118 protein-coding genes and 1 tRNA gene (1 of these 119 running past the window's edge) are annotated in these 115,343 nt (G+C 37.9%); 57 read left to right on the top strand and 62 right to left on the bottom strand.

Going from position 1 to position 115,343, the window contains the following annotated elements:
- Both NYG85_RS00595 and NYG85_RS00590 read right to left on the bottom strand, forming a co-directional pair.
- On the bottom strand, positions 1-452 hold the start of the coding sequence (locus tag NYG85_RS00595; protein WP_284936622.1) for an FAD-linked oxidase C-terminal domain-containing protein. 928 nt of this gene lie to the left of the window's left edge; only the first 452 of its 1,380 coding nucleotides appear in the window; it begins with the start codon at positions 450-452; its stop codon lies beyond the left edge, outside the window.
- A 1-nt stretch (position 453) separates the two neighbouring features.
- On the bottom strand, positions 454-1,173 hold the full coding sequence (locus tag NYG85_RS00590) for a plasminogen-binding N-terminal domain-containing protein (protein ID WP_284936620.1): 720 nt from the start codon (positions 1,171-1,173) through the stop codon (positions 454-456).
- Between the two features lie 115 nt (positions 1,174-1,288).
- Between NYG85_RS00590 and NYG85_RS00585 the strand changes: the two genes are divergently transcribed.
- From NYG85_RS00585 to NYG85_RS00570, 4 genes are read left to right on the top strand one after another with little or no spacing between them, the layout of a single operon-like run.
- Entirely contained in the window at positions 1,289-2,455 is a 1,167-nt protein-coding gene (locus NYG85_RS00585; protein WP_284936618.1) for a peptidoglycan DD-metalloendopeptidase family protein, read from the top strand.
- An 8-nt stretch (positions 2,456-2,463) separates the two neighbouring features.
- Entirely contained in the window at positions 2,464-3,828 is a 1,365-nt protein-coding gene (mgtE, locus tag NYG85_RS00580) for a magnesium transporter (RefSeq protein WP_284936617.1), read from the top strand.
- Complete coding sequence (locus tag NYG85_RS00575) at positions 3,813-4,403, top strand: NUDIX hydrolase (RefSeq protein WP_284936616.1); 591 nt, start codon at positions 3,813-3,815, stop codon at positions 4,401-4,403. Before mgtE ends, NYG85_RS00575 begins: the two co-directional genes overlap by 16 nt.
- Positions 4,400-4,882: a tetratricopeptide repeat protein gene (locus tag NYG85_RS00570; protein WP_284936614.1), complete on the top strand. Its 483-nt coding sequence runs from the start codon at positions 4,400-4,402 to the stop codon at positions 4,880-4,882. Before NYG85_RS00575 ends, NYG85_RS00570 begins: the two co-directional genes overlap by 4 nt.
- Here the strand turns inward: NYG85_RS00570 and NYG85_RS00565 are convergent.
- The 11 genes from NYG85_RS00565 to NYG85_RS00515 form a co-directional block, all read right to left on the bottom strand.
- Complete coding sequence (locus tag NYG85_RS00565) at positions 4,874-5,140, bottom strand: hypothetical protein (RefSeq protein ID WP_284936613.1); 267 nt, start codon at positions 5,138-5,140, stop codon at positions 4,874-4,876. The genes NYG85_RS00570 and NYG85_RS00565 overlap by 9 nt on opposite strands.
- 99 nt (positions 5,141-5,239) lie before the next feature.
- Positions 5,240-6,211, bottom strand: a complete 972-nt coding sequence (locus NYG85_RS00560; protein ID WP_284936611.1) for a PP2C family serine/threonine-protein phosphatase — start codon at positions 6,209-6,211, stop codon at positions 5,240-5,242.
- Positions 6,211-6,657, bottom strand: coding sequence for a vWA domain-containing protein (locus tag NYG85_RS00555; protein ID WP_284936610.1), 447 nt, complete (start codon positions 6,655-6,657; stop codon positions 6,211-6,213). Before NYG85_RS00555 ends, NYG85_RS00560 begins: the two co-directional genes overlap by 1 nt.
- A gap of 199 nt (positions 6,658-6,856) precedes the next feature.
- Positions 6,857-8,272 carry a protein kinase domain-containing protein gene (locus NYG85_RS00550; protein WP_284936609.1) on the bottom strand — a complete coding sequence of 472 codons (1,416 nt, stop codon included), beginning with the start codon at positions 8,270-8,272 and terminating at the stop codon, positions 6,857-6,859.
- Entirely contained in the window at positions 8,245-8,847 is a 603-nt protein-coding gene (locus NYG85_RS00545; RefSeq protein ID WP_284936607.1) for a PIN domain-containing protein, read from the bottom strand. The genes NYG85_RS00550 and NYG85_RS00545 overlap by 28 nt, the downstream gene beginning before the upstream one ends.
- Positions 8,848-8,867: 20 nt before the next feature.
- Complete coding sequence (locus NYG85_RS00540; RefSeq protein ID WP_284936606.1) at positions 8,868-11,942, bottom strand: cytochrome c biogenesis protein CcsA; 3,075 nt, start codon at positions 11,940-11,942, stop codon at positions 8,868-8,870.
- Between the two features lie 116 nt (positions 11,943-12,058).
- Entirely contained in the window at positions 12,059-12,754 is a 696-nt protein-coding gene (locus NYG85_RS00535) for an ABC transporter ATP-binding protein (RefSeq protein ID WP_284936605.1), read from the bottom strand.
- On the bottom strand, positions 12,747-13,514 hold the full coding sequence (locus NYG85_RS00530; protein ID WP_284936604.1) for an ABC transporter ATP-binding protein: 768 nt from the start codon (positions 13,512-13,514) through the stop codon (positions 12,747-12,749). Before NYG85_RS00530 ends, NYG85_RS00535 begins: the two co-directional genes overlap by 8 nt.
- On the bottom strand, positions 13,511-14,527 hold the full coding sequence (locus NYG85_RS00525) for a branched-chain amino acid ABC transporter permease (protein WP_284936603.1): 1,017 nt from the start codon (positions 14,525-14,527) through the stop codon (positions 13,511-13,513). The genes NYG85_RS00530 and NYG85_RS00525 overlap by 4 nt, the downstream gene beginning before the upstream one ends.
- A 1-nt stretch (position 14,528) precedes the next feature.
- Positions 14,529-15,425: a branched-chain amino acid ABC transporter permease gene (locus NYG85_RS00520; RefSeq protein ID WP_284936602.1), complete on the bottom strand. Its 897-nt coding sequence runs from the start codon at positions 15,423-15,425 to the stop codon at positions 14,529-14,531.
- 82 nt (positions 15,426-15,507) lie between these two features.
- The gene (locus NYG85_RS00515) at positions 15,508-16,626 is read right to left on the bottom strand and encodes an ABC transporter substrate-binding protein (protein WP_284936601.1); all 1,119 of its coding nucleotides are present in this window, start codon (positions 16,624-16,626) and stop codon (positions 15,508-15,510) included.
- Between the two features lie 154 nt (positions 16,627-16,780).
- Here NYG85_RS00515 and fic point away from each other — a divergent pair, with 154 nt between their 5' ends.
- Positions 16,781-17,320 (top strand): protein adenylyltransferase Fic, encoded by a 540-nt coding sequence (fic, locus tag NYG85_RS00510; protein WP_284936600.1) that lies wholly within the window; start codon positions 16,781-16,783, stop codon positions 17,318-17,320.
- Between the two features lie 2 nt (positions 17,321-17,322).
- Here the strand turns inward: fic and NYG85_RS00505 are convergent, their stop codons facing one another.
- The 14 genes from NYG85_RS00505 to NYG85_RS00440 all read right to left on the bottom strand — a co-directional run bounded on the left by NYG85_RS00505 (position 17,323) and on the right by NYG85_RS00440 (position 35,154).
- A complete protein-coding gene (locus tag NYG85_RS00505) occupies positions 17,323-19,248 on the bottom strand; it encodes a MacB family efflux pump subunit (RefSeq protein ID WP_284936598.1) in 1,926 nt (641 codons plus the stop codon).
- The gene (locus NYG85_RS00500) at positions 19,248-20,402 is read right to left on the bottom strand and encodes an efflux RND transporter periplasmic adaptor subunit (protein WP_284936597.1); all 1,155 of its coding nucleotides are present in this window, start codon (positions 20,400-20,402) and stop codon (positions 19,248-19,250) included. The genes NYG85_RS00505 and NYG85_RS00500 overlap by 1 nt, the downstream gene beginning before the upstream one ends.
- Before the next feature lie 110 nt (positions 20,403-20,512).
- Positions 20,513-21,151, bottom strand: a complete 639-nt coding sequence (locus NYG85_RS00495) for a LutC/YkgG family protein (protein WP_284936595.1) — start codon at positions 21,149-21,151, stop codon at positions 20,513-20,515.
- Complete coding sequence (locus NYG85_RS00490) at positions 21,144-22,571, bottom strand: LutB/LldF family L-lactate oxidation iron-sulfur protein (RefSeq protein ID WP_284936594.1); 1,428 nt, start codon at positions 22,569-22,571, stop codon at positions 21,144-21,146. The genes NYG85_RS00495 and NYG85_RS00490 overlap by 8 nt, the downstream gene beginning before the upstream one ends.
- Complete coding sequence (locus tag NYG85_RS00485) at positions 22,568-23,308, bottom strand: (Fe-S)-binding protein (RefSeq protein ID WP_284936593.1); 741 nt, start codon at positions 23,306-23,308, stop codon at positions 22,568-22,570. Before NYG85_RS00485 ends, NYG85_RS00490 begins: the two co-directional genes overlap by 4 nt.
- A gap of 14 nt (positions 23,309-23,322) precedes the next feature.
- A complete protein-coding gene (locus NYG85_RS00480; RefSeq protein ID WP_284936592.1) occupies positions 23,323-24,981 on the bottom strand; it encodes an L-lactate permease in 1,659 nt (552 codons plus the stop codon).
- Positions 24,982-25,185: 204 nt separating this feature from the next.
- A complete protein-coding gene (locus NYG85_RS00475) occupies positions 25,186-26,811 on the bottom strand; it encodes a lactate permease LctP family transporter (RefSeq protein WP_284936591.1) in 1,626 nt (541 codons plus the stop codon).
- A gap of 221 nt (positions 26,812-27,032) precedes the next feature.
- The gene (locus NYG85_RS00470; protein WP_284936590.1) at positions 27,033-27,893 is read right to left on the bottom strand and encodes an EamA family transporter; all 861 of its coding nucleotides are present in this window, start codon (positions 27,891-27,893) and stop codon (positions 27,033-27,035) included.
- Positions 27,893-30,895: an efflux RND transporter permease subunit gene (locus NYG85_RS00465; protein ID WP_284936589.1), complete on the bottom strand. Its 3,003-nt coding sequence runs from the start codon at positions 30,893-30,895 to the stop codon at positions 27,893-27,895. The genes NYG85_RS00470 and NYG85_RS00465 overlap by 1 nt, the downstream gene beginning before the upstream one ends.
- A complete protein-coding gene (locus NYG85_RS00460; RefSeq protein WP_284936588.1) occupies positions 30,883-31,617 on the bottom strand; it encodes an efflux RND transporter periplasmic adaptor subunit in 735 nt (244 codons plus the stop codon). The genes NYG85_RS00465 and NYG85_RS00460 overlap by 13 nt, the downstream gene beginning before the upstream one ends.
- Positions 31,614-32,876, bottom strand: coding sequence for a TolC family protein (locus NYG85_RS00455; protein WP_284936586.1), 1,263 nt, complete (start codon positions 32,874-32,876; stop codon positions 31,614-31,616). The genes NYG85_RS00460 and NYG85_RS00455 overlap by 4 nt, the downstream gene beginning before the upstream one ends.
- Positions 32,876-33,610 (bottom strand): flagellar type III secretion system pore protein FliP, encoded by a 735-nt coding sequence (gene fliP / locus NYG85_RS00450; RefSeq protein WP_284936584.1) that lies wholly within the window; start codon positions 33,608-33,610, stop codon positions 32,876-32,878. Before fliP ends, NYG85_RS00455 begins: the two co-directional genes overlap by 1 nt.
- Positions 33,607-34,386, bottom strand: coding sequence for a flagellar motor protein MotB (locus NYG85_RS00445; protein WP_284936583.1), 780 nt, complete (start codon positions 34,384-34,386; stop codon positions 33,607-33,609). Before NYG85_RS00445 ends, fliP begins: the two co-directional genes overlap by 4 nt.
- Entirely contained in the window at positions 34,387-35,154 is a 768-nt protein-coding gene (locus NYG85_RS00440; protein WP_284936581.1) for a motility protein A, read from the bottom strand.
- 99 nt (positions 35,155-35,253) lie between these two features.
- On the opposite strand from NYG85_RS00440, the gene glmU reads away from it, so the two are divergent.
- The 9 genes from glmU (at position 35,254) to NYG85_RS00395 (ending at position 42,858) form a co-directional block, all read left to right on the top strand.
- A complete protein-coding gene (glmU, locus tag NYG85_RS00435) occupies positions 35,254-36,555 on the top strand; it encodes a bifunctional UDP-N-acetylglucosamine diphosphorylase/glucosamine-1-phosphate N-acetyltransferase GlmU (protein ID WP_284936579.1) in 1,302 nt (433 codons plus the stop codon).
- The gene (coaBC, locus tag NYG85_RS00430) at positions 36,548-37,720 is read left to right on the top strand and encodes a bifunctional phosphopantothenoylcysteine decarboxylase/phosphopantothenate--cysteine ligase CoaBC (RefSeq protein ID WP_284936578.1); all 1,173 of its coding nucleotides are present in this window, start codon (positions 36,548-36,550) and stop codon (positions 37,718-37,720) included. The genes glmU and coaBC overlap by 8 nt, the downstream gene beginning before the upstream one ends.
- Positions 37,717-38,397 (top strand): hypothetical protein, encoded by a 681-nt coding sequence (locus tag NYG85_RS00425; protein WP_284936577.1) that lies wholly within the window; start codon positions 37,717-37,719, stop codon positions 38,395-38,397. Before coaBC ends, NYG85_RS00425 begins: the two co-directional genes overlap by 4 nt.
- Before the next feature lie 2 nt (positions 38,398-38,399).
- Entirely contained in the window at positions 38,400-39,065 is a 666-nt protein-coding gene (gene uppS, locus NYG85_RS00420) for a polyprenyl diphosphate synthase (protein ID WP_284936576.1), read from the top strand.
- A gap of 289 nt (positions 39,066-39,354) precedes the next feature.
- A complete protein-coding gene (locus NYG85_RS00415) occupies positions 39,355-39,762 on the top strand; it encodes a class I SAM-dependent methyltransferase (protein ID WP_349252793.1) in 408 nt (135 codons plus the stop codon).
- Between the two features lie 41 nt (positions 39,763-39,803).
- Positions 39,804-40,019: a hypothetical protein gene (locus tag NYG85_RS00410; RefSeq protein ID WP_284936575.1), complete on the top strand. Its 216-nt coding sequence runs from the start codon at positions 39,804-39,806 to the stop codon at positions 40,017-40,019.
- An 11-nt stretch (positions 40,020-40,030) separates the two neighbouring features.
- Positions 40,031-40,702 (top strand): class I SAM-dependent methyltransferase, encoded by a 672-nt coding sequence (locus NYG85_RS00405; RefSeq protein ID WP_284936574.1) that lies wholly within the window; start codon positions 40,031-40,033, stop codon positions 40,700-40,702.
- The gene (locus NYG85_RS00400; protein WP_284936573.1) at positions 40,699-41,445 is read left to right on the top strand and encodes a WbqC family protein; all 747 of its coding nucleotides are present in this window, start codon (positions 40,699-40,701) and stop codon (positions 41,443-41,445) included. The genes NYG85_RS00405 and NYG85_RS00400 overlap by 4 nt, the downstream gene beginning before the upstream one ends.
- Before the next feature lie 213 nt (positions 41,446-41,658).
- A complete protein-coding gene (locus tag NYG85_RS00395; protein WP_284936572.1) occupies positions 41,659-42,858 on the top strand; it encodes an MFS transporter in 1,200 nt (399 codons plus the stop codon).
- On the opposite strand, the gene NYG85_RS00390 is transcribed toward NYG85_RS00395, so the two are convergent.
- Both NYG85_RS00390 and NYG85_RS00385 read right to left on the bottom strand, forming a co-directional pair.
- Positions 42,855-43,502, bottom strand: a complete 648-nt coding sequence (locus NYG85_RS00390; protein ID WP_284936570.1) for a M48 family metallopeptidase — start codon at positions 43,500-43,502, stop codon at positions 42,855-42,857. The genes NYG85_RS00395 and NYG85_RS00390 overlap by 4 nt on opposite strands.
- A complete protein-coding gene (locus tag NYG85_RS00385; RefSeq protein WP_284936569.1) occupies positions 43,478-44,797 on the bottom strand; it encodes an MATE family efflux transporter in 1,320 nt (439 codons plus the stop codon). The genes NYG85_RS00390 and NYG85_RS00385 overlap by 25 nt, the downstream gene beginning before the upstream one ends.
- 123 nt (positions 44,798-44,920) lie before the next feature.
- On the opposite strand from NYG85_RS00385, the gene NYG85_RS00380 reads away from it, so the two are divergent.
- From NYG85_RS00380 to NYG85_RS00370, 3 genes are read left to right on the top strand one after another with little or no spacing between them, the layout of a single operon-like run.
- Entirely contained in the window at positions 44,921-46,228 is a 1,308-nt protein-coding gene (locus NYG85_RS00380) for a sodium-dependent transporter (protein ID WP_284936568.1), read from the top strand.
- A gap of 55 nt (positions 46,229-46,283) precedes the next feature.
- Positions 46,284-46,976: a hypothetical protein gene (locus tag NYG85_RS00375; protein WP_284936567.1), complete on the top strand. Its 693-nt coding sequence runs from the start codon at positions 46,284-46,286 to the stop codon at positions 46,974-46,976.
- A complete protein-coding gene (locus NYG85_RS00370) occupies positions 46,970-47,791 on the top strand; it encodes a DNA-methyltransferase (RefSeq protein ID WP_284936566.1) in 822 nt (273 codons plus the stop codon). Before NYG85_RS00375 ends, NYG85_RS00370 begins: the two co-directional genes overlap by 7 nt.
- Before the next feature lie 22 nt (positions 47,792-47,813).
- On the opposite strand, the gene metK is transcribed toward NYG85_RS00370, so the two are convergent.
- The 4 genes from metK to dut all read right to left on the bottom strand — a co-directional run bounded on the left by metK (position 47,814) and on the right by dut (position 51,485).
- Positions 47,814-49,016, bottom strand: coding sequence for a methionine adenosyltransferase (gene metK / locus NYG85_RS00365; RefSeq protein ID WP_284936564.1), 1,203 nt, complete (start codon positions 49,014-49,016; stop codon positions 47,814-47,816).
- Positions 49,017-49,111: 95 nt separating this feature from the next.
- The gene (locus tag NYG85_RS00360; protein ID WP_284936563.1) at positions 49,112-50,038 is read right to left on the bottom strand and encodes a ribose-phosphate pyrophosphokinase; all 927 of its coding nucleotides are present in this window, start codon (positions 50,036-50,038) and stop codon (positions 49,112-49,114) included.
- A 47-nt stretch (positions 50,039-50,085) separates the two neighbouring features.
- Positions 50,086-50,796, bottom strand: coding sequence for an EI24 domain-containing protein (locus tag NYG85_RS00355; protein ID WP_284936562.1), 711 nt, complete (start codon positions 50,794-50,796; stop codon positions 50,086-50,088).
- The gene (gene dut, locus NYG85_RS00350; RefSeq protein WP_284936560.1) at positions 50,793-51,485 is read right to left on the bottom strand and encodes a dUTPase; all 693 of its coding nucleotides are present in this window, start codon (positions 51,483-51,485) and stop codon (positions 50,793-50,795) included. The genes NYG85_RS00355 and dut overlap by 4 nt, the downstream gene beginning before the upstream one ends.
- 116 nt (positions 51,486-51,601) lie before the next feature.
- On the opposite strand from dut, the gene NYG85_RS00345 reads away from it, so the two are divergent.
- Positions 51,602-51,793: a hypothetical protein gene (locus tag NYG85_RS00345; protein WP_284936559.1), complete on the top strand. Its 192-nt coding sequence runs from the start codon at positions 51,602-51,604 to the stop codon at positions 51,791-51,793.
- A gap of 12 nt (positions 51,794-51,805) precedes the next feature.
- On the opposite strand, the gene NYG85_RS00340 is transcribed toward NYG85_RS00345, so the two are convergent.
- Positions 51,806-52,321, bottom strand: coding sequence for an ATP/GTP-binding protein (locus tag NYG85_RS00340; RefSeq protein WP_284936558.1), 516 nt, complete (start codon positions 52,319-52,321; stop codon positions 51,806-51,808).
- A gap of 81 nt (positions 52,322-52,402) precedes the next feature.
- On the opposite strand from NYG85_RS00340, the gene NYG85_RS00335 reads away from it, so the two are divergent.
- The 3 genes from NYG85_RS00335 to NYG85_RS00325 are packed head-to-tail and all read left to right on the top strand — an operon-like array spanning position 52,403 to position 53,733.
- Positions 52,403-52,777 carry an L-arabinose ABC transporter gene (locus NYG85_RS00335; RefSeq protein WP_284936557.1) on the top strand — a complete coding sequence of 125 codons (375 nt, stop codon included), beginning with the start codon at positions 52,403-52,405 and terminating at the stop codon, positions 52,775-52,777.
- Positions 52,770-53,177, top strand: a complete 408-nt coding sequence (locus NYG85_RS00330) for a pyridoxamine 5'-phosphate oxidase family protein (RefSeq protein WP_284936556.1) — start codon at positions 52,770-52,772, stop codon at positions 53,175-53,177. Before NYG85_RS00335 ends, NYG85_RS00330 begins: the two co-directional genes overlap by 8 nt.
- Position 53,178: 1 nt before the next feature.
- A complete protein-coding gene (locus tag NYG85_RS00325) occupies positions 53,179-53,733 on the top strand; it encodes a sugar O-acetyltransferase (RefSeq protein ID WP_284936555.1) in 555 nt (184 codons plus the stop codon).
- Here the strand turns inward: NYG85_RS00325 and NYG85_RS00320 are convergent.
- From NYG85_RS00320 to NYG85_RS00300, 5 genes are read right to left on the bottom strand one after another with little or no spacing between them, the layout of a single operon-like run.
- Positions 53,725-54,969 carry a DUF2920 family protein gene (locus tag NYG85_RS00320; RefSeq protein ID WP_284936554.1) on the bottom strand — a complete coding sequence of 415 codons (1,245 nt, stop codon included), beginning with the start codon at positions 54,967-54,969 and terminating at the stop codon, positions 53,725-53,727. The two genes, NYG85_RS00325 and NYG85_RS00320, sit on opposite strands and share 9 nt — an antisense overlap.
- Positions 54,970-55,014: 45 nt before the next feature.
- Entirely contained in the window at positions 55,015-55,866 is an 852-nt protein-coding gene (locus NYG85_RS00315; protein ID WP_284936553.1) for an ABC transporter ATP-binding protein, read from the bottom strand.
- Positions 55,863-56,249, bottom strand: coding sequence for a TOBE domain-containing protein (locus tag NYG85_RS00310; RefSeq protein ID WP_284936552.1), 387 nt, complete (start codon positions 56,247-56,249; stop codon positions 55,863-55,865). Before NYG85_RS00310 ends, NYG85_RS00315 begins: the two co-directional genes overlap by 4 nt.
- Positions 56,246-56,989 (bottom strand): molybdate ABC transporter substrate-binding protein, encoded by a 744-nt coding sequence (gene modA / locus NYG85_RS00305; RefSeq protein WP_284936551.1) that lies wholly within the window; start codon positions 56,987-56,989, stop codon positions 56,246-56,248. Before modA ends, NYG85_RS00310 begins: the two co-directional genes overlap by 4 nt.
- Entirely contained in the window at positions 56,990-57,775 is a 786-nt protein-coding gene (locus NYG85_RS00300; RefSeq protein WP_284936550.1) for a TOBE domain-containing protein, read from the bottom strand. It abuts the gene before it with no gap.
- A gap of 137 nt (positions 57,776-57,912) precedes the next feature.
- Here NYG85_RS00300 and NYG85_RS00295 point away from each other — a divergent pair, with 137 nt between their 5' ends.
- From NYG85_RS00295 to NYG85_RS00275, 5 genes are all read left to right on the top strand, one after another.
- On the top strand, positions 57,913-58,617 hold the full coding sequence (locus NYG85_RS00295; protein ID WP_284936548.1) for an MlaA family lipoprotein: 705 nt from the start codon (positions 57,913-57,915) through the stop codon (positions 58,615-58,617).
- Positions 58,618-58,619: 2 nt separating this feature from the next.
- Positions 58,620-59,186, top strand: a complete 567-nt coding sequence (locus NYG85_RS00290) for an MlaC/ttg2D family ABC transporter substrate-binding protein (protein ID WP_284936547.1) — start codon at positions 58,620-58,622, stop codon at positions 59,184-59,186.
- Position 59,187: 1 nt separating this feature from the next.
- Positions 59,188-61,626 carry an efflux RND transporter permease subunit gene (locus NYG85_RS00285; RefSeq protein ID WP_284936546.1) on the top strand — a complete coding sequence of 813 codons (2,439 nt, stop codon included), beginning with the start codon at positions 59,188-59,190 and terminating at the stop codon, positions 61,624-61,626.
- Positions 61,623-62,414, top strand: a complete 792-nt coding sequence (locus tag NYG85_RS00280; RefSeq protein ID WP_284936545.1) for a MetQ/NlpA family ABC transporter substrate-binding protein — start codon at positions 61,623-61,625, stop codon at positions 62,412-62,414. The genes NYG85_RS00285 and NYG85_RS00280 overlap by 4 nt, the downstream gene beginning before the upstream one ends.
- A gap of 139 nt (positions 62,415-62,553) precedes the next feature.
- Positions 62,554-63,744 (top strand): DUF8374 domain-containing protein, encoded by a 1,191-nt coding sequence (locus tag NYG85_RS00275; protein WP_284936544.1) that lies wholly within the window; start codon positions 62,554-62,556, stop codon positions 63,742-63,744.
- Positions 63,745-63,841: 97 nt separating this feature from the next.
- On the opposite strand, the gene NYG85_RS00270 is transcribed toward NYG85_RS00275, so the two are convergent.
- Positions 63,842-64,408, bottom strand: a complete 567-nt coding sequence (locus NYG85_RS00270) for a BON domain-containing protein (RefSeq protein WP_284936543.1) — start codon at positions 64,406-64,408, stop codon at positions 63,842-63,844.
- A gap of 85 nt (positions 64,409-64,493) precedes the next feature.
- Here NYG85_RS00270 and NYG85_RS00265 point away from each other — a divergent pair.
- The 3 genes from NYG85_RS00265 to NYG85_RS00255 all read left to right on the top strand — a co-directional run bounded on the left by NYG85_RS00265 (position 64,494) and on the right by NYG85_RS00255 (position 65,765).
- Positions 64,494-64,591 (top strand) — tRNA-Sec (locus tag NYG85_RS00265).
- An 83-nt stretch (positions 64,592-64,674) separates the two neighbouring features.
- Positions 64,675-65,331 (top strand): molybdate ABC transporter permease subunit, encoded by a 657-nt coding sequence (gene modB, locus NYG85_RS00260; RefSeq protein ID WP_284936541.1) that lies wholly within the window; start codon positions 64,675-64,677, stop codon positions 65,329-65,331.
- A complete protein-coding gene (locus tag NYG85_RS00255) occupies positions 65,328-65,765 on the top strand; it encodes a redoxin family protein (protein WP_284936540.1) in 438 nt (145 codons plus the stop codon). Before modB ends, NYG85_RS00255 begins: the two co-directional genes overlap by 4 nt.
- Here the strand turns inward: NYG85_RS00255 and waaF are convergent.
- A complete protein-coding gene (gene waaF / locus NYG85_RS00250; protein WP_284936539.1) occupies positions 65,762-66,685 on the bottom strand; it encodes a lipopolysaccharide heptosyltransferase II in 924 nt (307 codons plus the stop codon). The genes NYG85_RS00255 and waaF overlap by 4 nt on opposite strands.
- The gene (locus NYG85_RS00245; RefSeq protein WP_284936538.1) at positions 66,682-67,698 is read right to left on the bottom strand and encodes a glycosyltransferase family 4 protein; all 1,017 of its coding nucleotides are present in this window, start codon (positions 67,696-67,698) and stop codon (positions 66,682-66,684) included. Before NYG85_RS00245 ends, waaF begins: the two co-directional genes overlap by 4 nt.
- A gap of 113 nt (positions 67,699-67,811) precedes the next feature.
- Here NYG85_RS00245 and NYG85_RS00240 point away from each other — a divergent pair, with 113 nt between their 5' ends.
- The 6 genes from NYG85_RS00240 to NYG85_RS00215 all read left to right on the top strand — a co-directional run bounded on the left by NYG85_RS00240 (position 67,812) and on the right by NYG85_RS00215 (position 73,628).
- Complete coding sequence (locus NYG85_RS00240) at positions 67,812-68,294, top strand: PepSY domain-containing protein (protein ID WP_284936537.1); 483 nt, start codon at positions 67,812-67,814, stop codon at positions 68,292-68,294.
- A gap of 53 nt (positions 68,295-68,347) precedes the next feature.
- On the top strand, positions 68,348-69,007 hold the full coding sequence (locus NYG85_RS00235; protein ID WP_284936535.1) for a response regulator transcription factor: 660 nt from the start codon (positions 68,348-68,350) through the stop codon (positions 69,005-69,007).
- On the top strand, positions 68,991-70,328 hold the full coding sequence (locus tag NYG85_RS00230; RefSeq protein WP_284936534.1) for a sensor histidine kinase: 1,338 nt from the start codon (positions 68,991-68,993) through the stop codon (positions 70,326-70,328). Before NYG85_RS00235 ends, NYG85_RS00230 begins: the two co-directional genes overlap by 17 nt.
- Positions 70,329-70,364: 36 nt before the next feature.
- Complete coding sequence (locus tag NYG85_RS00225) at positions 70,365-71,291, top strand: glycosyltransferase family 9 protein (RefSeq protein ID WP_284936533.1); 927 nt, start codon at positions 70,365-70,367, stop codon at positions 71,289-71,291.
- Between the two features lie 91 nt (positions 71,292-71,382).
- On the top strand, positions 71,383-72,546 hold the full coding sequence (locus NYG85_RS00220) for an O-antigen ligase family protein (RefSeq protein WP_284936532.1): 1,164 nt from the start codon (positions 71,383-71,385) through the stop codon (positions 72,544-72,546).
- The gene (locus tag NYG85_RS00215) at positions 72,543-73,628 is read left to right on the top strand and encodes a glycosyltransferase family 9 protein (protein WP_284936531.1); all 1,086 of its coding nucleotides are present in this window, start codon (positions 72,543-72,545) and stop codon (positions 73,626-73,628) included. Before NYG85_RS00220 ends, NYG85_RS00215 begins: the two co-directional genes overlap by 4 nt.
- On the opposite strand, the gene NYG85_RS00210 is transcribed toward NYG85_RS00215, so the two are convergent.
- Complete coding sequence (locus NYG85_RS00210) at positions 73,625-74,734, bottom strand: glycosyltransferase (RefSeq protein WP_284936530.1); 1,110 nt, start codon at positions 74,732-74,734, stop codon at positions 73,625-73,627. The two genes, NYG85_RS00215 and NYG85_RS00210, sit on opposite strands and share 4 nt — an antisense overlap.
- 66 nt (positions 74,735-74,800) lie before the next feature.
- On the opposite strand from NYG85_RS00210, the gene NYG85_RS00205 reads away from it, so the two are divergent.
- Positions 74,801-75,571, top strand: a complete 771-nt coding sequence (locus NYG85_RS00205; protein WP_284936528.1) for a polysaccharide deacetylase family protein — start codon at positions 74,801-74,803, stop codon at positions 75,569-75,571.
- Here NYG85_RS00205 and rfaQ read toward each other — a convergent pair.
- From rfaQ to NYG85_RS00180, 5 genes are read right to left on the bottom strand one after another with little or no spacing between them, the layout of a single operon-like run.
- Positions 75,560-76,621: a putative lipopolysaccharide heptosyltransferase III gene (rfaQ, locus tag NYG85_RS00200; protein WP_284936527.1), complete on the bottom strand. Its 1,062-nt coding sequence runs from the start codon at positions 76,619-76,621 to the stop codon at positions 75,560-75,562. The genes NYG85_RS00205 and rfaQ overlap by 12 nt on opposite strands.
- Positions 76,618-77,688, bottom strand: coding sequence for a chorismate synthase (aroC, locus tag NYG85_RS00195; RefSeq protein WP_284936525.1), 1,071 nt, complete (start codon positions 77,686-77,688; stop codon positions 76,618-76,620). The genes rfaQ and aroC overlap by 4 nt, the downstream gene beginning before the upstream one ends.
- 3 nt (positions 77,689-77,691) lie before the next feature.
- Positions 77,692-78,363 carry a ribonuclease III gene (gene rnc, locus NYG85_RS00190; protein ID WP_284936524.1) on the bottom strand — a complete coding sequence of 224 codons (672 nt, stop codon included), beginning with the start codon at positions 78,361-78,363 and terminating at the stop codon, positions 77,692-77,694.
- Complete coding sequence (gene rnhA / locus NYG85_RS00185) at positions 78,356-78,781, bottom strand: ribonuclease HI (protein ID WP_284936523.1); 426 nt, start codon at positions 78,779-78,781, stop codon at positions 78,356-78,358. Before rnhA ends, rnc begins: the two co-directional genes overlap by 8 nt.
- Positions 78,759-79,784 (bottom strand): tetratricopeptide repeat protein, encoded by a 1,026-nt coding sequence (locus NYG85_RS00180; protein ID WP_284936521.1) that lies wholly within the window; start codon positions 79,782-79,784, stop codon positions 78,759-78,761. The genes rnhA and NYG85_RS00180 overlap by 23 nt, the downstream gene beginning before the upstream one ends.
- Before the next feature lie 60 nt (positions 79,785-79,844).
- On the opposite strand from NYG85_RS00180, the gene dnaG reads away from it, so the two are divergent.
- The 20 genes from dnaG to leuC all read left to right on the top strand — a co-directional run bounded on the left by dnaG (position 79,845) and on the right by leuC (position 102,362).
- Entirely contained in the window at positions 79,845-81,491 is a 1,647-nt protein-coding gene (dnaG, locus tag NYG85_RS00175; protein ID WP_284936520.1) for a DNA primase, read from the top strand.
- The gene (locus tag NYG85_RS00170) at positions 81,488-82,474 is read left to right on the top strand and encodes an argininosuccinate synthase domain-containing protein (RefSeq protein WP_284936519.1); all 987 of its coding nucleotides are present in this window, start codon (positions 81,488-81,490) and stop codon (positions 82,472-82,474) included. Before dnaG ends, NYG85_RS00170 begins: the two co-directional genes overlap by 4 nt.
- A gap of 47 nt (positions 82,475-82,521) precedes the next feature.
- Positions 82,522-83,613 carry a UDP-N-acetylbacillosamine transaminase gene (pglE, locus tag NYG85_RS00165; RefSeq protein WP_284936518.1) on the top strand — a complete coding sequence of 364 codons (1,092 nt, stop codon included), beginning with the start codon at positions 82,522-82,524 and terminating at the stop codon, positions 83,611-83,613.
- Positions 83,614-85,395 carry a UDP-N-acetylglucosamine 4,6-dehydratase family protein gene (locus NYG85_RS00160; RefSeq protein ID WP_284936517.1) on the top strand — a complete coding sequence of 594 codons (1,782 nt, stop codon included), beginning with the start codon at positions 83,614-83,616 and terminating at the stop codon, positions 85,393-85,395.
- 2 nt (positions 85,396-85,397) lie between these two features.
- Positions 85,398-86,291 (top strand): PDC sensor domain-containing protein, encoded by an 894-nt coding sequence (locus NYG85_RS00155; RefSeq protein WP_284936516.1) that lies wholly within the window; start codon positions 85,398-85,400, stop codon positions 86,289-86,291.
- Positions 86,288-86,902: an imidazole glycerol phosphate synthase subunit HisH gene (gene hisH, locus NYG85_RS00150; RefSeq protein ID WP_284936515.1), complete on the top strand. Its 615-nt coding sequence runs from the start codon at positions 86,288-86,290 to the stop codon at positions 86,900-86,902. The genes NYG85_RS00155 and hisH overlap by 4 nt, the downstream gene beginning before the upstream one ends.
- On the top strand, positions 86,902-87,612 hold the full coding sequence (hisA, locus tag NYG85_RS00145; protein WP_284936514.1) for a 1-(5-phosphoribosyl)-5-[(5-phosphoribosylamino)methylideneamino]imidazole-4-carboxamide isomerase: 711 nt from the start codon (positions 86,902-86,904) through the stop codon (positions 87,610-87,612). Before hisH ends, hisA begins: the two co-directional genes overlap by 1 nt.
- A 231-nt stretch (positions 87,613-87,843) precedes the next feature.
- Complete coding sequence (locus NYG85_RS00140) at positions 87,844-88,044, top strand: twin-arginine translocation signal domain-containing protein (RefSeq protein ID WP_284936513.1); 201 nt, start codon at positions 87,844-87,846, stop codon at positions 88,042-88,044.
- A 72-nt stretch (positions 88,045-88,116) separates the two neighbouring features.
- Positions 88,117-90,993 carry a formate dehydrogenase subunit alpha gene (locus tag NYG85_RS00135; RefSeq protein ID WP_349252792.1) on the top strand — a complete coding sequence of 959 codons (2,877 nt, stop codon included), beginning with the start codon at positions 88,117-88,119 and terminating at the stop codon, positions 90,991-90,993.
- Positions 90,994-91,003: 10 nt separating this feature from the next.
- Positions 91,004-91,570 carry a formate dehydrogenase FDH3 subunit beta gene (fdh3B, locus tag NYG85_RS00130; RefSeq protein ID WP_284936510.1) on the top strand — a complete coding sequence of 189 codons (567 nt, stop codon included), beginning with the start codon at positions 91,004-91,006 and terminating at the stop codon, positions 91,568-91,570.
- A gap of 135 nt (positions 91,571-91,705) precedes the next feature.
- Positions 91,706-93,646: an FTR1 family iron permease gene (locus NYG85_RS00125; protein WP_284936509.1), complete on the top strand. Its 1,941-nt coding sequence runs from the start codon at positions 91,706-91,708 to the stop codon at positions 93,644-93,646.
- A 13-nt stretch (positions 93,647-93,659) separates the two neighbouring features.
- Positions 93,660-94,181: an iron transporter gene (locus NYG85_RS00120; protein WP_284936508.1), complete on the top strand. Its 522-nt coding sequence runs from the start codon at positions 93,660-93,662 to the stop codon at positions 94,179-94,181.
- Positions 94,182-94,229: 48 nt separating this feature from the next.
- Entirely contained in the window at positions 94,230-95,597 is a 1,368-nt protein-coding gene (locus tag NYG85_RS00115) for a Fe-S-containing protein (RefSeq protein ID WP_284936506.1), read from the top strand.
- A complete protein-coding gene (locus tag NYG85_RS00110) occupies positions 95,594-96,883 on the top strand; it encodes an ABC transporter permease (protein WP_284936505.1) in 1,290 nt (429 codons plus the stop codon). The genes NYG85_RS00115 and NYG85_RS00110 overlap by 4 nt, the downstream gene beginning before the upstream one ends.
- Positions 96,870-98,009 (top strand): ABC transporter permease, encoded by a 1,140-nt coding sequence (locus NYG85_RS00105; RefSeq protein WP_284936504.1) that lies wholly within the window; start codon positions 96,870-96,872, stop codon positions 98,007-98,009. The genes NYG85_RS00110 and NYG85_RS00105 overlap by 14 nt, the downstream gene beginning before the upstream one ends.
- Positions 98,009-98,674: an ABC transporter ATP-binding protein gene (locus NYG85_RS00100; RefSeq protein WP_284936503.1), complete on the top strand. Its 666-nt coding sequence runs from the start codon at positions 98,009-98,011 to the stop codon at positions 98,672-98,674. Before NYG85_RS00105 ends, NYG85_RS00100 begins: the two co-directional genes overlap by 1 nt.
- Positions 98,671-99,159, top strand: a complete 489-nt coding sequence (locus NYG85_RS00095; RefSeq protein WP_284936502.1) for a TlpA family protein disulfide reductase — start codon at positions 98,671-98,673, stop codon at positions 99,157-99,159. The genes NYG85_RS00100 and NYG85_RS00095 overlap by 4 nt, the downstream gene beginning before the upstream one ends.
- Positions 99,156-100,340: a MalY/PatB family protein gene (locus NYG85_RS00090; RefSeq protein ID WP_284936501.1), complete on the top strand. Its 1,185-nt coding sequence runs from the start codon at positions 99,156-99,158 to the stop codon at positions 100,338-100,340. Before NYG85_RS00095 ends, NYG85_RS00090 begins: the two co-directional genes overlap by 4 nt.
- Positions 100,341-100,381: 41 nt before the next feature.
- The gene (locus tag NYG85_RS00085; RefSeq protein WP_284936500.1) at positions 100,382-101,116 is read left to right on the top strand and encodes a TerC family protein; all 735 of its coding nucleotides are present in this window, start codon (positions 100,382-100,384) and stop codon (positions 101,114-101,116) included.
- On the top strand, positions 101,097-102,362 hold the full coding sequence (gene leuC, locus NYG85_RS00080; RefSeq protein ID WP_284936499.1) for a 3-isopropylmalate dehydratase large subunit: 1,266 nt from the start codon (positions 101,097-101,099) through the stop codon (positions 102,360-102,362). Before NYG85_RS00085 ends, leuC begins: the two co-directional genes overlap by 20 nt.
- 298 nt (positions 102,363-102,660) lie before the next feature.
- On the opposite strand, the gene NYG85_RS00075 is transcribed toward leuC, so the two are convergent.
- Genes NYG85_RS00075 through NYG85_RS00060 form a run of 4 tightly spaced genes read right to left on the bottom strand, consistent with a single transcriptional unit; the run spans position 102,661 to position 105,581 of the window.
- Positions 102,661-103,077 (bottom strand): hypothetical protein, encoded by a 417-nt coding sequence (locus tag NYG85_RS00075; RefSeq protein ID WP_284936498.1) that lies wholly within the window; start codon positions 103,075-103,077, stop codon positions 102,661-102,663.
- Between the two features lie 9 nt (positions 103,078-103,086).
- Positions 103,087-103,659: a recombination mediator RecR gene (gene recR, locus NYG85_RS00070; RefSeq protein ID WP_284936496.1), complete on the bottom strand. Its 573-nt coding sequence runs from the start codon at positions 103,657-103,659 to the stop codon at positions 103,087-103,089.
- Between the two features lie 9 nt (positions 103,660-103,668).
- Positions 103,669-104,913, bottom strand: a complete 1,245-nt coding sequence (locus tag NYG85_RS00065; RefSeq protein ID WP_284936495.1) for an ArsS family sensor histidine kinase — start codon at positions 104,911-104,913, stop codon at positions 103,669-103,671.
- Positions 104,910-105,581 carry a response regulator transcription factor gene (locus NYG85_RS00060; protein WP_284936494.1) on the bottom strand — a complete coding sequence of 224 codons (672 nt, stop codon included), beginning with the start codon at positions 105,579-105,581 and terminating at the stop codon, positions 104,910-104,912. The genes NYG85_RS00065 and NYG85_RS00060 overlap by 4 nt, the downstream gene beginning before the upstream one ends.
- A 110-nt stretch (positions 105,582-105,691) precedes the next feature.
- On the opposite strand from NYG85_RS00060, the gene NYG85_RS00055 reads away from it, so the two are divergent.
- Positions 105,692-107,281: an ABC-F family ATP-binding cassette domain-containing protein gene (locus NYG85_RS00055; RefSeq protein WP_284936493.1), complete on the top strand. Its 1,590-nt coding sequence runs from the start codon at positions 105,692-105,694 to the stop codon at positions 107,279-107,281.
- A 20-nt stretch (positions 107,282-107,301) separates the two neighbouring features.
- On the opposite strand, the gene NYG85_RS00050 is transcribed toward NYG85_RS00055, so the two are convergent.
- The 10 genes from NYG85_RS00050 to NYG85_RS00005 form a co-directional block, all read right to left on the bottom strand.
- Positions 107,302-107,808 carry a YqhA family protein gene (locus tag NYG85_RS00050; protein ID WP_284936492.1) on the bottom strand — a complete coding sequence of 169 codons (507 nt, stop codon included), beginning with the start codon at positions 107,806-107,808 and terminating at the stop codon, positions 107,302-107,304.
- A gap of 48 nt (positions 107,809-107,856) precedes the next feature.
- A complete protein-coding gene (locus NYG85_RS00045) occupies positions 107,857-108,546 on the bottom strand; it encodes a class I SAM-dependent methyltransferase (RefSeq protein WP_284936491.1) in 690 nt (229 codons plus the stop codon).
- Between the two features lie 2 nt (positions 108,547-108,548).
- Positions 108,549-108,962 carry a hypothetical protein gene (locus NYG85_RS00040; protein WP_284936490.1) on the bottom strand — a complete coding sequence of 138 codons (414 nt, stop codon included), beginning with the start codon at positions 108,960-108,962 and terminating at the stop codon, positions 108,549-108,551.
- 1 nt (position 108,963) lies between these two features.
- The gene (locus NYG85_RS00035; protein WP_284936489.1) at positions 108,964-109,734 is read right to left on the bottom strand and encodes an AAC(3) family N-acetyltransferase; all 771 of its coding nucleotides are present in this window, start codon (positions 109,732-109,734) and stop codon (positions 108,964-108,966) included.
- Entirely contained in the window at positions 109,727-109,954 is a 228-nt protein-coding gene (locus tag NYG85_RS00030; RefSeq protein ID WP_284936488.1) for a hypothetical protein, read from the bottom strand. Before NYG85_RS00030 ends, NYG85_RS00035 begins: the two co-directional genes overlap by 8 nt.
- Positions 109,951-111,438, bottom strand: coding sequence for an amino acid adenylation domain-containing protein (locus NYG85_RS00025; protein WP_432264835.1), 1,488 nt, complete (start codon positions 111,436-111,438; stop codon positions 109,951-109,953). Before NYG85_RS00025 ends, NYG85_RS00030 begins: the two co-directional genes overlap by 4 nt.
- Complete coding sequence (locus NYG85_RS00020) at positions 111,438-112,232, bottom strand: AAC(3) family N-acetyltransferase (protein WP_284936486.1); 795 nt, start codon at positions 112,230-112,232, stop codon at positions 111,438-111,440. Before NYG85_RS00020 ends, NYG85_RS00025 begins: the two co-directional genes overlap by 1 nt.
- Positions 112,229-113,353: a DUF4910 domain-containing protein gene (locus NYG85_RS00015; protein WP_284936485.1), complete on the bottom strand. Its 1,125-nt coding sequence runs from the start codon at positions 113,351-113,353 to the stop codon at positions 112,229-112,231. The genes NYG85_RS00020 and NYG85_RS00015 overlap by 4 nt, the downstream gene beginning before the upstream one ends.
- A gap of 112 nt (positions 113,354-113,465) precedes the next feature.
- Complete coding sequence (locus tag NYG85_RS00010; RefSeq protein ID WP_284936484.1) at positions 113,466-113,594, bottom strand: hypothetical protein; 129 nt, start codon at positions 113,592-113,594, stop codon at positions 113,466-113,468.
- A gap of 9 nt (positions 113,595-113,603) precedes the next feature.
- Complete coding sequence (locus NYG85_RS00005) at positions 113,604-115,256, bottom strand: formate--tetrahydrofolate ligase (protein ID WP_284936482.1); 1,653 nt, start codon at positions 115,254-115,256, stop codon at positions 113,604-113,606.
- Positions 115,257-115,343 lie beyond the last annotated feature (87 nt).

Raw genomic sequence — 115,343 nt, 5'->3', positions numbered from 1 at the left:
CTCATACCGCCAGCGTTTTCGCTTACGTTGCCGCCGATTGTAGAGTAGTCTTGACTAGCAGGGTCTGGCGGATAAAATAGCCCCACAGCCTGCACCGCACGCTGTAAATCCATATTTATAACGCCCGGCTCAACAACTGCGACCATATTTTGCATATCTATCTCTAAAATTTTATTCATATGCTTTTCAAGTGCTAAAACCAAACCGCCATTTACGCTTAAAGCACCGCCAGTAAAGCCACTACCAGCACCACGAGCTACGATTGGGATTTTATTTTCGTTGCAGTATTTTAAAATTTCACTCACATCATTTTCATCTCGTGGGTATAAAACTCCATCAGGCAAGTGGCGTTTTTTAGTAGCGTCATAGCAGTAAGCTAGGCGATGAGCGTCGTCAAAATGGGCATTTTCATCGCCTAAGAGTGATTTAAAAAATTTTATGTGCTTTTGCATTTTACTGCCCTAAAAGTCTATCGTAATGTGCGTCGTAATTGTTTATGTGTTCGCTATTTAGCTTGTAAAAAATGGTGTCAATATCACGCACACGAGTGTAAAATGGTAGCTGATAGCTATCAACCTCGCCAGTTTCAAACTCTTTTATGACCTTAAAACTCTGACAATCAGCAAAGACGCTTTTTTTATCCATACCGATAAAAATCAGCCCAGCCGCACTTTGTGAGCACATTTTACGAAAATCATCACGGCTTGGGTTTGGCTTGTATTCATAGCTTAAATACGCCCCAACAATATCTGGATGAATAAACATAACATCTTTAAACGCCGACACGACCTCATCGTAAATTTCTCTATTTGGCACGACAATTAACGCCCTATCATACAAGAAATTTAAAATCGCCAAATCGCCACTTTTTGGCTCAACGCCGGGCAGTGGCAGGGCTTTTTGCTCTAAGCTATCAAAGACCTCAAACTGCAATTTAGCAAAGCCACCGCCCTTTGATATGACGCTCACACGAGCGATGATTGAGCTATCGCCAACACCAAACTGACGCATAACAACCCCACTTGAACCAACCACAATCTCTGGGCTATCAACAATAGTCGCCGACCCATCATCATCAATGCTAATTAGCGGAGTTTTGTATTCTTTCATACTAAAACTAGCACCAAAAGCAAAGCTAAACATAAGCATAAAAACAAGCAAAAACTTTCTCAACGCACAATCCTTTAATTTGAAATTTTTGGCGATTATAGCCTAAAATGCTTTATTTTTTGCAAAATTTAAAGAAAATTTTAGTAACATTAGGGCTATTTTTTTACAAAGGATTTTAATGCCAAAGGTGCTACTTCTCATACTTTTAACACTAAATTTATATGCGTTAAAACCAAGTGTTGAGGAGCTTAGCTGGCCTAGTGGCACACCTTTTTTAAATTTCTTAGAGAGCAACCGCCTGCCACTTTCGCTATTTTACAACCTTTCTGGCGAAGATAAAGAGCTAGCAGAAGAGATTTCAGCTGGGATAAAATATCAGGTTTTAAGAGATGATAAAAACAGCATAAAGCAAATTTTAATCCCAGTAAATGATGAGCTTCAAATGCATATTTTTTTAGATGAAAAGGATAATTACAAGCTAGAATTTATACCTATTTCATATCAGGTTGAAGATAGAGTTTTAAACATCAAAATTGAACGCTCAATCACAGAAGATATCTATGACTACACCGGCTCAATGCAACTTGCCGTGAGTTTTAGGGACGCATTTAAAAACGAAGGCATTGACTTTAAACGCATAAAAAAAGGCGATAGAGTAGTCATAATCTACACGCAAAAAAGGCGTTTAGGCAGAATTTTTGGCACACCAGATATTAGTGCGGCTATGTTTATTACAAGGGATAAAAAGTATTCAGTTTATAAATTTAACGATAAATTTTACGACAGAAGCGGTAAAGATAGAGAAAAGGTGGTCTTTATTCGCCCACTTGCAAATGCAAGAATAACATCGCCATTTACCCTAAAAAGGTGGCACCCAGTCTTGCAAAGATACAGGGCTCATCTTGGCGTTGATTACGGCGCACCTCGTGGCACACCAGTAAAATCATCTGGCGATGGCGTGATAAAATTTGTAGGCACAAAGGGGGGTTATGGCAAAACCATAATCGTATCTCACAGCGGTGGTTACGAAACGCTTTATGCGCATTTAAACGGCTTTGCAAAAGGGATAAAAACTGGGCTAAAAGTCCAGCAAGGCAAACAAATCGCATATGTAGGCAATACCGGTATGAGCACCGGCCCGCACCTGCATTTTGGTCTTTATCGCGGGCAAAAGCCACTAAATCCAGAGAGTATGATGAGAGTTATAAAAAGCGTTCTTGAAGGCAAAGAAGGGGTGAAATTTAAATCTATCGTGCAAAAATTTGATGGTGAGCTAGGTAAAATTTTAAACAGCAATGAAACTAGTCAAAAAGAGGAGAAATTCCCAGATGTCGTTAGCTTTTAGGAGCAAAAATGAGCGTTGATTTAGAAACGGCAAAAGAGCAACTTGACCTGCACCTTGATGAGAATTTAGAGAGCGACCTTACAGCTTACGATATCGCTCATCACTTAAAGACACTAAAACACCACGATGACGAGCTTTTTAACGACTACGTAAAGCAACTTGACCCTGAAACGCTAGGCGACGTGGCTATGGAGCTACCTGAGTCGCTTTTAAAAGACGTGATTGAAAATGTGCCATCAGAGCAAATCGTAAATGCCCTTGCCGAGCTTGAAAGCGATGACGCAACCGACCTTTTACAGCAGATTGAAGAGATTGATGAAGATAAGGCAAGGGAGATTTTTGATAGGCTTGACAAGGACGATCAGGCTGATATTTTACGCCTTAGAAGCTACGATGAGAACGAAGCTGGCGCATATATGCAAACCGAGCTATTTAGTGCAAATTTAGCCGAAAGGCTAGGCGATGCTGTGGCTAGACTTCGTGAGCTAAAAGCCGCTGGGGAGCTTGAAAACATCTCACAGCTTTTTATCGTGGATAATCATCACATTTTAAAATACGCAATCCCGCTTGAAGAGCTGATTTTATTTGATTTTTCAAAGAGCCTAAGGGCGATTATTGATGAAAAAGAGCCAGATTTTTACAAGCCCCACACCGCACTTGATAGCGATAACATAAAAGATGTCGTTGGTATCGTGCAAGATTATGATTTAAACGTAATTGCTGTTGTTGATTCTAGGGGCGTTTTGCTTGGGCGTATCACGGCTGATGATATTCACGATATTATTGAAGAGAGTGCGACCGAGCAGATTTATAACCTAGCTGGTGTTGATGATGACGCCGAGGATGAAGAGACGCTAGTAAAGGCTGGCAAGGCGCGTGCTATTTGGCTACTTATAAATTTATTTACCGCTATTGTCAGCTCTGCAATAATCGGACTTTTTGATGAAACAATAGCAAGTTACGTAGCACTTGCTGTGCTAATGCCAATAGTTGCTTCAATGGGCGGTAACACCGGCACACAAGCCCTAACGGTAACGGTTCGTAGGCTTACTCTTGGCGAGATTGAGTTTAAGGACGCAAAGCACGTTTTAAAGCGAGAGGTCGGAATTTCAATGATAAATGGCACGATTTTTGGCTTTGTTATGGGCGTGATTGCGTGGTTTTGGTTTGATAAGGCACTCCTTGGCGTTGTGATTGCTGGGAGTATGGTTATAAATTTAAGCCTAGCTGGGTTTTTTGGCACGATTATACCGCTTACATTAAAGCGTTTTGGCATTGACCCAGCAGTCGGCTCGGCTGTGGTTTTAACGACCTTTACCGATTGTATCGGATTTTTTAGCTTTTTAGGACTTGCAAAATGGATACTATTATAACTGACCTTGAAATTTTACCCTTTGTCGGCTCAAAATACTTAGAGCCATTTACGATGAGCTTTAAACAAAACGGCAAAAGACGCACTTGGGACTGCGTAAAGGTCTTTAACTGCGTTTCAATTTTTATGTATCACAAGCAAAAGGACGCATTTTTATTTGTCAAGCAGTTTCGCCCAGCTGTGTGGTATTCGCAAAAAAAGAGCGGATTTTTTAGCGATGAGCCTGGCTATACTTACGAGCTTTGTGCTGGGATTTTAGATAAAAATTTAAGCGATGAGCAAACCGCACTTGAAGAGGTCATTGAAGAAACTGGCTATAAACTGCCAAATTTAGAGCGAATTAGCCGAAACTACGGCTCACTTGGCTTTGGTGGCAACACGCAAACTATGTTTTACGGCGAGATTGATGAGAGTATGAAAGTCAGCGAAGGCGGTGGGATAGATGATGAGAGCATTGAGCTTGTCTTTATCAAACAAAAAGATATGCAAAATTTCATCTACGATGAGAGCAAGGTTAAGGGCTTTGGGCTTATGTTTGCTTATTTGTGGTGGAGAGAATTTAAGGGGGCAAAGTGAGAAATTTTCTACTTTTTTTAGCTATTTTTAGCGTGGCTTTTGGCGGTGGGAGTGAGCAATTTACTGGTGGCGTAAAGCCAAGTGGCGAGGTCATACTTGAAAACGAATACGCAAAATCGGCTAAAATTTTCAAAGAGAGTTGCGAAAAAGGACACGCCTACAACTGCTATAACTTGGCTGAGTTTTATGCAAAGGGGTTAGGCGTGATAAAAAGCGATGAAAACGCCTTAAAATACTACCAAATTTCGTGCGATTTAAAGCTGCCTTATGGCTGTTTTAAGGTCGCAAATATCGCCTTAGAAAAGGGCGAAAATCAAAAGGCGTTGCGTGATTTTACGGCTTCTTGCGAACTTGGCGATGATATGGGCTGTCTTTGGCTGTCTAAATTTTATGAAAATAGCGACAAGCAAAAGTCATCAAACTACACCCAAAAAGCCTGTCAAATGGGCAACGATAGTGCGTGTGCGAGTTTAAAGTAGATTTTTTAGTATAAAATCTATCTTTTTAGCCCTAAATTTTCGCTCGTTTTTTAGGGCTAGGATTTTATCATTTAGGGCTAAAATTTTGCCGTTTAGCTCCAACTCTTTGGCTTTTAAAATTTTAAAAAATGAGCGTCTGAAGTGATTTACTAGCGCCGTTTTAAAAATTCTTGCCGTATCTTTTTTGCTCTTAAAAATAGTGTTGTTTTTGATAAAAACTTCAACTAAAAATATCTCATCAACGCTTTTAATCCCCAAACGCCCCAAAGAAATCTCTAAAATTTTAAGCCTTCTAAACTCGCAAAATGCCTTAGATTGTTTAAAAGCTCATCTTGCATTTGTTTATTAAAAATATATTTAAAAAAATACAAATCCGTTTTTAAGGCGTATAACTTTAAGTTTGCAAAGTCGTAAAATATGCTTTTTGACTATTTTTTGTTTTAACTTAATGTGTTTTGAGATTTGCTTTAATGTGCGTGGGCGTGACAAAAATGCCAAAATTTTATCACATTTAGTCATAAATTTATGTGATGCTGTTTGCAAAAACTCCATCTTTTTTTCTCTACTTAGTGTGATATAAGTGCCTACTTTTGACATTATAGCGATAGAACAATCATCACTTGTAGCCATTGAAACAACATTTTCAAAGCTCTGTTTTAAGCCAATTTCTATCTCTTTTGTATCCACATATTTTAAAGCATTAACAATACCCAAAAGTGCCGTAGCTAGGCGTTTTTCTCTTTTGTGATAAAGCGAATGCTCTGCTCCATCAGATAGCAACAAAAATCCATCAATGCCGTTTAATAGCTCTCTTTTTACTCTCATCTCATCAATGGCATTTTTAGAGCTTAAAAATGTAGTTTCATTGATAAATTCTCCATTTTGTGGTGTGCTTAAAACGTATATGTCGCCATTTTTTGTGTATCCTATCACGCCATCGCCAATATGAAGCATAATAAACCTGTCATCTTTAACCCCAATCGCTAAAAGTGTGCTAGTCAAGTCCTTTAAATCGCATTTTAGCTCATCTACCTTTTGATGTAATGTCTCTAAAAGCACAGATAAAATTTGCCTTTTTACATCACTTTCATTGTCATTAAAAAGTTCATCAAAAGATGAAGCTAAAATTTCACATATTTTATCAGTAACAATATCAGCTCCAAAATGCGATAATCTAGCCGAACCAGCACCATCAGCTAAGCTAACCACGCTTACGCCGTTTTTAAAAAGTGAGCTAGTTTTATCCTGAGATGGTAAATTTTTAGCAACGTGTGCTCTCCCAGCAACTACACACGTAGCCATAGCCCAGCTATTTTTAAACTCAATCATTAAATTTCGCCCCACGAATTAATCCCGTCAGTATCAAGCCTAACCTTCTCGCCCGGCGTTGAGGCTGATACTCTTGATACGCTCTTACTAAGCCACGAGAAAAACTCACGAAAATGTAGCCCTTTTAATTTTAGCGGTTGGCGTTCTGGCGATAATTTTGCTAAAACATTCATATCAGCTGCCTCGCCAATACCGATAGGAAATATCGTAAGTTTTCTTTGCTTAATTAGGCTATTTGTGCGTTCTATGGCTCTTTCAAGCTCCATTTTATCCCCATTTGGTGCACCATCAGTCATCACGACAAGCCAAGGCTGGTAGTAATCCACCCCGCTATCACTATACTCGCTTTTTCTACGCTCTAACATATCAAGTGCTAAATTTACAGCCTCACCAAGTGGCGTGTAGCCGTCAGCCACTAGCGTTGGGGCATTTGGCTCTAAGGTCAAGCTTGAAAAATCCTGAATACACTTAGCCCCACCTGCTCCAAAGCTAACAATACTAATCTCAGCCGAATAAAACGCTATTTCATCGGCTTTTATAGCCTCATAAAAAAGCCTAACTCCTTCATTTAGAAAGTAAATTTGAACTCATTTTTTCTCCTTTTTTAAAAAATATTTATCAATACAAAAATAAAGAACAATAACGCTATACTCCAAATATAAAATCTATAATCTTATCTATAATACTAGGTTTATTTGTATTATCTCTACACGTTTCGCAACGCTTTGGCATATCATAGTTTTTACGCCTATAAAATTCATATTTGCCCTTAGTTAGCGTTAATTTTTTGCCACAACCAGCACAAACTCCTTGCCAAACTATATTATTTTTTGAGCTGTTACATTCAAGGCAGATATTAAATTTTGGTTGTTTTAAAATAAACCTTTGATAATTTGTATAAAGCATATCCTTATTACATATTTTGCATTTATATGGCTCACCTTTATCATACAAACAGGTGTTACAAATCCCCATTTTAGCGCTATCTTCTTGGACTTCATTACCACAAAGAGAGCATTTTATGTAGTTAAAGTCTTTATGTTTTTTATGCCTTGTCGGATAAATTTCATTACTCATCTCATCTGTATCAATAAGTTTATCAAACATTTTTTGATAATCTTTAAAAATTTCTATCCACTTATCAACATTTAAACGAGTATTTTCATAACTATATTCTTCACCACTTGCAAACGTTTTATAAAACGCCTCTTTTAAGCGATAAGGTAAGTGAGACCATATAAAACGCCAAGGTCCATCAGGCGTTTTTTTATTAGAGTTATCGCCAAATGGATATGAAAAGTCCATATTTGTTATATTTTTTGCTGGGTCACCACCGCCTTGCTGTGAATATGGCGGTTTGCCCGGCACCATTATCATAAAAAGCAGTGTTGCAAGAGCGAAATTTTCATTGCCTTTTGTTCGTAAAAAATCAGGGTAGTGTTTGCCTTGAATTTCAGGAGCTGTATAATTAATTGTCCCGACAGGACAAGGGAAATTTTCAATCTGATAGCTGTCCGTATCTACAAAATATACCTCATTTGGCGAAACGAGCAGGATATTTTCAGGATTTATATCGCCTAAAATAATATTTTTATTGTGTAAATAACGTATTTTTGTGAGTATATTAAGACAGAGATTTACCATATCTTGCTTTTTAAAATTTGGAAAATTTTTAAGAAAAAGAGGCTTGGCTGCAAATATGCTTCTACCGAGTGTCTTACCGCTTGCCTTTGGCATTAAATAGCCTACAAATTCGCCATTTTGATTATACAAAAGCCTTGTTGGATAGCAAATTCCATTAAAAGATATATTTTTGCTAGTCATTAATTTTAGCTTTTCAAATCGGCGTTTTGTGTTTGAGTGAGCATTGTAAATTTTTGCTACCTCATCTTTAAAATCTATCTCATAAACAGCCCCTTCGCCACCTTCTGCTAATTTTTTAACAAGTCTTATTTGTTTGTTATCGCTAGTTATTACAATCTCATTTTGGCTAGGTATTTGGCTTATGTTTAAAGGCGTATCAACTACATTTGTTACATCAGAGCAGATTTTAAACGGCAACTCTTGCTTATTGTGAGGGGGGGGGTGCAGTCTGTTTTTAAAATCGTAGTAGGCTCAACTTTTTTACATTCTTGTGCTTCAAAGTTAAACTTAGCTAAAAAACCATTTTTTGGATCTATTCGCCTTACAAAAATTTTATGCCCTTTGACCGATTCGTTTTCATTTTTACTTAAAATCTCTTTGGCAAGTTTATTATCCTGAGTGATTAAAAGCAGTTTATGTTGTATCCTAAATTTTTCAAAAACGTAATGAAAAACAGCATCAGCAAAGGGGTCATTTTTCTCTCCGTGAATTTTAATAAGACCTTCATCTTGTAAATTTGGCAAAATTTCATCAAGCATTTTTATAGCGTTTTTAGCTAGTTCTTCTTTGTTTGGTTCGCTATTTTTAGAGTGTTTTTCAAGCTCCTCAATCACCTTTAATGAAATTATGATTTGATTATTGTTGGCTTTAAGACAAGGCTTTATATTTTTTAAAAATATGTAAGCCTTATCATCTAAAAGCGAACAGGTGTCAATGAAAATTTTAAACTCTTTGCAAAAAAATTCTAAAACATTATAGCCTCTATTCTGCATAAAACCAACTTAAATAAGAATTAAAGCTTTGCAAAAAACTGCCTTTTAAAGTAGGCAAAAATGCTAACGCCAAACATAACGGCGAAAATCACGTAAATGTAGTTTGGTATCGGTAGCGGGTCGCCAGCAGCGTATGAATGCATACCAGAAAGGTAAAAATTCACGCCAAAATAGGTCATAATAATCGCCCAGTAAGCAAACATTGAGCTAACGGCAAAGGCGTATTGCGAGTTTAGCTTTGGGATAAATCTAATGTGAAGCACGGCTGCATAAACTAGGATTGAAACCAACGCCCAAGTCTCCTTGCTATCCCAGCCCCAGTAGCGTCCCCAGCTCTCGTTTGCCCACACACCACCTAAGAAGTTGCCAAGCGTAAGCAGTGAAAGCCCTAAAATCATTGCCATTTCGTTTATTCTAGTCGCCTCTGTTACGTTTCTTGAAATTTCAGCACTTGGCGATTTTTTCTTTTGCAAAATCATAAGCACAAGAACAAAAAATCCGAGCAATGCACAAAGCCCTAAAAATCCGTAACTTGCCGTGATAACAGAAACGTGGATTGTAAGCCAGTAGCTTTTTAGCACCGGCGCAAGCGTGGTAATTTGTGGGTCAAGCCAACTAAGATGAGCCACAAATAGCGTAACACCAGCTAGGATTGAGGTTAGTGCCATTGCAATTGGGCTTTGCTTTGAAAACACTATGCCAGAAAGGCTTAACGCCCAAGCGATATAGACCATAGACTCATAGGCATTGCTCCAAGGGGCGTGCTGGGCGATATACCACCTAAGCCCAAGTCCAGCGGTATGGACTAAAAATGCTAGGATATTTAGGTAATAAATCGCCTTAAACACGGCGTTTATATTTGATTTTGGCGATAGCATTTTAACAAAAACAAATATTAAAAGCACAAATCCAGCGATTAGATAAAGTGGCGTTAGGCAGTCAAAAATTTCAAGCTTGTTAAATAAAATTTCTGTATCAATGCGTGATTTTGGCGGTATTATCGCCGCTCCAAATTCTCTTTGATAGCTCTCAATCACGCCAAGTGCCTTATCCGCCTTGCTCCAATCGCCACTAACTATCGCATCATCAACGGCGACAAAATAATCTCTCATCATCACAGCAATGGCGTTTGCTTCATCGCCTTGCATACTCATAAGTGCCGAGCCCGGCGAATACCACGTGTTATTTGGGTCGTCCTTTTTTGGGAAAATTTTAAAAATTTCGCCCATAAAAACCATATAAAACACATTTAAACGCTCATCAACCTTAATCACCTCTTTATCAAAAGTCCCACGAGAGCCGGGGTGTTTGCGGTTTGCAATCTCTGTAAAACGTGTCAGTTTATACTCGCCACCCTTATCATTTGTGGTAAAAAAGTCGTTAAAATTTGCAAATTTAGCACGCTCATCAATGCCAAGCTCACGCTTTAACTCCTTGCTCTGACCAACGGCGATGATATTCTCTTTACGCCAAAATGGCGGGTCTAGCATAATTGAAAGCACGGCTTGATTTGAGTTAAGCTCGCCAATCGTATCTTTTCTGTGAATTTTATTTAGCACCTCTTTGCTTATCGTATCAAACGGCTCTATCCTGCCATCAGGGCTTTGCACAAGCAAACGCCCAAGCCTATCGGCGTGCGTCTTATCAATCTTAGGCAAAAAGTCATCAGCGTGTAAATTTGTAACACCAAACGTAACAAAACTAGCCACAACCAGCAAAATCACGCTCTTAATGCTATCTTGATTTATCTTTTTAGCAAGTTGTCTAAACCTTGAATTTGGATTTATTAGGTTTAAAATCAGCCCAAGCCCGAGCAAAAAGTAGCTAATGTAGGTAGGAATTTTGCCCGGGTCTTTATTTACAGATAAAATCGTGCCACGCTCATCTTGATCATACGAGCTTTGAAAAAAGCGGTATCCGGCGTGATCTAGGACGTGATTCATATAAATTCTATACTCAAATTCAGGCATATTTTTATCCTTTACAATAACATCACTAGCATAGCTCATCGGCGAGTTTGAGCCGGGATAGCGAAGTAGCTCAAAGTCCTTTAAATAAAGGCTAAATGGCATTTTAAGCTGCATAAAACCCCACGAGGCACTAAACACCTGAGCACCGATTATCGCCTTTGCTGGTTCAATTAGATTATGAAAAAGCACCATCTCTTTTTTCTCGCCCTTGTAGCTTAACTCGGCTACAATAGCATCAAACTGGCTCTCTTTAACTGGCACTAGCTTTCTAACGGCACTTGTTGATAGAAATTTAGCCGAAAAATTTACCCCATTTATCGTGAAAAGATGAAGTGGGTCAAACTGGGCTGTGGCGTTTGCTTCAATGGTTGATTTTACATTATCAGCCATTGCAAACTGCGAAATTTGCGTGTTTGAAGTGAGTGTGAATTTATTGTCATTTAGACTAAAAAGCACATATTTTGTGCCGGGGCGTGGGGTGGCGTTAAACAAAAAGCTGACGTTACCAGCGATGACCTCCTCGCCGTCAAGCAAATTAACCTCTTCTCGCTCGGTAGCATTTGAAAGCACAAGCTCAATGACTGGCTTACCGCCCTCGCTATTTACGAATTTATAATCTGCGTTTGGGACGTATTCAAGGTATTTAAGCCTTGCTTCGCCCTCTGGTAGTTTTAGAGCTAAATCAAAGCCGTTTTTACCAAGCACTTCAAGCTCACGAGGGATTGAAATTTCATACTCTTTGCCATCAAATTTGGTCGCAAAATTTATAAATGAGCCACGAGTTGTGATGATATTTGTTTCGCTATTTTCTCTGATATGCACATTACCCTCAAAGCCAAAATAGCGAGTTAAAATTGAGCCGATTAAAATCCCAATAAAACTAAGATGAAAGAGAAAAACGGGCAGTTTTTTTAAATTTATAAGCCTGTATGCGTAGATATTGTAGGCTAAATTTATACCCAAAAGTAGCTGAATAAGCCCAAACCAGCTCGTGCCATAGACATAAGCCCAAGCCGTATCAGTGGAGGTTTTGCTCTCAATTATCGTAGCCACTCCGCTAGCAACGGCAAAAATTAAAAATAAAATAATTGCCGATGTCATACTAAGAAATTTCTTTAAAACCATAGATAACCTTTGAATTTTTTGCGTTGATTATATAATAAATTTATTAAAAAGTAACCCAAGAATGGGCGTGAAGCTTAAAATTTCTAAATTTACTTTAAGCTTACTATCTGTTTATTTTAAGCACCAAGATATTTTTTCTTAATATCTGGGTTGTTTATCATCTCTTGTGCATCGCCTTGCATTACGATCTGACCGCTTTCAAGCACATAAGCGTAATCACTGATTTTTAACGCCCCATAGGCATTTTGCTCAACCAAAAGTATCGTAATGCCCTCGTGTTTTAAACGAACGATAATATCAAAAACTTCGCCGACGATTTTTGGTGCAAGCCCAAGACTAGGCTCATCAAGCATCAAAAGCTTTGGTTCGCTCATTAACGCCCTTGAAATGGCAAGCATCTGTGCCTCGCCACCGCTTAACGTGCCAGCTAGCTGATTTTTCTTGCTCTTTAAGCGTGGAAATAGCTCATACATCGTATCTCTTAAATGCTCATAATTCTCATCGTTGTTAAAAGCACCAATTCGTAAATTCTCCTCAACGCTTAAATTTATAAACACTCGCCTACCCTCAGGCACGAGCGAAATACCCATTTTAACGAGAGTGTGAGTTAGGTGCCTTCTTGTATCATAGCCTAAAAAATTTATCTCACCAGTGCGTTTTACAGCGTTAATTAGAGCATTTAAGGTTGAGGTTTTACCAGCACCATTTGAGCCTAGCATTGATACAATTTGCCCAGTTTTTACCTCAAAACTAATATCTTTAACCGCCCGAATAAGCCCATAATAAACACTTAAATTTTTAACACTAATCATTTAAAAAATCCCCTAAATAAGCCGTTATAACCTCGCTATTATTTATCGCTTCGCTTGGTGTGCCGCTAAAAATCACACGTCCATAATCAAGCACTAAAACCCTATCGCAAAGATGATTTACAAATTTCATATCGTGCTCAATCAATAAAATACTCATATTTCGCTTATCTCGCAATGAAAATATAAGCCTAGCTAGCTCATCGCTCTCGGTGTGATTCATCCCAGCAGCTGGCTCATCAAGCAAAAGAAGCTTTGGATTTGTAGCAAGTGCTCTTGCTATCTCAACCTTTCTTTGCTGTCCGTAGCTTAAATCAACTGCCATTTCGTTTGCAAACTGGCTAATACCAAGCTCATCAAGCAAAGCCATAGCGTCATCGTGAGCCTTTTTTTCAAATTTTTTATATCTGCCAAGGTGCAAAAACGCCTCAATTGCCGTGTATTTTATGGCGTTATCAAAGCCGATAAGGACATTTTGTAGCACACTAAGTGAGCTAAACAGGCGGATATTTTGAAACGTCCTAGCAATGCCAAGATGAACGATTTTATTTGGTTTAAGATTTGTTATATCTTTGCTATCAAAAATCACCTTGCCACTGCTTGGGCTATAATTGCCAGTGATTATGTTAAACATTGTCGTTTTGCCAGCACCATTTGGTCCAATAAGACCAAAAATTTCGCCCCTTTTTATCCCAAAAGATGTTTGGCTAATCGCATTTACGCCACCAAAATTTTTACTAATATTTTCTAAACTAAGTATCATTTTTTAGTCCGTTTTTTAAATTTTAGCTCCGTTAGCTCACGTTTGCCCATTATACCCTCTCTTGCAAATAGCATTACAAGGATTAAAATCAGCGAGAAAACGACCATTCTAAGCCCCGGCAAGGCTGGTGTAGTGTAGCCAAAAAGGCTCATCGGCTCATCTAAAAATCTAAGCCACTCGCTACCACCCATAACCAAAATCGTCCCGATAACAGCACCAGTTGTAGAGCCAAGTCCGCCAAGCACGATGATAATAAGAAGCTGAAATGTAAAGAAAAATGTAAATTGATCTGGCGAAACAGAGCCTAAAAGACAGACTAGCAAACCACCGCCAACGCCCTCAAAAAAGGCACTCGTGCAAAAAGCAAGGGTTTTAATCTTAAACGTGTCAATCCCCATAGCAAGAGCAGCATCCTCATCATCTCTAACCGCCTTCATAGCACGACCAAATTTTGAATAAATAATGTTTAAAATAGCCACAACAGCGATAATTGCCACGCCTCCGGTGTAGTAGATATTTGAGTGCTTTGGGACTTCGTTTAAGCCAAGCGAGCCGTTTGTAAAGGCTGGGAAATTTATGGCAATTATTTGAATGATAAAACCAAATCCAAGCGTAACAATGGCAAGATAATCGCCCCTAACTCTAAACACTGGATACGATAAAATAAGGGCTAAAATCGTTGAGGCAATACCAGCACAAATCAAGGCTAAGATGAAATTTGGCAGATAAAAAGCCAAAATAACCCCAGCCGGATCTTCAATATCAAACTGCGAAATTTTAGCATCTGGACTAAGAAGCATAAGGGCTGTTACATAAGCACCAAGTGCGACAAAGCCGTTTGGCTCTAAGCTAAACTGCCCAGTAACGCCATTTATGAGATTGTAGCTAACGGCTAAGATGATAAAAATTGCAATATTATTAACAATACTTAAATGATACTCATCAAAGATAAAATTTGAAGCATAAACAAAACCAACAGCCAAGGCAAAAAATATCACGTGTAAAATTTTCATCTTAAAACCTACTTCTTTCGTAATTTATGCCTAAAATTCCAGTTGGCTTAAATAGTAAAACAAAGATTAAAAATACAAAGGCAAAGGCGTCCTTAAACCCTGCCATATCGGGGAAAAATGCGACCACGACAATCTCTGTAAAGCCGATGATAAATCCGCCAATCACAGCCCCACCGACTGAGCCAATGCCACCAAGCACCGCTGCTGCAAAGGCTTTTAAGCCGATTAAAACACCCATTAAAGGCTCAACCGATGGATAGCTAACAGCCCAAAAAATACCAGCAATGGCAGCTAGTGATGAGCCAAGTGCAAAGACAATTGCGATGATTAAATTTGCATCAATCCCCATTAAATGAACAGCCCCAATATCAAAAGCAAGCGCGCGAATTGCCATACCATATTTTGTTTTATAAAGGATAAAAAGCACAAAAAGCAGTAAAACAAGTGTTAAAATCGGCACGATAATGGTCGTTAGCGTAATGCTAATCTCGCCAAAATTTATCACTTTTTCTAAAAATTCTGGCACCAAAAATGGTCGTGGAGTGCCGCCAAAGATGACATTAAATAAATTTTCAAGCAAAAAACTAACGCCAATTGCGGTGATTAAAAGCGAAATTCTAGGTGCTTTTCGCAGTGGTTTATACGCCACTCTATCAATGCTAATGCCTAAAATAATGGCTATTGTAACGCTAAAAACTATGGCAAAAACAAAGGGCAGATGAAGGCTAGTCATCGCAAAAAGTCCGACATAAGCACCCACCATCATAATATCGCCGTGAGCAAAATTTATAAGTCTTAAAACCCCATAAACCATAGTATAACCAATAGCAATGAGTGCATACATAGACCCAAGGCTAAATCCATTTACCATTTGTTGTAAAAATATTGAACTATCCAAGAAAACTCCGATGAAAATTTTAAATTTAAAAGCACAAAATGCGTTTAAATTTAAAATTTGCCCCAAAATTTTGGGGCAAAAATTATGGATTTACGATGTCTTTGTAGGCTGGTTTTAAATCTTTTATCTCTTTAATAACAACCGAACGTGTCGCATTACCGCTAGCGTCAATGCTAATAACACCGCTTACACCCTCAAAATTTGAAGTGGCGTGAATTTTCTCATTTACACAAACGCTATCACTTGGGTCGGCACACTCATTCATCGCATTTACCATTATAAAATAGGCATCAGCACCAAGTGCGGTAAAGCTAGCGATTTCTCTGTTACCCTTTTCTTTTTCATAAGCTGCTAAAAACTCCTCTGAACGTTTTGTCGGCGGTCTTGTGTAATCAAAAGTGTCGGTAAACATATAATCATTTACCGCCTCGCCACCAAGGTCAATGAAGGTTTGATTAGCCACGCCGTCGCCTGAGCCAAATTTTGAAGTAACACCGACCTGCTTAGCTTGGCGGACTATCATTGATGCTTCTGGGTGGTAAATTGGCATATAAACCACATCGGCATTTAAGCTTTTAAGCTGTGCTGCAACCGCCTTAAAATCCTTATCGCCAGATGTTATATTTAGCTTTTTAACGACCTTACCGCCCTTTTGTTTAAATTCTTTCTCAAACGCCTTTGCAAGTCCAAGTGAATAAACTTGAGCTTGATCTACCACCAAAACTGCCGTTTTTGCGTTTAGCTTATCGTAAGAAAATGCCGCAAACGCCGAGCCTTGAAACGAATCCATAAAGCAGACCCTAGCTCCAAATTTCTTGCCGTCAAATAGCTTATCAGCCGTGGCTGCTGGGGCGATGACTGGGATTTTTTTCTCCTCTGCTATGCCTAGGACTTGCTGGGTGTTGCCAGTGGTTAGTGCGCCGATTATGCCTACTACTTTATCGCTTGAAATGAGCCTATTTGTCGCAGTTGCTGTCTCTATTTTATCGCCCTTTGTATCAACCAAAACAAGCTTAATCGTATCGCCATTTTTTAGCTTTGGCTCTAAGATATTTGCCATTTTTACGCCCTCATAGGCTGTTTGTCCGTAGGCTGCTATCGCACCAGTAATTGGCATTGGTAGTCCAATAGCTATCTCTTTTGCGTAGCCAAAAGTGCTAATTAACGCCAAAGATGAAGCTAAAACGCTAAATTTTTTCATTTTTACCCCTTTTTTTATTTAGTAAGTTTTGGATTATACAAAAAATTTTTAAAATTTTAATAGATTTTTAATCATAAATTTACAAAATGTTACTTGAAGTAATGAAAATTTAAAAATCTTATGCAATAATTTAGAAAAATTTTTAAGGTAAATAATGAAACAAAACGAGATAGATAGCCTTAGCCTTTTAAAGGCATACGAGCTTTTTGAAAGTGGCAAGATAGACGAAATTGAAGTTGGCACGTTTAAAGGTTTAAGCCAAATTCACGGCTATATTTTTAAGGACTTATATGATTTTGCAGGTAAAATTAGAGAGGTAAATATCTCAAAGGGCGGTTTTAGGTTTGCAAATTCACTCTATTTAAAAGAAATTTTACCAAAAATAGAGGCTTTAAGTGAGCAAAATTTTGACCAAATAGTTGAAAAATACGTTGAGATGAACATAGCGCACCCATTTTTAGAGGGCAACGGCAGAGCGATGAGAATTTGGCTTGACTTAATGCTAAAAAACAGGATAAAAATGCTCATAAACTGGCAAAATGTAGATAAATTTAGGTATTTACAGGCAATGGAAAGAAGCCCAGTAAATGATCTAGAATTAAAAACGCTTCTAAGGGCAAATTTAACCGATAAAATAAATGATAGAGAGATTATCTTTAAGGGCATAGAGCAGTCGTATTTTTACGAGCAGTAGCTCTACTCCCTTGAAAGTGCGTCTATCGGGTTAAGGCGTGAGGCGTTTCTTGCTGGGACAAAGCCAAAGATAATGCCTATCGCCATTGAAGTAACGAGTGCCACCACGATTGAGGCGTTTGAGAAAATCATCTTAAAATCGCCAAAGTTATTAAACACATAGCCAATAGCATACGCCAAAGCAACGCCGATAGCACCGCCGATGATACAAAGCAAAACCGCTTCAATCAAAAACTGCTGTAAGATATTACTCGCCCTAGCACCGATCGCCATTTTTATACCGATCTCCTTTGTGCGTTCAGTTACCGAAACTAGCATTATATTCATCACGCCAATACCGCCAACAACTAGCGAAATAACAGCAATTGATGAGATTAGAAGCCTCATAGTGCCAATAGTTTCTTCAATCGTCTTTTTAATGCTGTCAGAATTTCTAGTAAAAAAGTCCTTTTTGCCGTGCTTTGCGGTAAGTAGCTCAGTTAGACTCTTCTCAGCCACCTGTGCATTTACGCTATCTTTTACCCTAACGGTTATGTAGCGGATAATCTTATCGCCAGTGATTTTATTTATCACGCTTGAATATGGCGCATAAAGCCTAAGCACACTTGGGTCGTCAAAGCCATTATCGGTTGGCGCGACAACGCCGATGATTTTTAGCGGTTTTTTATCAAAAAGCACCACTTTGCCGATAGGATTTTCGTTTTTAAATAGCGTTTTTTTGGTATTTGCGTCTATTAAAACGACACTTGCTGAGCCTTTAATCTCATCATCATCAAACACCCTGCCCTGCTCAACCTTTAAGCCATTTACATCAAGTGTGCTAGAACTACCGCCACGAAGCGAGGCAGAAAATGATAAATTTTTATAAGTAAGTATGCCAGAGCTTGAAGTGTTTGGGGTTACGGAGTCTAAAAATGGCTGTTTTTCAAGGAATTTCGCGTCGCTTACGCTTAGGGTTCTAACGCGGTTTGATCTCATATCGCCAAAGCCTTTGCCAGGCAAAATATCAATGGTATTTGTGCCAATTTTGCTAATACTTGAAAGAATTTGCTCTTGTGAGCCTTTACCAAGTGCGACCACGCTAATGACCGCTGCTATGCCAATTATTATACCAAGCATCGTTAGCATTGATCTAAGCTTATGCGAAAATATCGCAGATACCGACATTTTAAAGCTCTCAATGAGCTGGTCTTTGTAGTAGTTTAATAGGCTTTTTTCTGGCTGTTTTGCTTCGTTTAGATTAAAAATTTCATCTTTTTTTTGCGTGTCGCTTATGATATCGCCGTCTTTTATCTCAATGACTCTGTTTGCGTGAGCAGCGATGTTTGCGTCGTGGGTTACGATGATTATAGTGTGCCCCTTTGCGTGAAGCTCTTTTAAAATTTTCATCACCATTTGCCCGCTCTTGCTATCAAGCGCGCCAGTTGGCTCGTCAGCTAAAATTATCTCGCCGCCGTTTATTAGGGCGCGCGCGATACTTACACGCTGTTGCTGTCCGCCACTAAGCTTGTTTGGATAGCTTGAAATTTTATCCCCAAGCCCAAGTCCGCTTAAAATTTCACTGGCTAGTTTCTCTCTATCTTTTTTAGCCACACCAGCATAAATGCTTGGCAGTGATACGTTTTGCAGGGCGTTCATACTTGAAAGCAGGTTGTATCTTTGAAAGATAAAGCCAAATTTCTCACGCCTAAGCTGTGCTAACTCGTCGCTTTTAAAGTGCGTGATATCCTTGCCGTTTAAAAGATACTCGCCACTGCTTGCGTTATCAAGACAGCCAAGGATATTCATAAGCGTTGATTTGCCAGAGCCTGATTGTCCGATGATCGCGATAAACTCGCCCTTTTTTATGCTTAAATTTATGCCGTTTAAAACCTGTATATCATTATCGCCGACACGAAATTTTTTAACAATATCTTTTAAAACTATCACTAAAATTTCGCCTTTTCTACCATTTTAGCGATCTCTTCGCTGCTACCTTGCGCCGTGATTATCTCGTCATTTTCGCTAACACCGCTTAAAATTTGCGTATTTATGCCATCACTTATGCCGACTTCTACCTCAACCTTTTTTGGCGAGTTTTCAGATAAAATTTGCACAAAATGCTTTTTGCCGTCTTTTTTTACGGCGATACTTGGCACGATGATTGCGTCTTTTGCCTCGTCAATTAGGAGAGAATTTTGCGTTGTCATACCGATTCTTAAAATTCCGTCTTTATTATCAACTATGCTTTGGGCGTAGTAATAAACCGCCGAGGTTGAACTGGTGCTTGAAGTGCTGGTGCTTGTGTATTTGCCGTCGCTTAGCGTGGTAAGACCCGGGTCAATTGAGCTTACGACCGCATAGAATTTCTTATCATCTGAGAGAATTTCATACTCAACCTTTGTGCCGACCTTAATTTTTGTGATATCGCCCTCGGCAATTTGCATTTTAAGCTTGACACTGCTTAAATCAGCGATATAAACGATAGTTGGCGTGGTTTGATTTGCGTTTATGGTTTGCCCCTCTTCAACTGGCACAGAGACCACAACGCCGTTTCTTGGGGCTAAAATTTTGGTGTAGCCAAGATCAATTAACGCCGTATCAAGTGCGATTTTAGCCTGATTTATCTGTGCATTTAACTCGCCAATTTTTGCCTTGGCACTAGCCATAGTGTTTTTTGAATTTTCGTAGTTTTGCTTTGAGGTTGCGTTTGCTTTAAAGAGCGAATTTTCACGCTCAAACTGCGATTTTGCAACCTCATAAGCCACTTTTGCGCTTTCTAGCTGAGCTTCATAGATTAAAAGCTGAGCGCGTCTATTTTCAACGTTATTTTTTTGCGTTTCATCATCTATTTCAGCTATCATATCGCCCTGTTTTACGCTATCGCCTAGCTTTACGTAAAGCTTTTTAATCTGACCGCTAACCTGAGCTCCCACATCAACAAGCTCGGTCGCAAAAATTTCGCCATTTGCTTCAACCTTTTTTGCCAAATCGCCCCTGATTGCCTTTTGCGTGATATACTCGGTCTTTGGCTTTGGTTTTAAAAACTCATAAGCAAAAAATCCAGCCACCAAAACAGCCACAACAAAAATAATTTTTTTCATAATCTATCCAAAATTTTAAGTCTTAAAAGTGTAATTTTAGTAAAAAAATATAAATTAAAAGTTATAAATGATAAGGATTTTTAAATTTGGCAGGATTTACCTGCCAAATTTTAATAGACTACAACGTAAGCAATCTGTGAGCCGTGAACTCCAAGCACTGGCACAAGCTCAATGTCAGCCGTCCTTGAAGGGCCAGCGATAAAGACAACGTTTGTTGGTAATTTACCGCCCTCTTCTTGCTTTATATTATTTAGGGCTGATGAGATTGACTTTGTGATTTTCTCTTTATTAACAAGCATTATGCAAACCTTTGGCGTTAGGCTTAAAAGGCGAGGCTGCTCTTTTGAGCTAGCAATACAGCAAATGCCGTGTGAGCTAACGGCGTGTCTAGCGTTAATAACCGAAACATCGTAGTCAAATACATTCTCTTTAAAGCCATCAATTGGTGTGTCAAACTTAAATTTACCAGCAATTTTTAACGCCTCAATATCAACTGGCAAACCCTCTGGGTAGATTAAATTCTTAACACCCTCTTTTTCAAAAATAGCATTGATATCGTTTGCTAAATTTTCAAGACTGCTCTCTATCACATTTGACTTATGCTCGGCTGAGCGAGTGATGAATTCTTTATACAAATTCTCATCATCTTTAATGTGTCCGACCGGGTCAATCGTAGGGGTGCCGTCTGCACTCTTTATCTTTTGACCCCTTGTTCTAATTGCGTTTAAAATGTATTCTTTACTACTCATATCTCACCCCCGGCATATTTTTAACGTTTTCATAGGTATTAAAGTCAAGATTTTCTAAATCTTTAAACTCAAACCAGTTTTTAAGCACTGGAATTCTCTTACCTTGCGACTGGATTAAGCCGTTGAAGTGTCTTGCGTTGCTCATACCAAGCTTCCACAATCCGCCGTGAGTTGCAACGTAGGTAAAGCCAAAGAAAATGAGCTTTTCAATGGTGTTGCTCTCTAATTTTTCAGTGCCGTGTGGTGGGTTTTTACCCTGTCCGATTTTATCGCGTCTTAGCTGTCTAATCATCTCAGCGAGTGGAATTTTAACCGGACAAACCTCAGAACAGCGACCGCAAAGCGAACAAAGCGTAACAACATCGCCGTGCTTATCCATACCAAAAATTTGTGGGCTAATTACCTCGCCAATTGGTCCTGGATATACAGCCTGATAGCTATGACCGCCGATTTTATCATAAACTGGGCAGAAATTCATACAAGCACCACAGCGGATACAGCGTAAAGCACCATAATAATCCTCGTGTGCTAAAATATCGGTTCTATGATTATCAAGCAAGATAATGTGGCACTCTTTTGGTCCGTCAAGCTCGCCTTCACGGCGTGGACCTGAGATTATGTTGTTGTAGTTTGTGATAAACTGACCAGTGGCTGATGGCACTAAAAGCGTATCAGCAGTAGCAGCGTCTTCAAAGCACTCAACGACCTTTTCAATGCCACAAATGCTAACTAAAACATCTGAAATGGTGGTGCACATTCTACCGTTGCCTTCATTTTCAGCAAGCCAAATCGCACCCTCTCGTGAAAGGGCAAAATTCGCACCACAAAGCCCCATTTTAGCGGTCTTAAACTCGCCTCTCATATGCTCTCTTGCGATTGCATTTAACTTCTCTGGCTCGTGCTCTTTTGGAGCGTTTGGAATTTTCTCGTGAAAGAGTTCGCCGATTTCATAGCGGTTTTTGTGAATTGCTGGGACAACAATATGCACTGGCGGCTCGTGAGCTAGCTGGATAATCACCTCGCCTAAATCCGTTTCAAGTGCGGTTAAACCCTTATCTTCAAGATAGTGATTTAGGTGAATTTCTTCACTTGCCATTGATTTTTGTTTTAAAATTTTATCAATGTTTTTCTCTTTCATAAGATTATAAATAATATCACAGGCCTCTGCTCCATCCTTTGCCCAATGGACTTTAAAGCCGTTTTTAGTGGCGTTTTTCTCAAACTCTTCAAGGCGGTCAGCAAGTGTGTTTAGGGCGTTATCTTTTGCCTTTTTTGCCTTGCTTCTAAGCCCCTCCCAGTCGTTAAATTTGTTGTTAAGCAAATTTTTTCTGTTTGTTTGAAGCGTGTGCATCGCCGAGAATAGGTTGTTTCTTAGCTGTTGGTCTTGAAGTTTTTCACGGACGATTTTTTCGTGTTTCATAGCCTCTCTCCCTCAATTCTTCTTAAAATAAAGTCATAAAGGTGCATACTTTGTGTCTTTGCGTTTTGTCTTTTTAGCGTGCCACTGATATTTAATAAACATCCGCCGTCGCCAGAAACGACATATTTTGCACCAGCATTTTCAATATCTTTTACTTTTTCAACCGCCATAGCATTTGAAATTTCAGGCTCTTTTACCGCAAAAGTGCCACCAAAACCACAGCACTCCTCTTCATATTTTAAATCCACAAGCTCAACATTTGCTAGTTGTTTTAGTAAATTTTTAGAGCTTTCAATGGTTTTTGAAACCCTAAGTGCGTGGCAATTTGTATGCCAAGTGATTTTTAGTGGGTCACCCTTATCTTCGTATTTTACGCCTAAATGCTTGTCTAAGAAAACGCTAAGTTCAATGATGCGTGAGCTAAATTCCTTCATAAACGCCTCATCTTTATCGCCGTGAAATAGCTCGCCATAATCTTGCACCATCATACCAGCACAAGAGCCACTTGGCACGATGATTGGGTAGTTTTCGCTAAATTGTTTAGCGTTATAAAGAGCTATTTTCTTAGTCTCTTCAAAGTAGCCAGTGTTATAGCTAGGCTGACCACAACAGGTCTGTTTCTCTTTATAAATCACCTCAATGCCTTCACGTTGAAGTAGCTTAATGGCACTTACAACGGTTCTGCCCATAACAGCAGAACCAAGACAAGTGGCAAAAAAATAGACTTTTTTACTCATCTTTTCTCCTTACTTTAAAGTAATATAATACCGATACAAACTGCTAATATAACATAAAGCAAACAAGGCAATATATTATATGTAAGCAACCTACTCTCGCCCTTACCAAGAAGTCCGACCGTAGCACACACAGCGACGATATTGTTTATACAAACCATATTGCCTATCGCTCCGCCGACATTTTGAAGCGCAACGATAACCTGTGTAGGCAGTCCAACTAAAAATGCCGTTTCGTATTGAAGTCCGGCAAATAAGAAATTTGAAACGGTGTTTGAGCCTGAAAAGAACGAGCCTAAAACACCAACCAAAGGTGCGACCACTACGTAAGCCTGACCTGAAACATCAGCAAAGAATTTTGCCATTAGTTTTAGCATTGAGTAGTCTTCACTATCTACCTTAACGCCAACATTTAGCATAATCTGCACGAGTGCTAAACCAGCAGCAAGCGGTATAGCAGCCTTTGAAACCTGTGTAAATGTCAGCGACCAGCTAGTTTTTACCTCTTCAAATTTCATCTTGTGAAGCACGATTGTAATTATAGCAACTAAGATAAATGGGATAATGCCCGGCAAATAGCCATAAGCAAAGCTGTAAGCCGTGCCAGAAACCCCAAAAATCGGCTCAAAGCTTAGTTTTAAACCAAGCAAGATTTTCTTTAATCCAAGTGCTGGAATTCTTGTAAGAACCAAAATCACAGAGATTAAAATATATGGTAACCACGCCATAAATAGCGACATTTTGGCGCTTTGAGCGGTGGCTGTGTTTTGCTGTGTTTCATTTTGTGTTGAGCCTATCCAGTAGTCAGCCCAGCTATCACGTGGTGCAAAATCCCAGTTGTCTTTTGGTGTTAGAAAATTTTTCTTTGCAGCTAAAACCAAAACTCCAAGCGAAACAAGTCCGCCAATTAGGGCTGGTAGCTCAATGCCAGTAAATTTTGCCGCTAAAAAGTAAGGCACGACAAAGGCGACTGATGATAATAACGCAAAAGGCAGAACGCCAAAAGCATCTTTAAAGCTTCTATTTTTACCAAAGAGCTTTGTCATCATCAAAACCACTAAAAATGGGATAATCATCGCTCCGATTGAGTGGATTGTGGCTGTGTAAATGCTAACGGTGTTTATATATTCGCCTAAATTTAGTCCATCCGCTTCAACTAGCTTTTGCACGGTTGTTTGGATACCAAAAGTCGGTGTGCCAACAGCACCGTAGCTAACTGGCGAGCTGTTTAAAATAAGCGTAGCAAGTGCAGCTGATAGTGCTGGAAAGCCAAGTCCTACAAGTAGCGGTGCTGCTAGTGCTGCTGGCGTGCCAAATCCAGCTGCTCCTTCAATAAACGCACCAAAAGCCCAGCCGATGATGATTACTTGCACACGGCGGTCGGTTGAGATTTGGTTAAAGCCGTTGTTTATAACCTGCATAGCGCCTGAAAATTTCAAGGTATTTAGAATCAAAATAGCACCAAAAATGATGACTAAGATGTCAAACGCCTTTAAAAAGCCGTAAAGAACATAAGCGCTAATGCTTGTTGGGTCAGCATTTACATTAAATGCACCAAATGAAATGACTACTGATAAAATCATAGCCACGCTAAGCGAGAGCTTTGAGCTCTGCTTAAAACCTATCATCATCACCAAAATAACGATGATAGGCAAGAAAGCTAAAAATGAGTGCATAGCCTTTCTCCTTTGTTAAGTTTTTTTCTTTTCAGTTAGATTGTAATTTAAAAACCTAAAAAGCTACAAAGTAAATTTAAATTATATATTATTTAAACAGCTAAGTGTGTAAAATCGTAACATTTAGGGGTTTTTGCAATTTAGATTTAAGAAAATAAAAAATGCCAAAACAGCCCAAATTTAGGCTATTTTGGCTTAAAATTTTTAAATCGCTGGGATTAGCGATGGGAATAAATTCACAAATGACCAAGTGCAAATACCCATTAAAATTATGAAAATTAACGAGTATTTTAATGTAAATTTAAACAACTCACTCTCGCGACCCACAAGTCCGACAGCCGCACAAGCGATTGCGATACTTTGAGGGCTTATCATCTTACCAACCACGCCACCAACGGTGTTTGCGGCTAAAAATATGACTTCATTAATGCCAAGCTGATTTGCCGTAACTTGCTGTAAAGCACCAAAAAGCAGGTTTGAGCTAGTGTCAGAGCCAGTTAAGAACACCCCAAGCCAGCCAATAACCGGCGAGAAAAACGCAAACGCACCGCCAGTGTTTGCCATTGCTAAGCCCATAGTTGCGGCTTGTCCGCTGTTTTTTGCAATTGAAGCGTAAGCCACAACAAGTCCAACGGTGATAATAGGTATCATCATCTCATTAAAGGTCTCTTTTGCAGCACCGATTACCACTTGCGTTTTTAATTTTAAAGCAAAAATCGTTAAAACAGCAGCTAAAAGTATCGCTGTGCCAGTGGCTTTTAAGATATCCCAAGTATAAATCGCCGCAATTGCCGTATCTTTTGCCTTTATCGGCGCTACTTCAATGACAGCTTTGTGAAGCATAGGTAGCTCAAAGGCGATGTTAAACGAAGTAAGTGCAGTTTTTACAGCCGGTATCGCCCAAACCACGATACAAGCGATTAAGAAAACAAACGGCAGCCACGCATTTACCAGCTCTTTTGTTGGAATTTTTTCGGTGTTTGAAAAATCGGTCGCCCCGTCAAACCTAAATACATTTTTAACCTTATAAAATTTTAAAAATATCGTTGTTAGCGAGATTGAAACCAGTGCCGAAGTGATATCTGGTAGCTCTGGTCCAAGATAGACAGCTGTTAAAAACTGCGTAATTGCAAAGCTAGAAGCAGCGACTAAAATCGGTAAAAACGTCTCTTTTACGCCCTTTACGCCGTCAATTAAAAATACGATAAAAAACGGCACAAAAATGGCAATCGGTGGCAACATATAGCCTGAAAGCTTTGAGATTAGGTTTGGATCAACGCCAACAGCCTTGCCAAGTGCGATGATAGGAATTCCAACCGCTCCAAACGCCACTGGTGCGGTGTTTGCTATCATACAAAGTCCGGCTGCATAAAGCGGACGAAGTCCAAGCCCCATTAAAAGTGCTGCTGAAATGGCAACTGGTGCACCAAAACCTATCGCACCTTCTAAGAACGCACCAAAACAAAAGCCGACTAAGATAACCTGAATTCTGTGATCTGGCGTAATGCTCATAATGCTCTTTTTTAGAATTTCAAAATAGCCCGATTTAACGCTAAGTTTATAAAGAAAAATCGCCGCTAAAATAATCCAAGCGATAGGCCAAAGCCCTGTTAAAAAGCCCTGCGTGAAGCTCATTAGCGTAAGCGACACTGGCATTTTATAAAATAGTATCGCAATGAGTGAGCTTAGTGTTACGGTTAGTAACGCCGCTAGCCAACCTTTAAGCTTAAAAACAACAAGCGAAACCAAAAATAAAAATATCGGCAACGCTGCAACTAACGCACTCAAAAAGATATTTGAGAGCGGATCATACACCTGTGTGTAGCCCATAAATTCTCCTTAATGTGGTTTTACGAGTTAAAATCTATTAAAAAAAGCTTTGTGAAATTTAAAAATAAAAAAATTAAAAATTTTTTTTAAATAGTTTTTAAACTAAAAATAGATGAGAATTTATAAAAACTGCCCTATTTTTGGGCATTTATGAATTTTAAGTAAATTTTTGGCAATAAAAAATAAATTTTTAGAGTTTTACAAAAAGTAACATTTAAGAGCTATTTACTCTCATAAATTTTCATAATTCTCTTATGAATTAGCAAAGAGGCATAAAGCAAAACCGCTCCTAAAATCAGCCTAAACACATCGGTTGGCTTATACCAAAAGAATAAATTTACGATGATTGCTGCTGGGATTAGGGCGTTATTCATAATAGCTAAAACACCGCTATCAACGAGCGTTGCACCGCTATTCCACAAAAAATATCCCAGCCCACTAGCGACAACGCCAAGCCAAAAAAGAACGATGATTTGAGTTAAATTTGGGCTAATCTTATCAAAATTGCCAAAGGCTAAAAATGCAAAAAGCACCACAAAAAACGCACCAAAATGAAAGTAGCCAAAAATTTGCTTTTGATTAATTAACGGCTCTTTTTCAAGCAGAAATTTATAAGCACTCTGCCCTGCCCCAAAGCATAAATTTGCCCCTTGAACTAGCAAAAATCCCTTTAAAAAATCGCCATTTAGCCCTGAAAATTTTATCACCAAAGCACCAAGAACAGCCACGCCAACGCTAATTAGATAAAGCGGTCTAAATTTCAGGCTAAACAAATCATAAACAATCGTAACATAAAACGGCGTAAATATCGTAAATAACGCAACCTCTGCCACGCTAAGATACAAAAATGAGTTATAGTAAAATAGATACATTAGCCCGATTTGCACCGCACCAATAAGCATAATTCTAAGTGCAAATTTCACGCTAATGCCTTTAAATTTCGTAAATGGCAAAAATATCAAAGAGGCAAATAAAACTCGCACAAATACCGAAAAATAGCTATCAATCTTACCAGCTAAATACTCGCCAATAAGACTAAAACTAAATGCCCAAATAAGTGTAACAAGAGCTAAATTTTTCACTAAATCGCCTCTCTTTCATAAAATTTTCTAAACCAGCTATCAAGCCAGTAAGCCGTGCTAAATAGTGCAGGTATGACAAGGAGTGTAAGGATAGTAGAGCTAATTAGCCCAAAAATAATCGCCGTCGCCATTGGCGAGTTTGCCTCGTATCCAGACCCACGAGAAAGTGCAAGTGGGAGCATCGCAAAAATCATAGCAAATGTTGTCATTAAAATGGCGTGAAGTCTTTTTACACCAGCCTTTTTAACCGCCAAATCCGGACTAAGCCCCTCTTTTGCGAATTTATTTGCAAAATCAAGCAGTAAAATGGCGTTTTTACCGACCATACCAAAGAGCAAAATCGCCCCAACCATAACAAAAAGGCTAAATGAATTTGAGCTTAAAAACAGCCCCAGCCCAACCCCAGCAAAGGCAAGTGGCAGCGAAAGCATAATCACAAACGGCAAAATAAAACTCTCATAAAGTGCAGCTAAAATCATATAAATTAGCACAGCACTAAGCAAAATCGTAAATACAAACGCCCTGTTTGTGTCGTGCATAAGCTCAACCTGCCCTGAAAACTGATAGCTATAACCACTAGGCAACTCTAAATTTTGCGATATAAACGAAGCCACATCGCCAAGCGGTCTATTATCAAGATTGGCTAGGATTTTTAGCTGATTTTGGCGGTTATGGCGTGGGATTAGTAAAATTTCACGCTTTTTTGTAAAGGTCGCAAAGTCGCTAAGCATAAAACTCTCGCCCTTGTTGTTTTTTACCTTTAAATTTTTAAGCCTGTCAATGCTGTCTTTTTTATCAAGGCTAACGGCGATATCATATTGATTTACCCCATCATCAAAAATGCTAACTAAAACCTGCGAAAACGACGAATTTATCGTATCTGCCAACGCTTTTTCATCTATGCCAAGAAGCTTTGTTTTTTGCCTATTTAGGCTAAGTGAAATCTCATAAATTCTATCCTCGTTTGGACTTTTAATATCCACAACACCGCCAAATTTCATTAAATCTTGCCTGATTTTGGCATAAATTTCATCAAGTTTAGCAAAATCATCGCCCTTGATAATTAACGAAAATGGCTCGTTATCGCCAACATCAACGACTGGCAAAGAAGCCACGCTCACGTTTAAATCGCTAAATTTCAGGGCATTTCTATACTCGCTCATAATTATCTTTTGCCTATCATTTCGCTCATTAAGGCTTTTTAAATGAACGTAAATTTTGGCTTTATAGGCTGATTTTGCATCATCATAGCCGATTAATAAAAACGCCTTATCCACCCTTTTATCGGCGTTAATCTTAGCTAAAATCGGCTCTAAACGCTCACTCATTTTGCTTACGCTAATGTTTGGGTCGGCTTTAAAAAATATGTTAAATTCGCTGTTATCTTCACTTGGCATAAAGTCGCCTCCGACCTTTAAAGTAAGCGATAAACAAAAGGCAAAAATCAAAAAAGAGATGAGCAAAAAGCTCTTTTTAAACCTTAAAACAAGCTCTAAAATTCGCTCATAAAAGCTATCAAGCTTAGCAAAAAATGGCTCAGAAAGCACGAAAAATTTACCCTTTTTTGTCGTTAAAAAACGTGCTAAAAGCGTTGGCGTTAGCATTATACAGACAAAAAACGACACCACCACGCCACCAGCCACGCTTAAAGCAAATGAGTAAAAATACCGCCCAACAATGCCCTGCATAAAGGCAATCGGCACGAAAACACAGAGCAAAACAGCAGAGATAGCAAGGACGCTAAACGCTATCTCTTTAACGCCTAAAAAACTAGCCATAAGTGCGTTGTTTTGCGTGTCTAGCTTTTTTGTAACATTTTCAATTACAACAATAGCGTCATCAATAAAAACGCCAATGCCAAGCGTTAGTGCAACAAGTGTCAAGCGATTTATGTCAAAACCGAGCAAATTTATTATAAAAAACGTCCCAATAATGCTAATTGGCACGGCAATTGTTGCAATGATTGTAGCGCTTAAATTTCGTAAGAATAAAAATACGATGAGTGCCGTTAAAAAAATGCCTAAAATCATATCAAAACTAGCCTGTTTTACGTGCTTTAAAACAAGCTCGCTCTTATCATAAACCACGCTTATTTGATAATTTTTATCCAAAATTTTAACTAAATTTTCAAGTGAAATTTTAAGCCGTTTTATCACTTCAAGCGTATTTGCAAAGCTCTGCTTTTTAACTTCAAGCAAAACTCCGCTTTTACCCCCAAAAATCGCTAATGTATCGCTATCAAGCCCTGCAAAATCAACACTGGCTACATCTTTTAAAAACACGCCATTTTTTAGCCTAATCTGCCTTAACTCATCTAAATTTTTAGCGTCAAAGTCCGAAATTATGGGCGTTTGGCTCTCATCTGATTTGATTTTGCCAAGCGGGGTTTTTAGGTTTTGCGTGGCGATTATGTTTGAAATCTCAGCGGTGTTTAGATCAAACTTATTTAGCAAAAAGTTATCAAATTTCACATCAACCACTGGCTTTAAAAATCCGACCTCATCAACGCCTAAAACCCCATTTACACGCTCTAAATGGTTTCTTATCACGTTATCAATATCCTGCATTAAAGCCGTTTTATTCTCATCAATCCTGCTTATAAAAACGCTAAAAATCGGCTCATTTGCAGCACTGATTTTTTCTGTTACACTCTTAAAAGCTAGGTTTGCCTTTGAAATTTTATCCCTGACATCATTTAGGGCAACCTCAATGTTTTTATCTAAATTAAACTCAATCAAAATCACGCTAAGTCCGTTGTAGCTGTAAGAATTTAGATTTTTTATCCCGCTAATACCACTGATTTCATCTTCAAGCTTTTTTGTAATTTTTGAGTTTATAAACTCCTTGTCGCCGTTTGCGTGAGTGGTGATTTTAACGAGCGGAATTTCAATCTCGGGGAAGAGATTTACGCTCATTGATTTAATCGCAAAAAGCCCAAAAATCACGAGTGCCATAAAGAGCATAAGCGTGGCAATTGGGCGATTTATCGCTATTTTATACACTCAATTAACCCCTCGCCGTATCGTCCGACCTCTAAATTTTCGCTCATCGCTTCGGCTCTAAATTTTTTCGTTTTTTCATTAATTGTCGGATAAATTAACGAAATTTTTGCCGTTTTATCTATGTCATCAAGTCTAAATTTAAACAAATCGCCCTTTTTAACGCAACCCAAAAAGCTCTCATCAATGTTTAAAACCAGCCTAACTTTTGGGTAGGCAATGATTTCTAAAACCTTTTGATTAAGTGCTACAACCCCACTTGCAATCTCAACATTTTTTTGCGTAATAATGCCGTCATATGGGGCTTTAAGCCGTTTTTTCTCTATTTTATTTTCTAGCTCCAAAATAGAAATTTCAGCGCGATTTTTTGCCAAAAGTGCCTCTTTGTATTCGTAATTTACGCGCTCAAATTCCAACTTTGAAATTTCATCTTTTACAAGCACAAATTTATCCAGCGTGCTTTTTGCAAAATTTAGTGCATTTTTTGCATTTTCAAGTGCGTTTTTTGCCATTTTTAGGGCGATTTGCTCATCTTTATCATCAAGTGCGATTAAAATTTCGCCCCTTTTTACAACACTTGAAACATCAACATTTATAGCATTCACAACACCAGAAATTTCAAAAACAAGCTCTGATTTTTTATCCGCCACGACATTAAAATCAGCGTAAATTTCATCGCCAAAAATGCACTTTAAAACGCAAAAAAGCACGAAAACTTTTCTCACTCATCTATCCTTTTTAAAATTTCAATGCCACTTTTTAGGTAATACCTAGCCTTTTTTATCTCAAAATCGCTCTGTGAAAACGCCAAGGCACTCTTAGCGTCAAAGTCGTTTAAAAGTGCAAGTAAAAACTCGCTATAACCAACAAGTCCAGCGTGATATTTTTTGCTAATTGAGCTTAAAGCGGTGTCTGCTGCCTTGACAAAAAGCTCGTTTGCAGCGATTTTTTGGCGTGAAATTTCTATCTCATTTTGTAAATTTTTAAGCTCAATCTCATTTTCACGTTTTTTGTGATTTAGGTTTAAAATGGCTTGATTTTGCGAAATTTGTGCGATTTGAACGCCCTTTGAAGTGGCAAAAAAGTCAAAAATAAGCCACTCAAAGCCGAGCATAAATTCGTTTTGTTCTGACCTTTTTTGGTTAAAAAACTGCCCAGCATAGCTTCTAAACGGCTCATTTATATCATCAAATCTATTTTTATAAACCGAAAATTTATTGCTTAAAAAAATGCGTGGATAGTGGCTACTTTTGGCTTCATCAATGGCACTTTGGCTCTTTTTAATATCAATTTCTAGCCCTTTTAGCTCGTAATTTTGAGCTAAATTATCAAAATCTGGCATTTTTAGACTTGAAACATTTAGGCTATCTAAATTTTCATTTGCATAAAGCGAAATTTCGTTTAAAATTTTAAGCCTATCTTGTTTTAAAGATAGAAGCTCACTTTGTGCTAGATGAGATTTTGCTAAAATCAGGCTAAGCTCATCGTTTGAGGCAAGTCCAGCGTTTTTTAGGGCATTTAGGCGTTTTAGCTCGTTGTTTAAATACTCTTTTTGTGAAATTTTTGCGTTGATTAGATTATCTGTTAAAACGGCGTTAAAATAGAGCGTGGTTAGCAAAAATGCAAGCTCATTTTTAAACTCGTCGCTCTTTAAAAAATCCTTTTGATTTTCGCTATCTAAAATTTCACGCCTAGCCTCTTTTTTAAAGCCGTCAAAAAGCAGGTATTCAAGCCTAGCATAAACTGCCCTAGCCTCTTTTGGCGAGATTAAAAAGTTATCTTTATCTCGCCTCTCATAGCCACCACCAAGCGTGAGCTGGGGCAGATACTGGCTGTCTAACTGCTCTTTTTTTAGCGATGATTTTAAAATTTCTTGCTCTTTGATTTTTACCAAATCATTTTGGTAAGCTAGTTTTATGATATTTGCTAAATTTTGGCTAAAAAGTGGCAAAACCATAACAAAAATTATGAGAATTCTAAACATTAATGAAAGCTTTTTACGAGATTGCCCACCAGTAAATTCCAGCCATCAACAAGCACGAAGATTAAGAGCTTAAACGGCAGCGAGATCATAACTGGCGGTAGCATCATCATACCCATAGCCATAAGCACGGAGCTTACGACCATATCAATGACTAAAAACGGCAGGTAGAGCAAAAATGAAATTTCAAAGGCAGTTTTTAGCTCGCTTATCATAAAAGCAGAAACCAAAATGCTAAGCGGGACCTCATCAATGTTAGCTGGATTTGACATATTTCTGATACGAAAAAATAGTGCTAAATCCTTCTCTCTCGTGTTTTTTAGCATAAATTCTTTAAACGGCTTTACGGCGTTAGTAAAGGCTTGTTCGTAGCCGATTTGCTCGGCTAAATAGGGCTTTACACCCTGTTCGTAGCCCTGTTTAGCAACTGGCTCCATTATAAAAAATGTAAGCACCATTGCAAGTGAGATTAAAAGCGTAGAAGGTGGCATTTGCTGTGTGCCCATAGCTTGCCTTAAGAATGAAAACACGATGACAAGGCGTAAAAAGCTAGTCATCATAAAGATAAGTCCCGGCGCTAGGGTTAGGATTGTTAGGGCGATTAGGACGTTTAGTGAGGTTACCAGCTGGGTTGGGCTTTCAGGTGCGCTTAGGCTTAAATTTATCGTTGGGATTTGGACATTATCGGCTGCAAAAACCGACACGCCAAAGACAAAAATCAAAGCAAAAATTCTCATCTCACGCTCTCATCAAGCACACTCTTTCTAGTCGCCTCTTTTTTATCCTTATCAAGCGAAACAAAGCGTATCTCAACCCTGTTATTTTGGATATTAGCCTCGTCGCTGCTGCCTAAAACGGCTGGTTCAAACGAAGCCCTGCCAGAGGCGATTAGCCTTTTTGCATCAACCCCGTCCCTTAAAAGCTCAGAAACTACACTTATAGCACGTGCTGATGAGAGTTGCCAGTTATCTTTATAGATTGAGTTTATATCCGGCATAGTGCTATCTGTGTGTCCGACCACATCTAAATCAACCTCTGGGGCTAGTTTTGCTGCTATCATCGCTATTCGTTTTAAGAATAATTTTGCATCATCGTTTGAAATTTCAGCACTGCCTTGCTTAAAAAGCAGGCTAGCTGGCAGCCTAATAATAAAGCCATCCTCGCTGTCTTTTAATGTCACCTCAGGCGAGCCAGATGCGTTTAAAAGCTCATTTATCGCCTTTACGGCTTGTGAAATTTCATCTTGTGATTTTGACTGAATTTTCTCTTTTTTTATGCGTGATTGAAGCTCGGTCTCTTGCTCGTTTTGCACCTCTGGTCTAGCACCGCCCTCTAAAACGCTTAACGCCCCAGCTAGCGAGCCAACTGCTGTTTCAAATTTCTTAGCGTCCATTGTGCTCATTGAGAGCAAAAGCACGAAAAAACAGAGCAAAAGCGACATAAGATCGCCAAAAGTGGCAAGCCAACCTGGCATACATTTAGGGCAATCTTCTGGTTTTATTAGCTTTGCCATTTACTGCTCAAATTGAGATTTTCTATCTTTTGGTGCTAGATAAGAAAGAAGCTTACTTTCAAGCGTTCGTGGGTTATCTCCTGCTTGGATTGACATTATGCCCTCTAAGATTATCTGTTTTTCTAACATTTCGCCGTCATTTCGTATTGATAGGATATTTGCTACCGGAGCACCTAAAATATTACCTATCATCGCCCCATAAAGTGTCGTAAGAAGTGCAACCGCCATTGAAGGACCAATGGCACTAGGATCTGACATATTCATAAGCATAGCAACAAGACCGATAAGTGTCCCTATCATACCCATAGCGCCGGCAAATCCGCCCATTTGATCAAAAATTTTAATATTTGCGCCGTGCCTTGAATTTGTCTGGTCTATGTCAATTTCAAGCAACGCCCTAATCGCATCAGGCTCGTTGCCATCAACAGCCATTGAAAGCCCTTTTTTTAAAAATAAATTTGGCTCGTTATTCACATCACTTTCAAGGGCTAAAATTCCATCACGCCTTGCCTTTGTGGAGTAATCAACTATCTTTTTTATTGTTTCTGGTAGGTTAATTTGTGGCGGTTTAACGGCAATGCCGTAAAATTTACCAATGCCCTTTAAGGTCTCCATTTTAAAGCCGACCATTAAAACACCAATTGTGCCACCAAAAACAATCATCACAGATGGGATATCAATATAAGGTCCAATACCAACGCCAATCGCCATAGACCCAAGCAACAAGACCATAGTTAGCACCCAGCCGACAACGGTTCCTAAATCCATACTCGCTCACTTAATTTTAAAATAGGGTTGTATTTTATTAGTTTTTAGTTAAAAATCTGATAAAATCCTAGCCAAAATTTTAAACAACAAGGCAAAAAAGTGAGTGAAATTTCAGTAGTTATCCTAGCCGCTGGGCTTGGCACGAGAATGAAGTCAGATACGCCAAAGGTTATGTTTAAGCTAAGTGGTGTGAGTATGATTAGACACGTTTTAGCTCGTGCTTATGAGCTTACAAATGACGTTAGCGTCGTGCTTTTTCATCAAAAAGAGCTGATAGAAAAGCACATTTTAGATGAGTTTAAAGATACTAAAATTTACACTCAGGATTTAAAAAACTATCCGGGCACCGCTGGGGCTTTAAAGGGCGTGAAATTTAGCGGTAAAAAGGTGCTTGTAACTTGTGGCGATATGCCCTTAATCACGACTGATGAGCTTAGAAATTTATGCGAGATAGACGCTGATATAGCGATGAGTTCGTTTATAGCAGATGATCCTTTTGGCTATGGCAGAGTGATTGAAGAAAACGGCAAAGTAACTGGCATAATAGAGCAAAAAGACGCAAACGAAGCCCAAAAGCAGATAAAAAGAGTAAATGCAGGCACTTACTGCTTTAAGCGTGAAATTTTAGAGCTTATTTTGCCAAAAATTGATAACAAAAACGCACAAAATGAATACTATCTGACAGACACGATAAAAATCGCAAACGAGCTTGGCTTAAACTGCGTTGCTAGCGATGTTTGTGAGCATAATTTTATGGGGATAAATGACAAATTTCAGCTAAGCATTGCTGAGAGTTTAATGCAGGATAAAATCAAGCAAAATTTAATGAAACAAGGCGTTTTAATGCGTCTAGCAAATACAATCTACATTGACGCAAGGGCGGAATTTGCAGGCGAGTGCGTGATAGAAGAAAACGTAAGCATAATCGGAGCTTGTAAAATCACAAACAGCCACATAAAAAGTGGTAGCGTCGTTGAGAGTAGCGAAATTTCACACTCTGACATCGGACCACTAGCTCACATAAGACCAGATAGCAAGATAACAAACACGCACATTGGTAATTTTGTTGAAGTTAAAAAGGGCATTTTAGACGGCGTAAAGGCTGGACATTTAAGCTATCTTGGCGACTGCGAAATAGCAAGTGGCACGAATATCGGCTGTGGCACAATCACTTGCAACTATGACGGCATAAAAAAGCACAAAACAATCATTGGCAAAAACGTCTTTATAGGCTCAGACACACAGCTTGTAGCGCCCGTAAATATCGGCGACGATGTGCTAATCGCCGCTGGTAGCACAATAACATCTGACGTGCCAAGCGGCGCCTTAGCCATTAGCAGGGGCAAACAGCAAAACAAAGAGGGCTTTTTTTATAAATTTTTTGGACACAAAAATGCTTAAAGACAAAAAAATTCTGCTCGCAGTTTGTGGCTCGGTATCGTTTTACAAGGCTTATGAGATACTCTCACGCCTTAAAAAACTAGGTGCTGACGTGCGTGTAATGCTAAGCGACGGAGCATTAAAATTTACAAATCCCCTAAGCTTTGAAGCACTCACAAACCACCCAATTTTATACACTGGCAATGAAGACTGGCAAAATAAAGTAAGCCACATAGAATACGCAAAAGCCGACCTAGTCCTAATCGCTCCAGCCTCGGCAAATACGATAAACTGCTTAGCAAACGGCGTCGCAACTAGCGTTTTTATGCAGACTTTGCTTGCAACCGACGCTAAAATCCTAATCGCACCAGCTGCAAACAACAAAATGCTTGAAAATTTCGCCACACAAAGAAGCTTTGAAATTTTAAGACAAAATGGCGTTAAAATCATTGAGCCACTGACTAAAATTCTAGCTTGTGGCGACCTTGGGCGTGGTGCGTTAGCAGACGTAGATACAATAATTTACGAAGTAAAAAGAGCATTGTGTGAGACCAAATTTCAGGGCAAAAATGTCGTAATCACTGGCGGCGCAACGAGTGAAAAGATTGATGACGTTAGAGCTATTAGCAATTTTTCAAGTGGCAAAATGGCAAAGGCATTAGCGGACGCATTTTATTTTTTAGGAGCCAATGTCAGCCTAATTTCAAGCGTAGTTTATGAAAATTTGCCATATAAAACCAGTAAATTTACAAGCACAAAAGAGCTTTTATCACTTTGTAAAGATGAGTGCGAAAATGCCAATTTGCTCGTGATGAGCGCGGCGGTTAGTGACTACGTAAGCGATAAAATTTTTAGCGGTAAGCTTAAAAAATCAGAGCTTGGCGATGAGTGGAGCTTAAAGCTTGTTAAAAATTTAGATATTTTGAGCGAATTAAAAGGCTTTAAATGCCAAAAAATCGGCTTTAAACTTGAAACAAACGCACAAAACGCAGAGCAAAACGCCAAAGATATGCTAAAAAACAAGGGGCTAAACGCCGTTTGTTTAAATATTTTGGGTAGTCAAAACGGCTTTGGTAGCGATAAAAACGAAGTGAAATTTATCACTCAAAATGAGAGCGTTGATTTAGGGCTTGATGATAAGTCAAATATCGCTTTAAAAATTGCAAATTTGGCTAGTAATTTATGATAAATGCTATCTCAAAGGTGCAAAAAGTAGCCACAAATCAGGCAAAAACGATACATTTAAACACATCTTTGCCAGTTAGCATACTTGTAAGCGAGAAAGTCGGATTTAACCGCTATATCTTAAAATTTGCAAACCAAAGTATCAGCACAAGAAGCGTAAAATCGCTAAATGTAGGGCAAAACTACTGGGGCGAAATTGAAAATGGCGCTCAAAATATCGTAATTAGCAACCTTTTAGAAAAGCCAAAATTTGATAGCTTTGTCTTAAACGACGGGCTTAGTTTGATTGAAAGGCTAATTAACGAGCCAGATACCGCTTGGTTTAGTAATTATTTAAAAAATGCACTTATTAACTCAAACTCAAAGCACGAATTTAGCGGATTTAGCAATATGCTTTTGGCTTTATCAAAAGGTATCATTTACATACCATTTATTTATAATGAAAATTTTGGCATTTTTGAGCTAAAAAATGGGGCAAAAAATAGTGAAATTTACCTAGTTTTTTCAAATTTTGCCCCGCTTCTTTTTACTTTTAATGCTTCTAATTTAATAAGCATTAAAACTCCATTTAAAAAAGTAGCAAGTTTGTTAAGTGCTGAGTTTAACCTAAATGTAGAAATTTCAAATGTCTTGCCACTTTTAGGTAAAAATGAAAATTTGATTGATTTTAAGGGCTAGTAATGAACGAACTAAAACACCTAGCAATCATAATGGACGGCAACGGCAGATGGGCTAAAAAGCGTGGCTTTATCCGCACAAAAGGACACGAAGTGGGTGCGTTGGCGGTTGAGGCGATGTGTGAGTTTTGCATAAATAATGGCATTGAAATTCTAAGCCTTTATGCGTTTAGCACCGAAAATTGGAAGCGTCCAAAGAGTGAAGTTGATTTTTTAATGAAGCTTTTAAAAGAATTTCTAATCTCTAGACGCGAAAAATTTGTAAAAAACGGGATTTTTTTTAATGCAATCGGCGACATTACGCCTTTTAGTGATGATTTAAAGGTTGAAATTTTAACGCTAAAAGAGCTAACTAAAACAAATAATAAACTAAAATTAAACCTAGCGATAAATTACGGCAGTCGTGACGAGCTGGTTCGTGTTATAAATTCATTAAAAAATAGCGAAATTTCAGAAAATTCTATCACAAACGCCCTTGATGAGAGTGCTGATATTGACCTTTTGGTTAGAACTGGTGGCGAAAAAAGGCTTTCAAATTTTATGCTTTGGCAAGCAAGTTACGCCGAACTCGCCTTTACAGACACACTTTGGCCTGATTTTAACCAAGATGAATTAGCAAAAATCGTAAGCGAATTTAAAGGCAAAAATCGCCGTTTTGGCGGGATTTAGACAATAAAAGCAGATAATTGCTAACAATTCTAATCACACACCAAAGCGAGCAAGTCACTAAACAGACAATTTAATAAAAATTTTATTTTAATGGCTTGGTGCTTTGCTAAATTTTATCCCTGTTAAACCTTAGATTTTATATTCTCTCACTTTTGGTAAATTTTACCAAACAAAAACAATAACTTAAATTACACCCCAAACACCCCAAACACCCCAAAGCACTTCTTATTTAAATTTAATATTAATTTAACTACAATAACCGCTTAACAAATTGTAAAAAGGATATAAAATTTACATTAAAAATTTAAAAGGATTTAAGTATCCAGATGCCGAGCTTATTAGATATTTTTTTAAAAATAATCTTGATAAAACACCGCAAAAAGTCCTAGAATTAGGCTCTAATAACGGCAACAATCTCTCGCTTTTTGCAAGCTACGGATACGAAACAATCGGCGTTGAGCTAGACGCGACAAATATAAAAAATGCAAATTTTAACTTCAAAAACATATATAAATTTAAAAATTACAGCTTCATTAACGCCGATATGAGAGATTTTGCAAGAAACACAAATGGCATAAAAGCCGATATTTTACTAATCCCAAACGTTATAAACTACATTACAAAGCACGATTTTACCGAGCTTTTATCAAACCTACGCCAAAATCAGGATATGGGGGGGGTAGCAGGCTATTTTTAAGAGCAAGAAGCACAAAAGACCATAGATACGGACTTGGTAAGATGATAGAAAACGGCACGTTTTTGTTAGATAGCGATGAATTTAGCGGCGAAAATGGGCTGATTTGTGCTTGTTATAGTCAAAGTGAGCTAGTTGAGATTTTAAAACAAAAATTAAACCTTAGAAATTTCACACTCATAACAAGCGAAAATTTAAACGTAAAAAACGGCGTTTATATCAAAGATAGCGACATTATAATCTACGGAAAAATCAACTAAAAGGGAGAAAAATGTATAAAAATTTAAAGGGTCTAAAATTCCCAGATAGTGCAATCATTAACTTTTTCTTTAAAAATGGTTTGCAAAATCTAACAAATCAAAACGTCCTAGAACTAGCGTGTAGCAACGGCAACAACCTAAGTCTGTTTTCAAGCTACGAAAACCGCTGTGTTGGAGTTGATATAAATCCGATTAACATACAAAATGGCGAATATAATTTTAAAAACGTCTTTGGCTACAAAAATTATGAATTTCACGCTTGTGATATGTTTGATTTTGTGAGCAAAAATGCAAATTTTAACGCCGATATTTTACTAATCCCAAATGTCATAAATTACTTTTTAAGAGCCGATTTTATAAGGCTTTTAAGGCTATTAAAAGAGAATAAAATTTACAAACCAAACGCACTATTTTTTCTAAGGACAAGAAGCATTAGGGATTTTAGATATGGCATTGGCAAAATGGTTGAGAAAAACTGCTTTAAAATGGCTGATGACTACGATATCACTGGCGAGGCTGGGTGTTTAAACACGCTTTACCAAGAGCACGAATTAGTTGAAATTTTGCAAAATGAGCTGTCGTTAAATGATTTTAAAATTTTAACCTATGAGAGTTCAAATATAATGAAAAATGAATATTTAATAAACGATAGCGATATTGTAATTTATGGGAGAATTTTATGAAAATAGCCATTATGCAACCAACTTTTTTGCCTTGGCTAGGCTATTTTTATATAATAAAAAGCGTTGATAAATTTGTATTCTTAGATAGTGTTCAGTTTGAAAGGCGAAGCTGGCAAAGTAGAAATAAAATTAAGCTAAATGATAAGGAGTTTTTCTTATCTCTTTGCTGTCAAAAATCTCCCCAAAAGACCCAAATAAACGATATTTTACTATCAAAAGAACCAAAATGGCGAGAGAAAATTTTAAATACAATTCATCACACCTACTCAAAATCAATAAATTTTAAAAATTACTTTGAATTTTTAAAAAATGAGCTATTTGTAAATGAAAATTTATCCGATTTTAACATAAATCTTATTAAAAAATTTATGAGTGATTTAGGTATTTATACTCCTATTTATCGTGCTAGTAAGCTAAATTTGTCAAACGCAAAACGTGAGGATTTGCTACTTGAAATTTGTTTAAGTTTAAACGCAGATAGCTATCTTTCGCCAGAGGGTTCAAGAAACTATCTCCAAAGCGAGCATTCAAAACAAATTTTTAACGATAATAAAATCAAAATAGAGTATTTGAATTTTGCTCACCCAATTTACAAACAACAAGGTAAAAATTTTGTGCCGTATTTGGGTATTATTGATTTTTTATTTAATATAAAAGATCCAAAATCGGCATTTAATGAGGTATTTTTACAAAATGGGGGGGGGTCGGACGACTTTTTAAAATCACACAAGGAGGCGATTTAGCTAAATTTGCCTCTTAAAACTCGCTTTTACGTTTAAAATTTATACATTTTTTAAACTATTTAAAAGTCAAAATTCTAGATTTTATAATAAAAATTATCCAAAATGGGCTTAATTAAAAGTTCAAAACCTTTGCTAAACCAAAACAAAATGCAAAAACTTATCAAAATATAAGGCTAGAAAAACTAAACTTCGCTAAAAATTATAGGATTTTACTTGCAAAAATACATTTTACTACTTAAAAAAGATAGAAATTTTCGTATCATCAGCATAGTTCAGCTCATCTGCTACTTTGCTGCTTGGTTCTCTCACACAGGCATTTTTACGCTACTTATCAAGCTTAATGCCCCCATTTGGGTTATTACGATAAGTGCGGCGATGGCGTTTTTGCCGGGCATTATTTTAGCCCCATTTAGCGGGATTTTAATAGATAAATTTAGCCCAAAACCAATGCTTTTGACGATGACGCTGGTTGAAGCCATCTCGGTTTTAATGCTACTTTTTATTGACAGCCTCTCGCTTTTGTGGCTACTTTTGACGCTGATTTTCATTCGTATGGGCGTTGGAACGATATATTTTCAAGCCGAAATGAGCCTGCTACCAAAAATTTTAAACGAAAACGAGCTAAAACTAGCTAACGAAATCCACTCAATCATCTGGGCAGTCGCATATTCGGCTGGTATGGGTTTGGCTGGGATTTTTATCCACTTTTTTGGGATAAAAATGGCATTTTTATTTGATTTTTGTTTATATCTTGTTGGCTTTTACTTTTTGTTTGGTTTAAAGGTGCCTAGCCTTGTTAAAAACGCCCCACAAAAGGCAATAACTATGCTAAAAGAGGGGCTAAACTACATCAAAAAACATAGGCTAATCTTGCACCTGCTCGTGCTTCACGCCTTTGTTGGTATTACCGCTTATGACGCTCTCATCGCGCTTTTGGCTGATTATAAATACGCTCATTTACTTTCTGTTTCGCTTGTTATCGGACTTACAAACGCTTCAAGAGCAGTGGCTTTGATGATAGCACCTGCGATTTTAAGCCGTTTTATCACAAAAGAAAATTTAAGCTACTTCTACGTTTTTCAGGGGCTTGGCATCATTATTTGGGCGATTTTGCAGTTTAATTTTTACAGCGGATTTATCGGTATGTTTTGCGCTGGATTTTTCACATCAACGCTTTGGAGCTTCACTTACACGCTGATTTTACAAAACTGCGATGAGAAATTTTACGGACGAGTTATCGCTTATAACGATATGATTTTTCTTGCGTTTAGCACTCTCACTTCACTTTTTATTGGCTTTTTGTTTAAAAATGGCATTGCACTTTGGGCGATTACAGCACTTATGGGCGTTGCGTTTTTCATTGGGGCGTTTTACTATCATAAAATTTCAAAAATTTATGATATAAAGGGCTAAATTTTGGCGTTTAATGCCCTTTCTCGCTCTTTAAAATCGGGCATAATTTTAGCGATAAAATCATAAAATTCACGCTTATGATTTGCATAAATTAGGTGAGTTAGCTCGTGTAAAACCACATATTCAATTAGCTCTTGTTTCTTTTCTATTAAATTTAGATTTAAATTTATATAGCCCTTTTTTGTGTTACAGCTCCCCCAGCGAGTTTTCATACTTCTAATCGTAACGTGGCTTATATTTTTTCTAACAAATGGCAGGAATTTTTGGATATAAATATTAAAAATTTCACTAGCCTTTTCACGCCTAAATCTCTCCCAAGCATCTAAACTTTTAGCCAAAATTTCATCATCTTTTATTAAAATTTCATTTAGACTTTTGCTAAATTTTAGCTTGTAAATTTTACCAAGATAGCTAATTTCATCATCTTTTAGCTGATTTTTTAAAATTTTCTCACGAGTATTTTTAAGCCACAAAGCGTGTTTTTCTAAAAACTCAAACGCCACTTTTTGCGTGGCATAAAAGGGCAAAGTAAGCGAAATTTCGCCCCTAACATCTACTTTTAGGCGAAAATTTTTAACACCACGCCTGAAATTTACCCTGATTTTATAGTCAAGAAAGCTTAAACTAGCCGTTTTGACTGCCATTTTCTGCTTCTCCAACGCCAAGTATTTACAAGCCCCCTAACCCACTCATCAGCACAAAATCCAATCCAAACGCCAATAATCCCATAACCAAGATGAATGCCTAAAAAGTAGCCAAGTGGCAGGCTAAGCCCCCACATAAAGGCGATGCCAGTCATCAGCGGATACCTAGCGTCGCCACTTGCACGAAGGGCATTTACTATTACGATATTAAACGTCCTGCCGATTTCAAGAACGATTGAAAGAGCAAAAAGTGGCAGCATTATCTCTTTTAGCTCGCTACTTAAACCAAGCTCAAAGACGATTAAATTTCTACTAAAATAGACCACAAGCACGACCACAGTAGTGGCGATAACGCCGTATTTTAGGGCGTCAAAGGCTCTTTTGTAAGCACTCTCAAACTCCCTTGCGCCCACCAAATGCCCAACGATGACCTCGTTTGCCACGCTGATACTTGCCCCACAAAGCATAATTAAAAGCGAAATTTGAAAGTAGATAGTCTGCACCGACAAGGACGCCTCGCCCATTGAGGCAACAAAGCTAAATGCGACCATATATTGAGCCATCCAAAGCAGATTTTCGCCAGCACTTGGCAGACCGACGTGTAAAATTTTACGCAAAATATCAAGTGGTAGGCTAAGTAGCCGTTTAAGGTAAATTTGAACTTTTGCAAGGTGTTTTATCATAAAAAATAGCACGATTAGCCCAACAAATCGCCCTATCATAGTAGAAAACGCAACCCCAATTAGCCCAAAATTTGGCAGCCCAAACCAGCCAAAAAGCACAATGGCATTGCCAAAAAGCGTGATTAAATTCATCAAAAGCGACACGCACATCACAGCCGTAGCTCTGTTATAAACCCTTAAAATCGCAGCCATAACCATACCGATGCCGTCAAAACACAACGCCCAGCCAAGAATGTGAAGGTAGTTAAAGCTGTCGCTTCTAAGCTCACTTGGCACATTTAAAAGCTCTAAAATCTCCTCGCCAAAAAAGTAGATAAAAAGTGCCGAGCTAACGCCAAGAAGTGTGTTAAATGCGATACTTGCGTGTATTGCACGTTTTGCTAAGTGCTGATTTTTTGCACCCAGTGCCTGAGCGACCACGATAGAACACCCAACGCTTAAAAAGCTAAAAATAGTCATAAAAAGATCCATTACTTGATTGCCAGCACCCATAGCACCGACAAGATGAATGCTTACCTTTGTAACCATATAGGTGTTGATAATTAGTGTCAAAAAGTGCAAAAGCATATCAATAAAAATAGGCAAAGTTAGCTTTTTAAGGGATAAATTCATACGTAACCTTTCGTTTAAAAGTGGCAATTTTAGCCAAGTAGTTTAAATTTTTTCTCTTAAATTTGCTAAACATAAGTTTTATTAAGTATAATCTAACGAAAATTTTAATTAAATGGATTACAAATGGCAAAACACTCTTTCTCATCTGGCTGGGCTTTTATCATCGCTTCTGTCGGCTCAGCAGTCGGTATGGCAAACGTCTGGGGCTTCCCATACAAGCTAGGCACAAACGGCGGCGGCGCATTTTTGCTAATTTACGTTTTTTTCATCGCTCTTTTTGCCTACGTGGGTCTTTCGGCTGAATATGCTATTGGCAGAAGGGCAAAAACTGGCACACTCGGCTCTTACGAATACGCTTGGAGCTCACGTGGCTTTAATAAAATCGGCAAAATTATGGGCTACTTGCCACTGGCCGGGTCAATGTGTATAGCAATTGGCTACGCTGTCATCATCTCATACGTGCTAAAAGCCCTATTTTGGGCGATTGACGGCTCTTTAATGAGCGTAGATACTGCCACTTGGTTTGGCTCATTTGCCTTTAAGCCCTACTCTGTCGTGCCTTTTCACGCTATCATCATCGTAGGCACACTTTTAACGCTACTTTTTGGTGCAAAAAGCATTGAAAAAACGAATAAAATAATGATGCCACTATTTTTTATTTTATTTGCGATTTTAGCCATTAGAGTTGCCTTTTTTGATGGCACACAAAAGGGTTATGAATTTTTATTTATCCCTGATTTTAGCAAGTTAGCCGAACCTATGGTTTGGGTTAGCGCTATGGGTCAGGCGTTTTTCTCGCTCTCAATTACCGGCTCTGGTATGATTGTTTATGGGGCGTATCTTTCAAAAAAAGAAGATATCGTTGATAGTGCTAAAAAAACGGCATTTTTTGACACGCTAGCGGCACTTATTGCAGCACTTGTGATTATCCCAGCCGTTTTTGCCTTTGGCATTAGCCCAAATGCTGGCCCCGGACTGCTTTTTGAGACGCTACCAAAGGTGCTTCAACAAATGCCCGGCGGACAAATTTTTGCCATTGTTTTATTTACCGCTGTCGTTTTTGGCGGTATCACTTCGCTTCAAAATATGCTTGAAGTGGTCGCTGAGTCAATGATACATAAATTCCCAAATTTCAAACGCAAAAACGTGCTAATTTTGCTCTGTATCATCTGTTTTGGGGTTGGCATCACAATGGAGAATATCCAAAAATGGGGGCCGTGGATGGATTTTGTGGCAAACTACATAATCCCAGTCGGTGCGGTTTTAGGTGCGATTTCGTGGTTTTGGGTAATGCGTAAAGATGAAATTTTAGACGAGATAAACACCGGTGCAAAGAGCAAAATGGGCGATACTTGGTATCAAATCGGTCGCTTCATCTACGTGCCTATCTCACTTGCTGTTTGCATTTTGGCATTTGTGTTTGGGTTTTAGAAAAAATTTTAAGCTCTTTTGGCTAAAATTGTATCTTTAATTTTGTAGGATAACAATGAATAAGAATTTACAAGAAATCATTAAAATTTACTCAACAAAAACGCATATAGACTTCTCATCAGCTTTATTAGGGCTATCAAAAGACAGCCTGATTGCACTTTTTAGTGACCTTTTAACAATATATATAAACGATAAAAACAGCTCAACTATACGTGAATTTCTAACAGTTAGCTTAGCCGGATACACGCACAATACTAAAAAAATAGACTTTAATGGCTTTAAACAAATCACAGCAGATAAAGCTATAAACTGCGAAGCAAAGCCAAAAAATTTACAAACTTCTGATTTTTTAGAATACAAAAATGGTTTAAGAAAAAATGCACCTTCAAAGCTTAATGGTGGCGGAAATTTTACAGATTACACTTGGGCTAGATTTTTAAAAGATAAAAACTCAAATTTAAATATGCTCACTAGTGGTTTTATAGATGGTCAGTTAATTTATCTGCTGGAATTTAGCTTTAACGACCAAAACTTTACCAATAATCTAGAAAAACAACTAAATAAAAAATTCCCGAATGGAGATGTTAGCGGATATTATCTTAGAAGTGCCAGTTTTTCATTTAAAAACTATCAAAACGCAGATATAAAAATTATTTTTAACCAAAGCAAAGAAGTTTTAAATGCAAATAAAGAGTATATTGATAAAATTTTATTTGATTTCTTATATCAAAAGGCTGATTTATGCTAATTTTGGGAAACACATTAGATGAGCTTAAAAAATTAGCCGATGATAGCGTAGATATGGGTGTTACCTCGCCACCATACAACAAACAAGAAAATAAAAAAGGTTGGCTTGTTAGTAACATAAAATATGCAAACGTAACAGATAAAAAACCAGAAAATATCTACCAAGAAGAACAAATCTTAGTCTTAAATGAGCTTTATAGAATTATAAAACCGGGTGGAAGCTTTTTTTATAACCATAAAGTTCGCTGGGAAAAAGGCATTATGCTACATCCTTACGCTTGGATATCAAAAAGTAAATGGAACATAAGACAAGAGATAATTTGGGATAGAGCAATTGCTGCAAACATAAGAGGTTGGCGTTTTTGGCAAATTGAAGAGCGTATTTTTTGGCTACATAAACCAAAAGATAAAAAAGATTTAATCGGCAAAGAATTACTTTCAAAACACGCACTGATGACCTCTATTTGGCGCATTAGACCAGAAGGCAAAAATCCACACCCAGCACCATTTCCACTAACACTCCCTACAAGGTGCATTTATAGTATTTTAGAAAATAATGGTGTTGTTATAGACCCATATTGCGGTAGCGGAACAACATTAGTTGCAGCCAAACTTTTAGGACATAAATTTATAGGCATAGATATTTCAGAGACATATCTACAGCAAGCAAAAACTAGGCTAGAAAATTCTCAAAATGAACTAAAAATCATAGACGATGAAAAAAAATTACACTTTGTAGCGGAAACCTTTTCAGAAAAAAAGGCACGCGGAATGCACAAGAAATTCACACAAAAACAAAAGCTATTATTTGAATAATCCCTAAAAATAGGGATTATATTTATTTTAAAAGCGATTTGAAAATTTCAACGCTATCAAGCTTCTCCCACGGATATTTTGCATTGCCAACTTGTCCAAGAGCTGCTACTTTTGCGTATAAAAATGTATCTTTGCTCGGCTTGTCAAGTCCGAATTTTTGCGTTATCCACTTTGGCGTGAGCGGGAATTTATCCATTACAAATTTTGAGAGCATATCATCATCAATCCCGCTAACTTGCGTCCCCATCGTATCAACGCTAACTGATGTCGGTCTAGCCACGCCGATTGCGTAGCTTAGCTGGACTATGCACTTTTTAGCAAGTCCGGCTGCTACGATATTTTTAGCGATATACCTTGCAGCATAAAGTCCGCTTCTATCTACCTTTGTGTAGTCCTTTGAGCTTTGAGCGCCACCGCCGATTGGAGCGTATCCGCCAAAGCTATCTACGATTAATTTTCTGCCAGTTAGCCCACTATCGTGAAGTGAGCTGTGATTTACATATCTACCAGTTGGGTTTATGTAGATTATGGTTTTATCTTTGTTGTATAAATTTTTAGGCAGTCCGGCATCGTCAATTAGATCCTGAATGAGTGCTCTAAGCGTCGCAATATCCATACTCTGCACGCTTGGGGCTGAAACGACTATGGTGTGAATGCTCTGCGGATGGCAGTTTTCAAAATTCTCTTTTGTGCCATAATCAATCGTAACTTGCGTTTTAATATCCACGCCAAGCTTATCTGGATTTGCTTTTGCAAATTTATAAACCTTATCGCAAAGCATTCTAGCATAAGTAATGGCAGCTGGCATAAATTCCTTCGCCTCAGAACTAGCAAAACCAAACATAATGCCCTGATCGCCAGCACCTATCTCGCCATCTTTTTGATCTACGCCCTGATTTATATCTGGACTTTGCTGATTTATACAGACCTTAACCTCAATGTCCTCAGGGTGCAAGCACTGCTCTTTTGTAAAATATGGCAAACCTTTATAGCCAATGTGAAATAAAGCACTCTCAACAATCTTAGCGTAATCGCCAAAAGATAGCTTGACCTTTGAGTTTATCTCGCCACCGATGATTATATTTTTACCGGCTAAAAAGACCTCACTTGCTATCCTTGCGTTTGAATCTTGCATTAAAATCGTATCAACAATGCTATCAGCAATAATATCAGCACACTTATCAGGGTGACCCGGGCTTACGACCTCAGAAGTAAATAAATACATAAAATTCCTTATTTTTTAAATTGTAGGCGTTATTATAGTTTTTTTAGTTAAAATTTAGGTAAAAATGTAGTTTGCAAGGTGCAAACTACTCGGATTTAAAATAGTGAATTTACACTCTCATTGTGATAAACTCGCCTAATAACCTCGCCAAAAAGCGAAGCCACGCTTAAAACCTTAATGCAACCTAGCTCCTGTTTTAGCGGTATCGTATCGGTTACGATAAGCTCATCAAGATAGCCTTTTGCTAAATTTTCATAAGCAGCACCGCTTAAAACTGGGTGCGTACAAAATGCAATCACGCTTGTTGCGCCCTTTTCTTTGAAAATTTTAGCCGCTTTTACAATCGTCCCAGCCGTGTCAATCATATCATCAACCAAAATCACGTCCTTGCCATTTACGTCGCCAATAACATTCATCACTTCACTCTCGTTTGCCTTTTCACGGCGTTTATCAACAATAACCATATCAAGCCCTAAATTCTTAGCCAAAGCCCTAGCCCTAGCCACTCCGCCTACATCCGGACTTGCCACTATCGGATTTGCAAGGTGCTTTGACCTAACATAATCTGTAAAAACGATACTGCCATAAAGGTTATCTACTGGGATATCAAAAAAACCCTGAATTTGCCCAGCGTGTAAATCCATAGTAATAACCCTATCAATCCCAGCCGTTTGCATCATATTTGCGACTAATTTTGCCGTTATTGGCACTCTTGGGGCTGCCTTTCTATCCTGCCTAGCGTAACCAAAATACGGCACCACAGCTGTGATAGAACTAGCACTGCTTCGCTTTAAGGCGTCTGTTAAAATCAAAAGCTCCATTAAATTTACATTCGCTGGCGCACAGGTCGGCTGAACGACAAAAACGTCCTTGCCACGCACACTCTCGCCTACTTGCACGCTTATCTCGCCATCACTAAAACTCTTAATAATCGCCTCGCTAAGCGGGAGCGAAAGATACTGAGCCACACGCCTTGCAAACTCAACATTTGCATTGCCAGAAAAAATCTTATAACCTCTCATAAAACCGACCTTAGTTTAAAATTTTTGCGATTTTAGCCAAATTTGGCTTAAAATTTTAAATACCGCCTAAACACCAAATGCGTCAAAAATATGACAAAAAAGAGCTGAAAAAACAGCCCAACAATCGGCAAAAGCGATACCAAATAAAAAGCAAACGAAGATAAAACAAACCCGACTCCGCCACCTTCAATCAAGCAAAGTTCAAATTTAGTTTTACCCAAAATATTTGACGCAACATCAACTAATAAAAATTTATAATAGATATAAAAAAACGGGATAATGCCAACAAAAAAGTGCAAAACTGGCACAAATAAAAGTGGCAGACAAACTAATAAAATGCCAAGAAATTTTAAAATCTCAACAACCATTATTTTTGTGATAAAAACAAGCGAAACGTCGTTTTTTAGGATGATTTTGTAGTGGCGTTTATTTATCTCATTTACCACAATCGGCGTTAAAAACCCAGCCACAAAGAGTGCAAAAAAGACGCTTAAAATCACGACCAAATACGCCCCAAAGGCATAAACAAAGGCGTTTATTAGCCAGTTAAAAAGCTCATTTTGCATTAAAAATTTAACTATCTCATACTCGCCAAAATAGCCATTTATGGCATCAAAAATGGCTAAAACGGCTGGTTTTGCACCCAAAAAAAGAGCAAGGCTAAGCATAAAAATGCTAAAAAATAGTGGCAAAATCGCTAAATATATAAATTTTTTGCTCCAAAAATCAGCAATACTTAGCCTAAAAATCTCTATCACGCCCTTTCATACTCCGCTTCTAGGGCAGCATAAATCTCATCAACGCCCCTAATGCCCCTGCTTAAAATCTCGCTCATCACGGCGTTATCTTCACGTCCAGCCCAGATTTTTTTATACTCGCCCTCTTTATAGCCATTATCTTGGCGAAAGCGATTTAGGACGTTTTTAGCGATATAGCACTCATAAAGCGAGTGTAAATTCACGCCACATTTTAGGGCTAAGGTGAAGTAAATTTTTAAAATATCAAAAATTTCATACTCAAAGCCACTGCAACGATTTATCATCATCTCAATATCATTCATAATCTCATAAATGCTCTCGTTTGCCACATCAAACGGCTCTTTGCAAAACTCGGCAAATCCACTTGCTACGCTTATATCATCGGCTAGTTTTTCAAGTCCGCCAAGCCCATTTACGTGGTATTTTTCAAGCATTAAGCTCATCACAAAGTGCCAAATATCAACGACCTCAATGCGTAAATTTTGCTCATCAGTCGGTGCTGTGATATTTTTCCAATGCTTCCAAGCAAAGCTATCAATAAGCTCGGCACACTCCATATAAATGCACCTTCGCCAGCTAATTAGCTTATTTTTATTTGTATATCCATTCTCCCAGCCAGCTCCGTTTGTCTCATCGTTTAGGCTTTGTTGCATTTTTAGCATATCAAAAATCAAATCCCTATCTCTCATCATTACTCCCTTAAATTTTTGAGTGATTTTATCAAAATTTTCTTATTTATTGATATAAATCATCGCAAATTTTAAAGCTTTTTGTATAATTGCCGAAATTTTTTAAGGAGATAGTTATGAGAGATCAAAATTTAGTAGTTTGTAATGTCTGCGGGCTAAAAAGTAGCGAAGATAGCAACGCCGTTTTTATCCGCGCTCACAAAAATGGCGAAGAGGTTGATATTTGCACGAGCTGTGTGCCTAGCGTGATTCACGGCTCTGGTATGGTCGTAAAATCAAACGAGCAGATCAAAGCAGAAGTAGAGTAAGCCATTTTTGGCTTACACATAAAGTGAAAATTTGTTTGTCTGATTTAAGAAATTTTCAAACAATTTATTTGTCTTTAAAAGTAGCTCCCGACCAGCTTTGTTTTGTTCTAAAAGCTTGTCAAACATCTTTAAAACTCCGTCGTTTATAGCGTTTGCGTGATTTAGGTCTTTTGGCTCTGGCAGTGCCGATTTTAGGCTGTTTGCTAGGTTTGAAATTTCTGGATTTGTGTAGTTTTTACCCTCGTTTATATTTTTCATAAAATCATCAATTTTTGGCTGTATCTCTTTTAAGGCTTTGTTAATCTCGTCAATATCATTTTTATCAAGTCCGTTGCCCTCGTATAAGAAGTTATAGCCGTATTCTTGGGTTAGAGTTAGCGTTTGAATGCTTGAATTTTGCGTTTTGGCACTTGCATATTCAATGCTTGTGTTGTTATACATTGAAAGATTTATCTTATCGCCGCTGCTTGTTTTAAATGAAAAGTCAAGGTTGCTAAAATTCTGATTTGAGTAAAGATTTGTTTGCATTTTTTCTCCTTTGATTTTTGCCAAATCGGCAAATTTTTAAGAGTTTTTAGGCTAAAATCGCAAAAATTTTAAAGGTTAGCTATGTGTTGCTTTGGCATTCGGGTCTTTTTGCTATTTTTTATCACGATTTTAAGCTTTATTTTAAATAGATTTTACACACAAATTCCAGTCGTTTTTTTCTATTTTTGCCTAGCAAATTTGCTTAGTTTTATTATGCTTTCGCTCTATTTTAAGGCGTTATTGCCAAATTTTGTAAAAGAAAACTCAATCCATTACTTTTCGCTAATTGGTGGAATTTTTGGCTCACTTTTTGCGATGATGATTTTTAGAAATTTTAGCTCTAAATTTTTACTAATCCAAATTTTTTTAAGTGCTTTTTGGCTGATTTTAACGGCGATTTTATGGCTAAATTTCGCTGAAATTTCAAGCTTTTTAAAAGAGTTTTTAAATGCTTGATGAGAGAATTTTAAAATTTATAAAAAAAGAGCATTTAGCCTCAATTTGCGTCATCAAAGATGATGGCACACCGCACGCATTTAGTGCATTTTACGCATTTAATAGCGATGAAATTTCACTTTTTATCGCAAGCGATGAGAGCACAGAGCATATTAAAGCGATAAAAAATCGCCCTGAAATTTCAGGCACGATCGCCTTAAATACGCTAATTGTTGGTAAAATTAGAGGCGTTCAGTTTAACGGCACAATAAGCGTGGCAGAAGATGTAGAAAATTATTTTAAACGCTTTGTTTTTGCCAAATCAATGAATGCTAAAATTTATAAAATTTTATTAAAAAGTATAAAATTTACAGACAACACACTTGGTTTTGGCACAAAAATTTTATGGCAAAGGAGTTAAGATGACAGAGGTTGATAAGCTAGAAAATGGCTTGGAATTTTGCTTTTACGATTGTGGCGTGGCAGCTAGAAAAGCACGTGCCGTTGGGCTTTGTGCGAAGTTTAACAAAACCGACGCGAGCGATAAAAAGGCTTATAAAAAGGCGTTAAAAAAGCTTTTTGGCAAGGTCGGTAAAAATCCGAGCGTAGCCCAGCCATTTTACTGCGATTATGGCTTAAATATCAGCGTTGGCGATAATTTTTTATCAAATTATAATGTTACGATCCTAGACGTCGCAAGTGTTACGATTGGTAACGATTGTATGATAGCACCAAATGTGATAATCACAAGCGTAACCCACCCAACTTCGCCAAATTCACGACTAAAACACACCGCAATCGCAAAGCCTGTTACAATTGGTAACAACGTTTGGATTGGTGCAAATGCGACAATTTTACCCGGCGTAACAATCGGCGATAACGCCATAATCGCAGCCGGAGCGGTCGTAAATAGCGACGTAGCACCAAACGTAATCGTTGGTGGCGTCCCAGCAAAAGTGATAAAAAAGCTAGATTAAATCTAGTAAAATTTTATCATTTTGTTCATAAAATTTATAAATTTTACCTGCACTTTTATAGCTAATTTGCCTTTTATTTTGGGTATTTTGGCTGATTTTATCAAGCATTTTGTTTAATTCACGTTTAATTAATGTTTTTAAAGACATATCCATCCCGTGTTCTAGCTTTTTTATGAATTTACCATCAACTTGATTTTCATCGGTAATTGCGTAAAGCGTGGCGTCATAGCCAAGATTTTTAAGCTCATTAAAAAGTGCCACCTTATGCTCAAAAGGTGCGATAAAATCGTTATTGCAGTGATAGCTGACAAAAATTGGTTTATTATATTTTGCCATCTCTTTTAGGTGTTCTGGCTCGTAAATATCCCTGATTTTCTCAGCCGATTCGCTAAAATAATGGGGCGATTTTGGATTTAGCGTCCAGTGGGTTTTATCAAAAAAATAGCCCATAATGTGATTAAAATTCCCCTTTAACGCCGCACACGGATACTTAATGTAATCAATCTCCTTGCCAAAACCAATGCTCTGCCACGGCAAAACCGCATAAGCACTATTATCAATCACACCACTAACTAGCCACGGAGCCATTTTAGCAGCCATATACGAAACATAAGCGCCGTGAGAGCTACCTAAAAGCACGGCTGGAATTTCGCCGCACCCCCCCCCATTTTGGCTAAAATTGACATTTTTTCTGATAAAAAGCAGGGCGTTTAAAAGGTCAAGTCCTTGCATTACGCCAAAATTTTGATACTCGCCGTTTGTTGGATAAACCGACATTGAAATTCTTAACAAAAAGTCGTCATTTAGGGCATTTTGACGCTTTTTAATGCTAAGCTCCTCATCAAGATAAAAGAGCAGATTTTTTGCATTTACTGGGTCGTTTAACGCACTAAAAATTCGCTCATCAAGCCAAATGCCAACCTCATCGCACCTTTGTTTTAAAATTTTACAATCAAACTCATCAAAAGCGATACCAGCGCCAACTTGCGGGCGATTGCCAATGCAGTGATAATTAACGCTAACAACGCCCACATCGTAGTTTGAAGCGACAAAACCGGCTAGATTATCTTTGTAGTTACTATCAGCGTCCCCGCCAAGCCCCGGCGTGATAAATAAAAGTGCCTTAATCTGCCTAGTATCATCGTGAGTTATGCGAAATTTCAAAAGCGAATCTCGCCTGATTTTTAACTCGTAATCATCGCACGATGAAATCTCAAAATCTCTATTAATTAACATTCTTGCCCCTTTGTTTGCTAATTATATAAAAATTTTAATTATTTTTTAACTAATACTAACCCCAAACGCCTTAGTGCTTAAAATGACCTCGTCGCCGACCTTGAAATTTCTAGCTTCAATGCTACTTAAAACGACCTTGCAAAGCTGATTTGATACCAAAACAAGAGCGATAAAAACGCCATCATCTTGCGTTAATTCTAAAATTTTGGCGTTAAATGCCAGTTTTTGCGAGCCACGCTGTTTTAAAAACAGCTCCTTTGGCGTGGCAATATCAGAAATTTTGCCCTCATTTAGCACAAAAACAAGCGAAGCTAACTTATAAATCTCGCTAATATCGTGGCTTACGATGATTGTCGTGATTTTTAGCTCGGTGTGAATTTTAAGTAAATAATCTTGCAAACGCTCTCTCATACTAAGATCAACCGCACTTAACGGCTCATCAAGAAGCAGAATTTCAGGGCTTCTCATCAAAGCCCTAGCTAGTGCCACACGCTGTTTTTGACCGCCTGAAAGCTCAGAAATTTTGGCATTTTTAAGTGCATTTAAATCCATAATGTCAAGAAATTTATCTGCCAAACGGCTATCATTTTTGGCAAAAAGCAGGTTTTTTAACACGTTCATATTATCAAAAAGGGCATAATCTTGAAACAAAAATCCAATATTTCGCCTTTGTGGGGCAAGTGAAAATTTCTCGTTACAAAAAAATTTATCGCCGACTTTTATAAATCCGCTACTAGCCCTTTCAAACCCAGCAAGTAGCCGTAAAATCGTGGTTTTACCGCTGCCACTTTTGCCGTAAATACAGACAAAATCGCCACGATTTATCCTAAAATCAACGTCAAGCAAAAACCTACCAGCCGAGCCATTTAGCTCTTTTTTCACGCAAACCTCAATCATAAAATTTCACTTATAAAAATTGAAGTGGATTTAATGTAGGCAAAAACCTGCTGGTTTGGTGCTAAATTTAGAGCTTTTGCCGAGCTTGTTGAGATTAAACTCTCAAACTCAAAACCCCTAAAATCTAGCAAAATCGTCGTTAAAATTTTACCCATTTTTAGGGCTTTTATCTTGCACTCTAATGCGTTTTGCACCGAAAAATCGGCTAGTTTAGAAGTAGCGATGCTAACATCTGAGCTTTTAAAGCCTAAAATCACCTCATCGCCGACATTTAGGCTTAAATTTTCAAGACTAAGCATTGAAAAACTAATCTCGTCAAGCCTAAAACGCACGTGGCTTACGTAGTTTGAGCTTGAAATTTCGCTGACTTTTGCCCTTATCATTTTGGTGTGTTGTATCCAAATTCTCTAAAAATCGCCTTTGCGTTATCGCTTAAAATAAAATCGTAAAACGCCCTTGCCTCAGCGTTATTTTCTGCTCTTTTTAAAAGCACGATACCTTGGTCAATTGGCGTGTAAAGCGCTGGATTTACAAAAACGTAATTTTTGCCCAATTTATACTTTGCCATTTTCTCATCAAACAACGCACTACCAGCGATAAAACCGACATCAGCAGCACTTAGAGCTTGTGAGAGTGTCTCTGAAATTTTTTGTGTATAGACTATGTTTTTTTCTACTTTTTCAAATAAATTTGCATTTTTTAACGCCTCAATGCTTGCCTTGCCATAAGGTGCTGTTGTTGGATTTGCAATTGAGATTGACTTTAAGCCCACAAGTTCGCTTAAATTCTCATCAAGCCTAACGTCCCTAATGCTAAAAATCGCAAGTGCGCCCTGTGCGTAAATAACTGGGCTAGTCACTGCAAATCCAGCATCATAGACCTTTTGTGTAAAACCCATATCAGCTGCCATAAAAATATCTGCTGGTGCGCCGTTTTGAATTTGCGTGGTAAGCCCACCGCTAGCACCAAGACTTAGGCTGATTTTTGTATCCGGATTTGTTTGATTAAATTTTTTAATCAATTTAGAAAATGCATAAGTCGTGTTTGCCGCTGCAAATACGACAACATCGCCACCAAAAGCCAAAACCGCACTAACTGCTAGTGCAAAAAACGCCTTTTTCATTTAAACTCCTATAATGATATCAGATGATTTTACTATCGCTTTTAATCTATCACCAACACCGATTTTTAGGCTCATCACGCTCTCTTTTGTGATGATTGAACTTATCGTTTGATTTTCGTTTAAAGATAGCACGACCTCGGCATTTACAGCACCTACTTTTACCGAGATGACCTCGCAAGAAAGCTCGTTTTCTTCGCTGATTTTTAGCTCATCGCTAAAATTTGAGAGCATTACAGCAGGGGCTTTAAAGATAAAAACAACCCTTTTGCCAACGGCTAAATTTAGCGATTTTTCGCTTTCAAGTGTGATTGTTGCGTTTAAAATTTTGCCGTTGTTTAATTTTGCACTAATTGTTGAGCTAACAGCACCCGATTTAATGGCTACAATCTCGCAGTTTAGCTGGTTTCTAGCACTTAAATTAAGTCCGAGTCGTGAAAAATTTACAATTTGATCTGTTGAAATTTCTAAATCCACGCACATTTTGTTTAAAAATTCACGCTGATTTTGCAGTAAATTCTCATAAATTTCTATCATTTTTTTGCCGTATTGAGTTAGTTCTGAGCCACTATTTTTTTTATTGCCACTAGCCCTTGAAATGAGTGGTAGGTCGCTCTTGTTGTTTAAAATATCAAGGCTATCCCACGCATTTTTATACGAAATCCCAACAGCCTGTGCCGCTTTTGTAATGCTTTTTGTCTCATCAACCGCCTTTAAAAGCTCAATGTGCTTTTTTAGCACCATTACGCCACTCCCTAAAAATAGCTCTAAATTTACATCAGCCTTCATTTTCTCCCCTTAAAATCGCATCGTGTTTAAAAATAATTTTGTAAAGTATAATAAATTATATATATAAAAATCCTTAAAATTTTAAATTTTTTAAGTTTAAAAAAGATAAAATCAGGCTTTTATTTTATGAGGACTAGATGAAATTTTTATCCGTTTTACTGCTTGCATTTTCACTCACTTTTGCCACGCAAACAGCCGATGAGAGTGATGAATTTGAGAGCGAGTTTAAAAGCACGAGCGAGGTTTTTGACCCACTTAGTGGCTACAATAGAGCGATGACAAGTTTTAACGATTTTATGTTTAAAAATGTCCTAGACCCCGTTGTGAGTGGTTATAGATACGTTATGCCAGAAGAGGGCAGAAGTGCCGTTGGCAATTTTTTTGATAATCTTTTATACCCAGTTAGGCTAATTAACAACCTTTTACAGCTAAAATTTAGAGCCGCTGGCGATGAGACGCTTCGTTTTATTGCAAATACAATTGTCGGATTTGCAGGCATTAGCGACGTTGCAACAAAATATTACAACATACCACGCCACGATGAAGATTTGGGGCAGACGCTTGGATATTGGGGCGTTGGGAGCGGATTTCACATAGTTTTACCATTTTTTGGACCTTCAAATTTAAGGGATCTTGTCGGTATGAGCGGAGATTACTTTGCAAAACCGCTAAGTTACGTTGATCCAACATCAGCCGAACTAGCCCTAAAAAGCTACGAAGAGGGCAATAAACTCTCGCTTAATCCAGATATGTATAAAAATTTAAAAAAAGACGCTGTTGATTTGTATCCATTTTTACGTGACGCCTACGAACAAAGGCGTGAGCGACTTATTAAGGAGTAGTAATGAGAATTTTTTTAGCGATTTTAATGCTATTTTCGTTTGCTTTTGGCATTAACAAAGACGAAATAAAGGGCGTTGTAGAGAGCAAGACAAACGAGGCCTTAACGCTTTTAGATGACAAAAATTTAGATGAAAATGCAAAATTAAACCGCCTTTTTGCGATTTTTGACCCACTTTTTGACTACAAACAAATGGCAAAAATCAGCCTAGCAAAACGCTTTAACAACCTAAGCCAAAGCGAGCAAGAGCAGTTTAGCAAGGCGTTTGAGATAAGACTTAAAAATTCTTACATTGATAAAATCAAAAGCTACTCTGGCGAAAAAATCATCATCAAAAACGCCACCGAGCCACAAAAAAATCGCTATTTTTTAAGCGGAGAGCTAGTTAGTGGCGATAAAACCTACGATTTTGTCTATAAATTTTATGATGCAAAAGAGCGTGGTTGGCTAATTTATGATATTGATATCATCGGCGTTAGCATTATTCAAACGTATAGAAGTCAGTTTGCTGATATGCTTGAAAATGCGGACTTTGCAACACTTATGGCAAAACTAAACGAGAAAAATTAACTTGCTTAAAAAGATATTTAAATTTTTAGTCGCCTACCCAAAATTTATCCTAACTGCCCTGCTTTTTTTAAGCCTATTTTTTGGCTACTGGGCGACTAGACTTGAAATAGACGCTTCTAGCGAAACGCTTTTAATTGAAAACGACAAGGATTTAGCCACTTGGCGCGAAATTTCACAGCGTTACAAATCGCCAAATTTCTTAGTCGTAGCCTACACGCCAAAGGGCGATATTTTAAGCGATGAGAGCCTAAAATTCATAGATGATTTAAGCAGCGAGCTTGGCAAAAACGAGCTTGTAAATAACGTAATTTCTATCCTAAACGTCCCACTTTTAAAGAGTGTAAAGGGCGGAATTTCAGCCATTCTTGATCACACGCCGACCTTAAAAGACGCTGATATTGATAAAAATTTAGCACGAGATGAGCTAAAAAATAGTCCGATTTACAGCCAAAATTTAATCAGCAAAGATTTAAAAACAACCGCAATCGTGTTAAATTTAAAGACTGATGAGCGTTTTAACCAGCTCTTAGATGAAAGAAACCACCTTTTAACGCTTGAAAATAACGCCACAGCAGTAAAAAAACTTGAAGAAATAAAGAGCGAATTTAAGGCTTACAGGGACGCTCTTAGGCTTAAAGAGCATAAAAATTTAGACGCTATAAAAGCCACGCTTGCTAAGTTTAACAGCGAAGAAAACGCCCTATTTTTGGGCGGTGCGATGATGATCGCTGATGATATGGTCGGCTTTGTAAAAAGCGACATTAGCACTTATGGCGTGAGCGTGGCTCTGCTTTTAGCACTTAGTTTGTGGCTATTTTTTAGGCAGGTTCGCTGGATTTTGCTGCCGATTTTTATCTGTGTTTTAAGCGTGTTTTTTTCAATGGGGCTTTTTGGCTTTTTTGGCTGGGAGATCACGGTTATTTCATCAAATTTCATCTCTTTGGTGCTAATTATTAGCATATCTGTTGTCATTCATTTAATCGTTAGCTACCGAGAATTTTTTATAAAATATCCGCATTTTTCGCAGCGACAGCTCGTTTATCTAACGCTTCTTGATAAGGCGAGTCCATCTTTTTGGGCGATTTTTACGACTATTATTGGCTTTATTTCGCTAATGAGTGCCGATATTAAGCCAGTTTCAATGCTTGGACTGATGATGAGTGCTGGCATTGGCGTGTCGCTTATTTTGGCGTTTGTCATCTTTTCAAGCGTGGTTTGTCTGCTTAAAAAACTCCCACCAAAACGCACTTTTGAGGATAAATTTAGCTTTACAAAAAAATGCGCAAATTTTGCCATAAACGACAAAAGGCTAATTTATACCGCCTCGTTTGTTCTAGTTTTATTTGGAATTTACGGCATTTTGGAGATTAAAATTGAAAATAGCTTCATTGGATATTTTAAAAAAGATACCGAAATTAGGCGTGGTATGGAGGTTATTGATAATAAACTTGGTGGCACAATCCCGCTTGACATAATCGTGAAATTTAAAAAAACCGATGAGAAAAATGATGAAATTAGCGATGAGTTTGAAGATGAGTTTAACGCCGATAAAAACGACAGCAAATACTGGTTTAACAGCTATCACACGCGTGTAGCAGAGAAAATTCACGACTATCTAACAGGGCAAAATTTCGTAGGTCAAGTAAGCTCGCTAGCAACTCTAATAAAGGTCATAAAAGAGCTAAATAACGGCGTTGTTGATGATTTTTTACTAGCTGCTATGTATGAGAAACTACCAGAAAATTACAAAGAAATTTTGCTTAGCCCTTATGTTATGGTTAGCGATGATGAGCTTAGATTTTCGCTTCGTGTCGTTGATAGCGATGAGCGTTTGCGTAGGGATAAATTTCTAAAAGAGCTAAAAAGCGGACTTGAAAATTTAACGCAAAATGACGGCGTAGAGATACAAATCGCCGGTATGATGGTGCTTTATAATAATGTTTTACAAAATTTAGTAAGCTCGCAGGTTAAGACCTTTGGCGTTAGCGTTTTGGTGCTTTTTGTGCTATTTTGCCTGATTTTTAGGGATTTAAAAATCGCAACAATCGCAATTATGACAAACCTTGTCCCACTTTGCGTGATTTTTGGCATTATGGGTGTTTTTGGCATACCGCTTGATGTGATGAGTATTACCATTGCAGCCATTAGCCTTGGCATTGGGGTTGATGATATTATCCACTACACGCACCGATTTTTGCAAGAAAGACGCACAAATGGCGTCATAAAAAGCATACAAAACAGCCACGCAAGTATCGGCTATGCTATGTATTACACGTCCTTTGGCATTGTGCTTGGATTTAGCGTGATGATGACTAGCAACTTTATCCCGACCATTTACTTTGGGCTTTTAACCGACCTTGTTATGGGACTTATGCTTTTATCAGCCCTTGTTTTAATGCCAAGATTAATAATTAGCACATATTTAAAGGATAAAAGATGAAAAAATTTGCATTTTTAGTGGCTTTTTTGGCTATGATTTTGGGCTGTTCTAGCGAGAATAAAACACAAACGATAAAAATAGGTGCCACAGCTGGGCCTCACGCTGACGTAGTAGAAGCCGTAGCAAGAGAGGCTAAAAATCACGGCATTGACATTAAAGTCGTTGAGTTTAGCGACTATATCACGCCAAATCAGAGCCTAGCTGACGGCGAACTTGATATGGTAAGCTACCAGCATGAGCCGTTTTTAAATAACTTTAACGCACAGCGTAAGACAAATTTAAAAAATATCGGCCGCACAATCCTAATGAGAATGGGAATTTACAGCGATAAATTTAGCTCACTTAATAACTTGCCACAAAACGCCGTCGTAGCCATTCCAAACGACCCGACAAACGAAGGCAGGGCTTTGGTGCTACTACAAAAAGCAGGTCTAATCACGCTAAAAGCAGGGCTTGGCTTTAAAGCAACACTAAGTGATATTGAAAATAATCCAAAAAATTTGCAGTTCTTAGAGCTAGAAGCCGCGCAGCTTCCACGCTCACTAAGTGATGCTGATATAGCGGTGATTACGATGAATTACGTGTATAGTGCTGGGCTTGATGTAGCAAAAACTGGGCTATTTTTTGAAAGCGACGATGAGCCATTAGCGGTGATGATTTTAGCGGTTAGAGGCGAGGATGAAAAGAGTGAAACCTATCAAAAAATCGCTAAATTTTTTGGGTCAAAAAGCGTAAAAGATTATATTGAAAAAACCTACAAAGGCACGATAACTTCGGCTATAAAATAAAAATTTTGCTTTGTTAGCGGCTTGATATGGCTACCAACAAAGCAATAAATTTAAATTAAATATAAATTTTAAAACTAATTTTTCTTTCTAATTTCATTTTTTTTTTTTTTTGATATTATCGCCTTTTTTGGAGCGATAAATGCAGATAAAAGTAAATAAATTTGTTAGAGAATATTTAGAAAATTTTAATGTTTTACTAACCTATCCCAATGGCAAAATTTCAAGATTTAAAGATGATGAGATTATAAACGTCCCACAAAATGGTTTTATGGAGGAGTTTTCAACCATAAATAAAGGCACAAATATCTGTGCTATGGGTAGTTTTAGCTACTCAAATGCTATCATCCCAAGCATTGAGATTAAAATTGGCAGATATTGTTCTATTGCCAACGGATTTAGCCTAATAGCTACCAAACATCCGCTTCAAACAATCAGCACATCAAGCTTTACGTATGACCCAAATTTCTACATTTTTAAAGATGGTGCTATCAATAAAATCGGCAAAAGTTTTGAATTTATCCCACATAACAAGCTAGTCCCACCACCAACACCGACCATCCTTGAAAACGACGTTTATATTTGCACAAATGCCCTTATTAAGCCTGGTATCACGCTTCACACTGGATGCGTCGTAGCACAAAACGCTATCGTTACAAAAGATGTCCCACCATACGCCGTCGTTGGTGGAAGTCCAGCAAGAATTTTAAAGTATAGATTTGATGAAAGCACGATAAAAAGACTTTTAGCGTTAAAATGGTGGGAGTATCATTTTGCGGATTTTAATGGCATTAGTCTTGAAAAAAATATAAATTTTTACCTTGACGAGTTAGAAAAGAAAATCTCAAACAAACAAATCACGCCATTTAAGGCACAAAAAATGGATTTTAGTGAGCTAATAAATAGAAGCAAACAGCAAATTTTAACGCCAATAACAAAACCAGCCCCAACGCCAGAACAGCTAAAAATAACCAAACTAGAAAGTGAGAATCTAGCCTTAAAAGATGAAAATTTAGCCCTAAAAAACGAGATTAAAAAGCTAAAATTTAATCTAGAATTTGGCACGGCAAAAGATAGGATAAAAAATCATCTCTCATATAAACTCGGTTTTGCCATACAAAACTGCCAAAAAAGTCCATTTGGCGTCATCAAAATGCCATTTATATTAAGCTACATAACTGCTCTACACAAGAATGAAAAACCAGCAAAAAATCATCCAAAGCTTAATGAGTATCCAGACTACAAAGAGGCATTAAAAATAAAAGATACAAAGACTTATAAAATCGGACTTAGGCTAATCAATATGGGTAAAAGTGGCAAAATTTGGGGCTAAAAACAGATTTTTATCAGCTTTAAAAACATATTTGGTTAAATTAAGCACGTCAAAGCCTATTTTTGCACTCGCTATCAAGTAAAATAAATTTTTAAAATTAATCTAAAATTTTTAAAAACGAATAAACATCAGCCACGCCCTGCGTGTGTCTAGCATACCAAATGGCGTGCTCTTCTTGCTTAGCGTCAGCTATCACACCGCTAAATACCACATCACAGCCGACCACGCTCACACGCACATTTGTGCCTTCTACACTGCTATCGCTAAATAGCTCACGCTTTAAATTTGCTAGGATATTAAAGCCGTTGCAAGGATACTCATCTTTTTTTATCTTTAAATATGTGTAAATTTTCTTAACGCCGTCAGTCGTTTTTGCGATCTGAACTATCTTTTTTATCATCTCATTATCTTTAACAAGTCCGATTAAATAGACATCGCCATAAAAGCTCTCAATCTCAATGTCCATAAAGCTTAAATCCTTATCAAATAGAATTTTTGACTGGATTTTAGTTTGGATTATCTTATCTTTTGTGATTGAGTAAATTCCACGCTGATCCCTTGAAATTGAGTATGCATCATAGATATTTATTGCGTTTGAAATCGGCGTTAAACGAGCCACGCAACCAGTAAAAAACAGCAAAAAAACTAGCAAAACAAATCTCAAAACGGCTTCTTTTTTTCTAAAATTTTTAAAATTTTAACCGCTTTGAACTAAAATTCAGATAAAAAGGTTATAATGTCAAACTTTTGGAGAGTAAGGTGATCTGGTGGCACTCGCGGACTTCAAATCCGATGACGGGGCGGTTGACCGCTTTGTGGGGAGTTCGATTCTCTCACTCTCTCGCCAAATTATCTTTTTATATTTATCTCGTTTAAAGCACCTTTTATCAAGCTTGTTATAAAATATCAAAAAATAATTTAAGGTTGCAAATGCTTGATTTAACCCCATTTTATCTCTCGCTAAAACTCTCGCTAGTTACGACCATTTTGCTATTTTTTATCACGTTGCCACTTGCTTATTTTATGGCTCGTTGCAATTTTAGATTTAAAAGCGTCCTTGAAGCCATAATCTCACTGCCACTTGTCTTGCCTCCAAGCGTTTTGGGCTTTTATTTGTTGCTGTTTTTATCGCCCTACTCGGCATTTGGTAAATTTATAGAAAGCACCTTTGATATTCGCTTGGTTTTTAACTTCACTGGACTTGTCATAGCAAGTTGTATTTACTCACTGCCATTTATGTTTGCTCCGTTAAAATCGGGCTTTGAGAGCCTTCGCCCTAGCCTTTTTGAAGCCAGTTATTCGCTAGGTAAAGGTAGAATTTCAACCCTATTTTTTGTAGCCCTGCCAAATATTAAGCCAAGCCTGATGAGTGCTGTTGTGATTAGTTTTGCTCATACTATGGGTGAGTTTGGTGTAGTTTTGATGATTGGCGGTAGCGTTGGCGAGCAAACCAGAGTAGCTAGTATTGCCATTTTTGAAGCGGTTGAGATGCTTGATTACGAAAAAGCACAAATTTACTCTGGCATTATGCTACTTTTTAGTTTTAGTGTGCTATCTTTGCTATATTTTTTAAAGGATAAAAGATGAGAGAAATTTTAAAACAGGGCGATTTTGTGGTATTTGTCTATCCAAAAATGGGTAAAAGTGGCGAGTTTTTACCGCAAATTTTAAAGGACAAGGCTGGGCTTACTGGATGTTCGGCACAGACTAAGGGTTATGAAAATTTACAAGCTGAGTTTAACAAACTTGGCTTTAAAATCATCGCTTTAAGCTCACAAAAGTTAGCCGAGCAAGAGCAGTTTAAAGCCGATACAAACGCCACTTTTGAGTTTTTTAGCGATGAAAAATTCAGACTTAAAGATGAGCTTGGTTTAAAAACATTTAAAACAGATGATGGCAAGGAGTTTTACTTTCGCCAGACTTTGATTTTTAAAAACGGCGTTTTAGCCCACAGCCACAAGGTTGCCGAGCCTGAAAATGACGCAAAAAACACGCTAGAAATTTGTAAAAATTTACGTTAAAATCCGCACTTTTTTATTGCGTCTAGCACCATTTTTGGCGTTAGATTTTTCATACATTCGTGCGTTTTTAGGGGGCAAACACGCTTCATACAAGGCATACAGGCTAAATTTAAGCGTAAAATCCTAGCTCTTGGATTACCCCAAGGGCTGGTCTCGCTCCATTTTGTTGGACCAAAGAGCGCTATTGTAGGCACTTTAAAGGCTGCTGCTATGTGCATAGGACCGCTATCATTTGTGATAAAAAGCCCAAGACCACCGATATATTCGCAAAGTTCTTTAATGCTAGTTTGTCCGCAAAGATTTGTAAATTTAATCCCATTTTGGCTTAAAATTTCTGCGATTTTAGTGCAAATTTCACTCTCGTTTTGACCGCCAAAGATAAAAAATTCACGCTCACTAAGCGACATTGCAACACTGGCAAAATACTCTGGATACCACCTTTTTGCAGCCCCATAAGTTGCGCCCGGGTTTAATCCGATAGCGTTTTTTAGCGGTTTTGGCGTGAAATTTAGCTTTAAATCATCGCACACCTTATCAAGCTTTAAAGCCAATTTTATAAAATCAAGATATTTTAGCACCTGATGTTTTTGCTCTTGTGTTTTTTGAAATTTAAAGCTGTTTTTGCTAAGCAAATTAATTAAAATTTTGCTATAAATTGAGCTACGAAAGCTAATAGCAAGGTCAAACTGCCCCAAATTTTTTGCCATTTTATATAGATAAAATAGGCGAAATTTTGCCTTTTTACTCTCATCAACGACGACAAATTCGCAATTCTCGTGCGTTTTAAGAAGCTGTGTGCTTACAAACGAGCCAAAAAAAACAAACCTAGCGTTCTTGTATTTTTGCGCGATACTCTCAATCGCTGGGGTCGCCATAACGCAGTCCCCAAGCCAAGTAGGCAGCTCTATAAAAATTCTCATCTTAAAACACTTTTAACAAGCTCTAAGCTCTCTTTTGCATTTTTTTCTATGCTAAAATTAGTTGCGATTTGGTAGGATTTTTCTTGCTGGGCTTTTAAAATTTCAGGGTTTGTAAGCAAAATTTCAAGCGTGTTTAAAATGCTCTTATCGCTTGGATTTTTCATCACAAACTCTCTACCTAAAATCTCACTCGCACCATTTTGTGCGGTCGTAAATACCACGTTTTTAAAGCTAAGTGCTTCTAAAACGACATTTGAAAACGGCTCGTAGCGAGTTGGCAGAATAAAAATATCAGCCGCCTTGTAATAGTCGCTAACACCATTTTTTGCGCCTAAAAACTGCACTTTTGCGCTTAAATTTAGCTCATTTGCTTTTGCTTCGTAGCTTTTTGCATTTTTGTCTTTGCCGATGATTATGGCGTTAAATGGGGCTTTAATGAGTGAGATTAGCTCTAAAAACTCTGCCACGCCCTTTCGCTCAAATCCGCTACCAACAAACAAAATAAGCGGTAAATTTTCATCACAAACTGCCCTTTTGCTCTCATTTTTATCAAAATTATCTGGGATTTTTACGCCGTTATAGATGACTTTTATCTTTTGACTTGGAATTTTATATGTGTTTATGATTTGATTTTTTACGAAATTTGAGTTTGCAATTATCATTTTTGCGTTTTTAAAGCACCGCTTTTCAAGGTAGCAATAGACCGCATTTAGCGGGTTTAGACGGCTCTTTTTCTCGCTCATATAAACCCTATGCACCCCGTCCCCAGCCCTGTAAATATCGGCGCTACTTATGCGTTCAAGCGAGAAGTAAAAGCTATCTTTTTTAGTGATTTTTGCGTAGGCATTATAGATGAGTGCTTTTATCCACGAGCTTATAAATTTTGGCATTTTTAGGCTTTTTATCTCGCACTCAATGCCCTCGTTTTTAAGGGTATTAACTAGCCTTGATAGATAAATTTCAGCCCCGCCAAGGGCTTTTGGATTAGCGCGTAAGAAGGTGATTTTTTTCATAGGGCAATTTTAGCCAAAATCACAAAAAAATAAAATAAATCCAAATTTATTCATTCTAGCTTCATTTTGTGGTTTTATAATTCGCTCATCCAACTTAAAACAAAGGATTAAAAATGAACAAACTACTAAGCTTTGCTGTTTTAGCAGCAGTTTTAGGCACGACAGGCTTGCAGGCGGCTATCACATACGATGAAGCCCTAAAAATAGCGCAGAAAAACCTACCGGGTTCAAGCGTCAAAGACATCTCAATAGATGTAAAAAACGGCACGACATTTTATAAGGTTGAGTCTTTTAAAGATGACATAAAGCAAAAGATAAAAATTGATGCGACAAATTCTCAAATCGTAGAGCAAAAGAGCAAAAATAAAAAGCTCCTGCCAAGCGAGGCGATAGATTTTTCAAAATTCTCACTTAGCATTGATGAGGCGGCTAGTAAAGCACTAGCGCTTGAAGCTGGCTGGAGTCTTGATGAGGCAGATCTTGATAATAAAAACGGCACTTGGATTTACAAAATAGAGCTAAAACGTGATAAAAGCGAAAGAAAGGTGATCATAAACGCACAAACAGGCGAGATAATTAGCAACCGCACAAAATAAAATCAAAAAGCTAAAATTTGATAAAATAACACGCAAATTTTAGAAAGGCAAAGATGAAAATTTTAGTCATAGAAGATGAGATAGACCTAAATAACGTCATCGTAAAACACCTTAAAAAGAGCGGATATAGCGTAGATAGTGCATTTAACGGCGATGAGGCTATGGACTTTATCGCCGTAGCACACTACGACCTTATCGTGCTTGATGTTATGATGCCAGTAATGGACGGGCTTACATTTTTAAAAAAAATACGCACTAAAAAGCTTGATACTGCTGTGCTAATACTAACGGCAAAGGACGAGATAGACGATATTGTGGGCGGACTTGACGCTGGAGCTGATGATTATTTAGTAAAGCCATTTGATTTTAAAGAGCTTTTAGCAAGAATAAGAGTGCTAATAAGGCGAAATAGTGGCAACGCCGATAATGAAATTTCAGTAGATAGGCTAAAAATCAACCTTCTAAAAAAATCCGTAAAGCTAGATGAGCAAGAGATAGAACTAACCGCCAAAGAGTATGAAATTTTAGAGTTTTTGACACTAAATAAGGGCAGAATTTTAAGCAGAGATCAGATTAAAGAGCACGTTTGGGATTTTGACTACACTGGTAGTTCAAATATCATTGACGTGCTTGTAAAAAACATAAGAAAAAAGCTTGGCAAAAACGAAATAATCCAAACTAAAAGAGGACTTGGCTATGTTATTAAGGATTAAACAAACGGTTAAAAATATCCCAATTACTGCGCGTGTAACGCTTTGGTATTCATTTTTCATTATCGTTTTAGTAACGGCACTTATCATCATATCAGCACTCATAGCAGATGAAATTTTTAAAAGCACCGGTCAGAAAAAACTAGCAAAATCAGTTACAAAAATCGCTAATGATATGAGGGAATTCGAGCCTTATGATGACGGGATATTTTTTATAAAATACGGCGCAAATGGTAGTGTGGTGGGTGGTTTGGTGCCTAAAAATTTTGACGCCTCACTTAAAAAAGATAGCGCAGAAATTAGACTTTATGAGAACAATAAAAACCGCTTTTACTACTACGATATCGCTACAAATGATAGCGGTATTTGGATTAGAGGCGTTATAAATATAGATAATTTTTTTAAAAAAGACGGGCTGTTTTTACTAGCACTTGGCATTTTTGTGCCAGTTTTGTTTATATTTGTACTTTATGGTGGCTATAAAACCATAAAAAACGCAATGAAGCCAGTATCTACAATGTCAAAAACCGCCCTTGATATCGGACACAACAAAGACTTTTCAAAGCGTATAAAACTGCCAGAGGGTAAAGATGAGCTACACACACTAGCAAGTGTTTTTAACCTAATGCTAGACTCTCTTGAAAGTGCCTACAAAAGCGAAAAACAGCTCACATCTGACATCTCCCACGAGCTACGAACACCGCTATCTGTTATCATCGCCGAGAGTGACTACGCAAAAAATTATTCACAAAATTTAGATGAAGCAAAGGAGTCGCTAGACATCATCATAAGGCAATCTAAAAAAATAGCCTCATTAATAGATCAAATTTTAGAGATTTCACGGCTAGAATCAGGCAGAAATTTGCTCCTAAAACGCATAAATCTTAGCTTAGTTTTAAAAAACATTGCCACGGATTATGAAAAATTAGCTGGTATTAAGGGGATAAAATTTAGCCACAATATCGCTGATAATGTAGAAATTTTAGGCGATGAGCTGATGATAATTAGGCTGGTTGATAATTTTTTAAGTAATGGGCTAAAATTTAGCACGAGCAAGATTGAGCTAAATCTAAGCACTTCTAAAACACGGGCTTTACTAAGCGTCAAAGATGATGGGGCTGGAATTTTGCAAAAAGATACCGAGCTAATTTGGCATAAATTTTACCAAGCCGAGAGTTCAAGAAATAAAAATTTAAACGCAGGTAGCGGTCTTGGGCTTGCTATTGCTAAAAATATCGCTAATCTTCACAATGCAAAAATCGGCGTAAAAAGCAAGCCTAACGTCGGCAGTGAATTTTGGGTGGAGTTTTGTTTGGTTTTATAATAAAATTAATAAAAACTTAGCTATAATCTCGCCCAAATGAAAATTTTACTAATTAGAAATGACAATATCGGCGACCTAATTTGCACGACACCAGCCATTTTGGCACTTCGCAAGGCTTACCCTAACGCACAAATAGACATAGTCGTAAATAGCCTAAATGCCTGTGTGGTGGATAAAAATCCATATCTTAACAAAATTCACATCTACACAAAGCCAAAGCACAAAAAATCGCTGTTTGATAAAATAGGTGCATTTTTTAAAAAATGTGCGGTTTTGTTTGAAATTTTTAGGCAAAAATACGACGTGGCTGTGATTTTTAGAAGCCACTATTCTAGCTCAGCAGCACTTTTTGCACAGGTTAGCAGGGCAAAAAGAGTGCTTGGCGTTGATGCTAAAAAACCAAAGAAAATTATAACCGATAAGATAAAATTTAGCGATGATATGCACGAAGTTATGCTTTGTTATGAAATTTTAAAGCCACTTGGCGTGGTTTTTGGCGATGAAAAAACACTTTACCTGCCTAAAAATCCAAGCGATAAATTTAAGGATTTTGTGTTTTTTCATATATCTAGCAGAATGAAAGAGAATAAAATCACGCAAGATAAAATTGTAACAATAGCTAAATTTTTAAAAGACACTTTTAAAAACGTGATAATAACATCAGAAGATAGCAAAGAAGCACAAGAAATTTCGCAAAAAATAGATATACAATACCTTAAAACGGCTAGTTTAGATGATATGGCAAACTATTTGCAATGTGCTAAATTTCTACTCACACTAGAAGGTGGAGCTATGCACTTAGCACCAGCACTTGGAGTTAAAACATTTGCCATTTTTGGCAAATCAAGCACAAAAAGGTGGTGTCCGTGGGGCGATAATGTCGTAGTTATTTGCGGTAAAGATAAAATAGCACAAAATGTTGATTTAGGAGATTTGTTTGATAAAATACAACAATATATTTGATTATTTAAAAATATTATTTTTTGCGGTACTTATATTTTTTCTCCCAATTGGTCACGTAACAGCAGTTCAAAATATAGCCTTAGGCGGTTTTTTGCTTCTTGTTTTACTAGATTATAAGAAATTTAAAATAAAAGATTTTTTGTGCATTAAAGACATATCGTTGGTTTTTTTGCTTTTCTTAATTATCTCATATATTTCTGTATTTTTTTCAATAGACAGACACGAGAGTTTAAAAGAGGTAAATTCCGAGCTGCTAAAAAATATAGTTGTAATGGCAATTATGTTTTTATATTTTAAAAATATAGACCAAAATAAATTAAAACCATATTTAAATACCATTTATCTATCAGTTATATTTCATACAATCATAAATATTTTTATTTGGTCAAGTTTTGGTTTTAGCTTTGAGCATAGAATGGGTGGGCTTTTAGATGGTGCTTTGGATAATGGCGGAGGCGAAAGATTTGGCATATGGGCTACATACGCTTTGGCTTTTGCCATTGCTATTTATAAAGAAAACAAAAAATTAATGATTTTTTTATTATTTTTAACACTTCTTAGCATAGTTTCAACTCAGACAAGAGCTGCATATATCGGTGCTCTTTTAATGCTAATAGCTTTTGTTATTTTTATCGTAAAATCAATCAAGTTAAAATTCGCCATTACTGCTATAATGGTAGTCGTGATTGGAGTTTTTTCTGTATATTCTAGCAATTTATCAAGTAGATATAATCTTTCTCATATAGATGATTATTATAAAATGTTAAGCGATAGCCCTATGCAAATGCAAAAATATGAACAAATGGGCTTTAATCACTCTATTACAAGCAGATTGTCAATGTGGAAATCGGCGATACTATACAGATTAGAAGAGCCATTTATGCCGACTGGATATGGCAGATTTTTATATCATAAAACAATAGTTAAATTAGTAGATAAAGAAAAACAACCATTTTGTGAGTATTCACAAGCACATAATGAATTTGTAGGCATATTGTTTTCACTTGGGATTTTTGGATTTTTATTATTTTTATTAATTTGGGTATATTTTTTAAAATACTCTTATGCATTGATTAAAACAAACACAAAAGAGATAAATACTTTTGGGATATTTACTTTTTTAGGTGCTTTTGGATTTATTGGCAGTCTTTGTTTTGGTAGCTTTTTTGCCGATAGCGAAGCTAGATTTTTCTATATTATTTTTGGTATGGTTTGTGCTATTTTTTGCAATAACAAACAGGATAAAATAGTATGAAAATTTTTGAAGAAATTTTAAAAGCTACTCTTAAAAATAAAAGTGCAGTAAAAACCGAACTTGTCAGTGAGCCATTTAAAGTGGTCTGCTTTTTTAGTAACACAGCCATTGGTGATACCTTGTTTAACACCCCAGTTTTTCGTGCTTTTAAAGAAAAATTCCCAAATGTAAAAACAATAGCGTTACTAAACCCAAAAAATATGGCTTTGTTTGAAAATAATCCAAATTTAGATGAGATTATCCCATATAATGGCAGGTGGAATGGATTTTTAAAGGCACTTAAAATTTTAAAAACAAAAAATATTGACATTTGTTTTTTGCTTCACTCAAACGACCCACAAGCCACACCACTTGCTATTTTAAGCGGTGCAAAGTATGTTTTTAAGATACCAAATTTAAAAAATGAGTTTAATTTTTTACACTCAAATACGCCAAAATACTATGATGAATTTGATAAATATGTCGTATTGGGTAGGCTAAAACAACTTGAATTTATTGGTTTAAAAAATACAAACACAAAATTTGACTTATATCTAAATGCAAGCGATTATCAAAGAGTAGATAATATACTTAAAAAAGATAGACAAACAAAATTTATAGGCTTTCAAATGGGTGCTAGTGTCAGAGCAAAATATTGGGTCTTAAAACACTGGATAGAGCTTGCAAGGCTTGTTTTAAACGAGCCAAATACAAAAATCGTCCTAACTGGTAGCCCAAGCGAAAGGACTATGACTAATGAACTTTTTAGTGTAATAAATGATGAAAGGGTGCTAAATTTGGCTGGGGTTTTTAACGTAAGAGAAGCGGCTGCATTAATAGATAGACTTGATATTTTAATCACCCCAGATACCGGACCACTTCATATTGCCGTTGCATTAAACACGCCGCTAATCGGGCTTTTTGGCGTGACTAGCCCGGAATTATTTATGCCAAATTATGGTCAGGATATATTTAAGTTTATAAAAGCTGATTTTAATATAGATGATAATTTTTCTAGACATAAAGATTATAGTCACGTAATGGAGAAAATTACAGCAAAAGAAGTTTTTGATAACGTAAAACGTATTATTTTTAAAAACTAAGATAAAAAATTATTTTTTTTAGCATTTAATAAGTTTGTGTAAATTTGATAAATTTTCTTAGCCATTATATCTTTTGTAAAGTTATTTTTTACAAATTCTCTTGCATTTTGCTCTAAAATTTCACGTTCGTTGCTGTTTTGCAGTAAATTTTCAAGTGCATTTTGGATTTTTATCTCATCAAAATCAACAAGTTTAAAATTCTTGCCATCATAAAGGTCGCTTACACTACCTACATTAGTAGCGATACTTGCTTTTTGCATTAATAGTGCTTGCATTAGGGATTGTGGGACACCTTCATTTTCTGATATCATCATATAAATATCAATCGCCTTTAAAAACATAGCTGTATTTTCTTGATGTCCTAGCATTTTTACATACTCTTGCATATTGTTATTTTTTATAAAATCACGTATATTTTGCTCTTGTGGTCCGCTACCAGCTATTACAAACAGGGCATTTGGATATTTTTCGTGTAAATTTAGAGCTATTTTTAAAAATATATCGTGGCGTTTTATGGCTCTTAAAACAGAGAGCATACCTATATAAATTTTATCATTTTCTAGTCCAAATTTTTTAAGACACTCGTCTTTGTCGTAAAGCTCAGATTTAAATTTCGTATCATCAACGCCAGTTGGGATTGATAGTATTTTTTGCGGATTTATGCGGTTATTTTTTATCATAGCATCTTTTACGCTCTCGCCAGTTGTGATGATAAAATCAGCTAGTTCATTGATAAAATTTAGCCTTGAACTACTTATCGCATTTGAGAGATGGCGAGTTCTTATGAATTTTATCCCAGCTATTTTTGCCGCTAGTCCGCCCACCCACGTATCTTTACCGCTGTGTGAGTTTAATATATTTATATTGTTTTGCTTGATGAATTTTACAAGGGCAATTATGCTTTTAACGTCAAAAGCCCCCTTAAAATCAAAAAAGACAACACCTAGCCCAGCTTCTTTTGCTTTTGTGGCTATCTTGGCGTTGCTTCTACAAGCGATGATGACATTTACGCCGTATTTTTCTTTAAGAGCTAATGACTCGCTTATTGTGCGTATCTCTTGACCGCCCCAGCCATCAGACCATTCTGTGTGTATAACTTTTATCATTAAAAACCTATTTTTTAGTTAATTTTAGCTAAAATCACAGAAAAATAAAATAAATTCGGAGTTTTTATGGGCGTTGCGGTTTTAATGTATCATCACATTTTACCAGAGAGTGGTTTTATAGCAAGTAGTGTGAGCGAGTTTTTAGCCCAGATGAAATTCCTAGCAGATAATGGCTATAAAACGCTCACTTCTAGCGAGTTTTTAGCCTATAAAAAGGGCGAGTTTGCACCGCCAAAAAAAAGCGTTTTTATAACTTTTGATGATGGTTGGCGGGATAATTTTTACTACGCTTATCCGATTTTAAAGCAGTTTAATCTAAACGCCACGATATTTTTAGTAACCCAATGGATAGAAAAATCAAGCGAACAAAATGCCCTTAAAAAGGCGGAATTTACGCCCTTACACCACGCACAAGCAAAGCAGCAAGCACCCCAAAATCCAGCCTCGCTATTTTTAAACTGGGACGAGGTGGCTAAGATGAGCGAGCTTTGCAACTTTCACTCGCACACGCACGGACACACCGACGGATATTTTGGCGATTTGCCCTTTGAAGCAGATTTAGAGCTTTGTAAAAACACGATAAAAAATCGGCTTGACTTTGATGATACGCACCTTTGCTGGCCACGCGGTAAATTTGATGATGAAAAGCTAAAAATTGCTAAAAATTTAGGCTATGAGATATTTTACACGACAGAGCGCGGGGCAAATTTGGCTGATAAAAATTTAGATTACATTAAGCGAATAGCCGTTAAAAATGGTGCTTTTTGGCTAAAAAAGAGCCTTTTTATATACCAAAATGAGTTTATAAGCAAAATTTACGCAAAGCTAAAAGGCTGAAATTTTCTCTTTTATGAGATTTTTAACGGCATCTAAATCGCTAAATTCCATTAAACAGCGACTGATTTTTGACCCCTCACAGCCATCTTGTCCGCACGGAGCGCACTCCCAGTCTTTTTGAAATACGCTGTGTTTGCCCATTTGTTGGTTACCATTTCTTTTGGTGTAGCCACTTTGCATTAAAGAGTTATCCCACGGACCCCACTCAAAAGCACCGCTTGGGCCAAAAAATGCGATGACTGGCACGTCATTTGCGGCTGAAATATGCATTATCGCTGTATCAACGCCCACAAAAAGGGTGGCTTTTTTATTTAAAGCAGCAACCTCTTTTAGGCTTAAAACGCCCGCGAAATTTAGCGGATTTGACTTGCAAAGCCCCAAAACATCGGCCACTTTTTTCATCTCGGCTTCGTTTTTATCAGCCGTAATTGCTACCTTTATTTTTAGCTCATTTTCACAAAAATCAATAAGACCAGCCATAACCTCATCTTTTACACACTTAAACATCCAGCGACTTGTCAGATGAAAATGGATAAATTTTGGCGGTAAATTTGGGGCTAAGTTTTCATCAAAAAATATGCTTACTTTTTTGCTAATAATGGCTAAATTTAGGGCATTTAGCGTGGCTAAATTTCTATCTACAATGTGAGTAAGCCCCTCTATTTTAGGGACTTTGTGAGTTATGAATTTATTTATCGTTTTGTTTTTGCCACAAAAGCCCACGATTGTTTTGATTTTAGCGTATTTTGCGATGATTATGCCCCTGTCGCCAGTTGTAGTTTGTATAGCGATATCGTATTTTTCTTTTTTGATAGCGTTTATAAATTTCAGCTCCGTTACTATGCGTTTAAAAAGTCCAAATTTTTTAGCATTTCTATCATAAATGTGAATTTTTCGCACGTTAGGATTATCCGTTATCATCGCTTCTGTGCCACTATTTAGGGCAAAATCAATCACAGCGTCTGGGTAGTGATGACGCAGATTATCAATAAGCGGAGTTGTGAGTAAAACATCGCCAATATTTCTAAATTTTATGATTAGGATTTTCATTTAGCGTAAGCCTTTTTGATTGTGTTTATGTTTGAGCTTAAATTTAAAAGCAGCATATCGGCTAAAACTAGCCTTATCATCGCTGTTGCGACCACTGACCCACGCACTCCAATGCAAGGGTCGTGTCTGCCACGAAGCTCAAAGCTCACGCTCTCTCCGTTTAAATTTAGCGTTCTTTGCGGTTTAAAAATTGACGGCGTCGGCTTAAAATAGCTTCTTAAAACGATATCTTGCCCGGTGCTAATCCCGCCTAAAATTCCGCCTGCGTGGTTACTTAAAAAGCCATTTTTGTCCATTTCATCGTTATTTTGCGAGCCAAAAAGCTGCGAAGCTCTCACGCCCTCGCCTATCTCAACGGCTTTAACGCCATTTATCCCCATTAAAGCAGCCGCAAGTCTAGCGTCAAGCCTATCATAAAGCACCTCGCCAAGCCCCTTTAAAACGCCACTTGCCACGCTTAGCACACCAGCACCAACGCTATCGTGCTCGCCCCTTGCTTTCATAATTAACGCCTTCATCTCATCTTCTTTGCCAAGAGAGAAAATTTCAGAATTAAGCGCTAAATCAAAGTCAAAACTATCGCAAACAACGCTACCAACGCTAAAAACGCCACTTTTTACGCTAATGTCAAACTCATTTAAAAGCATTTGTGCAAACGCCCCACAAGCGACCCTAACGGCAGTCTCTCTGGCACTTGCCCTGCCACCGCCCCTGTGATCTCTTATGCCAAATTTAGAAAAATATGTAAAATCAGCGTGTGCTGGGCGAAAAATCTCGCGTAAATTCTCATAATCGTTTGATTTTTGATTTTGGTTAAAAATGGCAAAACCTATTGGCGTGCCGGTGCTAAAACCATTAAAAACACCGCTAAAAATCTCAATTTTATCAGCCTCGTCCCTTGCGGTTGAGAATTTATTTTTACCCGGTCTTCTCCTATCAAGCTCGTTTTGCAAAAAATCAAAATCAATCTTTATCCCAGCTGGCAAGCCGTCAATCACGCCACCAATGGCTAATGCGTGGCTCTCGCCAAAGCTTGTAAATTTTAATCTAGTCCCAAAAGTGTTCAAAATTTATCCTTTTATTTTCTCAATCGCAATCCTAGCAGCAATCTGCTGTGCCTCTTTTTTTGACCCTGCCATCCCACGCGAAATTTCACGCTCATTGATAAAAAGTGCCATTTCAAACTCCTTTTTGTGATCAGGCCCAAAGCTTCTAACTAGCTCATAAACTGGCGTCACACCAAGTCGTGCCTGAGTTAGCTCTTGAAGTTCGGTTTTGTAATCCTTAACAAGGCTTAAATAATCAATCTTTGGATAGCACTTTTGCAGTAAATTTAAGGCTATCTCTTGTGCCTTAAAAAGCCCAGCTTCAAGGTAAATCGCACCCATAATCGCCTCAAAAGCGTCGCTTAAAATGCTTGGCTTTTCACGTCCGCCGTTGTTTTGCTCAGACTGCGAAATATAGATAAAATCGCCTAAATTTAGGGCGTTTGCCATAGTTGCAAAGCTCTTTTCATTTACAAGAGCGGCACGTAATTTACTCATATCGCCCTCATTTGTTTTTGAAAAATTCTTAAACAGATATTCGCCAACAATCAAATCCATAACAGCGTCTCCTAAAAACTCCAAACGCTCGTTGTTGTAGGGCTGTTTTGAGCTTTTGTGAGTTAGCGCCTCTTTTAAAATTTGCTCATTTTTAAACGAATATCCTAAAATTTTTTCTAGTTTTCTTAAATCACTCATTTTTTGCCTTTAATGCTTCATCTCGTGCCATTTTATCGCACTCCTCGTTTTGTGGGTGTCCGTTGTGTGCCTTAACCCACGTGGCTTTGATTTTATGTGGCTTTGAGATTTGCAGGTATTCAAGCCAAAGTGGGATATTTTTGACATTTTTAAAATTTTTCTTAACCCAGCCAGAAAGCCACGAATTTATGGCGTTTGCCACGTATTGGCTATCGGTAAAAAGCCTTACTTCACAAGGCTCTTTTAACGCCTTTAAGCCCTCAATCACGGCACGAAGCTCCATTTGATTATTCGTAGTCATCACCTCGCCACCGCTTGATTTTTTAACGGCATTTTTATACTCTAAAATATACGCCCAGCCCCCAGCTCCTGGGTTGTTTAGACAAGAGCCATCGCTAAAAAGGCATACTATTTTCATCAGTTTTCTCTGTAATTGTTAATGTAATTTTAACACTACCTAAACTAAAACATACCGGACAGCGATAAAAGTGCATTGGAAAGGCGTTTTTACAGCTATTGCAAACATAATTAAAACTCAAATCAGCCCTATCAAATCCAGCCGTTTTTAAATTTCTAATCACATTTAGCTCAAAGCCATTAATTTTACAAGGCTCATCAACCAAGCCCTTTGCGTAAAACAGGGCTTTGTAGTCGCTATTTGCTAAATTTACTGGCTTGTTTTGATGATAAAGTATATCAACAACATCGCTAAAATCTGCAAAATCTCTGAAATTTTCAAGGCTTAGCCCATTTTTTAGCCAAAGTTGCATTGCCATTCGCTTTAAAAGCCTAAAATCGCCACTCAAAGCCAAAATTTCATCGCTCTTTTGCTCAACGCTTAAATTTTTATCATTTAAGATAATATTTGCCCTGACATAAGCCTTAGCCTCTCTTGTATCAAGCCCTAGCTCATTTAGCGAATTTAGCGTATTTAAGGCATCATCAAAGCGTTTTAGCTTCTCATCAATCATCGTTAAATACCTTAATGCAACCGCATTTCGTGGGCTAATCTCAACCGCCTTTAAAAAAATCTCCGTGCTGTTTTGCAAAAATCCAGCCTTAAAATACGCCGAGCCAAGCTCTGTTAGCACAAATTCCTTCTCTTCTTTGATTTTTGCCTTTGAAAGTGCGATTAAATAGACGCTAATTGCCTTTTCAAAATCGCCACTTTTTACAAACATCGTGCCTAAAACCCCCAAAGTAGCGGTATTTACATCAAGGTTTTTAAGTAAATTTATATGCTCATCACTAAGTGAGCTTTTATTTTCAAATTTTTTTATGAATTTTTCAATGCGTCTTTTCTCATCTTTTGAGCGAAAAAGCCCCCAAGCGTAGCTTAAAAACGCAACCATAAAAATAATACCAAAAAGCACGATAACCCCAAAAATCGGATCTCTATGCCCTATAAAAAATATATCCATTTTAAACTCTTTGTAAATTTTAAAGCCACATTATAGCAAAGCCATTGTATAATCTTGCTTATGATTTCACAAAAAAGCATTGAGCGACTTCTTAGTATTGTTGATATTGTTGATACCATTAGCCACTATGTAGATGTGCGTAAAATGGGGGCAAATTACAAATGCGTCTGCCCATTTCACGATGATAGAAATCCAAGTATGAGCATAAGCCCACAAAGGCAAATCTATCACTGCTTTGCCTGTAAGGCTGGTGGCAATGCGATAAAATTTGTAATGGATTATGAGAAATTAAGCTATCCAGAGGCGATTGAAAAACTAGCAAGTATGAATAATTTCACGCTTGAATACACCACAAATCAGCAAAATTTCAAAGAAAACAAGCGAATTTTAGAAAACGTAAATGCCTTTTATCGCTCGCGACTTTATCAAAATAAAGACGCCATAAATTATCTTTACTCTCGTGGGATAAATGACGCTATGATTGAGCGATTTGAGCTGGGATTTGCACCAAGTAGCATTCAAACGATTAGACTTTTAGAAAATGAAAAAATTGAGCCAAAAGAGGCGATTGAAATTGGCATTGTTAAGCAAAATGAGAGCGGAATTTACGCTAGTTTCATTGATAGAATAACCTTTCCCATTTACTCACAAAGCACAAGGCTTGTCGGCTTTGGTGGCAGGACTATCTCAAACCACCCAGCAAAATATGTAAATAGCCCACAAAGCGAAATTTTTGACAAATCAAAGCTACTTTATGGCTTTCATCTAGCTAAGAAAAAAATTTACGAAACAAAGCAGATAATCATCACAGAGGGCTATCTTGATGTGATTATGCTTCATTTTGCTGGTTTTACAAACGCCGTTGCCGTGCTTGGCACAGCCCTAACCCAAAAGCACCTGCCACTTTTAAAGCGTGAAAATATCAGCGTCATTTTGTGCTTTGACGGCGATAGCGCTGGCATAAACGCTGCCATTAAGTCAAGTCATCTTTTAACAACAAACGAAATTGATGGCTCTGTTGTTATCATTGAAGGCGGTGCCGACCCAGCTGATATGGTCTTTGCTGGTAAGACTGAGCATTTAAGAGAGCTTTTTAATAATGGCACCGAGCTTGGCGAGTTTTTTATCAGGCAAATCGCCCTAAAATACGACCTTTCACGCCCACAGCAAAAGCAAAAATGCCTTGATGAGATTATGGCTTACACAAACGAGCTAAAACCGATAATCGCTTCTAGCTACACCTCGCTTATTGCCACGATTTTAGGGCTAAATCCAACTGGGCTAAGCCTAAATAAAACGCAAATCACGCCTAGAAATTTTGCCCCACAAGAGCAGATTATTAAGCCAAAATTTTCAAAAGATATCTTAGAACTTTCGCTTTTAAAAACGATACTTTTAAATGAAAATTTCAAAGATTATGTAATTGATCAGGTAAATGAGAAGTTTTTTTTAAATCACGCCAATATTTTTAGCGAAATTTTAAACGGCAAAAATGGCAGTGAAAGTGCGATTTTAAGAGAGTTAGAGCTTGATAACAGCCCAAAAATTATCACAAATGAAAATAGCCTTTTTGAGGCGATAAAAATTTTAAAGATAAACTACTGCAAAAGACGAAGGGAGCAGATAAAAAACAGCCAAAGTCCGACAAAATTGCAGGATTTAGAAGAGATAAATAAAATTTTAAAAGGATTACAAGAACAAAAATGAAAGCATTAGCATTATTTAGCGGTGGATTAGATAGTATGCTTGCGATGAAAATCATAAGCGAGCAAGGCATTGAAGTGGTGGCACTTTATATGGATACTGGTTTTGGCGTAGAGCCTGAAAAATTTGAAACGTTAAGGCGTAGGGCGGCGATAGCTGGGGCTAGTTTAAAGGTGGTTGATATAAAAAGTAAGTATCTACAAGACGTGCTTTTTAGCCCAAAATTTGGCTACGGCAAGCAGTTTAACCCCTGCATTGACTGCCACGGATATATGTTTAGGGTCGCCCTAAATATGCTAAATGATGAGAATGCAAATTTTATCATCACTGGCGAAGTTTTAGGACAACGTCCGATGAGCCAACGAAAAGAGGCACTAAATCAGGTTAGAAAACTAGCCGATGATGAAGAGGATTTAATCCTTCGCCCAATGTGTGCTAAGCTTTTAGAGCCTACAAAGCCAGAGCGTGAGGGTTGGGTAGATAGAAGCAAACTTCTTGATTTTAGCGGCAGAGATAGAAAGCCACAACTAGCCCTTGCAAAAAGCCTTAATTGGCAGGATTTTGCCACGCCGGGCGGTGGCTGTTTGCTTACGATTGAGAGCTTTGCTGTAAAAATCAAAGACTACTTAAATTATGATAAAGATATGAACGATACCGATGTAGCGTGGCTAAAACTCGGTCGCCACCTACGCCTAAAAAACGGCTCAAAGATGATTATTGGCAGAGATGAAGCCGATAATAACGCACTCTTAGCGACCCCAAATCCAAAATTTCATCAAATAAAACTGCCAGATAATATCGTGGGTGCCATTAGTTTTATTGATAAAACAGCAGATAGGGCGGATTTAGAGTTTGCACTTCGCCTAGCACTAGCTTACACAAGGGCGGATAAGAATAAGAGCGTAAATGTAAGCGTTGGCGATGAAAATTTTAGCGTTTTGCCGTTTGAAAACAAGGCAATCGCACAGGAATTTTTAATAAAATAATTAATTTTTTAGTGCTAAAATTCGCAGATTTTTAAAAAAGGATAAAAATGGATAGGGTTTTTTTATCTCCGCCAAATATGAGCGGACGTGAGCAAGAGTATATAAACGAAGTCTTTAAAAGCAACTACATAGCCCCACTTGGCGAGTATGTGAATAAATTTGAAGCAAGTATCAAGGGCTACACAAAAGCCACCGACGCCCTAGCGTTATCATCTGGGACGGCTGGACTTCATCTTGCGTTAAGGGTGCTTGGCGTTACGCAAGGCGATGTCGTTTTGGCGTCAAGTTTTACCTTTATGGCGTCAGTTTCGCCTATTTTGTATGAAAAAGCCACGCCAATTTTCATTGACTGCGATGAGAGCTGGAATTTAAGTCCAGAGCTACTAAAAAGAGCGATCAAAAACGCTCCAAAAAAGCCAAAAGCCCTAGTGGTAACGCACCTTTATGGGCAAGCCAGCAAGATGAAAGAAATTTGTGAAATTTGTAAAAACGAGGGCATTTTTTTGGTTGAAGACGCAGCCGAAGCACTTGGCGGATTTTATGAAAACAAGGCACTTGGCACATTTGGCGAACTTGGAGTTTATAGCTTTAATGGCAACAAAATCATCACAACTTCTGGTGGCGGTATGCTAGTTGGGCGTGATGATTTGGTTGAGAAAGCTAGATTTTACAGCACACAAGCACGTGAGCCGTTTTTGCACTACGAGCATAAGGATTTTGGCTACAACTACCGACTTAGCAACGTTTTAGGCGCTATTGGCGTTGCTCAAATGGAGGTTTTAGAAAAACGAGTGGAGCAAAAAAGGGCAGTTTTTGAAATTTATAAAAATGAGCTAAGCGATGTTTTAGAATTTATGCCAGAGATCCCAAATTCTCGCGCTAACAGGTGGCTTACAACTGGTGTTTTTAAACAAAGTGGAGCGCATTTAAGGGTTATTGACGCACTAAATAAGGCAAACATTGAGAGCCGTCCGCTTTGGAAGCCAATGCACGTCCAGCCCGTATTTAAGGGAGCTTTATGTGAGATAGACGGCACAAGCGAAAATTTATTTGAGCGCGGAATTTGTCTGCCAAGCGGTAGCGACTTAGACCCTAAAACGCAAGAGCGAGTGATAAAAATCGTAAAGGAAAACGCATAAATGTTAAAAGCTACGAAACTAAAAAGGCTAGTTTTCTTTCTTTTTAGCGATACTATTATCTTTTCGTTTAGTATTTATTTTGCATTTTTACTTAGATTTAACGGCAATATCCCTGAAATTTTTACCGATGGACTTATTTTAACCCTGTTTTGTTTAGTTATCATTAAATTATCATTAATGTGGCTATTTAAAATTTACCGAGTGCCGTGGCGATTTTTTGGCTTAAATGAAGCACGTAAAATTTTCTTAGTTCATCTCTTTTCATTGCTGACTTTTTGGCTCATTTACTTTTTGGCACAAGATATTTTTAACCCATTCCCACGAAGTGCGGTCTTTATTGACTTTGTCATTTCATATTTGTTAATCGGCGGTTTAAGAATTTCAAAGCGTATGTTCTTAGACTTCTCAACCAAACCACGAAAGGGTGAGCCTTGCATAGTTTTTGGTGCGACAAGCAAGGCACTTCACGTTTTAAAAGGGCTAAAAAGTGGCTACATTGACTTTTATGCTGTTGGCGTGGTTGATGGCAGAAGTGAGCTTGTTGGGACTTATTGCGATGGATTTTTGGTGCAAGATAAAAAAGAGATCGTAAATTTAATCAAAGAATACAACGTAAAAACCGCAATCATCGCCCTAGCCTTAGAGCAAGATGATTTGCAGGTGCTTTTTGATGAGCTTACTGGCTATGGCATTCGTGATGTCAAGCTATTTTCGCTAGTTGGCAAAGAGCCGATAAAAGACATCTCAATTGAGGATTTACTAGCTAGAAAGCCAAAGGATTTAAACTCCGATGTCGTTAGAAATTTCTTACAAAATAGGTCGGTTTTAGTAACTGGTGCTGGTGGTAGCATAGGCTCTGAAATCGTTAAGCAGTGCCTGAAATTTGGCGTTAGAGAGCTTGTTATGGTTGAAAATAGCGAGTTTAATCTTTATAAAATCACAGAAGATACAAACGATAAAAGGTGCATTAGCAAAATGGTAAATATCGCAAATTTTAGCGATTTAGCCGAAGTTTTTAGCCTTTATAAGCCAGAGATTATAATCCACGCAGCCGCCTACAAACACGTCCCACTTTGTGAGCTAAACCCGCACCAAGCGGTGCAAAATAACATAATCGGCACAAAAAACGTCATTGATTTAGCCAAGAAATTTAACGCACAAAAAGTAGTCGTCATTTCAAGCGATAAAGCCGTCCGCCCAACAAACATAATGGGTGCTACAAAGCGAATTTGTGAGCTTTATGCGCTAAATTCAAACGAAACTGGTGCTTGTGAGATAGTTTGCGTCCGCTTTGGCAACGTGCTTGGCTCATCAGGCTCTGTCATACCAAAATTTAAAGCACTAATCGCAAAAAACAAGCCTTTAAGCGTTACTCACCCTGATATCACTCGCTATTTTATGCTAGTAAGCGAAGCCTGTCAGCTCGTGCTTCAAGCCGCCTCAATCGCACGTGGCGGCGAGCTTTTCGTGCTTGATATGGGCGAGCCTATAAAAATTGTTGATTTGGCTAAAAAAATGCTGATTTTATCAAATAAAGAGCATTTGGGCATTGAATTTAGCGGACTTAGAATGGGCGAAAAGCTTTATGAGGAGCTTTTAATTGATAAAAACGACGTTAGAACCGAGTTTGAAAGCATTTTTGTAACGCACTCAGAGCCGTATGAAATTTCAAAGCTAAATGAGCAAATCAGCACTCTTTTAACGCTAAAAGATAGCGAAATTTCAGCCTGTTTAAAAACCATTGTGCCAGAGTTTAATCATCAACTAAATTTAAAAGGATAATTTTGATAATAAAAGAAATTCAGCGTTTTAGCGACATTAGATACAAAGCAAGGGCATATTTGTGCTATCTTTTTGAGCGAAATATCCCAAATAGACTGCCCGGCGTTAGCATTGAAAATGTCAGGGCTGGGTTTGATAAAATGGCTCACGAGATTGAGAATTTTGACGCATTTTACCTACTTGATAAAAACGGCATTCAGCTTGGCAACACTTATAGTCTAAACGAGTGCTACATCATCGGAGATGGCGAAAACAGGGCAAATAAAGCCTATTATTACTCGGCTGTCAGGCTAAAAAGGTGCTTTTTAAGCGACCCATATCCGTCAAGCCTAAATGGCAAACTTTGCGTAACTGCAAGCGTGCCAATTTATGATGAAAACAACGAGCTAAAATTTATCGCTTGCATTGACATTAGCCTTGAAAATTTACTAAATATGATTGATGACGGGCGAATTGAGAGCTATTTTGGGATATTTTTACGCTCGGTTTATACGCTATTTTGCGTGGCTTTGTTTATGGTTTGTGCGTTTTTATTTTGGGACGGCGTTGAGAGCTTTATCTCTCACACCTCAAATGTTGAAGTTGAGCATATCTTTGAAAGCACGATACTTCTAACCCTAGCGTTAGCCATTTTTGACCTTGTTAAGACGATTTTTGAAGAGGAGGTACTTGGCAAAAACCGAAATGAAGCCAGTATGCTTTATAAAACAATGGTTAGATTTATCGGCTCAATCATCATCGCCCTAGCCATTGAAGCACTTATGCTCGTGTTTAAATTTGCAATCACAGCACCGGAAAATATCATAAACGCCATTTATCTAATCGGTGGCGTCGCACTTTTAATGATTGCGTTAAGTATTTATTTAATTAGCGTTAAAAAACAGGAGGGGCAATGATAGCCATTATTGATTATGGTGCTGGCAACATAAAAAGCGTGATAAATGCCTTTGAAAATTTAGGCAAAAGTGCGGTTTTAATCTCAAATCCAGATGAGCTAAAAAATTATGATAGAGCCGTTTTGCCTGGCGTTGGTGCATTTGGCGAGGCGATAGAGAAGCTAAAAAAGGCAAACCTAGACCTTGCGATTTTAGAATTCATAAAAACTGGCAAACCATTTTTAGGCGTCTGTCTTGGTATGCAACTTTTATTTGAAAAAAGCTATGAATTTGGAGAAAATCACGGACTTGGCGTGATAAAAGGTAGTGTTGTTAGATTTGATGAGACTAAATTTAGCACACCGCTAAAAGTACCTCACGTTGGCTGGAATAGCATAAATTTTACACAAAAAACGCCGATAAATCGTGGGCTCAATGATAGCGAGTATCTATATTTTGTCCATAGCTTTCACGCTATTTGCGATGATAAAAGCGCGATTTTAGGCACTAGCGAATATGGTTATGATTTCGTTAGTGCTGTGGCAAAAGATAATGTCTTTGGCTTTCAGCCTCACCCTGAAAAATCCCACGAAGTTGGGCTTAAAATTTTAGAAAATTTCACGGAGTTATAATGCAAATTTTACCAGCGATTGACCTAAAAGAGGGCTTTGCCGTAAGGCTTTTAAAAGGCGAGATGAGCAGCGCTAAAATCTACTCAAACGAACCTGAAATTTTGGCTAAAAATTTCAAAGATTTAGGTGCAAAGTGGCTTCATATCGTTGATCTTGACGGAGCATTTGCTGGTAAGCCAGTAAATTTTAAAGTGATTGAAAAAATCGTAAAAAGCACCGATTTAAACGTGCAAATTGGCGGTGGGATTAGAGATGAAGAGCGCATTAAACGCTACTTAGATTTAGGCGTAAAACGCCTAATTTTAGGCTCAATAGCACTAAAAGAGCCAAAATTTGTAGCAAATATGGCTAAGCTTTATCCGATTGTCGTCGGCATTGACGCAAAAGACGGCTACGTGGCGACCGAGGGCTGGGCTAGTGTTTCAAATATCAAAGCCACCGAGCTTGCTAAGAAATTTGCAGATGTTGGCGTAAAGGCGATAATTTGCACCGATATCGGCAGGGACGGCACACTTAGCGGGGTTAATGTTGATTTCACGCTAGAAATAGCAAAAGAAAGTGGTATTGAAACAATAGCAAGTGGCGGAGTAAAGGACATAAACGACATAATCGCCCTAAAAAATACCGATAAAATCGGCGGCGTGATTGTCGGCAAGGCGTATTATGAAGGCAGGATTGACCTAAAAGACGCATTTTTAAGGCTGGGCTAACCTAGCCTTTTTAAATAATTTTTAACATAAAATAAACAAAACTACACCTAAAATAAAATAACAAATTAAATTTTCTTTAATTTTAAAATTAAATTTTAAATCTATTATTCGTTTTAAAATAATTATGCTAAATTAGCATAAACGTAAAATTCAGCATTAGTTGCCCTTTTGGGCTTTTAAAATTTTGCTATTAATAAATATGCAAATTTTACATATTACAAGGTTGTTAAGATGAAACAGACCAGACGTGATTTTCTTAAAAAATCGCTCAAAGTTGGTGCCTTAGCCACCCTTACTACTTCGGCGTTTGCCTCGCAAAAAGTGGCAAGCGAGCCTGATAGTAACGGCGTTGTCGTTGGCAAGTCAAAGAAAAAAGAGGTGCTTTATGCCAAATCAGAATTTTGGGATAAATACTACAAAATCGCCTATTAAGGAGTTATTATGAGCGAAGTAATTGCAAGGCGTGCGTTTTTAAAACTAGCAGCACTTGGTGCGACAAGCACTATGGCGTTTGCAAACTCAAACGACAAGCTAAAAAAGGTTGATGAGCTAAAAGTTGAGCCGTATCCGGGCAGCAAAAAAGTCCGCACGATATGCTCTATTTGTTCGGCTGGTTGTGGCATTGAGGCCGAAGTAAAAGACGGCGTTTGGATTCGCCAAGATATGGCTATTTCACATCCGATTTCGCAAGGTAGCCACTGCTGTAAGGGCATTGATCAGATTGATTTAACAAAATCAAAACAACGCATAAAATATCCGATGAAAAAAGTAAATGGCAAGTGGGAGCGAATTAGCTGGGAGAGCGCTATAAATGAGATCGGCGATAAGATGCTTGAAATTCGCAAAAAGCACGGACCAGATAGCGTTGAATTTTTAGGTTCTGCTAAATTTAACAACGAACAATCGTTTTATTTTAGAAAATTTGCTGCATTTTGGGGCACAAATAATATAGATCACGTTGCACGTATCTGACACAGCGCATCAGTCGCAGGAGCTGCGAATACTTGGGGTTATGGCGCTATGACAAACCACTTTGGAGATACGGCAAAACATTCAAAAGCAATTATGGTCTTTGGTGCAAATTCAGCCGTGGCAAACCCAGTTGGCGGTATGAAACACTTCTTACAAGCAAAAGATAGAAACAACGCAAAACTAATAGTCGTTGATCCGATTTTTACAAAAACAGCGGCAAAGGCTGACCACTATCTTAGAATTCGCCCGGGCACCGATATTGCATTCGTTTATGGTATGCTTCATCTTATCTTTAAAAATGGCTGGGAGGATAAGGACTTTATCGCTTCACGTGCTTATGGTATTGATGAAGTTAAAAAAGAAGCACAAAAATGGACACCAGAAGAAACAAGCGATGTTACTGGAATTCCAATTGATCAAATCATTCAAATAACAAGACTTTTTGCCACGACAAAACCAGCCTGTATAGCTTGGTCGCTAGGCATTACTCAGCACTCTGTTGGTAGCTCAAATACGAGAATTCTCTCAATCTTACAGCTAGTTTTAGGCAATATGGGTAAAGAAGGCGGTGGCTGCCAAATAATAAGAGGACACGACAATGTCCAAGGTGCGACCGATATGGGTAACCTAGCCGATAGTCTCTCAGCCTACTACGGACTTAGTGACAAGGCGTGGAGACACTTTTGCAAGGGCTGGGGCGTTGAGTTTGATGAGTTTATCAAACGCTTTGCCGTTTCTGTTAAAGAGCCAAAAAGCGGTGGTGCGGTTAAAAACACGAATTTTAACGAGTATTTTTACTACGATAAAGAAAATCCAGAGGAGCGAAACTGGCGAAATGAAAAGGGCTGGTCGCTTTCAAAATGGTGGCAGGGTGTTTTAAAAGAAGAAAAAACCTTTTCAAGTGGCGATTTAAAGGTGCTTTGGGTGCAAGGCACTGGCATTACTTCAATGGCACACTTAACTAAAATTCAAAAAGCCATTGATGAGCTAGAACTTCTAGTCGTTGCCGAGCCATTTGTAAATGAAGTGGCAATCCTAAGCGACAGAAAGGACGGCGTTTATATCCTGCCAGTGGCGACCCAGTTTGAAAACGAAGGCATTGTCGTATCAACAAACCGCTGTGGCCAGTGGCGAAGCAAGGTCGTTGATCCGCTTTATGAGAGCAAGGGCGACCACGAAGTTATGTTTATGTTTGCCAAAAAATGGGGCTTTTATGATGAATTTGTAAAAGCATTAAAGATGAATGATAATCTTGAAGTTATAAAAGATGATTTCATTTGGCCAGATGATGCAACACGAGAAATGGCAAGAATGTCAAGGACAATCGGACTTACTGGCTGGCAGCCAGAACGCCTTAAAAAGCACCAAGCAAACTGGCAAAATTTTGACCCAGACACGCTTATGGGCATTGGTGGCGATGTTAAAGGCGAGTATTACTCACTGCCTTGGCCTTGCTGGGACGCTAAACACCCCGGCACTCCGATACTTTACCGCACAGATTTGCCTTACACAAAGGGTGGTAGCGGATTTAGAAACCGCTTTGGACTTGAACACAACGGCGTTAGCCAGTTAGCTGATGAGAGCGTGCAGTTAAAGGACGCAAAGGTAAAAGGTGGCTATCCGCAAATTACAAAAGCCAACATTGAAAGTGTGCTAAATATCAAGCTAAGCGACGATGAAAAGGCAAAAATGGGCGATGACTGGACGACTGATTATAGCGGTATAATCCTAGAAAAATGCCGTGAAGCTGGCATTACGCCTTATGGCAACGCAAGAGCTAGGGCTATCGTTTGGGAATTTAGCGACCAAGTGCCAAAACACAGAGAGCCACTGCACTCGCCACGCTGGGATTTGGTGCAAAAGTATCCATCTTTTGATGACCAGCCTAGAAATTTCAGGGTTGAAACTAAATTTAAATCAGAGCAACAAAAGCAAGATTGGAGCAAGGAATTCCCAATCATCATAAGCTCAATGCGTCTAGTAAATTTAAGCGGCGCTGGTATGTTAGAGCGAACCAGCAAATACCTAGCGGCTATTACGCCAGAGATGTTTGCTTATGTAAATCCAGAACTAGCGCTTGATTATGGCATAGCACACGGCGATTTTATGTGGATTCACAGCCCACAAGGCACAAAAATCAAAGTCAAATGCTTTCACAACCACAGCGTAACGCCAGATAGAATTTGCTTACCTTACAACTTTGCAGGCATTATGCAAGGCGTTGATTTAAGCTCTCGCTACCCAGAAGGCACAAAGCCCTACACTATCGGCGAAAGCTCAAACACAATCACAAACTACGGCTTTGACCCAGTTACGCAAATTTCAGAGTTTAACGCTGGACTTTGCAGGATTGAAAAGGCAACGCCGTTTGAGTTTAAGACAAATTTCTTAGATGAAATTTCAAAGTAAGGGGGTAAAAATGGCAAGAATGAAATTTTATGTAGATAACAATCGTTGCATTAGCTGTTTTGCCTGTCAGGTTGCGTGTAGCTCGGCTCACGAAGTCCCAGTTGGCATAAATCGCCGAAAGGTAATCACACTAAATGATGGCGTTTTAGGCAAAGAAGTAAGCACCACACTTGCTTGTCAGCACTGCACGGACGCACCTTGTGAGCAGGTTTGCCCAGTAAAGTGCTTTTATATCCGTGAAGACGGCATTGTCCTTCACGATAAAAATAAATGCATAGGCTGTGGCTACTGCCTTTATGCTTGTCCTTTTGGTGCGCCACAATTCCCACGCGACGGTGCCTTTGGCATTAAAGGCGAAATGGATAAATGCACAATGTGTGCAGGAGGCCCAGAAGAGACATTCTCACACGCTGAATTTGAGCTTTACGGACAAAACCGCATAGCAGAGGGCAAAGTGCCAATGTGTGCTGCTGTTTGTTCTACAAACGCCCTACTTGTTGGCGATGCCACCGAAGTTTCAAACGTTTATCGCAAACGTGTAATGATACGAAATGCAAACACTACCTTAAAATTTTAAGGCAAAAAGGGGTTTAAACGCCCCTTTTTACTTCATCAAATCAAAATCACTCTCTTTTTGATAATAGTTTTTATTTTATATAAAGCAATTATTTGCTAAATTACCACTTTTAATTTTAACTTTTAAGGCTTTTTTATGAGAAATTTACGAATTTTCTTACTTTTGTTTTTACTGCCGTTTATGCTTTTTGCAAACGAAAAAGATTACGAAAAAATAGTAAAAGATATCAAAATCGCTTTTGATAATGTCTTAGTTGAGTATCAAAATGGCAACACACAAAAAGCCGTTATGGATACGCAAAACGCCTATTTTGGGCTATTTGAGGACATTGAGAGTGCCATTAGGATAAATATCTCAGCCAAAAAGGCTTACGCACTTGAAAAGCAGTTTGGGCAAATTAGAAAAGCCATAAAAGCAAACGAAACGCCAGAGCAGATAAAAGAGAGAATTGATAAGCTAAACGCCGAAATAAACGAAGTTTTGCCAAAAATTTTAGGCGGACACAGGCTTGTTGGCGAGTATTCAGAGACACCACAAAATACTCCAAGTGATTTTGATACAAGCAAATTCTCAAAAGAGTGGAGATTTGTATTTACTAGCATTAAAACCAGCCTAGAAAACGCCATAAATAGCTATGAAAATGGCGATTTAGCCGCTGCTAGAAAATTTATTGAAGACGCAAAATTTATCCATTACAGAAATACAAAATTTGAGATTGCCATCCGCCAGTTTTTAGACAAAGGTCAGAGCATTGATGGCGATATTCAGCGGAAGATGAGCGAAGCCATAAGTGGCATTAAAAACGGACTTAGCAAAGATGACTTTAAAGCCAAGCTTAACGCCGTCACACTTGCCATTTATGACGCTGCTAACAAGCTACCAAGTGATAGCGTAAGCGTGGCAAAGGTGGAGCTGCCAGCTGAAATTTTAGATGATGATAGCGATGAGAGCGGTGCTGATTTTAGCCAAGTGGTGGCAAATATCAATCAAAAAATGCAAAACGTGCTTGAAATTTACAAAAACGGCAAGGTTGATAAGGCGATGAGTAACGCTCAGGATATCTATTTTGATGAGTTTGAAGCCAGCGGTATGGAGAATAAAGTCGGCGCAATTGATGTAAATTTAAAGACGGCAATTGAGGGCACATTTAGCCAAATCGTCGCCCTAATGAAGTCAAACAAAGATGAAAATACCATTAAAACGGCTATGGATACGCTAAATTCACAGCTTTTAACCGCACTTGAAAAGACAAGCTCTGAAAGCTCACCTTGGGCTTTATTTATCTGGTCGCTTACGATTATTTTAAGAGAGGGCTTTGAGGCACTAATCATCGTCGCTGCCGTTGTCGCCTATCTTTTAAAGACTGGCAACGCCTCAAAAATGGGACGCGTCGTTTATAGCTCTGTTGGCGTGGCTGTGATTTTAAGCTTTGTTATGGCGTGGATTATGAATGTCATCTTTGGCAGTGCCGCTGGGCAAAAGCGTGAGCTAATGGAGGGCATTACTATGCTTGTTGCCGTTGGCTTGCTGTTTTATGTTGGCTTTTGGTTACTTTCAAATGCTGGCGCTAAAAAGTGGAGCGAGTATATTAAAAATCAGGTAAATGAGAGCATTTCATCAAATTCAGCCACCGCGCTTTGGTGGACGGTGTTTTTAGCTGTATTTAGAGAGGGTGCTGAAACGGTGCTATTTTATCAAGCACTCATTTTTGACGCTAAAAACGCACTTGGACACACGATGATAGCCACTGGTTTTGGCGTGGGATTAGTGGTGCTTTTAGTTGTTTATTACATATTTAAAATTTTTGCTATTAAAATTCCAATCAAGCCATTTTTCTTATTCACCTCAGCCATTATTTTTTATATGTCAATTGTCTTTGTCGGCAAGGGCGTTATGGAGCTTGTTGAGGGTAAAATTTTTATCCCAACGACAATTGAAGGGCTTAAATTCCCAGAGTGGGCTGGTAGCTGGTTTGGCTTACAGCCATATTATGAGAGCCTTGTGCCACAAATTTTAATGATTTTAGCCCTAGTAATTGGCGTTTTAATAATGAAATCAAAACAAAAACAATCTTAATAAAGGAGAAAAAATGAAAAAAATTTTAGGTTCAGCCTTGGCGTTAAGCCTTATTAGCAGTGCCTTAGTGGCTGGTGAGTATCCAATAGGAGAGCCTGTTGAGATAAATGGTATGGAGATCGCTGCTGTTTATTTGCAGCCAATTGATATGGAGCCAAAGGGCATTGACTTAGCGCCAAGCCTAGCCGATATTCACTTAGAAGCTGATATTCACGCACTTGAAGGCAACAAAAACGGCTTTGGCGAGGGCGAGTGGATACCATATCTAAAAGTAAGCTACGAGCTTAAAAATTTAGACAACGGCAAAACTAAAAAAGGCACATTTATGCCAATGGTGGCACAAGATGGCCCGCACTACGGCGCAAACGTGAAAATGGACACTGGCGTGGGTAACTACGAAGTAAAATTTAACATTGAAAGCCCAGAAACACAAGGCTTTGGTCGCCACGCCGATAAAGACACTGGCGTTGGCAAGTGGTTTGAGCCATTTACAACGACCTACACATTTCAATGGACTGGCGGTCCAGTTAAATAAAAATTTTGGGTGATTTTTCACCCAAAAATCTAAATTTTAAGGTTTTTTATGTCTATTTACTTTTATCAAGTGGCTTTTATTTTTATACCATTTATCATTTTTGCTAGTTTAAATACCAAAAAAGATGAGCTAAAATCCATATCTTTATCAATTTTCATCGGCATTTTTTTAGGATTTTTTATCTTTAAAACGGCTAGAAATTTACTCATTGACAGCACGATAAAACTCGCTTTTGACACTATTTGTTTGCTATTTTTAGCCCTATCTCCGCTTGTTTTAGCACTTAAATTTAAACTACCAAAATTGATAAGCTTTTTTATCTTAGCCACTGCCTTTGGCGTAAGTTACGGCTCATTTAGCGCATTATTTGCCGTATTTTCAGGCGAACTTTTAGATACGACATCAATTATTAGCCTATTTTTATTACTGCTTGCTGCTTTTTTACTAATCGTTTTATACTTTTTAGTCTTTAATCTAAACGCACTAATCTCGCCAAAAATGGCTATATTTTTTAACGCCCTAACAATCATCACGCTAATCTTACAAAGCCTATTTTCTACCACGCTTGAAATGATGAGAGCTGGGTTAATTAAAACCTATCCGTGGGCATTATCAATCGTGGCAAAAGGGATTTATGCAAGCAGTTTTGCTGTATATTTTTACCTATTTTTACTTGCCGTTTTGTGCGTTATCTGCCTTGTAAAACGCCCTAAATTTTTTGCAAAAACCGAGCAAAATCACATAAAATTTCGCATAAATATGGCAAAAATTTCAAGGGTTTTAAACCTAGTAAAACTCACATTTTTAGCCATTTTTATAAATTTAGCGTTCTTGCTTTACTACGATTTATACGCTTCAAGACCGCCACAAATTGATGATGCTAAGATTATTGAGCCAGTAAATGGCGAGTTTGTCTTTGACGCAAACGCCCTGCTAGATAACAACCTTCATCGCTATGCCTATATCACAGATGAGGGCAAAGAGGTCAGATTTTTCTTGCTTAACCGCTTTGCTGACCGCCTATCGCCAGTTGCCGTTTTTGATGCTTGTATGATTTGTGGCGATATGGGTTATGTTAAAAAGGGCGATGAGTTAATTTGTATCTCGTGCAATGTGCGAATTTTCTTGCCTTCTGTCGGCAAAGAGGGCGGGTGTAATCCAATCCCAATGGATTTTATCTTTGATGGCAAAAATATAAAAATCAAGCAAGAAACCATAGCAAATGGTGCAAATTTCTTCTCAAAGGTGGTTGAAAAAATGGTGCTTGACCCAGTTAGCCGTAAAAAAGTAAGCAACCTTGAAGCAAAATCGTATCTGTATTACGGCAAACTATACTTTTTTGAAAATAATCAAAATTTAGCCGAGTTTGAAGCAAACGCCTCAAAATACGTAGATATAAACGGGACTTTAAAATGAAAAATATGCAAATTTTAATGATAAAAAACTCGCTTTATGGACAAAAAACGCAAAAGTTTATGGCATTTATCACGATTAGCCTAGCTACAATCCTAATCTCTTGTATGCTAAATATCACGCTAAAAATCGGCGATGAAGTTTCAAGCGAACTTAGAAGCTATGGCTCAAATATCGTGGTTTTGCCTCGTGGCGAGAGCCTTAGCGTTGAGATTGAGGGTAAAAATTTCACGCCATTAAAATCGCAAAATTTCTTGCCAGAGGACAAACTTCACAAAATCAAAGAGATATTTTGGCGAAATAATATCGTAGCAATCGCTCCATTTTTAAGCGTAAAAGTTAGCGTTAACAACAAAGAAATTTCACTTCTTGGGACGTATTTTGATAAAAATTTAGGCGTAAAAGATGAGCCAGAGTTTAGCAGCGGCGTTAAGAGATTATTTGGATTTTGGGGCGTTAGTGGCGAGTGGGTTAAAGATGACAGCGTTGATGAAATTTTAATCGGCGAAGCCCTTGCAAAGCGTGAAAATTTCAAGCTTGGCGATATTTTAGAGCTAAAAACGCCAAATGCCACTTTAAAGGCAAAGGTGGTTGGAATTTTAAACGGCTCAAACGATGAGAGCCAAAAGATAGTCGCCTCGCTAAAAATGGCTCAAATTTTAGCAAACAGGGCTGGTGAGTTTGAAAAAGCCGAAGTTTCAGCGATGACAATCCCTGAAAATGACCTCTCGCTTAAAGCTAGGCGAAATTTAGATGAGCTAAACAGCATTGAGTATGATAAGTGGTATTGCTCGGCTTATGTAAGCTCAATTGCGTATCAAATTGAAGAGGATTTTGCTGGTGTTTGGGCAAAGCCAAGCCTTCAAGTAAGCGAGGCTGAGAGCAATATCGTAAAGAAAATTCAGAGCCTAATGGGTATTGTTAGCGTGATCGCCCTTGTCGTTTCAGCCATTGGTATTACATCATTAATGACAAGCGAAATTCATCGCCGAAAAAAGCAAATCGGACTTTTAAAGGCACTTGGGGCTAGTAATATTGAAATTTACGCACTCTTTGCTAGTGAGAGCCTTGTTGTCGCACTTATTTCTGGTGTCGTTGGGGCATTTTTAGGATACGCTTTAAGCTACGGCGTGGCATTTAGTATATTCTCTCACGGCATTGGCATTGCGTGGATTGTTTTGCCTTTATCCATTGCGTTTGCACTTTTAATCTCAATTTTAGGCTCACTTTTACCTATGAGAAGCCTAATAAAACTACTCCCAGCCGAGGTGCTTTATGACCGCAAATAAATTCTTTCTAAACACCATTTTTAAAAGCCTAAAAAACGGCTCATCAAGAGTTTTTGTAATAGCCATTTCAATCCTGCTTGGCTCAGCTGTTTGCTCGGCGTTTGTAAATGTCTATCTTGACATTGACCAAAAGGTCTCTCGTGAGCTAAAAACTTACGGCGCAAATATGATCTTTGCCCCAGCAAATATGAGCGAAAATGACTACATTAGCCAGAGCGATTTTGAAGCACTTAGCCTTAAAATTCCAAGCAAAAACCTGCTAGGCAGCAGTGGTTACATATTTACTCAGGCAAATATCGGACCAACAAACGCCATTTTAATGGGCGTAAAATTTAGCGATTTAAAGGTAGTTAAGCCATTTTTGGATTTAAGAGATGGTGCGTTAATTAACCTTGATTTTGATGATAAAAACGTCCTAATCGGCGTTGATTTAGCAAAGCAAACTGGCTTTAAAGTAGGCGATACGATAGAGATAAGAGCAATTGGAGCAAACAAGGGCGAAAAGGTAAAAATTAAGGGCATTGTTGCCAGTGGCGATAAGGAGGATGCACTTTTAATCGTATCTTTAAATTTAGCCCAAAAAATAGCAGGCAAGCAAGATCTGATAAACTACGCCGAAGCCGTTGTTTTAGGCTCGTTTGATGAGATAAATAATTATGCTAAGCAGATTAGCACGGCTGAAATTTCAGCCAAACCAGTGGCAAAAATTTCAAAGACCGAAGGACTTATCTTAGATAAGATAAAGTTGCTAATGGCTATCATTTCGCTCGTAATCTTGCTAATTACCTCAATGTGCGTAAATACCACGCTTTCGGCGATTTTGCTCTCACGCTCACGTGAGATTGCCCTGCTTAGAGCCATTGGGGCTAGTAAAAAAAATATCGTAAATTTATTTGGATTTGAGACATTTAGCGTCGCATTTTTATCGGCTTTAATTGGTGCTATTTTAGGCTATGTTTTGGCTCAATTTATCGGCTATGCCGTGTTTAAATCAGCCATTGATTTTAGAATTTTAAGCATTTTTATCGCTATGATTTTATCGCTCATTTTTGCAGCCATTGCGGCGTTTTATCCGATAAAAAGGGCGTTAAAAAACAATATGGCAGAAATTTTAAGGGGAGAGTAATGAAGGCTATTGAAGTTAAAAATTTATCAAAACACTTTGGCGAAGTAAAGGCGCTTGATGATATAAATTTTGAAGTAAAAAAGGGCGAGTGGGTCAGCGTAATGGGTCCAAGTGGCAGCGGTAAAAGCACGCTTGTAAATATCCTATCTTTAATGGATTTGCCAACGAGCGGTTCGTATTTAGTCGGTGGCGATGATGCAAGTCGTTTAAACGCCGATGAGATGCTAAAATTTCGCCGTGAAAAGATAGGGCTAATTTTTCAGCAATTTCACCTAATTCCATATCTAAATGCCCTTGAAAACGTGATGATATCGCAGTATTATCACAGCAGCGTTGATGAAAACGATGCCAAAAACGCCCTAATCGCCGTAGGTCTTGGACATAGACTTGACCACAAACCAAGCCAGTTAAGCGGCGGCGAACAGCAACGCCTTTGTATCGCTAGGTCGCTCATAAACGACCCTGAAATTTTAATCGCTGATGAGCCAACTGGCAACCTTGACGAGGCAAATGAGAAAATCATACTTGATCTGTTTTGCAAGCTAAAAAGCGAGGGCAAAACGATTTTGCTTGTTACTCACAACCCAGAACTAGGCGAATACGGCGATAAAATCGTGTTTTTAAGACACGGCAAACTTGAAAAAATCAAAGAGATACAAAGATGAAAATTTTACTATCTACGCTATTTTTACTGCTTTTTAGCGGTTGTTTAAACGAATACGAAAAGCACCATATCACAATAAATGATGATAGTGGCATAAAGACGCACTTTTTTGCCAAAGATAGGCGCCTTGTGATTGATGAGAAGCCATATTTACTATTTTTCTTTGGGGCTGATTGTGGGGTTTGTAAGGCACAAATTCCAGACCTAAACGCACTTTATGAGAGCTATAAAAACGATATAAATTTCATCGGCGTCCTTGGCCCAAGCAAGGGTTTTGATAAGGATATGGCACTTTTAAACGAGCATAAAGTCAAATTTAAAACGACAAGCGATAAGGTTTCAATTGACTACTTTTCAAACGCAGTCGGCGGTGTAATGGGTGTGCCAGTAATCTACATTTTTAACAAAGATGGAGAGATTAAAGAACGCCTAATCGGACTCACGCCAAAATCGGTTTTAGAAGCAAAAATAAGAGCTGTTTTATGAGTTTAGTTGATGATTTTGTAAGAGAATTTTACGTTGAGCGAAAGGGGACAAACTCGCTTAAACACGATGCCCTAAAAAGGCGTTTTGGCGATGAAAATTTACTTGGTATGTGGGTTGCTGATATGGATTTTAAAACCCCAAACGAGATAACAAACGCCCTAAATGAGCGTGTAAATCACGGAGTTTATGGCTACTCTTTTGTTGGCGATGAGTATTTTGACGCCTTTTTTTCGTGGCAAAAGGATAATTATGGCGTAGAGCTAAAAAGAGAGTGGATTAGATTTAATACCGGCGTTGTAAGTGCCATTTACCTAGCTATAAACGCCTTTACAAAGCCAAACGATAGCGTGATGATAATCACACCGGTTTATTATCCGTTTAAAAATTCAATCATTGATAACGACCGAAACCTAATCTGCTCAGAAGCCCTGCTAAAAAACGGCGAATATGAGCTGGATTTTGATGATATTGAGCAAAAAATAAGGCAAAATAATGTTAAACTTTTTATCCACTCATCGCCTCACAATCCGCTTGGCAAAGTGTGGAGCGATGATGAATTATCAAGGCTTTTTGAAATTTTAACACGCCACAATGTCTTAATTATTAGCGACGAAATTCATCAAGATTTTATGATGAGCTCTAAGCCATTTATCTCCGCCTTAAACGTTCAAAACGGCAAATTTAGCGATAATCTAATCGTAATGACCTCAGCTTCAAAGACCTTTAACCTAGCCTGTTTGCTACACTCCGTTACGATTTTTAAAAACGAAAAACTAGCCAAAATTTACGATGAAATGGCAAAAAGATTTCATCAAACTGAAACTAGCATTTTAGGCGTGATAGCCGCTACTTTTGGCTATAAATACGGCAAAAAATGGCTTGAAAGCTTAAAAGTTACAATTAATTTTAACTACGAAATTTTAACAGAGAGCTTTAAAAACGAAAATATTGAAATTTTCATCGCACCACTTGAAGGCACCTATTTAGCGTGGCTTGATTTAAATCCATACACAAAGGACACAAAGGATTTTATGCAAAGGCGTTGCGGTTTAGCCATTGATTATGGCGAATGGTTTGGCAAAAACGCTAAGGGCTTTATCCGCATAAATTTAGCCACAAAGCCAGAGATTATAAAAACAGCGACCACTCGCATTATAAAAGAGATTAAGGCAAACTTTTAGCAAAAATTTTATATAATCGCCCCTTTTATTAAGGAGATTAGATGTTTGAGTGGGTTTTTTCGCCAGAGGCGTGGATTTCGCTAGTTACGCTTACTGGACTTGAAATAGTTTTAGGTATTGATAACATTATTTTCATTGCGATTTTGGTTGGCAAACTACCAGCAAATGAGCGTGATAAAGGGCGTATCATCGGTCTAGCACTAGCAATGATTACTAGGATTATGCTACTTTTATCGCTATTTTGGATTATGAAGCTTACCACGCCGCTATTTAGCCTATTTGGCTTTGAGATTACTGGACGCGATATCGTGCTAATTTTAGGCGGACTTTTCTTAATTGCAAAATCAACAATGGAGATTCACAGCAGTGTTAGTGGTGAGCAAGAAGAGCACCACGAGAGCAAGGGCAAGGCTAGTTTTATCGCTGTAATTACGCAAATTGCGATTATTGACATTGTATTCTCGCTTGATAGCGTTATCACTGCTGTTGGTATGGCACAGCACATTGAGATTATGATTCTAGCCGTGATTTTAGCCGTTGGCGTGATGATGTTTGCTTCAAAATCAATCTCAAATTTTGTTGATAACAACCCTACAATTAAAATTCTAGCACTTGCATTTTTGATTTTAATCGGCTTTGCACTCGTTGGCGAGGGCTTTGATATGCATATCTCAAAGGGCTACATTTACTTTGCTATGGCGTTCTCGCTGTGCGTTGAGCTAATTAATATTTACGCAAGAAAAAAGGAGATAAAAGATGAAACAAACAATAACTGAAAAAATTTTCTCAGAGCACGTTGGAGAGGCGGTTTATGCTGGGCAAATCGTGCAAAGTCCCATTGATATGGTCATTGGCAACGACATTACCACGCCAATATCAATCAAGCAGTTTGAGCGAAGTGGCGCTAAAAAACTAGCAAACCCAGACGGCTTTTCTATCGTAATGGATCACTACATACCAGCAAAAGATATTTTAAGTGCAAATCAGGCTAAAATTTCTCGTGATTTTGCCTACAAACACGATTTAAAAAACTATTTTGACGAAAAAGATATGGGGATAGAACACGCGCTTTTGCCTGAAAAGGGACTTGTGGTGCCGGGTGATGTGATAATCGGTGCTGATAGCCACACCTGCACACACGGCGCGCTTGGGGCGTTTGCGACTGGTATGGGCTCAACCGACTTAGCTTACGCGATGATAACTGGTAAAAACTGGTTTAAAGTCCCACAAACCATAAAGGTCGTTTTTAAAGGCAAGCTTGGCAAGCACGTCTATGGCAAGGACTTAATCCTTGAAATAATCCGCCAAATCGGCGTTGATGGCGCTTTATACAAAGCCCTAGAATTTACTGGCGAAACGATAGCTGGGCTTGATATGGATAGCAGATTTTCTATGTGTAATATGGCGATTGAAGCTGGGGGTAAAAGCGGTATAATCGCTTATGATGAGATTACAAAGGAATTTTTAAAAGATAAAAATTTAAGCCGTGAGCCAAAAATTTACCACTCAGATGAGGGTGCAAATTATGAGCAAATTTTAGAGATAGACGTAAGCAAACTTGATCCAGTCGTGGCTTATCCGTTTTTGCCAAGCAACGGCAAGAGTGTGCGTGAAGCGGTTAAAGATGATTTAGCGATTGATCAGGCGTTTATCGGCTCTTGCACGAACGGCAGATTAAGCGATTTACGCATCGCAGCACAAATTTTAAAGGGACGCAAGGTCGCTAAAAAAACACGCCTTATCATCACCCCAGCCACGCAAAAAATCGCCCTACAAGCACAAAAAGAGGGGCTAATGGATATATTTGTTGAAGCTGGTGCGGTTGTGAGCAACCCAACCTGTGGTGCCTGTCTTGGCGGATATATGGGAATTTTAGGCGTTGGCGAGAGGTGCGTTGCCACCACAAACAGAAATTTCGTAGGCAGAATGGGCGATAGGACAAGCGAAGTTTATCTAGCAAACTCAGCAGTCGCCGCCGCTAGTGCGATAATGGGCAAAATCGCCGACCCAAGGGATTTATAATTTGACTAACTGCGTGATTTTAGCCGGTGGCAAAAGCTCTCGTATGGGGCAGGATATTACGCTTTTGCCATTTGCATTTTAAAGCACAAATTTAGGGCGTAATTACAAAAATTAGCCCTAAATTTTATCTACATTATCTAGAATTTTTTAAACAAATTAAGTGTTTTTAAGTTGATAAAATTGCCGTATAACTTTTTAAAAATTAAAAAAATAAAAGGTGAGACGAACTCACCTTTTACAAAAGGAGTTTTGTTTTGATTGCTTGATGAAATTATATAATAAATCGGTAAATCAACGGCTAATCAAAACTGATTTTTATCTCTTTTGCTGGATTTATGCCAGTTTTTGTTGGGGCGGTTTTGCGTTTTATAGCTGTTTTTGTGTTTGCTTCTTTGATTAAAAGCATTGATTCTAGGCGTTTGCCAGTAAAGGTAGCATAGATTAAGTCGCCCTTGTTGTGCCAAAATTTTGGCGAACAAAAATTCGCACTTTTTAGCTTGTAATTTGCAGTATCAGTCGCCGTGATTGTGTAGCAGTAAAGCTCATCTTGATAAACAAGCTCAGAAATCACGCCCTTTATTGCCTGTTTTTGCTCTATTTTTGGCTTTATTTGCTCCTTTTGTGGCGTGATTTTTTGCGGTTTTGGCTCCCAAAAAAATCTACAACCAGAGAGAAAAACCAGCACAAAAATGGCAGTAAAAATTTTAAATCTCACATCTATCCTTTAAGCTTTTATCCTGCTCTCAATCGCCTTTAAAAGCGAGAGCATATCAATGTTTTCAAGGCTTACGCCAGTTGGCACGCCCTGTGCGATTTTGCTAAATTTTAGTCCGTCTTTTGCGATTTTATCCTCAACAAAAAGCATTAAAGCGTCAGAATTTAGCCCCGGCGTAAAGGCAAAAATAATCTCGTTTGCGCCATAAAATTCAATCATATTTTTAAGCGATAAAATCCGCTCATCATCAATCTCATCAAGCACAAAATAGCGACCGCTAAAAATTTTACTCTGCTCTAAAACCAGCACATCTTTTGGGCTTTCAACCACCGCAATCAAGGCGTCATCACGGCTCTCATCGGCACAAATATCGCAAAGCTCATCCTCGCTAAGACTGCCACAACGCTCACAGCGTTTGATAAATCGCACCGCATCTTCAATGCTTTGAGCGAGTTTTAGCCCACCAAAACTATCTTGCAAACTCACAAAATAGGCAAACCGCATAGCCGTTTTTTTGCCCACTCCGGGCAACCTGCCAAAGGCATCAACAAGCTCATTAAATTTCTCTAAACTCTTTTTCATTATTGTGTGTTAAATTTTTTGCGTTTTTACGATAAAGCAGTGAAAGCCATCTTTATACTCGTAGCAAAGGCTAAATTTATGCATATCGCAGATTTGTTCAATTATATAAAGTCCAAGTCCCATACCGCTGGTCGTTTTTGAGCTTGTAGCCCCTCGCACAAAGGCTTGTTTGTAGTGCTCTATATCGTATTCTAAGGCTTTGCCGTGATTTTTGACAATGATTTTATCGCTTTGACACTCAACAATCGCCTTCTTATCATCAGCGTATTTTAAGGCGTTGTCTATTAAATTTTTAAGCATTAGCGAAAAAAGCTGAAAATCAACGTAAAGCAAAACATCATCTTTGATGTCACATTTTACACGCTCGTCAAAATTTTCAAGCATTAAAAGATCAATAGTCTGCTCTAAAATCAACGAAAAATGGCACTCCTGATATTCAAGCGAGTAGCTTTTTGAAAGTAGCTGCTCAACCTTACCAAACTCATTTATAAGCATATCAAGGCGTTCAAAAACGCTAATTAGCCTGCTTTTTTGCGTTTCGTTTGCTATCATTTCAGATACGATTCTGCCCTTGCCGATTGGGGTTTTTAGCTCGTGCATTATGGCTCGTAAAAATAGTTGTCGTGAGTGGATTAGCTCTTTTATCTTGCCAACGGCGTTGTTAAATTCATAAGCCACCTGCCCTATTTCATCCTTATTTTTAGCATTTGGCAGACAAATTTCAACCTCCATATTGCCAGAGGCAAATTTTCTAATATCGCTATTTAGCTTTTTAAGTGGCGAAAGACTTCTGATAACCGAAACGTAAAATGTAATCAAAAATAGCGACGAGATTAAAAATCCGACTAAAAGCGGGTCGTAAATGCTCTTTGTGTCATTACTTTCAAGAAGCAGTGAAAACGATACGTTTTGAATTTGTAAATACAACCTGCCGTCATAAAATATTGAGCGAACGGTGCCGACTGGCGTGTGCCTTTGAAACTGCACCTCGCCCTTGCTTAAAACAGCAGCGGCTAACATATTGCTACTTACACTTTCAAAGCCGAAATTTCTAAAATAGTGGTTAAAATCCTGTGGGAGTTTTGACTTTTCATACAGAGATAGCAGATAGTTTGTCGCACTAATCTGCCTATCTCTGACCTTCTCTATGGCGTGATCTCGCTCAATCCTAGCTAAGGTTAGAAACAAAACGCACACCAAAGTAAAGGCAATGGCAAAAATAATAGTTATTTTTGTCGTTATTGAGCTTTTCATCCGACGAGTTTATACCCTATGCCACGCACTGAAAAGATATGTTTTGGCGACTTTGAGCTATCGCCGATTTTAGCACGTAAGCGACCGATGATGACATCAAGGCTCTTTGAATCCTTATCTTTTAGGCTTTTGCAGTTATAAACTAGCTGTTCTCTTGAAACTGAAAAGCTATGTTGTTTAATGAGATAAGTTAAAATTTCATACTCAGCCGGAGTTAGGATTAATGCCTCGTTGTTAAAGTAAATTTCGTGGCGTTTCTCATCAATCCTAAACGCACTTTCAACTGGCTCTTCTGCTATCTCTTGGCTCTTTTTATACCTGCGAATAAGGCTCATAATACGCGCATACATCTCTTTTGGATCATATGGCTTTGGTAGGTAATCATCAGCACCATAACCAAGTCCGATGACCTTATCTGTAACATCTGAACGAGCCGAGCTTATGATGATAGGTATGTCGTATTTTGCGCGAATTTCTTTACAAACTTCAAGTCCATCAATGCCCGGTAAAGTAAGATCAAGGATCAATAAATCATAGCTTTTAATCCCAGCACTAAGCCCTAAATATAGGTCTTCAAAGCTTGTTACCTTAATGTTAAAATTTTCAAGATATTCAGATAAAATCTGTGAAAATTCCGGATCATCTTCAATCATTAAAACGTTAATCATAATAATCTCCTTGTGTAATTTAAAATTTAATTAGTGATTATACAACAAAAAATCAAAATTTAAACAACTTTTTGGCAAAATAAGCCCTTTTAAATTTAAAAAGGGACAATATGTTAGAAATTAAGGGACTTACGCAGAGATTTGCTAGTAGTTTGCTCTTTGAAGATGTAAATTTAAAGCTTAATCGCCATAACCGATATGGCTTAATCGGTGCAAATGGTGCTGGTAAATCAACGTTTTTGAAAATTTTAAGTGGCGAAATAGAAGCAAGTAGTGGCGAGGTCGTGATAGAAAACGGCTTGAAAGTTGGCGTTTTGGGGCAAGATCAGTTTGCTTTTGAAAATTTCACGCTAAAAGACGCCGTTTTATACGGCAACAAACGCCTTTATGACGCCGTAAAAGAGAAAGAAAAGCTCTATTTAAGCGAGGAATTTACAGATGAAATAAATGAGCGTTTAAGTGAGCTTGAAGTGATTTGTGCCGAAGAGGATCCGACCTATGAATACGAAACTAGGATTGAGAAAATTTTAAGTTCGCTTGGGCTAAATGAGTTTGAAAAGCTAATGAGCGAGGTTGAAAATTCCGATAAAGTCAAGGTTTTGCTCGCGCAAGTTTTATTCCCAAAACCAGATATTTTGTTTTTAGACGAGCCGACAAATAACCTTGACATTGACGCTATTGCTTGGCTTGAAAACGAGCTAAATCGCCACGAAGGCACGCTGGTGGTAATCAGCCACGACAGGCACTTTTTAAACAGGGTTTGCACGCATATTTTAGACGTGGATTTTAAAAAAATCCGTGAGTTTAGCGGTAACTACGATGAGTGGTATATGGCTGCAAATTTAATCGCAAAACAGAACGAAATGGAGCGCGATAAAAAGCTAAAAGAGAAAGAGGAGCTTGAAAAATTTATCGCTCGTTTTAGTGCAAACGCAAGTAAGGCAAAACAAGCCACAAGTCGCGCAAAACAACTAGCAAAGCTTGATATCGCCGAGATCGCCGTATCATCAAGGCGAGATCCTAGCATTTTATTTCGCACAAATAGAGAGATAGGCAACGAGCTAATTGAGATTAAAAATTTAAGCAAAAGCTTTGGCGAGAAGGTAATTTTTAACGACTTAAATTTCAAGCTAGAAAAGGGCGATAAACTAGCAATTATTGGCGTAAATGGCGTTGGTAAAACCACGCTTTGTAAATTACTAATGGGCGAGTTAAAGCCAGATAAGGGCGAAATTCACATAGGAGCCACCATTGAGCTTGGGTATTTTGCACAAGATGTGGTAAATAAAATTAGTGGCGATTTAAAGCTTTATGAGTATCTGCAAGACGCCAAAAATAAGGACATTGATGAAATTCGCAAATGCCTTGGCAGAATGCTTTTTAGCGGTGCTGATCAAGAAAAAGCAGTTGGTGCTTTAAGCGGTGGCGAAAAGCACAGAGTCCGCCTAGCCCAGCTAATGCTTCATCGCCCAAATTTGCTAATAATGGACGAGCCAAACAATCACCTTGACCTTGAAGCGATCATCGCACTTGGCGAGGCGTTTTATAATTTTAACGGCAGCGTGATTTGTGTAAGCCACGACAGAGAGCTAATTGACGCATTTGCAAATAGAATTTTACACCTAAAAGGCAACGGCGAAGTGGTGGATTTTAAAGGCACATACGAGGAGTATCGTGCTAGTTTAGGGCTTGAAAACTAAAAGTGGCAAAATGCCACTTTTTAATGGTCGCCCTTATGCAGAAAATAAAGCCCCAAACACAGCGCTAAAATGCTACCAGCAAGGTATGCCATTTCAAGCGGAGTGCTAAAATTAGCGTGTAAAACTCGCTGAAAGAAATTTACAATAAGCACCATTACGATGACCTTTGCTATCTTATCTTTTAGCTCATCAAGCGAATGCACTTCAAGGACTTTTGAGTGTTTTGAGAGCTTCATCTCCTCAATCTCGCTGATAAAAAGCTCGTAAATTCCAAAGCTAAAAATAAACATAACAAGTGCCATAAGATACAAATCCACAGCCCCAACAATCGCCCCAACCACATCAGAATGAAAATTTTCAGGATGTACGCCCTTAAAAAAGTAGCTATAAACACTACCAAAAACAGCAAATATGTCGTAACTTGCAATCACAAAAAGCACAATCGCACCCAAAAGCCCAAAAATGACTGGCAAAACGGCAAAAATCCTGCTATGCCACATCAATTTCTCAAAAATTTTCTCTATCATCTCTACCCTTTTTTAAAAAATAAAGCGGGATTTTATAATAAATTTTATTTATTTTTGCTTTTTTACAATAAGTAAAAAGTAGCTGATTTTGTAGCTGTCATCATCGTAGCTTCGGCTAACCTCATTTATCTCTAAAATTTCAAATTTATTAAATATTCGTTTAACTTCGTCCCTGTCAAAGTAGTAAATCTCAACGCCGTTTTCATCAAAGCCCATTTTGCCTTTTTGCTGATTTGTGATGACCTCGTATTTTGACTTTAAAATCCCAGTTTTATATCTATCATCACCCAAATTTCTAAACTGAAAAAACGCCACACCGCCAGTTTTTAGCACCCTGTAAATTTCATCAACAGCCCTTAAAATTCGCTCTTTGCTCCCAGCATACATTAAAACGCCATAATTTATAAGTCCGTCAAAACACTCATCTTCATAAGGCAAAGATAACATATCGCAAACCTTTAAATCCGCACTTAAATTTTGACTTTTTAGCAGGTTTTGCGTGCTTTTTATCCCATCTTTTGAGTAGTCACACCCATACGCTTTAAAGCCATTTTGCGCTAAAAATCCCACGTGCCTACCAGCCCCACAGCCTAAATCAAGCACTTTTGCTTCGCTTTTTAAATAGCTAAATGCAAAATCTGCTACATAGCTTACTGGATAGGTCGGATTTTGGCTATTTTGGTAGTTTTTATCCCAGTAAATCAAGCCGTAACCCCCCCCCATTTTTTGATTTTTCAAGATTAATCCTTTCTGGCAATTGCCACGTAAATTTTATGAAGCTCGGTGCTATTTTTTGCGTTTAAAACGATACTTTCAATCTCTAAACAGCTAAAATCATTAAGCATTTTTCTAATCTCATCTTTGCTAAATGGCGTAATATTTTTAGCCCTAAAATCATCTTTATCAATAAAGCAAAAAATGGCTTTTGTGCCGTTTTTTAGGGCATTAAAGGCATTTGGTATCAGTTTTATATCAAAGCCAACAAAGCCAAAAATACCATCAACTTTTTTACTAAAATCAGCGGTCGTTTCAAAGCCATTTTGGTTTAAAAAATCGGTGTAAATTTTATCGCTACTTAGTGTTAAAATTTGACTGCCTCGTTTTAGATTTCTAAATACAAAAGCAGCAATATTATCATCTGCAAATTTTTTCATCTTACTCCTTTAAAAGTGTGTTTTCATCGGCTTTTACGACACTTTGAAAAGTATCATAATACCTAGCTAAATCAATTAAAACCATATCGCCTCCGCCAAATTTTGCGTAGTTAAAATTACCGCTATCTTTTAGCATTTTTATCTGTTTTTGCTTATCAAGAATGCTTTTAGCTTCAAGCTTTCTTACAAAATATTTTATGCTTTTGTGGCTTTTTACGCCGTTTTCATCAATAAAATCACCGCTAAATTCCTTAAAATATCGGTAGCTAACGCCAATTTTTTGCTCAGCATAAAGATAAAATGTCCAGCCCTTACTAGCATCGCCAAAGCAAAGAAACTTAGCCCCCTTTTTGTGTAAAATTTCATAGACGCAACCATTGCCAAAACAGCTAGTTGTAGGCTTTAAATACTCATCTTTATCATCTCCAAAAATAGCAAATGAAAAAATCGGATCATCAGTTCTTACAACACCGCTTAAATGCCTAAAATACTCGCTTAAAACCCCAACGGTGCTTTTTGAGTTTAGCTTATCATAGACCTCATTACGACAAAAACTATATGTAAATGTTGGCATTACTATCGTGCCGTTTTTACCCACCACACTAAAAAAACAATCAACCAAATCGCCTAAAAATCGGCTCTTATCGGTGATTTTACCAAGCCTAAACAGCTCAGCGTGGATTAAAAGAGTATCGCCATTTTTAATCCCAAGCGATTTTAGCGTGGCAATTAGCTCATCTTTTGTGTAAATTTTGCCTTTGAAACTAAGCATTTTTCACGCTTTCAATGAGATTTAAAATGGCGTTAAAATCGCTGAAATTTTCAGCTCTAATGAGCCTTGAAGGCACGGATTTACCGCTAAGCTCTGCTATCATCTCAATAAGCTCCATAACATCAAGGCTGTCAATTAGCCCACGCGCTAAAATATCGGTATCATCGGCTTTTATGTGGCTTTTGCCAAGCCTTTTAAATAAATTTTCAACCTCGTTCATTTAAAATCCTTTGCAATCTGTTTTAAAATTTTTCTGTCAATTTTTGTATTGTTGTTTAACTGAAATTTACTAACTCTAATAAAATGGCGTGGGAGCATATATTTTGGCAGTTTGGTGCTTAAAAATTCTCGTAAATCAAGCTCAATCTCGCTCTCATAAAAGGCAAAAATTTGAGAATTTTCAAAGACGCAGGCCACGTTTTTAACACCCTCGTGTGTGCCTAAAACGCACTCAATCTCGCCAAGTTCTATCCTGTGTCCTTTTAGTTTAATCTGATTATCAGCACGTCCAGCACAAACTAGCTCGTAGTTTTCATTAAAATAACCAATATCGCCGGTTTTATAAACCAAATCAATAAATTTATCGTTTAGCGGATTTTGCACGAAAGCCATTTTTGTAAGCTCATTATCATTGTAATATCCGCTAGAAACGCAACTGCCACGAACGTAAATTTCGCCCTTTTTATATGGCGTGAAAATTTGGCTTAAATCATCGCTAAGCAGTAAAATTTCGGTGTTTTCACACGCCTTACCAATGGGCAGTATCTCATCATCTTTAAGCTCTCTTTCGCACACAAAATACGAGCAAATCCCAGTGATTTCACTAGCACCATAAAGGTTGATGATTTTGGCGTTTTTGTAGGCATTTATCCAAATTTTTACCTGTTTTACCGGCGTGATTTCGCCAGAGATAAAGACACGCTTTAAATGTGGCAGGGCGATTAGGGCGTTTGTATTTGCAAAATAGTTAATGATTTGTGGTGTAATGCCAGTTTGCGTGATATTTTTATCCTTAAAATACCCCATAATTTTATCTGGAAACGCCCAGTCTTGACCCTTTAAAATGTGAAGCGTAGCACCGCTAAGAATGCTTGGGTAGATATCAAGGACTGATTTATCAAAGTGAAAATGTGCCTGATTTGCCACGTTATCAGTGCTATTTATGCCAAAACACTCAACTGCCCACGTGGCATAATCAATTAAATTTTTATGATTTACAGCAAAGCCCTTTGGTGTGCCAGTTGAGCCAGATGTAAATAAAATATAGGCTAAATCAACGTCTAAAAATGTGGATTTTGCGGTGTTTAAAAGTGCCGTATCAGTTTTGAAATTTTTAAAATCGCTATCAAAAATCGTTTTGATATTTAAAAAGCTAAAATCAAAATTTTTACTTGTAATTAATAGCTTTGGTTTAATCTTGCAAGTTACGCTTAAAAGGCGTTCTTTTGGGCTGTTTTCATCAATTATGGCGTAAAAATTCCCACTTTTTATCACGCCAAAAAACGCCACAATGCACCAAATATCCTTTGGTAAAAGAATAAAAATCGGCTCTTTTTTGATATTTGCTCTTAAAATTTCACTTGCAACCTTATCGCTTAACTCATCAAGCACCTTAAAATTAATGCTCTTATCGCCACAAACAACTGCTGTTTTAGTACTAAAATTTTTAGCACTAAGCCTTAAAAACTCGCTAACGTGTTTCATTATGCCACCCTTTCATAAGGGGCGTTATAAACTCGTGCTACCCCCCCCCATTTGTGTAAATTTCGTGCTTTGTTGTGCTTTATGTCATCAGCTATTATCTCATAAGCCCTGCTTAAATTTATGATTTTTGCTTCGCTTTCGTAAAATTTATTAATTTTCATTGCGTTTTTGTTTATAAAAATCGCTTCAAGCGGAGCAAGTTCAGTTAAAACGCTCTCTTTTCTAACGAACATTGAGTAGGTTTTAATCTTGCTAACGCCGTTTTCATCGGTGTAAGGGGCTGTGAAATTTTTAATAAATCTATAAGAAACGCCATTTCTTTGCTCGGCGTAATGCACAAAGGTAAATGAGTGATTTAGCTCTAAATCAAGCACTATCATCTTTGCATTTTTTTGATGAAAAAAGGCAAATGGGCTATCGTCGCCAAAGGCGTCTGTGTTGTTTAGCTTTTTTAAATCATCTTTAAATTTACCATAAACACAAAATGAGTAAATCGGGTGCTTTGTGCGGATAAATTCGCTCATTTTTAAGGCTAAATTACCAACGCTACCAGTCATTGAGGGCGTGTTTTTTATATCAAATATAGTACCTTTACAAAAGTCCCAGTTAAAGGTTTGAAAAGCAAGTGTGCCATTAGTACCAACTGCGTTTTTTAGGGCTAAAATGATATCGTTTTGAATGGTTTTAATATCAAAATTTTGCCTAATTTTATGCCTTAAAAATTTTCTAAAATCAGCGGCGATTAGGATAAAGTCGCCCTTTTTTATCTCAAAGGCGTTAATCAACTCTCTCATTTTACCTCTTTTATTAAATTATTTTTTAATAAAACTTCAATGATAGGGCGGAGTTTATAAAGCTGTGAGCCTAAAATTTCTGCGATTTTTAAGGCGTCGTTTTTGCCGTTACAAAATGCTAAAAAGTCGCGTAAAATCATATGTGCTTCGTGGTTTTTGCCTAGACTTAGCGTTCTTATTAACCCACGACTGCCTAAATTTGGCTCACAAATGGTGTTTAGCAGAAATTTTGCGTTTGTTTCAAGGTTTAAAATGCAGTTTCTAGCGTATAAAAATCCGCCATTTAGCCCCTTTTGGCTAATAAAACTAAGGTCATCAAGGCTGGTGTGATACTCTTTGTATTCGCCAAATTTTGAGCGTGAGAGTGCTACGACGCCTAAATCTAGGGCTGGTGTGTTGTATTGTCTTTCATCGCTGCCACGCTCTTTAAAGCTGTAAATTTTTGGCTTGTTTGTAAGGTGCTTTATCGTGTGAAGTGCGATTTTATCGCTTAATCTTTGCTCATCTGGGCTTAAAACAAGGCCGTATTCACGCTCATCGCCTATGCAAGTTAGCACAAAACCGCCCTTTACGTTTTGTTTTAAACGGCTGAAATTTTCGTGAATATAGCAGATTGAGCCGATTGTTTCAGGAGTGATTACAAACTCGTAATTATAACGGCGAGTGTTTAGACTTTTTACAAAACGCACCAAATTTGCCCACACGACGGGTCCAGAAAGCTCATTGTTTGCCATTTGTGGGTGGCAAAGGTAGGTTGAGATTAGGATAGTTTCATCGGTTTTTTGCGTGGCTGGGATGAAAATTCTAGCGTATCTTAGGTGTCCGTTTGGATTAAAGCTTGACTTTATCACGGCGTGATAAGTGCCAGCTTCTAGCGTGTCAAGCTCGTTTTTAGCGATACAAAAACCCCAACGTCTCTCATAGTAGCTAGTAGCGTAAGGCACGGCGTTTGGCAGGTCTTTTAGGGTGTGAAGGTGTGCTTTTAGCTCATCTAGGCTTAAAAGCTTATCCACCGCTTCTGAATAGCCTAAAACGTGTAAATTTAGGCGTTTAAAGTCGCAGATTTTCTTGCCACTTGGCGTGATGATAAAAGCATCATCAATATCCCACTCATCAGGCACAACCCAGTCGTAAATTTTTGTGCCTGATTTTACGTTAAAAATCTCTGGCTTTATCTCATAAAATCTGAAATTTTTAGCGTTTTTATGGGTTTGGGGTTTTAAAAAACACGCGCTACCCCCCCCCCATTGCGTGATTTAGGATAATGTCTAAGCTCGTGTTAAAGCCTTTACCAGTAATGCTTCTGTGAATTTTAAAGAGGCTTTTTGCAAGACTAAACATATCGTGCGACCCCCCCCCCATTTTTACTCCTTAATCTAGTCCGCTAATAGCACCAGTGGCTGTGTCAATGTGCATTTTTAGGGCGTTTGGCACGGCTGGCAGCCCCGGCATTAGCATAATCTTGCCACAAATGGCGACTATAAACCCAGCCCCAGCCCTAATCTCTAAATCCTTAACGCTAAATTTAAAGCCAGTCGGGCGGCCAAGTAGCTTTGCGTCATCGCTAAAACTATACTGGGTTTTAGCCACGCAAACATCAAAATGCTCAAAGCCTAATTTTTTGATATTTTCTAGCGAATTTAGGGCGTCTTGCTCAAAAATGACCTCGCTAGCGCCGTAAATTTTTGTAGCGATTTTGGTGATTTTTGTCCTGATATCATCGCTTTTTTCATAGCTAAATTTTATATCTTTTGGCGAATTTATGGCGTCAAGGACGTAATTTGCAAGCTCTATCGCACCAGCTCCGCCCTTGATAAAATTCTCACAAACTGCCATTTTTACGCCTAAATTTTGGCAAAACTCACGCACAAAATTTATCTCATTTGGCGTGTCAAAGCTAAATTTATTAAGTGCCACGACTACGTTTAAATTTAGAGTTTGGCTTAGATTTTTAATGTGTCCGCCTAGATTTTTAATGCCCTCGCTTAAAGCTTCTAAATTTGGCTCATTGATCTGCTCTTTACTAACTCCGCCGTTGTATTTTATTGAGCGGATTGTCGTTACTAGCACGCAAGCGTCTGGCTTTAAATCTGCGTTTTTGCACTTTATGTCAATGAATTTTTGAGCACCTAGCTCTGAGCCAAAACCAGCTTCTGTTACGACAAAATCGGCTAAATTTAGAGCTGTTTTGGTGGCGATTATTGAGTTGCAGCCGTGGGCGATATTTGCAAATGGGCCGCCGTGAATTAAACAAGGCGTGTTTTGCAGGGTTTGAAAAAGATTTGGCTTAATGGCGTCTTTTAAAAGTATCGTAACGGCGTCCTCACAGCCTAAATCACGCACGTAAATTGGCTCTTTTTTGGAATTTAGGGCGACGATTATGTTTGAAATTCTACTTTTTAAATCGCCCAAATCACTTGCAAGGCACAAAACTGCCATAATCTCGCTAGCTGCCGTTATATCAAAGCCATCCTTTCGCTCAACGCCGTCAAATTTACCGCCCTGCCCTATCGTGATATGCCTTAACGCCCTGTCGTTCATATCAAGACAACGCCTCCATAAAATCTCGCTCATATCAAGCGGATTGCCGTTAAATAGGCTGTTATCAATAATCGCTGAGATTAGATTATTTGCCGAAGTGATAGCGTGAAAGTCACCAGTAAAGTGTAAATTTAGATCCTGCATAGGTGCAATTTGCGAATATCCGCCACCAGCCGCGCCACCTTTAATGCCAAAAACTGGCCCCAAAGATGGCTCACGAAGTGCTAGGCAGACCGATTTATCAAGCATAGCAAGGGCGTCGGCTAAGCCAATTGACGTGGTCGTTTTGCCCTCGCCAAAAGGGGTCGGATTTGTAGCGGTAACTAAAATTAGCTTTGAGTTTGATTTTTGTAGCTTTGGGGTGATTTTGGCTTTAAAATTCCCATAAAGCTCAATGTCGTTTTCATCTATATTTAGGCGTTTTGCAACGTTTATAATCTTATCAAGTTTGGCATTTGTTGAAATTTCAATATCGCTTAGCATTACCACTCCAAATAGGTTTTTGCTTTTTTGATATTTACGTAATCAATCTGAATTTTGCCGTCGTTTGTTTGTAAATTTATCGCCTCA

The sequence above is a fragment of the Campylobacter gastrosuis genome, from assembly GCF_030249845.1.
GTDB classification, from domain to species: domain Bacteria; phylum Campylobacterota; class Campylobacteria; order Campylobacterales; family Campylobacteraceae; genus Campylobacter_A; species Campylobacter_A gastrosuis.
The sequence above is the reverse complement of the archived record's forward strand: the minus strand, read 5'-3'. Positions and strand labels throughout refer to the sequence as shown.

Bases quoted from the DNA above. Each gene is read 5' to 3' on its own strand.
- NYG85_RS00585 (WP_284936618.1), top strand. From the start codon at position 1,289: ATGCCAAAGGTGCTACTTCTCATACTTTTAACACTAAATTTATATGCG.
- mgtE (WP_284936617.1), top strand. From the start codon at position 2,464: ATGAGCGTTGATTTAGAAACGGCAAAAGAGCAACTTGACCTGCACCTT.
- NYG85_RS00575 (WP_284936616.1), top strand. From the start codon at position 3,813: ATGGATACTATTATAACTGACCTTGAAATTTTACCCTTTGTCGGCTCA.
- NYG85_RS00560 (WP_284936611.1), bottom strand. From the start codon at position 6,211: ATGATTGAGTTTAAAAATAGCTGGGCTATGGCTACGTGTGTAGTTGCT.
- NYG85_RS00545 (WP_284936607.1), bottom strand. From the start codon at position 8,847: ATGCAGAATAGAGGCTATAATGTTTTAGAATTTTTTTGCAAAGAGTTT.
- NYG85_RS00540 (WP_284936606.1), bottom strand. From the start codon at position 11,942: ATGGTTTTAAAGAAATTTCTTAGTATGACATCGGCAATTATTTTATTT.
- NYG85_RS00535 (WP_284936605.1), bottom strand. From the start codon at position 12,754: ATGATTAGTGTTAAAAATTTAAGTGTTTATTATGGGCTTATTCGGGCG.
- NYG85_RS00530 (WP_284936604.1), bottom strand. From the start codon at position 13,514: ATGATACTTAGTTTAGAAAATATTAGTAAAAATTTTGGTGGCGTAAAT.
- NYG85_RS00525 (WP_284936603.1), bottom strand. From the start codon at position 14,527: ATGAAAATTTTACACGTGATATTTTTTGCCTTGGCTGTTGGTTTTGTT.
- NYG85_RS00515 (WP_284936601.1), bottom strand. From the start codon at position 16,626: ATGAAAAAATTTAGCGTTTTAGCTTCATCTTTGGCGTTAATTAGCACT.
- fic (WP_284936600.1), top strand. From the start codon at position 16,781: ATGAAACAAAACGAGATAGATAGCCTTAGCCTTTTAAAGGCATACGAG.
- NYG85_RS00500 (WP_284936597.1), bottom strand. From the start codon at position 20,402: ATGAAAAAAATTATTTTTGTTGTGGCTGTTTTGGTGGCTGGATTTTTT.
- NYG85_RS00495 (WP_284936595.1), bottom strand. From the start codon at position 21,151: ATGAGTAGTAAAGAATACATTTTAAACGCAATTAGAACAAGGGGTCAA.
- NYG85_RS00490 (WP_284936594.1), bottom strand. From the start codon at position 22,571: ATGAAACACGAAAAAATCGTCCGTGAAAAACTTCAAGACCAACAGCTA.
- NYG85_RS00485 (WP_284936593.1), bottom strand. From the start codon at position 23,308: ATGAGTAAAAAAGTCTATTTTTTTGCCACTTGTCTTGGTTCTGCTGTT.
- NYG85_RS00480 (WP_284936592.1), bottom strand. From the start codon at position 24,981: ATGCACTCATTTTTAGCTTTCTTGCCTATCATCGTTATTTTGGTGATG.
- NYG85_RS00475 (WP_284936591.1), bottom strand. From the start codon at position 26,811: ATGGGCTACACACAGGTGTATGATCCGCTCTCAAATATCTTTTTGAGT.
- NYG85_RS00455 (WP_284936586.1), bottom strand. From the start codon at position 32,876: ATGTTTAGAATTCTCATAATTTTTGTTATGGTTTTGCCACTTTTTAGC.
- fliP (WP_284936584.1), bottom strand. From the start codon at position 33,610: ATGAGAATTTTTGCTTTGATTTTTGTCTTTGGCGTGTCGGTTTTTGCA.
- NYG85_RS00445 (WP_284936583.1), bottom strand. From the start codon at position 34,386: ATGGCAAAGCTAATAAAACCAGAAGATTGCCCTAAATGTATGCCAGGT.
- NYG85_RS00440 (WP_284936581.1), bottom strand. From the start codon at position 35,154: ATGGATTTAGGAACCGTTGTCGGCTGGGTGCTAACTATGGTCTTGTTG.
- coaBC (WP_284936578.1), top strand. From the start codon at position 36,548: ATGCTTAAAGACAAAAAAATTCTGCTCGCAGTTTGTGGCTCGGTATCG.
- NYG85_RS00425 (WP_284936577.1), top strand. From the start codon at position 37,717: ATGATAAATGCTATCTCAAAGGTGCAAAAAGTAGCCACAAATCAGGCA.
- uppS (WP_284936576.1), top strand. From the start codon at position 38,400: ATGAACGAACTAAAACACCTAGCAATCATAATGGACGGCAACGGCAGA.
- NYG85_RS00410 (WP_284936575.1), top strand. From the start codon at position 39,804: ATGATAGAAAACGGCACGTTTTTGTTAGATAGCGATGAATTTAGCGGC.
- NYG85_RS00405 (WP_284936574.1), top strand. From the start codon at position 40,031: ATGTATAAAAATTTAAAGGGTCTAAAATTCCCAGATAGTGCAATCATT.
- NYG85_RS00400 (WP_284936573.1), top strand. From the start codon at position 40,699: ATGAAAATAGCCATTATGCAACCAACTTTTTTGCCTTGGCTAGGCTAT.
- NYG85_RS00390 (WP_284936570.1), bottom strand. From the start codon at position 43,502: ATGGCAGTCAAAACGGCTAGTTTAAGCTTTCTTGACTATAAAATCAGG.
- NYG85_RS00385 (WP_284936569.1), bottom strand. From the start codon at position 44,797: ATGAATTTATCCCTTAAAAAGCTAACTTTGCCTATTTTTATTGATATG.
- NYG85_RS00380 (WP_284936568.1), top strand. From the start codon at position 44,921: ATGGCAAAACACTCTTTCTCATCTGGCTGGGCTTTTATCATCGCTTCT.
- NYG85_RS00375 (WP_284936567.1), top strand. From the start codon at position 46,284: ATGAATAAGAATTTACAAGAAATCATTAAAATTTACTCAACAAAAACG.
- NYG85_RS00370 (WP_284936566.1), top strand. From the start codon at position 46,970: ATGCTAATTTTGGGAAACACATTAGATGAGCTTAAAAAATTAGCCGAT.
- metK (WP_284936564.1), bottom strand. From the start codon at position 49,016: ATGTATTTATTTACTTCTGAGGTCGTAAGCCCGGGTCACCCTGATAAG.
- NYG85_RS00360 (WP_284936563.1), bottom strand. From the start codon at position 50,038: ATGAGAGGTTATAAGATTTTTTCTGGCAATGCAAATGTTGAGTTTGCA.
- dut (WP_284936560.1), bottom strand. From the start codon at position 51,485: ATGAGAGATAGGGATTTGATTTTTGATATGCTAAAAATGCAACAAAGC.
- NYG85_RS00345 (WP_284936559.1), top strand. From the start codon at position 51,602: ATGAGAGATCAAAATTTAGTAGTTTGTAATGTCTGCGGGCTAAAAAGT.
- NYG85_RS00340 (WP_284936558.1), bottom strand. From the start codon at position 52,321: ATGCAAACAAATCTTTACTCAAATCAGAATTTTAGCAACCTTGACTTT.
- NYG85_RS00335 (WP_284936557.1), top strand. From the start codon at position 52,403: ATGTGTTGCTTTGGCATTCGGGTCTTTTTGCTATTTTTTATCACGATT.
- NYG85_RS00330 (WP_284936556.1), top strand. From the start codon at position 52,770: ATGCTTGATGAGAGAATTTTAAAATTTATAAAAAAAGAGCATTTAGCC.
- NYG85_RS00325 (WP_284936555.1), top strand. From the start codon at position 53,179: ATGACAGAGGTTGATAAGCTAGAAAATGGCTTGGAATTTTGCTTTTAC.
- NYG85_RS00320 (WP_284936554.1), bottom strand. From the start codon at position 54,969: ATGTTAATTAATAGAGATTTTGAGATTTCATCGTGCGATGATTACGAG.
- NYG85_RS00315 (WP_284936553.1), bottom strand. From the start codon at position 55,866: ATGATTGAGGTTTGCGTGAAAAAAGAGCTAAATGGCTCGGCTGGTAGG.
- NYG85_RS00310 (WP_284936552.1), bottom strand. From the start codon at position 56,249: ATGATAAGGGCAAAAGTCAGCGAAATTTCAAGCTCAAACTACGTAAGC.
- modA (WP_284936551.1), bottom strand. From the start codon at position 56,989: ATGAAAAAGGCGTTTTTTGCACTAGCAGTTAGTGCGGTTTTGGCTTTT.
- NYG85_RS00300 (WP_284936550.1), bottom strand. From the start codon at position 57,775: ATGAAGGCTGATGTAAATTTAGAGCTATTTTTAGGGAGTGGCGTAATG.
- NYG85_RS00295 (WP_284936548.1), top strand. From the start codon at position 57,913: ATGAAATTTTTATCCGTTTTACTGCTTGCATTTTCACTCACTTTTGCC.
- NYG85_RS00290 (WP_284936547.1), top strand. From the start codon at position 58,620: ATGAGAATTTTTTTAGCGATTTTAATGCTATTTTCGTTTGCTTTTGGC.
- NYG85_RS00280 (WP_284936545.1), top strand. From the start codon at position 61,623: ATGAAAAAATTTGCATTTTTAGTGGCTTTTTTGGCTATGATTTTGGGC.
- NYG85_RS00275 (WP_284936544.1), top strand. From the start codon at position 62,554: ATGCAGATAAAAGTAAATAAATTTGTTAGAGAATATTTAGAAAATTTT.
- modB (WP_284936541.1), top strand. From the start codon at position 64,675: ATGCTTGATTTAACCCCATTTTATCTCTCGCTAAAACTCTCGCTAGTT.
- NYG85_RS00255 (WP_284936540.1), top strand. From the start codon at position 65,328: ATGAGAGAAATTTTAAAACAGGGCGATTTTGTGGTATTTGTCTATCCA.
- waaF (WP_284936539.1), bottom strand. From the start codon at position 66,685: ATGAGAATTTTTATAGAGCTGCCTACTTGGCTTGGGGACTGCGTTATG.
- NYG85_RS00245 (WP_284936538.1), bottom strand. From the start codon at position 67,698: ATGAAAAAAATCACCTTCTTACGCGCTAATCCAAAAGCCCTTGGCGGG.
- NYG85_RS00240 (WP_284936537.1), top strand. From the start codon at position 67,812: ATGAACAAACTACTAAGCTTTGCTGTTTTAGCAGCAGTTTTAGGCACG.
- NYG85_RS00235 (WP_284936535.1), top strand. From the start codon at position 68,348: ATGAAAATTTTAGTCATAGAAGATGAGATAGACCTAAATAACGTCATC.
- NYG85_RS00230 (WP_284936534.1), top strand. From the start codon at position 68,991: ATGTTATTAAGGATTAAACAAACGGTTAAAAATATCCCAATTACTGCG.
- NYG85_RS00225 (WP_284936533.1), top strand. From the start codon at position 70,365: ATGAAAATTTTACTAATTAGAAATGACAATATCGGCGACCTAATTTGC.
- NYG85_RS00215 (WP_284936531.1), top strand. From the start codon at position 72,543: ATGAAAATTTTTGAAGAAATTTTAAAAGCTACTCTTAAAAATAAAAGT.
- NYG85_RS00210 (WP_284936530.1), bottom strand. From the start codon at position 74,734: ATGATAAAAGTTATACACACAGAATGGTCTGATGGCTGGGGCGGTCAA.
- NYG85_RS00205 (WP_284936528.1), top strand. From the start codon at position 74,801: ATGGGCGTTGCGGTTTTAATGTATCATCACATTTTACCAGAGAGTGGT.
- rfaQ (WP_284936527.1), bottom strand. From the start codon at position 76,621: ATGAAAATCCTAATCATAAAATTTAGAAATATTGGCGATGTTTTACTC.
- rnc (WP_284936524.1), bottom strand. From the start codon at position 78,363: ATGAGTGATTTAAGAAAACTAGAAAAAATTTTAGGATATTCGTTTAAA.
- rnhA (WP_284936523.1), bottom strand. From the start codon at position 78,781: ATGAAAATAGTATGCCTTTTTAGCGATGGCTCTTGTCTAAACAACCCA.
- NYG85_RS00180 (WP_284936521.1), bottom strand. From the start codon at position 79,784: ATGGATATATTTTTTATAGGGCATAGAGATCCGATTTTTGGGGTTATC.
- dnaG (WP_284936520.1), top strand. From the start codon at position 79,845: ATGATTTCACAAAAAAGCATTGAGCGACTTCTTAGTATTGTTGATATT.
- NYG85_RS00170 (WP_284936519.1), top strand. From the start codon at position 81,488: ATGAAAGCATTAGCATTATTTAGCGGTGGATTAGATAGTATGCTTGCG.
- pglE (WP_284936518.1), top strand. From the start codon at position 82,522: ATGGATAGGGTTTTTTTATCTCCGCCAAATATGAGCGGACGTGAGCAA.
- NYG85_RS00160 (WP_284936517.1), top strand. From the start codon at position 83,614: ATGTTAAAAGCTACGAAACTAAAAAGGCTAGTTTTCTTTCTTTTTAGC.
- hisH (WP_284936515.1), top strand. From the start codon at position 86,288: ATGATAGCCATTATTGATTATGGTGCTGGCAACATAAAAAGCGTGATA.
- hisA (WP_284936514.1), top strand. From the start codon at position 86,902: ATGCAAATTTTACCAGCGATTGACCTAAAAGAGGGCTTTGCCGTAAGG.
- NYG85_RS00140 (WP_284936513.1), top strand. From the start codon at position 87,844: ATGAAACAGACCAGACGTGATTTTCTTAAAAAATCGCTCAAAGTTGGT.
- fdh3B (WP_284936510.1), top strand. From the start codon at position 91,004: ATGGCAAGAATGAAATTTTATGTAGATAACAATCGTTGCATTAGCTGT.
- NYG85_RS00125 (WP_284936509.1), top strand. From the start codon at position 91,706: ATGAGAAATTTACGAATTTTCTTACTTTTGTTTTTACTGCCGTTTATG.
- NYG85_RS00120 (WP_284936508.1), top strand. From the start codon at position 93,660: ATGAAAAAAATTTTAGGTTCAGCCTTGGCGTTAAGCCTTATTAGCAGT.
- NYG85_RS00115 (WP_284936506.1), top strand. From the start codon at position 94,230: ATGTCTATTTACTTTTATCAAGTGGCTTTTATTTTTATACCATTTATC.
- NYG85_RS00110 (WP_284936505.1), top strand. From the start codon at position 95,594: ATGAAAAATATGCAAATTTTAATGATAAAAAACTCGCTTTATGGACAA.
- NYG85_RS00105 (WP_284936504.1), top strand. From the start codon at position 96,870: ATGACCGCAAATAAATTCTTTCTAAACACCATTTTTAAAAGCCTAAAA.
- NYG85_RS00100 (WP_284936503.1), top strand. From the start codon at position 98,009: ATGAAGGCTATTGAAGTTAAAAATTTATCAAAACACTTTGGCGAAGTA.
- NYG85_RS00095 (WP_284936502.1), top strand. From the start codon at position 98,671: ATGAAAATTTTACTATCTACGCTATTTTTACTGCTTTTTAGCGGTTGT.
- NYG85_RS00090 (WP_284936501.1), top strand. From the start codon at position 99,156: ATGAGTTTAGTTGATGATTTTGTAAGAGAATTTTACGTTGAGCGAAAG.
- NYG85_RS00085 (WP_284936500.1), top strand. From the start codon at position 100,382: ATGTTTGAGTGGGTTTTTTCGCCAGAGGCGTGGATTTCGCTAGTTACG.
- leuC (WP_284936499.1), top strand. From the start codon at position 101,097: ATGAAACAAACAATAACTGAAAAAATTTTCTCAGAGCACGTTGGAGAG.
- recR (WP_284936496.1), bottom strand. From the start codon at position 103,659: ATGAAAAAGAGTTTAGAGAAATTTAATGAGCTTGTTGATGCCTTTGGC.
- NYG85_RS00065 (WP_284936495.1), bottom strand. From the start codon at position 104,913: ATGAAAAGCTCAATAACGACAAAAATAACTATTATTTTTGCCATTGCC.
- NYG85_RS00060 (WP_284936494.1), bottom strand. From the start codon at position 105,581: ATGATTAACGTTTTAATGATTGAAGATGATCCGGAATTTTCACAGATT.
- NYG85_RS00055 (WP_284936493.1), top strand. From the start codon at position 105,692: ATGTTAGAAATTAAGGGACTTACGCAGAGATTTGCTAGTAGTTTGCTC.
- NYG85_RS00050 (WP_284936492.1), bottom strand. From the start codon at position 107,808: ATGATAGAGAAAATTTTTGAGAAATTGATGTGGCATAGCAGGATTTTT.
- NYG85_RS00040 (WP_284936490.1), bottom strand. From the start codon at position 108,962: ATGAAAAAATTTGCAGATGATAATATTGCTGCTTTTGTATTTAGAAAT.
- NYG85_RS00035 (WP_284936489.1), bottom strand. From the start codon at position 109,734: ATGCTTAGTTTCAAAGGCAAAATTTACACAAAAGATGAGCTAATTGCC.
- NYG85_RS00030 (WP_284936488.1), bottom strand. From the start codon at position 109,954: ATGAACGAGGTTGAAAATTTATTTAAAAGGCTTGGCAAAAGCCACATA.
- NYG85_RS00025 (WP_432264835.1), bottom strand. From the start codon at position 111,438: ATGAAACACGTTAGCGAGTTTTTAAGGCTTAGTGCTAAAAATTTTAGT.
- NYG85_RS00020 (WP_284936486.1), bottom strand. From the start codon at position 112,232: ATGAGAGAGTTGATTAACGCCTTTGAGATAAAAAAGGGCGACTTTATC.
- NYG85_RS00010 (WP_284936484.1), bottom strand. From the start codon at position 113,594: ATGGGGGGGGGGTCGCACGATATGTTTAGTCTTGCAAAAAGCCTCTTT.
- NYG85_RS00005 (WP_284936482.1), bottom strand. From the start codon at position 115,256: ATGCTAAGCGATATTGAAATTTCAACAAATGCCAAACTTGATAAGATT.